The organism is Nostoc sp. MS1 (assembly GCF_019976755.1).
Classification (GTDB): Bacteria; Cyanobacteriota; Cyanobacteriia; order Cyanobacteriales; family Nostocaceae; genus Trichormus.
The window spans coordinates 57,672-173,014 of the sequence record NZ_AP023443.1 but is presented as its reverse complement, the minus strand read 5'-3'; the positions used below and the strand labels follow the sequence as shown (position 1 = coordinate 173,014).

Annotated in this window: 107 protein-coding genes and 4 pseudogenes (2 of these 111 cut by a window edge); 67 read left to right on the top strand and 44 right to left on the bottom strand. The window is 41.2% G+C overall.

The genetic code is table 11. The features are described from left to right. The 11 genes from NSMS1_RS33195 to NSMS1_RS33145 all read left to right on the top strand — a co-directional run. Positions 1–147, top strand: partial view of an AAA family ATPase gene (locus NSMS1_RS33195; protein ID WP_224095738.1) — the 3' portion only. It extends 1,479 nt beyond the left edge of the window; the window shows 147 of its 1,626 coding nt (coding positions 1,480–1,626); its start codon lies off the left edge, out of view; its stop codon occupies positions 145–147. Between the two features lie 85 nt (positions 148–232). Then, complete coding sequence (locus NSMS1_RS33190) at positions 233–514, top strand: hypothetical protein (protein WP_224095737.1); 282 nt, start codon at positions 233–235, stop codon at positions 512–514. A gap of 75 nt (positions 515–589) precedes the next feature. Next, positions 590–775, top strand: a complete 186-nt coding sequence (locus NSMS1_RS33185) for a hypothetical protein (RefSeq protein WP_224095736.1) — start codon at positions 590–592, stop codon at positions 773–775. A 10-nt stretch (positions 776–785) separates the two neighbouring features. Then, on the top strand, positions 786–1,142 hold the full coding sequence (locus tag NSMS1_RS33180; protein WP_224095735.1) for a hypothetical protein: 357 nt from the start codon (positions 786–788) through the stop codon (positions 1,140–1,142). Between the two features lie 195 nt (positions 1,143–1,337). Then, a complete protein-coding gene (locus tag NSMS1_RS33175) occupies positions 1,338–1,475 on the top strand; it encodes a hypothetical protein (RefSeq protein ID WP_224095734.1) in 138 nt (45 codons plus the stop codon). Positions 1,476–1,543: 68 nt separating this feature from the next. Further along, the gene (locus NSMS1_RS33170) at positions 1,544–2,092 is read left to right on the top strand and encodes a WGR domain-containing protein (RefSeq protein ID WP_224095733.1); all 549 of its coding nucleotides are present in this window, start codon (positions 1,544–1,546) and stop codon (positions 2,090–2,092) included. A gap of 87 nt (positions 2,093–2,179) precedes the next feature. Then, a complete protein-coding gene (locus NSMS1_RS33165; RefSeq protein WP_224095732.1) occupies positions 2,180–2,461 on the top strand; it encodes a hypothetical protein in 282 nt (93 codons plus the stop codon). A 65-nt stretch (positions 2,462–2,526) separates the two neighbouring features. After that, positions 2,527–2,835, top strand: a complete 309-nt coding sequence (locus tag NSMS1_RS33160; RefSeq protein WP_411908704.1) for a hypothetical protein — start codon at positions 2,527–2,529, stop codon at positions 2,833–2,835. After that, positions 2,835–3,725, top strand: a complete 891-nt coding sequence (locus tag NSMS1_RS33155; RefSeq protein WP_224095731.1) for a hypothetical protein — start codon at positions 2,835–2,837, stop codon at positions 3,723–3,725. The genes NSMS1_RS33160 and NSMS1_RS33155 overlap by 1 nt, the downstream gene beginning before the upstream one ends. A 61-nt stretch (positions 3,726–3,786) precedes the next feature. Further along, positions 3,787–3,948, top strand: coding sequence for a CopG family transcriptional regulator (locus tag NSMS1_RS33150; RefSeq protein ID WP_224095958.1), 162 nt, complete (start codon positions 3,787–3,789; stop codon positions 3,946–3,948). Between the two features lie 70 nt (positions 3,949–4,018). Beyond that, complete coding sequence (locus NSMS1_RS33145; protein ID WP_224095730.1) at positions 4,019–4,366, top strand: hypothetical protein; 348 nt, start codon at positions 4,019–4,021, stop codon at positions 4,364–4,366. Positions 4,367–4,515: 149 nt separating this feature from the next. Here the strand turns inward: NSMS1_RS33145 and NSMS1_RS33140 are convergent, their stop codons facing one another. Beyond that, positions 4,516–4,896, bottom strand: a complete 381-nt coding sequence (locus tag NSMS1_RS33140) for a hypothetical protein (RefSeq protein WP_224087844.1) — start codon at positions 4,894–4,896, stop codon at positions 4,516–4,518. Between the two features lie 769 nt (positions 4,897–5,665). Between NSMS1_RS33140 and NSMS1_RS33135 the strand changes: the two genes are divergently transcribed. Then, entirely contained in the window at positions 5,666–7,108 is a 1,443-nt protein-coding gene (locus NSMS1_RS33135; RefSeq protein ID WP_224095729.1) for an RtcB family protein, read from the top strand. A 57-nt stretch (positions 7,109–7,165) separates the two neighbouring features. Here NSMS1_RS33135 and NSMS1_RS33130 read toward each other — a convergent pair whose 3' ends face one another. From NSMS1_RS33130 to NSMS1_RS33120, 3 genes are read right to left on the bottom strand one after another with little or no spacing between them, the layout of a single operon-like run. Then, the gene (locus NSMS1_RS33130) at positions 7,166–7,690 is read right to left on the bottom strand and encodes a hypothetical protein (RefSeq protein ID WP_224095728.1); all 525 of its coding nucleotides are present in this window, start codon (positions 7,688–7,690) and stop codon (positions 7,166–7,168) included. Positions 7,691–7,701: 11 nt separating this feature from the next. Beyond that, entirely contained in the window at positions 7,702–8,256 is a 555-nt protein-coding gene (locus NSMS1_RS33125) for a GNAT family N-acetyltransferase (RefSeq protein ID WP_224095727.1), read from the bottom strand. A 14-nt stretch (positions 8,257–8,270) separates the two neighbouring features. Then, positions 8,271–8,549, bottom strand: coding sequence for a hypothetical protein (locus NSMS1_RS33120; RefSeq protein WP_224095466.1), 279 nt, complete (start codon positions 8,547–8,549; stop codon positions 8,271–8,273). A 132-nt stretch (positions 8,550–8,681) separates the two neighbouring features. Here NSMS1_RS33120 and NSMS1_RS33115 point away from each other — a divergent pair, with 132 nt between their 5' ends. The 16 genes from NSMS1_RS33115 to NSMS1_RS33040 all read left to right on the top strand — a co-directional run bounded on the left by NSMS1_RS33115 (position 8,682) and on the right by NSMS1_RS33040 (position 18,533). Then, entirely contained in the window at positions 8,682–8,936 is a 255-nt protein-coding gene (locus NSMS1_RS33115) for a hypothetical protein (protein WP_224095726.1), read from the top strand. 963 nt (positions 8,937–9,899) lie between these two features. Next, positions 9,900–10,715, top strand: a complete 816-nt coding sequence (locus NSMS1_RS33110; protein WP_224095725.1) for a hypothetical protein — start codon at positions 9,900–9,902, stop codon at positions 10,713–10,715. A gap of 213 nt (positions 10,716–10,928) precedes the next feature. Beyond that, on the top strand, positions 10,929–11,459 hold the full coding sequence (locus NSMS1_RS33105; RefSeq protein ID WP_224095724.1) for a hypothetical protein: 531 nt from the start codon (positions 10,929–10,931) through the stop codon (positions 11,457–11,459). After that, a complete protein-coding gene (locus NSMS1_RS33100) occupies positions 11,419–11,988 on the top strand; it encodes a hypothetical protein (protein WP_224095723.1) in 570 nt (189 codons plus the stop codon). The genes NSMS1_RS33105 and NSMS1_RS33100 overlap by 41 nt, the downstream gene beginning before the upstream one ends. After that, positions 11,937–12,338: a hypothetical protein gene (locus NSMS1_RS33095; RefSeq protein ID WP_224095722.1), complete on the top strand. Its 402-nt coding sequence runs from the start codon at positions 11,937–11,939 to the stop codon at positions 12,336–12,338. Before NSMS1_RS33100 ends, NSMS1_RS33095 begins: the two co-directional genes overlap by 52 nt. A gap of 39 nt (positions 12,339–12,377) precedes the next feature. Then, positions 12,378–13,055, top strand: coding sequence for a hypothetical protein (locus NSMS1_RS33090; RefSeq protein ID WP_224095721.1), 678 nt, complete (start codon positions 12,378–12,380; stop codon positions 13,053–13,055). A 2-nt stretch (positions 13,056–13,057) separates the two neighbouring features. Beyond that, complete coding sequence (locus tag NSMS1_RS33085) at positions 13,058–13,252, top strand: hypothetical protein (protein WP_224095720.1); 195 nt, start codon at positions 13,058–13,060, stop codon at positions 13,250–13,252. Beyond that, complete coding sequence (locus tag NSMS1_RS33080) at positions 13,236–13,451, top strand: hypothetical protein (protein ID WP_224095719.1); 216 nt, start codon at positions 13,236–13,238, stop codon at positions 13,449–13,451. Before NSMS1_RS33085 ends, NSMS1_RS33080 begins: the two co-directional genes overlap by 17 nt. Further along, positions 13,433–15,004 (top strand): FtsK/SpoIIIE domain-containing protein, encoded by a 1,572-nt coding sequence (locus tag NSMS1_RS33075; protein ID WP_224095718.1) that lies wholly within the window; start codon positions 13,433–13,435, stop codon positions 15,002–15,004. The genes NSMS1_RS33080 and NSMS1_RS33075 overlap by 19 nt, the downstream gene beginning before the upstream one ends. A gap of 17 nt (positions 15,005–15,021) precedes the next feature. Then, positions 15,022–15,861 carry a Bro-N domain-containing protein gene (locus NSMS1_RS33070; RefSeq protein ID WP_224095717.1) on the top strand — a complete coding sequence of 280 codons (840 nt, stop codon included), beginning with the start codon at positions 15,022–15,024 and terminating at the stop codon, positions 15,859–15,861. Positions 15,862–15,905: 44 nt separating this feature from the next. Next, complete coding sequence (locus NSMS1_RS33065; protein ID WP_224095716.1) at positions 15,906–16,532, top strand: hypothetical protein; 627 nt, start codon at positions 15,906–15,908, stop codon at positions 16,530–16,532. Positions 16,533–16,580: 48 nt separating this feature from the next. After that, positions 16,581–16,748, top strand: coding sequence for a hypothetical protein (locus NSMS1_RS33060; RefSeq protein ID WP_224095715.1), 168 nt, complete (start codon positions 16,581–16,583; stop codon positions 16,746–16,748). Positions 16,749–17,066: 318 nt separating this feature from the next. Continuing rightward, complete coding sequence (locus NSMS1_RS33055; RefSeq protein ID WP_224095714.1) at positions 17,067–17,237, top strand: hypothetical protein; 171 nt, start codon at positions 17,067–17,069, stop codon at positions 17,235–17,237. A 23-nt stretch (positions 17,238–17,260) separates the two neighbouring features. After that, positions 17,261–17,494 carry a hypothetical protein gene (locus tag NSMS1_RS33050; protein WP_224095713.1) on the top strand — a complete coding sequence of 78 codons (234 nt, stop codon included), beginning with the start codon at positions 17,261–17,263 and terminating at the stop codon, positions 17,492–17,494. Between the two features lie 24 nt (positions 17,495–17,518). Next, positions 17,519–17,785 carry a hypothetical protein gene (locus tag NSMS1_RS33045; protein ID WP_224095712.1) on the top strand — a complete coding sequence of 89 codons (267 nt, stop codon included), beginning with the start codon at positions 17,519–17,521 and terminating at the stop codon, positions 17,783–17,785. A 259-nt stretch (positions 17,786–18,044) separates the two neighbouring features. Continuing rightward, entirely contained in the window at positions 18,045–18,533 is a 489-nt protein-coding gene (locus NSMS1_RS33040) for a hypothetical protein (protein WP_224095711.1), read from the top strand. 542 nt (positions 18,534–19,075) lie between these two features. Here the strand turns inward: NSMS1_RS33040 and NSMS1_RS33035 are convergent. The 3 genes and pseudogenes from NSMS1_RS33035 to NSMS1_RS33030 all read right to left on the bottom strand — a co-directional run. Beyond that, a complete protein-coding gene (locus tag NSMS1_RS33035) occupies positions 19,076–19,459 on the bottom strand; it encodes a hypothetical protein (RefSeq protein ID WP_224095710.1) in 384 nt (127 codons plus the stop codon). Positions 19,460–20,624: 1,165 nt separating this feature from the next. Next, on the bottom strand, positions 20,625–21,140 hold the full coding sequence (locus tag NSMS1_RS35515; RefSeq protein WP_411908710.1) for a class I tRNA ligase family protein: 516 nt from the start codon (positions 21,138–21,140) through the stop codon (positions 20,625–20,627). A gap of 42 nt (positions 21,141–21,182) precedes the next feature. Continuing rightward, a pseudogene (locus tag NSMS1_RS33030) lies at positions 21,183–22,493 on the bottom strand (class I tRNA ligase family protein); the annotation flags it as partial. A gap of 640 nt (positions 22,494–23,133) precedes the next feature. On the opposite strand from NSMS1_RS33030, the gene NSMS1_RS33025 reads away from it, so the two are divergent. From NSMS1_RS33025 to NSMS1_RS33005, 5 genes are all read left to right on the top strand, one after another. Further along, positions 23,134–24,708: a GMC oxidoreductase gene (locus tag NSMS1_RS33025; protein WP_224095953.1), complete on the top strand. Its 1,575-nt coding sequence runs from the start codon at positions 23,134–23,136 to the stop codon at positions 24,706–24,708. A gap of 284 nt (positions 24,709–24,992) precedes the next feature. Beyond that, positions 24,993–26,033 carry a tyrosine-type recombinase/integrase gene (locus NSMS1_RS33020; RefSeq protein ID WP_224095952.1) on the top strand — a complete coding sequence of 347 codons (1,041 nt, stop codon included), beginning with the start codon at positions 24,993–24,995 and terminating at the stop codon, positions 26,031–26,033. Between the two features lie 40 nt (positions 26,034–26,073). After that, positions 26,074–26,688, top strand: coding sequence for a hypothetical protein (locus tag NSMS1_RS33015; RefSeq protein WP_224095544.1), 615 nt, complete (start codon positions 26,074–26,076; stop codon positions 26,686–26,688). A gap of 21 nt (positions 26,689–26,709) precedes the next feature. After that, positions 26,710–27,177, top strand: coding sequence for a hypothetical protein (locus NSMS1_RS33010; RefSeq protein ID WP_224095951.1), 468 nt, complete (start codon positions 26,710–26,712; stop codon positions 27,175–27,177). Beyond that, complete coding sequence (locus NSMS1_RS33005; protein WP_224095950.1) at positions 27,174–27,860, top strand: hypothetical protein; 687 nt, start codon at positions 27,174–27,176, stop codon at positions 27,858–27,860. The genes NSMS1_RS33010 and NSMS1_RS33005 overlap by 4 nt, the downstream gene beginning before the upstream one ends. Before the next feature lie 394 nt (positions 27,861–28,254). On the opposite strand, the gene NSMS1_RS33000 is transcribed toward NSMS1_RS33005, so the two are convergent. Together NSMS1_RS33000 and NSMS1_RS32995 are read right to left on the bottom strand one after the other, a co-directional pair. After that, complete coding sequence (locus NSMS1_RS33000) at positions 28,255–29,820, bottom strand: protein kinase domain-containing protein (protein WP_411908709.1); 1,566 nt, start codon at positions 29,818–29,820, stop codon at positions 28,255–28,257. A gap of 350 nt (positions 29,821–30,170) precedes the next feature. Next, positions 30,171–30,365: a hypothetical protein gene (locus NSMS1_RS32995; RefSeq protein ID WP_224095948.1), complete on the bottom strand. Its 195-nt coding sequence runs from the start codon at positions 30,363–30,365 to the stop codon at positions 30,171–30,173. Positions 30,366–30,697: 332 nt separating this feature from the next. Between NSMS1_RS32995 and NSMS1_RS32990 the strand changes: the two genes are divergently transcribed. Both NSMS1_RS32990 and NSMS1_RS32985 read left to right on the top strand, forming a co-directional pair. Further along, positions 30,698–31,579, top strand: a complete 882-nt coding sequence (locus NSMS1_RS32990) for a ParA family protein (RefSeq protein WP_224095947.1) — start codon at positions 30,698–30,700, stop codon at positions 31,577–31,579. 18 nt (positions 31,580–31,597) lie between these two features. Beyond that, on the top strand, positions 31,598–32,113 hold the full coding sequence (locus NSMS1_RS32985; protein ID WP_224095946.1) for a hypothetical protein: 516 nt from the start codon (positions 31,598–31,600) through the stop codon (positions 32,111–32,113). Between the two features lie 1,005 nt (positions 32,114–33,118). On the opposite strand, the gene NSMS1_RS32980 is transcribed toward NSMS1_RS32985, so the two are convergent. Next, on the bottom strand, positions 33,119–33,400 hold the full coding sequence (locus NSMS1_RS32980) for a hypothetical protein (RefSeq protein ID WP_224095945.1): 282 nt from the start codon (positions 33,398–33,400) through the stop codon (positions 33,119–33,121). A gap of 135 nt (positions 33,401–33,535) precedes the next feature. Here NSMS1_RS32980 and NSMS1_RS32975 point away from each other — a divergent pair, with 135 nt between their 5' ends. From NSMS1_RS32975 to NSMS1_RS32965, 3 genes are all read left to right on the top strand, one after another. Then, positions 33,536–33,982: a hypothetical protein gene (locus tag NSMS1_RS32975; RefSeq protein ID WP_224095944.1), complete on the top strand. Its 447-nt coding sequence runs from the start codon at positions 33,536–33,538 to the stop codon at positions 33,980–33,982. A 108-nt stretch (positions 33,983–34,090) separates the two neighbouring features. After that, the gene (locus tag NSMS1_RS32970; protein WP_224095943.1) at positions 34,091–35,275 is read left to right on the top strand and encodes a hypothetical protein; all 1,185 of its coding nucleotides are present in this window, start codon (positions 34,091–34,093) and stop codon (positions 35,273–35,275) included. Positions 35,276–35,338: 63 nt separating this feature from the next. Further along, complete coding sequence (locus NSMS1_RS32965) at positions 35,339–36,280, top strand: strawberry notch family protein (protein WP_263432612.1); 942 nt, start codon at positions 35,339–35,341, stop codon at positions 36,278–36,280. Positions 36,281–36,291: 11 nt separating this feature from the next. Here NSMS1_RS32965 and NSMS1_RS32960 read toward each other — a convergent pair whose 3' ends face one another. Together NSMS1_RS32960 and NSMS1_RS32955 are read right to left on the bottom strand one after the other, a co-directional pair. Further along, positions 36,292–38,058 carry a transposase gene (locus NSMS1_RS32960; protein WP_224087546.1) on the bottom strand — a complete coding sequence of 589 codons (1,767 nt, stop codon included), beginning with the start codon at positions 38,056–38,058 and terminating at the stop codon, positions 36,292–36,294. Between the two features lie 177 nt (positions 38,059–38,235). Next, the gene (locus NSMS1_RS32955) at positions 38,236–38,544 is read right to left on the bottom strand and encodes an HNH endonuclease (protein ID WP_224095955.1); all 309 of its coding nucleotides are present in this window, start codon (positions 38,542–38,544) and stop codon (positions 38,236–38,238) included. Positions 38,545–38,709: 165 nt separating this feature from the next. Between NSMS1_RS32955 and NSMS1_RS32950 the strand changes: the two genes are divergently transcribed. The 10 genes from NSMS1_RS32950 to NSMS1_RS32905 all read left to right on the top strand — a co-directional run bounded on the left by NSMS1_RS32950 (position 38,710) and on the right by NSMS1_RS32905 (position 59,521). Further along, positions 38,710–38,913, top strand: a complete 204-nt coding sequence (locus NSMS1_RS32950; RefSeq protein WP_224095970.1) for a hypothetical protein — start codon at positions 38,710–38,712, stop codon at positions 38,911–38,913. Positions 38,914–40,092: 1,179 nt separating this feature from the next. After that, positions 40,093–42,228: an AMP-binding protein gene (locus tag NSMS1_RS32945; protein WP_224095942.1), complete on the top strand. Its 2,136-nt coding sequence runs from the start codon at positions 40,093–40,095 to the stop codon at positions 42,226–42,228. Positions 42,229–42,241: 13 nt separating this feature from the next. Next, positions 42,242–43,504: a cytochrome P450 gene (locus tag NSMS1_RS32940; protein WP_224095941.1), complete on the top strand. Its 1,263-nt coding sequence runs from the start codon at positions 42,242–42,244 to the stop codon at positions 43,502–43,504. Between the two features lie 22 nt (positions 43,505–43,526). Further along, a complete protein-coding gene (locus NSMS1_RS32935; RefSeq protein ID WP_224095940.1) occupies positions 43,527–52,511 on the top strand; it encodes a non-ribosomal peptide synthetase/type I polyketide synthase in 8,985 nt (2,994 codons plus the stop codon). A 32-nt stretch (positions 52,512–52,543) separates the two neighbouring features. Then, positions 52,544–53,854: an MFS transporter gene (locus NSMS1_RS32930; protein WP_224095939.1), complete on the top strand. Its 1,311-nt coding sequence runs from the start codon at positions 52,544–52,546 to the stop codon at positions 53,852–53,854. Between the two features lie 168 nt (positions 53,855–54,022). After that, positions 54,023–56,062 carry a vanadium-dependent haloperoxidase gene (locus tag NSMS1_RS32925; RefSeq protein WP_224095938.1) on the top strand — a complete coding sequence of 680 codons (2,040 nt, stop codon included), beginning with the start codon at positions 54,023–54,025 and terminating at the stop codon, positions 56,060–56,062. Positions 56,063–56,442: 380 nt separating this feature from the next. Next, positions 56,443–57,036 carry a ferric reductase-like transmembrane domain-containing protein gene (locus NSMS1_RS32920; RefSeq protein ID WP_224095937.1) on the top strand — a complete coding sequence of 198 codons (594 nt, stop codon included), beginning with the start codon at positions 56,443–56,445 and terminating at the stop codon, positions 57,034–57,036. 69 nt (positions 57,037–57,105) lie between these two features. Further along, on the top strand, positions 57,106–57,852 hold the full coding sequence (cysE, locus tag NSMS1_RS32915; protein ID WP_224095936.1) for a serine O-acetyltransferase: 747 nt from the start codon (positions 57,106–57,108) through the stop codon (positions 57,850–57,852). Beyond that, complete coding sequence (locus NSMS1_RS32910; RefSeq protein ID WP_224095935.1) at positions 57,849–58,664, top strand: carbon-nitrogen hydrolase family protein; 816 nt, start codon at positions 57,849–57,851, stop codon at positions 58,662–58,664. Before cysE ends, NSMS1_RS32910 begins: the two co-directional genes overlap by 4 nt. Before the next feature lie 50 nt (positions 58,665–58,714). Further along, on the top strand, positions 58,715–59,521 hold the full coding sequence (locus tag NSMS1_RS32905; RefSeq protein ID WP_224095934.1) for a glutathione S-transferase family protein: 807 nt from the start codon (positions 58,715–58,717) through the stop codon (positions 59,519–59,521). A gap of 25 nt (positions 59,522–59,546) precedes the next feature. On the opposite strand, the pseudogene NSMS1_RS32900 reads toward NSMS1_RS32905, so the two are convergent. Beyond that, a pseudogene (locus tag NSMS1_RS32900) lies at positions 59,547–59,678 on the bottom strand (IS1 family transposase); the annotation flags it as partial. Positions 59,679–60,148: 470 nt separating this feature from the next. Between NSMS1_RS32900 and gshA the strand changes: the two are divergent. Continuing rightward, entirely contained in the window at positions 60,149–61,288 is a 1,140-nt protein-coding gene (gene gshA, locus NSMS1_RS32895) for a glutamate--cysteine ligase (protein ID WP_224095933.1), read from the top strand. Positions 61,289–61,351: 63 nt separating this feature from the next. On the opposite strand, the gene NSMS1_RS32890 is transcribed toward gshA, so the two are convergent. From NSMS1_RS32890 to NSMS1_RS32860, 7 genes are all read right to left on the bottom strand, one after another. Further along, positions 61,352–61,966, bottom strand: coding sequence for a hypothetical protein (locus NSMS1_RS32890; protein WP_224095932.1), 615 nt, complete (start codon positions 61,964–61,966; stop codon positions 61,352–61,354). 34 nt (positions 61,967–62,000) lie between these two features. Beyond that, positions 62,001–63,005, bottom strand: a complete 1,005-nt coding sequence (locus tag NSMS1_RS32885; protein WP_224095931.1) for a hypothetical protein — start codon at positions 63,003–63,005, stop codon at positions 62,001–62,003. 16 nt (positions 63,006–63,021) lie between these two features. After that, positions 63,022–63,831, bottom strand: a complete 810-nt coding sequence (locus NSMS1_RS32880; RefSeq protein WP_224095930.1) for a hypothetical protein — start codon at positions 63,829–63,831, stop codon at positions 63,022–63,024. 92 nt (positions 63,832–63,923) lie between these two features. Then, a complete protein-coding gene (locus NSMS1_RS32875; protein ID WP_224095929.1) occupies positions 63,924–65,498 on the bottom strand; it encodes a hypothetical protein in 1,575 nt (524 codons plus the stop codon). A gap of 261 nt (positions 65,499–65,759) precedes the next feature. Then, complete coding sequence (locus NSMS1_RS32870; protein WP_224095587.1) at positions 65,760–67,250, bottom strand: ISLre2 family transposase; 1,491 nt, start codon at positions 67,248–67,250, stop codon at positions 65,760–65,762. A gap of 147 nt (positions 67,251–67,397) precedes the next feature. Then, positions 67,398–67,637, bottom strand: a complete 240-nt coding sequence (locus NSMS1_RS32865) for a hypothetical protein (protein WP_224095928.1) — start codon at positions 67,635–67,637, stop codon at positions 67,398–67,400. 363 nt (positions 67,638–68,000) lie between these two features. Next, complete coding sequence (locus NSMS1_RS32860) at positions 68,001–68,213, bottom strand: hypothetical protein (protein WP_224095927.1); 213 nt, start codon at positions 68,211–68,213, stop codon at positions 68,001–68,003. A gap of 402 nt (positions 68,214–68,615) precedes the next feature. On the opposite strand from NSMS1_RS32860, the gene NSMS1_RS32855 reads away from it, so the two are divergent. From NSMS1_RS32855 to NSMS1_RS32820, 8 genes are all read left to right on the top strand, one after another. Then, positions 68,616–69,512, top strand: coding sequence for a hypothetical protein (locus tag NSMS1_RS32855; RefSeq protein ID WP_224095926.1), 897 nt, complete (start codon positions 68,616–68,618; stop codon positions 69,510–69,512). Positions 69,513–69,651: 139 nt separating this feature from the next. Next, the gene (locus NSMS1_RS32850) at positions 69,652–69,975 is read left to right on the top strand and encodes a hypothetical protein (protein ID WP_224095925.1); all 324 of its coding nucleotides are present in this window, start codon (positions 69,652–69,654) and stop codon (positions 69,973–69,975) included. Further along, complete coding sequence (locus NSMS1_RS32845; protein ID WP_224095924.1) at positions 69,968–70,165, top strand: hypothetical protein; 198 nt, start codon at positions 69,968–69,970, stop codon at positions 70,163–70,165. The genes NSMS1_RS32850 and NSMS1_RS32845 overlap by 8 nt, the downstream gene beginning before the upstream one ends. Before the next feature lie 33 nt (positions 70,166–70,198). Then, positions 70,199–70,462, top strand: coding sequence for a hypothetical protein (locus NSMS1_RS32840; RefSeq protein ID WP_224095923.1), 264 nt, complete (start codon positions 70,199–70,201; stop codon positions 70,460–70,462). Between the two features lie 115 nt (positions 70,463–70,577). Then, complete coding sequence (locus NSMS1_RS32835) at positions 70,578–71,393, top strand: hypothetical protein (protein WP_224095922.1); 816 nt, start codon at positions 70,578–70,580, stop codon at positions 71,391–71,393. Positions 71,394–71,466: 73 nt separating this feature from the next. Continuing rightward, positions 71,467–71,661, top strand: coding sequence for a hypothetical protein (locus tag NSMS1_RS32830; protein ID WP_224095921.1), 195 nt, complete (start codon positions 71,467–71,469; stop codon positions 71,659–71,661). Between the two features lie 6 nt (positions 71,662–71,667). Continuing rightward, entirely contained in the window at positions 71,668–71,922 is a 255-nt protein-coding gene (locus tag NSMS1_RS32825) for a hypothetical protein (RefSeq protein WP_224095920.1), read from the top strand. Beyond that, positions 71,922–72,377: a DUF1392 domain-containing protein gene (locus NSMS1_RS32820; protein ID WP_224095919.1), complete on the top strand. Its 456-nt coding sequence runs from the start codon at positions 71,922–71,924 to the stop codon at positions 72,375–72,377. The genes NSMS1_RS32825 and NSMS1_RS32820 overlap by 1 nt, the downstream gene beginning before the upstream one ends. Before the next feature lie 94 nt (positions 72,378–72,471). Here NSMS1_RS32820 and NSMS1_RS32815 read toward each other — a convergent pair whose 3' ends face one another. Together NSMS1_RS32815 and NSMS1_RS32810 are read right to left on the bottom strand one after the other, a co-directional pair. Next, entirely contained in the window at positions 72,472–73,167 is a 696-nt protein-coding gene (locus NSMS1_RS32815) for an SDR family oxidoreductase (RefSeq protein ID WP_224095918.1), read from the bottom strand. A gap of 14 nt (positions 73,168–73,181) precedes the next feature. Continuing rightward, entirely contained in the window at positions 73,182–73,856 is a 675-nt protein-coding gene (locus NSMS1_RS32810; protein WP_224095917.1) for a GNAT family N-acetyltransferase, read from the bottom strand. A gap of 121 nt (positions 73,857–73,977) precedes the next feature. Between NSMS1_RS32810 and NSMS1_RS32805 the strand changes: the two genes are divergently transcribed. Beyond that, positions 73,978–74,568 carry a TetR/AcrR family transcriptional regulator gene (locus tag NSMS1_RS32805; RefSeq protein WP_224095916.1) on the top strand — a complete coding sequence of 197 codons (591 nt, stop codon included), beginning with the start codon at positions 73,978–73,980 and terminating at the stop codon, positions 74,566–74,568. A 266-nt stretch (positions 74,569–74,834) separates the two neighbouring features. Further along, the gene (locus NSMS1_RS32800) at positions 74,835–77,093 is read left to right on the top strand and encodes a tetratricopeptide repeat protein (RefSeq protein ID WP_224095915.1); all 2,259 of its coding nucleotides are present in this window, start codon (positions 74,835–74,837) and stop codon (positions 77,091–77,093) included. A gap of 20 nt (positions 77,094–77,113) precedes the next feature. Here NSMS1_RS32800 and NSMS1_RS32795 read toward each other — a convergent pair whose 3' ends face one another. Beyond that, positions 77,114–77,656 (bottom strand): GNAT family N-acetyltransferase, encoded by a 543-nt coding sequence (locus NSMS1_RS32795; RefSeq protein ID WP_224095914.1) that lies wholly within the window; start codon positions 77,654–77,656, stop codon positions 77,114–77,116. Beyond that, on the bottom strand, positions 77,653–78,054 hold the full coding sequence (locus NSMS1_RS32790; RefSeq protein ID WP_224095913.1) for a VOC family protein: 402 nt from the start codon (positions 78,052–78,054) through the stop codon (positions 77,653–77,655). Before NSMS1_RS32790 ends, NSMS1_RS32795 begins: the two co-directional genes overlap by 4 nt. Before the next feature lie 419 nt (positions 78,055–78,473). On the opposite strand from NSMS1_RS32790, the gene NSMS1_RS32785 reads away from it, so the two are divergent. From NSMS1_RS32785 to NSMS1_RS32775, 3 genes are all read left to right on the top strand, one after another. Next, positions 78,474–78,701 (top strand): hypothetical protein, encoded by a 228-nt coding sequence (locus NSMS1_RS32785; protein WP_224095912.1) that lies wholly within the window; start codon positions 78,474–78,476, stop codon positions 78,699–78,701. 436 nt (positions 78,702–79,137) lie between these two features. Continuing rightward, positions 79,138–82,323, top strand: coding sequence for a plasmid replication protein, CyRepA1 family (locus NSMS1_RS32780; protein WP_224095911.1), 3,186 nt, complete (start codon positions 79,138–79,140; stop codon positions 82,321–82,323). Positions 82,324–82,614: 291 nt separating this feature from the next. Next, positions 82,615–84,504 (top strand): DEAD/DEAH box helicase, encoded by a 1,890-nt coding sequence (locus NSMS1_RS32775; protein WP_224095910.1) that lies wholly within the window; start codon positions 82,615–82,617, stop codon positions 84,502–84,504. A 289-nt stretch (positions 84,505–84,793) separates the two neighbouring features. Here the strand turns inward: NSMS1_RS32775 and NSMS1_RS32770 are convergent, their stop codons facing one another. Beyond that, positions 84,794–85,522, bottom strand: coding sequence for a Bax inhibitor-1 family protein (locus tag NSMS1_RS32770; RefSeq protein ID WP_224095909.1), 729 nt, complete (start codon positions 85,520–85,522; stop codon positions 84,794–84,796). Between the two features lie 42 nt (positions 85,523–85,564). Between NSMS1_RS32770 and NSMS1_RS32765 the strand changes: the two genes are divergently transcribed. Beyond that, positions 85,565–85,804, top strand: a complete 240-nt coding sequence (locus NSMS1_RS32765) for a hypothetical protein (RefSeq protein ID WP_224095908.1) — start codon at positions 85,565–85,567, stop codon at positions 85,802–85,804. A gap of 219 nt (positions 85,805–86,023) precedes the next feature. On the opposite strand, the gene NSMS1_RS32760 is transcribed toward NSMS1_RS32765, so the two are convergent. The 10 genes and pseudogenes from NSMS1_RS32760 to NSMS1_RS32720 form a co-directional block, all read right to left on the bottom strand. Then, complete coding sequence (locus tag NSMS1_RS32760) at positions 86,024–88,771, bottom strand: EAL domain-containing protein (protein WP_224095907.1); 2,748 nt, start codon at positions 88,769–88,771, stop codon at positions 86,024–86,026. Positions 88,772–89,208: 437 nt separating this feature from the next. After that, entirely contained in the window at positions 89,209–89,595 is a 387-nt protein-coding gene (locus NSMS1_RS32755) for a nuclear transport factor 2 family protein (RefSeq protein ID WP_224095906.1), read from the bottom strand. A 66-nt stretch (positions 89,596–89,661) separates the two neighbouring features. Further along, complete coding sequence (locus tag NSMS1_RS35235) at positions 89,662–89,787, bottom strand: hypothetical protein (protein WP_263432611.1); 126 nt, start codon at positions 89,785–89,787, stop codon at positions 89,662–89,664. A gap of 39 nt (positions 89,788–89,826) precedes the next feature. Continuing rightward, the gene (locus NSMS1_RS32750; RefSeq protein WP_224095905.1) at positions 89,827–94,044 is read right to left on the bottom strand and encodes a DEAD/DEAH box helicase; all 4,218 of its coding nucleotides are present in this window, start codon (positions 94,042–94,044) and stop codon (positions 89,827–89,829) included. A gap of 24 nt (positions 94,045–94,068) precedes the next feature. Next, positions 94,069–94,372, bottom strand: a pseudogene (locus tag NSMS1_RS32745) (glutathione S-transferase); the annotation flags it as partial. Between the two features lie 239 nt (positions 94,373–94,611). After that, complete coding sequence (locus NSMS1_RS32740) at positions 94,612–95,562, bottom strand: RpoD/SigA family RNA polymerase sigma factor (protein ID WP_224095904.1); 951 nt, start codon at positions 95,560–95,562, stop codon at positions 94,612–94,614. Between the two features lie 144 nt (positions 95,563–95,706). Next, positions 95,707–97,122 (bottom strand): hypothetical protein, encoded by a 1,416-nt coding sequence (locus tag NSMS1_RS32735; protein WP_224095903.1) that lies wholly within the window; start codon positions 97,120–97,122, stop codon positions 95,707–95,709. Between the two features lie 109 nt (positions 97,123–97,231). Further along, positions 97,232–98,236 carry a zinc-binding alcohol dehydrogenase family protein gene (locus NSMS1_RS32730; RefSeq protein WP_224095902.1) on the bottom strand — a complete coding sequence of 335 codons (1,005 nt, stop codon included), beginning with the start codon at positions 98,234–98,236 and terminating at the stop codon, positions 97,232–97,234. A 348-nt stretch (positions 98,237–98,584) separates the two neighbouring features. Further along, positions 98,585–99,190: an AAA-like domain-containing protein gene (locus NSMS1_RS32725; RefSeq protein WP_317986630.1), complete on the bottom strand. Its 606-nt coding sequence runs from the start codon at positions 99,188–99,190 to the stop codon at positions 98,585–98,587. A 225-nt stretch (positions 99,191–99,415) separates the two neighbouring features. After that, on the bottom strand, positions 99,416–100,462 hold the full coding sequence (locus NSMS1_RS32720; RefSeq protein ID WP_317986629.1) for an ISAs1 family transposase: 1,047 nt from the start codon (positions 100,460–100,462) through the stop codon (positions 99,416–99,418). Between the two features lie 95 nt (positions 100,463–100,557). Between NSMS1_RS32720 and NSMS1_RS32715 the strand changes: the two genes are divergently transcribed. Continuing rightward, positions 100,558–101,612, top strand: a protein-coding gene (locus NSMS1_RS32715; RefSeq protein ID WP_224095901.1) for an IS630 family transposase whose coding sequence is annotated in 2 segments (ribosomal slippage) — positions 100,558–100,950 and positions 100,953–101,612 — 1,053 coding nt in all. Because the reading frame shifts where the segments join, the coding sequence is not laid out codon by codon here. 58 nt (positions 101,613–101,670) lie between these two features. Beyond that, the gene (locus NSMS1_RS32710; protein ID WP_263432610.1) at positions 101,671–101,898 is read left to right on the top strand and encodes a DMT family transporter; all 228 of its coding nucleotides are present in this window, start codon (positions 101,671–101,673) and stop codon (positions 101,896–101,898) included. Here the strand turns inward: NSMS1_RS32710 and NSMS1_RS32705 are convergent. The 8 genes from NSMS1_RS32705 to NSMS1_RS32670 all read right to left on the bottom strand — a co-directional run bounded on the left by NSMS1_RS32705 (position 101,891) and on the right by NSMS1_RS32670 (position 112,470). After that, positions 101,891–103,681, bottom strand: coding sequence for a pyridoxal-dependent decarboxylase (locus NSMS1_RS32705; RefSeq protein ID WP_224095899.1), 1,791 nt, complete (start codon positions 103,679–103,681; stop codon positions 101,891–101,893). The genes NSMS1_RS32710 and NSMS1_RS32705 overlap by 8 nt on opposite strands. A gap of 509 nt (positions 103,682–104,190) precedes the next feature. Next, positions 104,191–107,106, bottom strand: a complete 2,916-nt coding sequence (locus tag NSMS1_RS32700; RefSeq protein ID WP_224095898.1) for a cation-translocating P-type ATPase — start codon at positions 107,104–107,106, stop codon at positions 104,191–104,193. A 182-nt stretch (positions 107,107–107,288) separates the two neighbouring features. Then, the gene (locus tag NSMS1_RS32695) at positions 107,289–107,858 is read right to left on the bottom strand and encodes a pentapeptide repeat-containing protein (protein ID WP_224095897.1); all 570 of its coding nucleotides are present in this window, start codon (positions 107,856–107,858) and stop codon (positions 107,289–107,291) included. Positions 107,859–107,890: 32 nt separating this feature from the next. Continuing rightward, complete coding sequence (locus tag NSMS1_RS32690; protein ID WP_224095896.1) at positions 107,891–109,237, bottom strand: glutamate-cysteine ligase family protein; 1,347 nt, start codon at positions 109,235–109,237, stop codon at positions 107,891–107,893. A gap of 187 nt (positions 109,238–109,424) precedes the next feature. Continuing rightward, on the bottom strand, positions 109,425–110,093 hold the full coding sequence (locus tag NSMS1_RS32685) for a dienelactone hydrolase family protein (protein ID WP_224095895.1): 669 nt from the start codon (positions 110,091–110,093) through the stop codon (positions 109,425–109,427). Positions 110,094–110,101: 8 nt separating this feature from the next. Then, positions 110,102–110,761, bottom strand: a complete 660-nt coding sequence (locus NSMS1_RS32680) for a phosphoribosyltransferase (RefSeq protein ID WP_224095894.1) — start codon at positions 110,759–110,761, stop codon at positions 110,102–110,104. 12 nt (positions 110,762–110,773) lie between these two features. After that, positions 110,774–111,706: a ribose-phosphate diphosphokinase gene (locus NSMS1_RS32675; RefSeq protein WP_224095893.1), complete on the bottom strand. Its 933-nt coding sequence runs from the start codon at positions 111,704–111,706 to the stop codon at positions 110,774–110,776. Positions 111,707–111,804: 98 nt separating this feature from the next. Further along, on the bottom strand, positions 111,805–112,470 hold the full coding sequence (locus NSMS1_RS32670) for a PRC-barrel domain-containing protein (protein ID WP_317986628.1): 666 nt from the start codon (positions 112,468–112,470) through the stop codon (positions 111,805–111,807). A 645-nt stretch (positions 112,471–113,115) separates the two neighbouring features. Between NSMS1_RS32670 and NSMS1_RS32665 the strand changes: the two are divergent. Next, positions 113,116–113,310: pseudogene (locus tag NSMS1_RS32665) on the top strand (IS66 family transposase); the annotation flags it as partial. Between the two features lie 299 nt (positions 113,311–113,609). Then, entirely contained in the window at positions 113,610–114,680 is a 1,071-nt protein-coding gene (locus tag NSMS1_RS32660) for a Photosystem Q(B) protein 1 (RefSeq protein ID WP_224095892.1), read from the top strand. Between the two features lie 106 nt (positions 114,681–114,786). Here NSMS1_RS32660 and NSMS1_RS32655 read toward each other — a convergent pair whose 3' ends face one another. Continuing rightward, positions 114,787–115,343, bottom strand: partial view of a hypothetical protein gene (locus tag NSMS1_RS32655; RefSeq protein WP_224095891.1) — the 3' portion only. Its footprint extends 523 nt past the window's final position; the window shows 557 of its 1,080 coding nt (coding positions 524–1,080); its start codon lies beyond the right edge, outside the window; it ends in the stop codon at positions 114,787–114,789.

Genomic DNA, 115,343 nt, shown 5'->3' with positions numbered 1-115,343 from the left:
ACAATTACACCGCTTGCTGTCCAAGATGCGGCGGCAGTTGAGCGTATGCGGGAGTGGGCGAAAACTGCCAGGGCGGCATCTACGGCGATCGCTGATACAAAATCTACTCAATCGATTAAAACTGCCCGTTATCGCAACATGAATTAATCAAAAAAGTGATTGCTTCTACTCATTTAGTAGAAGCAATTGCTATGCACTCACATTGGTGAAATATTATTAACAAGTTAACAGTATGTTTGTTGTTCAATCAGAAAATTCTAAAGCTAAACAGATGCAGGAAATGCCTGAATTTACTAAAGTTAATTCTTTGGAAACAACAAATGCTGTTTACTCAGTGGGAAAAATCATCAAGTTCTGGGATTTAGGCGATCGCACTTGGCTCAAAGGGAAAATTACAGCAATCACGCAGTGCGAAGGATATTTTGTTAGCGCCACAATCTCGCATCAGAACTTCAAAAAGAAGCGAGAAATTAAGATAAATCGAGAAGATTGGTTAGATACGAAAAGTGAATAGTTTATCAATTGCTGCTGAATTTAGGAAAAGCAGTTACTACACAAAACAGAGCGTGAAATTGAGAGAAATTTTAATATGTCAACATCATCAGACCGCAACGATAAAGACCACCCTAACTACACATTTATCCCACCAGTTCAATACACACCACAACAAGTAAGAACTGGTAACGAAATTGTAGAAATCATAAATGACTCAAACCTGAGTGACACCCAAAAAAGTAATGCTGTTTGGTTAGTGCTGAATAATCAAAATAGTTAAGGAGTTGAAAATGTCTACTGATTTAGTAACATATTACGGTCAAACTCCGCGTCTTGACCAATTAGTTTCAAAATACGGTGACTATCTTGAAACACTCAATCGAGAAACTAAACTCTTGCTGAGGATTGTACTATCAACTTATGTATTAATGCAGCAAGAGTATAGTTGCCAGGAGTATTCAGTTTCAGCAGCATTAGAAGATAGTTTATGCGAGTTAATCATTCCTGATACAATTCCCCAAGATTTATATGATATCTGTACTCTGTTAGAGGGGGTAAGAGTTGATGAAGCTGAATCAATTTTAGACGCTCTACAACATCAGCTCTCAAGCAATTCGCAATTCGCAGTTCGCAATTCGCAATTATGAAAAAATTAATTACTTCGATTAGAGTATAACACCTCAGCTAATTCGCAGGGGTTTTCAATTTTTGAAAAACTAAAAATCACGAGTTAGTTACTAGTTTATTTCTACTGATTTAATTGCGAATTGTGACTTGCGAATTGCGAATTGGAGAAGTTGGGGCAATGCCCAAGCCAATTGAAGAGACTTGAGGGCAAATATATGTCGAAAGATTTTGACAAGTTTATAAATACACTGTTGGCGAAAGACCTTCCTCAACTCCCAAAGCCACAGCGAGAATCATTTGATGATTTCGAGAAAAGAATTTTAGGCGTATCCAAACCTAAAACTAAGAACTAACAATATCAATTACCGATGAATATCTTTAGGTATTCATCGGTACATCAATTATTTACTGAATTAAAACTATGGAAACATACCTTGTTTACGTGGATACTGCCAGTAACAGCAACAAGTTCTGGTCAGCAAAAGTCGAAGGAACACAACTAACTGTTGAGTGGGGGCGAGTAGGCTATAAGGCACAAACGAAAGTTCATCAACTGAGTAGTCAGGGACAAGCTATTAATAAGTACAACAATCTAGTTTTTGAGAAAAAAGCTAAAGGTTATCAAGAAAGTCAGCCTCAGATTGATTCTAATCGCTCCATTTCTGAAATTAATAGAGCAATTAGCCTACTCAATAATTTACGTTCTTATGTGGAGAATCGAAATTTCAATGCTGTTTATATCCAAACACTCAACGAATATCTGAAAATCATCCCTACACCACTGGGGATGCAAATTGACCCAGATAGGATATTCCGCAGTGTGGGAGATGTAGACCATCAACGACAATTGCTCAATTCTCTAGTTCCTGCCACTCCACAAGCTGTAACTCAGGCTAACCAAGTACCAGAATATCAAGAGAAAGTTGTCAGCTTGAGGGGGATTAACAAGAATCTCTGGCGGTATTTTTAGAATTGATTACATCAGTCAACTTAATTAGCTGATGTAAAATTATAAACAACTACAGCAATTTTAATCATAAAGAATAAGGAGCAAAAAGTGGCAAAGATAATTGTCAGTTCTTGGGAATCAGAGGGCTATGGACATAATTCTCATTATGATGAACAAATAAATCCTCAATACCTAAAAATCAGAGAGATATGTGAACAATTAGGAATTGATATTCCAGAAGTGGACACACAAATTACATCTCTTTACACAAGAACACAAATTGTTGCAGATGAGGTGGTATTAAATTATGTAGAGTCAATTTACCGTAGTGAGGCAGATGGAATTTCACCATATCAATTAGATCCAACTGACTACATCAATGCAGAATAAATAATCATATTAACCCAGTCATATATTTGGCTGGGGAATATTTTTAGAAGTTTCCAATAATAGCTATGCTAAAAATTATTGAGAAATCTAAAATATTTCACATGGACATAAAAACCATCTCCGTAATATATCAGCGCAAATTTAACTTAGGCGATTACGAATCAGTAGAAGTAGGTTGTTCTTTGTGGGGACAAATAGACCCAGAAGATGACGCAGAAGGTGCTACACAGTTTTTATTTGAGCAGGCGAAAGCGGCTGTTAAAGAAGCTGCAATGCCTTTGATTAAGTCTTCTAGTCATCAAATGCACAAAGCACAAATGTATAAACAACAAACTGCAAAGCAGAATAATAATGATGATTTGGAGAAGTTCTAATGGTAACTGAAATTAAGTTAGGCTTAGGTGAACCACCATATCCTGTTTATCTCTATGTAGATAAAGAAGAAGCGAATAACTTTACATATAGTTGGCATCATTGGGAGCCTAAACAGAAAATAAAAACACTTGTACCTCAACGGTCATTAACAGGATATATCAGTGAGTTGAGGCTAACATCTGTAGATTTTAAAGGCAAAGACAACATGAAGCTAGACATTGTTGTTTTTGCGGATCAGTTATACATCGTTAGAAGCGGTGTAGAAACTATGTTCACGAAGTCGTTTCTTCTAGCGGCATCACTAATAGAAGATTTTACTCGTCCTATCACAATTGTTGCTAATCCTGGTGATGAGAAAGTAGTCTTTTGCAGTGTTTTTGATGCTCAAACTAGGTCAAGAATCCGCTATAAGTGGGATACAAATGCTGATTTTGCCAGCATGATTCTTGATATTCAATCAAGGTTGTCTTTCACTACTAAATATGACCTTGATGATGAGGATATTTCTGGTATGGAACAACCAAGTACAGTCAAATCTCAATCAAAAGCTCCAGCATCTAAGTCAAAGACTCCACCACCAGTTCACCCTCAAGATGCGCGAGTCCGACAAATTCGCATACTGTTGGATTATCCGGTTGACCTGATTAAAGAGTGGCTCCAGTTTCAGGATGTAAAAGCTCCCAGTCAGCTTCCACAAGCATCTATTGACGAACTGGTGAAAACCATGTGTCTAGCTTGGGCGGCGGACAAAGCTGATCCTTATCGTGGTGAAACTACTTATCAGCAGCAGGTGTTGACGGCGATCGCTTCCGGCACTGATGAAGTCACCGCTATCAAGGCTTGGATGAACTATGTTGTAGGGCAGAGGGCGGCTGTGGCTGCACGGTAAGAATTTACATTGTTATAGACAGCCTATTAGGTTGTCTTTTTTTCTTAAACATCAAAAGGAGATTGTTATGGTCAATAAAAAATGGGCAACCAAGCGCATCACCATCAATTTAGCTTCAACTGAAGTAGAGACATTGGAAAATTATTGCACTGCGACTGGTAGACCAGCGACAGATGTAATTCGGGAACTCATTCGCACATTGGAATTACGAGCAAGCGCTTGAAGTTGTGCAAATGGTAATCGCTTCACATAATTGACAGTTTTAGCTGTCTTTTTTTTCTTCAGGAGTATATATGCAAAATAAACGAACCACCCACGAATACCAAGTGCAATACGACAATCACAAAATCATCCTGCGGCCCATACAACGCCGTAGAAAGAGCGACTTGCTCCAAAGTCTTTTGTACTCCATAACTCTCGCCTTCGCACTCAGCATTTGCTTTTCGGGAGTAGGGGCTTTGGGGTCTTGGGGAATGGAGATTATCGCTGCTAACGCTAACCCGACGACAAGCAGCAGTTACCATTGGCAAGCGCGAAAGAATATCTGTATGGGGTTGATGCTGGTAGGATTGTCGGGATTTTTAGCAGGCTTTTTAGGGGCTGCTTTAGTTAGTGAAATTGCGGGAGAAATTGACGAGTGAGGAAATTTACAGTAAAAACGATAGCCCCTGGTTTTCAGGGGCTATATTCAACAAAAGAACTTATCAAGCGAGTGCAGTAGCGATGGCATCCCAAATTGTTTGATGCTCTTTGTTTTGCTTTCGTCGGCAGTGGAAGGTGCGGATTGTGTTCACTGAACTATATTAAAACTTCTGAACTTCTGCCGCAGTTGTGCCGCTAGCTTTTTACGGGCAGTATCCCCAGCTATTTCGATAGATTTCTCACTAGCGTCACGAATACAAGATAAGGCAACATCAGGGCTACGGTAGGCTGATGCAATACGGCTGACTACATCAGAAATGGGTGAACCAACCAGCACCAAAGCTTTCTGCTTTAGCCTAGTCCACACATTGCGATCATAGTTACCGACCAGAGAGATCGCCTCATTCACCAATTGCGCTTCTTCCTCGTTGGCAACAACTGACTTCAAACCAAATTCCTCATCCTGCAACAAGTACAGTGAGATTTGGTCAAGAGTCGCCATTTCCATCGCTGTTATTGATTGAACCATTTTGTTTAACCTCCTTGTTTATTCCCCAACCACTAGTGGTGGACTTTTGAGCAATGTTGTGTGAGCAACATAGAGAGTTAAACTACTCCAAAATAGTTCCTATTTTTTGCCCAAGATTGATTAATCTGACTTCTCTGCTATGATCAACTGCGGCGCGAAGAGACTCGGCTAAGATAGTATCTGTGTTAGGCGTTAACTTCAATGCCCCGCCCAGGTAGCCCAAAGACTTGCAGAAATAGTCTGTTGGGTTGAGCAGCGCCAATCTTTTGACTTTTGCATGATCGTCAGATTTGTAAGCGTTTAATGCTTGTTGCTGGGCTTGCGTTAAAGGTTCACCTAACTCGTCTAGGATTAAAGCGATTGCAGATTGTACCTTTTTCTAGAGTTAATTCGCTTGAGGTTGCTACCATTTGAGTGACTCCTGAAATTAAAACCGAACTTTAGATTGTGCTGCCTCAACTTGACACTGGTATAAAATATGCCGATTTTCTGCCAGATGTTTACGGGCTATACGGGAAATATAACCTACTATGCTGTCATGTTTGAGCTAAAAATAAACTTAAGATTTTCTAGAAGTAGACTTGCGATTTCCTCAAAGTTTGTGCTATCAAATTTTTATAACCTTATTTCTAAAACTCACCTGTTGTTTTCTCCATAACTCTAAGAAAGCAACTTTTAGAAATAACACCAGACGCGGCTGCTGAACCCACGTCTTTTAACTCTTCAACATTAACTAAAGGATCTAACAAACAGATCCCGTAAGATATTCATGCAGCCAAAAAATCTCAAGCGTCTGATGCGTGCTTTAGCACGGCTTGGTCTAGATGTAACATACAATGACCAAGTTTACTCTGTTCGTTTATCCAATGCACCCAATGCAGCAGTAGCAGAAGTCCTTTTACCAGAAGGCTTTCCTGTAGAAGCTAAGGCATTCAAACAGTTAGCAACTTTGGCAAATATTCGTCATCCAGCAGGTGGGTGTGTCTGTCGTGCCTGTGCCACACCAGACTTTCACCCTGGTGATGCAGGTATTGCCATTGGTTCAGTAGTAAAAACCCAAGATATGGTTATTCCCACTGCTGTCGGGTCTGATATTAACTGTGGAATGCGCCTTCATGTGGTCGATTTAACTATCGATGAATTTTTAGCAAAGCGTGACTTGTTTGTAGAACGCATGAAAGGAGATTACTTCTTTGGTACTCGTGATGTCACAATGACGGCTCAATCCATGCGAGCTTTGTTCCAATATGGAGTGACTGGTTGGTTGAATGCAATGTTAGACCAACCAACTGGTAGTGTGGTCAAATCTGATTTACAGCAACTTGCCATTGAGAGCGATCGCATATTTTTGAATGGTTCAATGGATGGTGATTGGAAATTTGCGCCGATTGAGTTGGTTCCTGATGATGGATTAGTCCGAGATGGTTCCTTGGCTACTATCGGTTCGGGAAACCATTTTGTAGAAGTACAGCGAGTTGAGCGAGTAGAAAATCGCGCTTTAGCCCATGCTTGGGGAGTGCGAGAAGGACAATTGGCGTTCATGATTCACTCAGGTTCGCGCAATGTAGGGAAGTACATTGGTGGTATGTGGCGAGATCGCGCTAAAGCTGTTTGGCCAAAATGTCTGAAGTACCCCGATGAGCAGATTTTTCCTCTTTCAACTCATTCCCACCCAGAGTTAGTCGAAAGTTATTTACAAGCTCAAGCCACTGCTGCCAACTATGGCTTTGTCAATCGCTTATTGTTAGCGGAGTTGCTCCGTCTACGGTTACGCTCAGTTTATGGAGATGTAGAAGCCCCTTTAGTCTATGATTTACCCCACAATATCACCCTAAGAGAAAAAGACCGAACCTGGATAACACGCAAGGGTGCAAGTCCTGCTTATGCCGGACAGCCAGTGATTATTCCTGGTTCAATGGGTACTGAGTCTTACCTGATGGTGGGTCAAAGCAATCCAGCTTTCTGCAACTCTGCTTCACACGGAGCAGGAAGACTTCGTTCTCGTTTTGATCTCAATCGCCGGGGTGCATCTCAAAGTGAAGCCGAATTAGGTTTAACTGGGGTAGACTGTATTACCTTGCGTTCAGAACGTAGAATAGAAGAAGCACCCGCCGCCTATAAGCCGATTGGCTCTGTGATTGATGCACAAGTTGAAGCCCAGATGGTGGCAGTAGTCGCCCGTTTGAGTCCGGTGCTGACCTTTAAAGCTTAGATATACCCTGGTTGGACGTATTCCTTAACTGTAGATAGGGTACGTTCAACATCTAAATCAAGCTGATAATTTCTCAGCGATCGCTTGATTGATGATTTGTTGCTTGAGTGAATCTGCTGCTACTGCGGCAATGGTCTCCCAATCTTGAGGGGTTAATAGTAACTCTAGTAACTCGCGTAATATTTCTCGGTTAGAAATAAACTCCTCACCATAAAGCTCATTATTTCCAAGAGTCAAAAGTATATGTTGTCTTACTTCTGATGTAGGTAATCTCAATTTTTCAAGTATTCTTTCTCTTGCGGCTTTAACAGCAATTTTTGTAGCTGAACCTAAATTCCAGTCGTTAAGTAATAAACGTACTTCTTTATTAAGAGAAACACGCAACGTTGTTAAACGCCCCAATAGTTCACCCGTTAGTATGAGGTCGCCAAATGCACTTCCCCAATCTAATCCAGCACCGATATTACCTCCAACAAGCTCCTCAGCTTGGACAGCTTGCCGTAAATATTCTTCATCAAGTAACAAATTCATTGGGTTGGCTGGTAGGTTATTTTGATTTTCGTTAAGTTCGTGCTGACTCATTACCCGACACCTCATCTAGAAGAACGCCATACCCCGTACTCAAAATAAATCAAATCATCGTAATCTTCGTCTTCTCCCAAGTCCATCATTCCTTGGTTATCGTAGAATTTTTCGGCTTCAGGTAATGAATGTAAACCTACTCTACCGTTATAACCTAGTTCTAGGCTACGAGTTCTAGCAAAAGCTAACAGTGCAGTACCAACACCTTTATATTGAGGTGGGCGTTGTATCATCTCTCGGTTCCAAGGTGCAGATGCAATACCATCAACATAGACCAGTCGCTTTCCTGATGCTAATCGTGAGCCGTGCAGTTGAGTTTCAATAATCATTAAACCTTGGGTTTCACCTTCATACTCGATAGCGTAACCTTCTCGGTTTGGTTGCTTATTAATTACGAACTCCAGTTTAAATTCCCAGTCCCAAAATTTGTCTCCTTGAGTGAATAATCTTAATTGCTCTTTCCATGAAGAGGTGTAGTCATTAGCATGTTTAGTTTGTAGCTCAGTTAAATCTGCTTCTACAGTTATATTATCTTGACCCCTGATTAGCTTAACAGTTGTTCGCATTGCCTAAAATTTTATCAATTCCTTTCTACAGGAGTAGCTTCACTTTCTTGTAGCCACTGTAAAATAGTTAAAGCCAATTTCCAGGATTCTTTCCTATTCCAATGAGGCAAATGATTTAGTATTCTTCCTGTCAATAATTCTGGTTGTTCTAATCTTCTACTACGAGCAGCGATTCCATCCTTAACTAATTGCCCAAGTGTAGCTGCTTGATTACCACGATAGTCAGGCTGGTTTTTAATTTCATCAATAATCCACTCAGGGACAGTAATGGTTTTAAATCCTGGTTTTGGCATACATACTTGTAAATCAATTCTTTGATAGTACGGCAGTTTACGTCATATATGCAAATCTGGTGCGGTATAGTATGGTAAAGGAAAGCGAAAACTTAACTTATTCATGTAAAAATTTTGATTAATAGGCGAGTTATGGATCAAAAAATACACATTTTTGAAGAGTTAGACCCGTTAGTTTTTTGTGAAACTTGGGGATTAACTTATGAAGAAGCATCGAAATATCTAAAAATTAAAGCCCGGACAATGGCAGCTTACGCCTGTCACGGTAAAGTAACAAGACGTAATCCATCTTCTAGAGTGAAAGCCCTAGCAGCAATGCAGCATAATATTTGGATTCAACAGGGGAAGCAACCTGTAGATAGTCGTCAGCTACTTATAATTGCTTAAGCTTGAATCAACTGAAACTTTTATTAGAAAAATTTTCTATAAATAGAATTTATCAACAAAGTTGTCAACAAAGTCCATTGCCCACCAAGCGTGGGTATTTTAGTATTTAAACAGTTCAACAGTTCGACCAGCCAATGGAGCAGTTAAGCATAAAAGAATGTCGAAATCTATTAAGGATTCAGTCGAAAGACACAATAAACCAATATTTAAAAACCCTGAAATTATTTGGGAATAAATACCTAAATTGGCAGCAAATCCAGCAAGTTTTAGAACTTCAAATTTACCTGGGATTAAAGCATGGGAGGAACAGTAAAGAGAACTTCCGCCAAATGAGCCGCCAGCAGATTGAAGAAACATTCATAAGCTACGGAGTTGATGTAAATGCTAGATTACAAGTGTTACAACAAACACATAGAGACTCAGTACAACGAAAGGAGGTTAGAGTAGTCAGTCTCTTAAAAAAGTGAATTGCTGATTAAATGCCAAATACAATCGACTACACAGTCAGGGCAAGGAAAAAAGCATATTTTGCCTTTGATGACAAACTACATTAATACTGCGAAATTTTCCCAAAAATAGGCTTGTAGAAGGCAGCTAAAAATCATAGATAGGAATAATACAGCAATGCTACAATGCTCAAATGCCTGCCTAGAGTAGATTCAGCAGAATGTTAGCAAGCAGAGTGTACATATTTTGATTTCCAGACCCGGCAAAATGGGTACATATTTTTTCTGATTGGGGGTTTATGTAGTACAGTTGCTCAAAAGTACGAGTGTCCATATATACGGAGATATTCTCATGTGTACAAGAGAACGAAATACACAAAAACATCATTTGATGGTAGGACTGAAGAGATAGAAGTAGAAGAAAAAAATTCGTCAGGATTGTTAGAATTTTGTACAGCAATCATGACAATAACTCTCTCAATATTGACAGCCACTTTAATTTTGCAGAATTTCAACCATGCCAGTAGTATTCGACGATTGGATAAGCCAATCAATCAACCTGAAAAGGCAATGCCAGAAAATACGAGGTTGCACAATTAGCGATCGCACTTGGTATGACTGGGAGAGAATAGCAGGTGCAGTGTACGCACAAGGCTCTAAAGTGTCGGAGCGTAAATACACACAAGAGCAGACAAAGATGCTGCTGTGTTTGGCATGGTATAGAAAGCAGTATCCAAAGAAAAAAGTGACTTATCGAAGTTTGAGAGATTATTTTCAGGCGAACGAGTTCTTGTTGGAGGAGGTATTTTCCAAGTATTGTGAGCAAGTAAATTCAGGTGAGGCTTTCGTAGCGGATGAGGTTAAGACTAGCAAGGAGAAAATTGCTTTAAGTGAGGTGAAAAAGTGCTGCGATCGCATTTTAAACCGGGAGATATCGAGGAATTGTTGGGCTAGTTGGAAGCAATATTTGGGGATACCAAAGTATGAACGCTATGTGGATGAAGGCAAAGCAGCATTGCTGACATATATGGCCTGCTGGCGGCAAGATCATCCGACAAAAAAGTTTCCATCAGTGACTCAAATGTTAGTGATGATGAGGCATTGGTCACGTCGAGCGATGAGTATAGAAACGTCTTCCAGTGCCAAGATGTGGCATCGCTGGCACATGAGCGGGTGTCAGGGTAGAGAATTACATCTTTACTTGGCTGCTTGTGGATATAGAGTCTCACCAAGAACTTTGTATAAGTGGGGAGATTTTAGTAAGCGAAGACATTACTCAGTTTCTGAACTAAGTCAGTGGAAACAAAAAGCATCACAAAGGAGAACAGCATGATCCGATTATTAGACATATTTAATAATACTTTGGCATCCACAATTAACTTTGTTTGTGGTGGGAAATATTGCAATTATTGCTGAAAGAATCCAGAATACAGAACTCAGAATCCAGAATAAATAGGTTATTTAAAGATGTATTTATTTCTGCTGGCTCCTGAATCCTGAGTCCTGAGTTCTATGCTCACAGTTTTAATCATTAAGGAAAAACAAAATGGCACGTAGAGGCGAGTTAACAGTACAAGCAACAGATACAGGAACATCTATTGAGACACAACCTACAAGTATAGTCAGAGGAAAGCCCCAAAATATTACACCAGCGCCGTCTGCTCAAGCGGTGGTAATTGAGGAGTTACAGATAGCCTTTGATGATGATTTACGATTAGCTATTTTTAAACGGCTAGTCAAGGATCAACAAATCATTCAAAAACAAGCATCGGATGAAAAGAAAATTGCTAAGGCGATGGAAATTGCCAGATTAGAAGCCATTGAGCAAGCTAAAGATGAAGGTAAGCAATTAGCAAGAGCGGAAATGGCGCAAAGAAAAAGGGAGCAATTAGCAGCTACACAAAAGTATTTTATTGATGTGGAGTTATCCCAACTAATAGACGCTTGTAGTTATTTAGGCTACGAAATGATGAAGCAGACAGTTGAAGGTTTTGCATCTAATGTTGGCATCACTTTGGAGTGGAAGGATTTGGAAGATGGACAATTCGAGTGCATACCCAAAATCGCTGGAAGTTGAAAATTCATCTCCAGATTCTGTTGCCTCATCTTCCCCCTGTCTCTCACCTGAAATTCAGGAGTTTATCGACACGGTAAACGCTGGCAAAGGATTCGCCAATATTACGGAAATTATCTCGGCTGAAGTACAGCGCCAAATTGAAGGTCAATTAATAGATTTTCAGGCAGCGATCGCACAGACGAATTTGGCAGCAATTGAAGTGTTATCCCAAGAATTGTTAAGGATAAAAGAGGAGTCAGCAACACTAACTGGGGTGATGGAGAGATTAGCAACAGCCGTCGCCCCTGATTTACCACCAACAGAGGATGAAGTTGTCAGTTTTCAGGTAGCGATTAACAACCTAGAGAAGTACGGGAACATCATTCCTTCTCAAACAGATATTATCCTTGCACAATCACGACTTAAGCAAGAGAGGGCATGGTCACTAGTATGGCAGTCATTAACAAAAATGTTGGTTAAGAAATTGGAGAAAATAATTTGCAAACAGCTTACTTCCACCGAGCGTACTGGAACTACGAAAACAACTTAGGGATAGCCAAAATACATTACCCTGCCTTGGGGATATTCGCTTTGTTGTTTGAGAATGGCACTCCTATAACCAATGTCAACTTCCTAGATAAACAAGAATTTTCTTATTACTGGCAGAAATACCAAAAACAGGGAATTACATTACATCTGGGAATGAGAGTCGGCATAGATACAGAATTAACCAAGGTAATTGAGAAGGAGAATGTTTTTAAGTTTCCTGATATTAATTTGGAGATCAAACTAGATAATAATACCCGTCATTTTCGCTCATTAGATGGAGAATGGACAGAATTTGAAGATGATGTATTTGTTGAATATCAACCTTGTGATTCTTTAATAGATGTTAAATGATATTTAGAACTCAGAAATCAGAACTCAGGAGTTAGAAGAATGGTAAAACCAAAATCAGAGGCTTCCAAAGATGCCAAAGATGGGGCATTAACTCTATCGGATCTAAGCGGTGATGTCAGTAAGGCGATAGTATTTCCTGATTCACACTTTGGTTTGGAGTCAGCAGTTTGGGGAAATGCTCAACGTATTGCTGATATGCTGCCTGTGGATATCAAAGTCTTTGGAGACTTGACCGAGGAAGATGTAGCTTCGGCAGTAGATAAAGCCAAAGGTGCAGAATTTCAGGTAAAAAACTGGACTGAATACTCGACTGCTATTAGTCGTTATCTCAAAGCTTTATATAAAGTGCGAGAAAAGCAAGCTGAGGTCAGCGAAAATGTAGCCGAAGCACGAGTACAACAAGCTGAATTAGAAAAGAATTTGGCGACAAGTCTCGCTAGTTTGGAATCAAAATTCAGACAAGTTGTAGGTGGTTCACGTTCAGCGATCGCTGGGATACAGGATGATTTAGAAATCAGTCTAGGGCGAATCGCCTCACAGTATTCAGAAGGGAAGGCGAAAAAGCAAGAGAAACTCCAAACTGAGAATACTAAAAAAGAACCAACCCCTTATGAAGAACAAACCAGTTCTTTAGTTAATAGATTCCGCGAAATAAGGGAGCAACGGTATGAAGGTAGCACTTTTGGAATTACACAACGAGTTAAGAAAGCAGGTTAATTGTGAAAACAAAGTACATAATTCTATCAATCTCTGGACTATTAGGAGCATTAGCATTTGGTTATTTCAGTAGCCAAATATTAAGTCCAAAAGTCACACTATTCGTCGGCAGTGGTGCATTTGCTAGTGGTGCTGTCTTACAGATTAGACAACATCTATCAACACTAAAGGTAAAGAATAATGTCTCAAATCTGTAAAATACTAATTTGGATTTGCTCCTTTGTCATAGCAATGGCGGTAGCACAACTTATTAGTTTATTACCCTGGTCATCAGTAGTAGTAGGAGTGGGGGCATTTATTACTTATTCCATAGGTAAAGCTGATAACTCAATGTTGTTACAGGTGATTGCTGCCGGGTTAGCTTTTGGGTGGTTGAAATGCTTTTTAGTTGGTTAAAAATAGGTTCAACTGGGTTAGCTGCTCTGTGCCTAACTTTGTCGGCTAACCCCAAAAATGTAACTTTGTTTATCCCCACGAATATCGCCGCGATCGCTCTATCAAGTGTAGCTGGGGTCGAATTGCGTAAACTGATGCGTCACTATCAAGATAAAGAGCGAGTAGAGGATATGCTCTGTGCGCTTAAGGATACTCAAGCCGAAGAACAGTTGCAATTCCTCTCATCGGCTGCCGAAAGGAAACGTGAAAATGAGGATGCCGACAAGCGTACCGAAAGACAGTTAGGTCTGTTGCAAAAGACAGCCCCACTCTTTAGTGAAGTTCTCAGTTTAACTGGACAGAACGGTGCGATTGAACGCATGGCCTTGGGGATGATTCAGAACGGTGAGCCGTTGGGTAATGTTTTACTGGCGGCATCTGAAGCCGAAATGCAATTTGAACAGGCTAAACTGCAAGCTCAAATTCATCAGCGACAGTTAGAGTTACAAGCTCAACAGATGAAAAGTGCCTCGGTCGTGACGGTGAGCGCAGCAAGCGATAATCAAACGGCGGCGGCTGCACCAGTTGCTAACTCATCAAAAATTGAGGGGTTACAAAAAGCAGCAAAAGTAGTGGGGCTGCCTACTCAATGTTTACGGGTTGATAAAGCTCCCAGCTACGAGCGATTGATTTTCTCTGTCAGAACTGAAGATTTTAACTCCTTAAATAAGTTTAAGGCAGCAGCTAAACTTGCATTGGGAATCACGGCGGCTGATCTACCCATATACATTTATGCTCCTGAACAAGTAGCCATAGAAGTACCACTCCTTCCACAAGACCGCACATATTACAACTTTCCCGCAAGGCATTGGAACATGGGCGATCGCCTGATTGTGCTAGGTCAGTCACTTGATGGCGAAGTCTTGATTGATTTATCTAGTGAGGATACGCCACAAATTCTCTGTGTGGGGACTACGGGTTCTGGTAAGTCTAATTTGTTTCGGGCGATCGCTTACTCTCTGTTGATGCAAGGGGCGCGGGTGGATATTTGCGGTGGTAAGGTCAGCGACTACGAAGACTTTGCCGACCGCTTCCCCACCATCTCGATGAACGACATGGGTAACACCTTTGAGTTCGTGGGTGAGTATTACCAAGAGTGCGATCGCCGCAACAAAATGACCAAAGCCGAGCTAGCACAACAGCCTGCATGGATTTTGTTAATTGACGAGTACAAGGGTACTGTTCCCCTGGATGAGCAGATGCGTAAAGCCTATGATCAGCAGTTATGTGAAGTGGCTAGGCGTGGGCGTGGGTTAAAGATTCATATTGTTGTTGGTTTACAGCGTGGGGCTAAACGAGGTAAGGATGACCCGCAAGGATTACCCCCAGATTTACGTGATAATCTGCCATGCCGGATTGCTTTCCGTTGCGTTGATGCTGTCAGTGGTCGCATGGTACTGATGCGGCGAGGCGAAGCTGTGACTTCACTTCAAGGCAGGGGTGACGGCATTGTGCAATCTGGATTACTTGATAGACGTTTTCAGGCTTATCGATTTGAGAATATCCCAGCTTAGTTTTGAGGGAGAAATTTATGTCGTATCTATCAGTTTTTGTTTTTGAATCTCAAGAAGTTCGTTTTGTTGGTACAGCAGAAAAACCTGAATGGGTAGCGGCGGATGTGTGTGCTTGTTTAGAACTCAGCGATACTAGCAAATCTTTAGAAACATTAGAACTAGATGAAAAGGGTACGAAGAATGTTCGTACCCCTGGTGGCGAACAAGAAATGTTGACTGTGACGGAGCCTGGGCTGTACCGCCTCATCTTCAAATCTCGTAAACCTGTTGCCAAGCGATTTCAGCGTTGGGTCTTTCATGAAGTCCTTCCATCTTTGCGGCATACTGGTAAATACGAAATGCCTCAATCTACTCAATCCACCCAAGCACAGAATACCAGACTTAGCCTGGACGAACTCCTCAATTTTGGGCAGAAAGTTCTAGCTAGTACAAGATTAAGTCCCGAACTACAAACAATCACGGTTGTTCGGGGTATACAAGCTCTGTATCCAGAAATTGCACCGATGGCCCAAGAGTTAGTCGGGGCAATTGGCGAAACTGTTGCAAGCAGCGATCGCCATGTCTCACCAACAGTTATTGGGGAAATATACGCCCAACGTAACAATTTACCTAAGCCAATCAAGGCTCACATCGTCAATAAAGTTTTGGAATCGGCGGGTTTGCAATATAAGGAAGTTGAAGTTAAGACTAATTCCCAAGGTAAACAAAGTCACAAGAATATTTGGTATTTGACTGAGGCTGGCAAGCAATGGGGAATGCTCATGCCTGATAAAGCGCGTACCCATGACAAAATCATTGAACACGTCCGATGGTTGCCAGAAGTTTTAGACGTAATTGATTTAAGCGTTCTGGGGTAATCAAGAATTGCTTTCCTATACCTTTACATCCCTACACTCTAATCATGTTACCGTCTAAATTTGTCGAAGAAGCAGGGTTCCCCATACCCTGGCAAGAACGAGACTTACAAAAATATATCAGCGATCGCCTCACAGCAAGAGGATTTACTACCCGTTTAGAAGCACCTGCTAACGGTGGTAGAGCCGATATTGTGACCAATTGGCAGGGTGGGGCGATTATTGAGTGTAAAAAATATCTCGACCGCAACAGTATTTTTCAAGCTGTCGGGCAACTTAACCTTTACGGCTTGAACAACACTTACAAGTTGATTGTCATGGGCTTCCTTACACCTGATGCCCGTGAGCAGCCATCCGCGCTCAAGACTGCCTCAATGGTTGAGCAGGATGGACGTATACAGGTAGTTTTTGTGAATCTTGAGGAAGAATGGTTGCCTGGAGCTAAAGTCAGAATTAGTTTTGGCAAGTTAAATTTTCTTAATCTTCGCCTACCCCAACTACCTAATTTTCACTCTTGGCATTGGTGGTTCAATGTTGCTAAAGCTCATCCTTTGATTTTGATTCTAGTTGGTTCTTTGTTCTTGGGAATATTACCAGATATCAAGAAATTTGCTTCTAATACCAGTGGTACTAATTTAGAGCAAAAAGCTATTGAATCAGCGCACCAGGAATAATTTTACTGCTTAAAACTTTATTTATTAAATATAGGAGAATAATTAAGAATGCAATTAATTCAAACTGCCAAACCTAAACCCACCACTCAAAATTATCGACATCTGCAACGGTTGCCAATAGTCCGGCGCAAGCAAACCAATTGGGCGGAACTTGAAGATTTTGGGTATCGTAACATGAGGCAGATTGGCCAGAGTTTTCCTAGATGTCTATCCTAGAATTTATGAACTTTAACATTACCGGGCGATTGTCCGGTATTGTTTTTATATGAAAGATACATTAATATTAAGCTCTAAGCAAACATGAACCTAGATTATTCATCCTCAAATAATATTCATACTGGTGAAATATTCGCCCAGATTGAAACCGAGATACGGCGCTTGGACTGGACACAAGAGAATATTAAAAATTATCTAATGCAGACTTTCAATAAACGCGCACGAGTTTTTCTAACTGTGGAGGAGGGCGAGAAGTTTTTAAGTTATTTGCAGTCTCTCTAATTAGTAAAATGAATATATTTAACGAGTACAAACATTATGAAACTAACAGATTTATCTACCAATAATTCTAGTGAACAGCCGTTGATAATTGACGAAATAGCTTCTATCAAACAGCATCTACAAGGGCATCCCCAGCGTGAAGAGATTTTGCGGAATATCCGAGAGTACGAAGCTCAGATTTTGAAGCAGGAACAGGATAAGAAATAATTATTGTTAATGGTTTCAAAATAATGAAAGGAAAAATTTTAAGAGAGATTGAATGTGAGGATACAGGTAAGATACTATTTCGTCAGGGTCAAATTATCGAGTGTGGCTATCACACCCAGATGGGGAAGATATCAGACGAGAAGACCGATTTTATTTGCGTGAGGCAATGGTTACTGGTAGTGCCAGAACCACGTTGCATTACAGAAGTTGATTTTCTGACATCTGCGGATGTAATCGTTCTTGGTGAAGTTATTTGATTGAATGAGGTGATGGCATAACTTATGGATACACCACAAGATTTTAGTTTCTTAGATTCAAAAAAATATTTAGAGTTTAATCCCTACAATCAAATGAAAGCAAATCTTGTAAAAAAGGCTATGTCACTCAATTGTAATGTTGAGTCTATTCCCATTGAGGATATAGCCGCTATCCTGGCTGATGATGAGGATTTGATTATGCTGCTTAATGAACAAAACCAGTGGAGTTCTACCCTATGTTCTAAACTATCGTATATTCTTCAGCATAGAACCACTCAACTCCTCGATTAGTATGTGCGATAGCTTAAATACAAGGAAAAAAATACAGTTAGGATGTGCGGATTCATGATTTAACTTCCTCTCGTTCACGCACCATCTTGCGAATTTGATAAATTCTTGAAGGAGACAGGTCTAACTCCAGGGCGATCGCCCGTCACAGACCACCTTTAGCCCTCACGGGGACGGAAACCCTTCATTTCAGGGTATCTTTCTAATGTAATATTTTATCCAGATGGCAGTCAAAAGATGTTTCGTTTGGTTGGTGGAGACTATGACACGCTGGAATATTACAGGTACTTGGACTGGTGAATACTCTTATGATCCAAACGATTTATATCCAAATCATCAACTAAGTGTTCCCTTTACATTAGTAGTACAACAGTCTTGGTTTGGTAGATTTCGAGGGCAAGTTCAAGATGATCCACAAAGAGGAATACCAGAGCAAGGTTTTGTTAAAGGACAAATAACAGGTTATAAAATTTCCTTCTTTAAACGCTTGCCAGTGTTTTACGTTGCATCATCCACAGGCTTGAAAACATTATTTGATTACTGGTTAGAAGAGTACAATATTTCATTAGATCATGAAGTGGAACATCCACCAATTCATTACATCGGAGAATTTTCCGATTTACACAATCAAGCAAGTGGAGTATGGCGACTTGGAGGCAATACTATTCGTGTTCTAAGCCAAGGCAAACTAATACAAACAGTTCTACCTGTAAGCACCGGGATATGGCGCATGGAACGAAATATAAACTGAAGCTTTTTGCTTCTCTTATATTCTTTGAAGGCCTTTAAATAATTAAATGCCTTTTCTCTAAAAACTGACTCCTCAAAATTTAAACAATTAAATGCCTTTTCTTGAAAAAATCTCGATAGACTACTGAGTTTTCCCATTATTTCATAAAGTGGGCAAACTGCGATCGCCGTAGGCGGGCGGTAACGCCATCGCGCTCTTATAACCCTGCCCAAAGTATAATTTAAAACGCTTGCTATTTTAGGATTTCACGCTTTAATGGCAATAGTCTTTCGTTCCACAAATATTCTTTTATCATACTCAATTGCATAATTAGAGCCATATTTTATAATTTTCTTTATTTTACCCCAATATATCAAGCCTTCCCTATCTAGAAAATATTGGATGTGTTTAAAAAACTTATAGTAAGGTAAAACTAAGTTATTTATTTTTAAAACTTTTTTTCTAATAAAGCACGGTTTATTAGGAGTGATGAAAAATTTTAAAAAAGACATTAATTAGCAATTATATGTTTATTTATACGCGGTTTTAACTTAAAAGTATCCTTATTCTAGTTTTTCATTTTGTACTTGTGCAGTGGAACTAGCCACTTTAATTTTAGAAAAATTTAAATCAGAAACTTCATCAGCATTTATGTTTTTTGCAATCAAATCTGTTTGACACTCAGAATCAATGTCGGCTTTGATCCCAGACATAATTTTTTCACAAGCATCACTAAGAACTGTCAGCATTTCTTCAGTAGCGACTATTGCATCCTCAATCAAAAGTAAGTTTTCTGTTTTTAGAACGTTAGATTCTTGTAAGGTTTGAACTTCTGTTGAATTTAATACCAAACGTAAAGTAGTTTTGTAGCCCATCAGAATATTGTGGATGCGGTTATGAGCTATAAAAAGCTTTTGAGCTTCAGCGTTAGTTAATGTTGTCTGCATATTTTTCGTTATTGTTATTATTAATCATTATATTCAATAGTTAGTGTCCACACAATTTCTGCGAATAAAACTCCAAAAGAATCTCCTCTCCCCCTGCTCATTAGACAACGATCTCACTTTTTCGCATTGCTCGCAGTGGAGGAGAGTAATTGTTTAAAACTGGAATTTGAGGAGCTAGACCATAACTCTAATTGCACAAGACCCAAAAAACCGAGTGACTTGACAGTAATTTTTTAAAACTGACAAATAATTCTGTATATTTTGGCACGGGGATAGCCTTAAATGCCTGTAGTTTTGTTTTACCTCGACATTACCTAGATATTACCTTGACACAGAATTTGATTAACTAATTTAGTCTAAAAATATACAATATTTTGAATTAAAAGCGTGTCTAGGTTAAATTAGCTTAAAAACTTATCTAAAGACAAAATTATTTACCTAGACGATACCTATACACTACAGAGAAAAAACATTCTACTAACTTAATTTATACATCAAGCCGAGAAAGACAAACCTTCAAGCGATAAAATGCTAATTCAGTCGCGCTCACCAGGACGTAGCCAAAAAGTGCCACCACATTTGCAGTTGTAACTGACCTAGACGATCAGTGAACGTTACCTAGATGCAATCTGAAGCAAGGTAAACCGTGCAGATTAATACGTTTTGTAAAGTATTAACCGAAGTGCAGATATTGATGCTAATGAACAGTTAATATAAGGTATGGGCTAGAAGTATAGATAAACGCCCATCCATATCCCCTACATTCCCCGTAAAGACTTTGAGTTATTTCAATAAGTCAGCAACGGACACTAGATGTCTGAAAGTCGCTATTTTCAAAAATCCTGTGTTTTAATCGTAGTTTATATCGGATAAAAGATAAGGGTTATTTATTTTGTGTAAAGAGAACTTGTAATATAAGCGTAGTATAAATAATACAAAGATCGGGAAGATTTGCACGACGATGCTCCGCCCCGCCTTCTTGCGATCGCACTGTAACTGAAGCAAAAATTTGAGCAAAACAACTTGCTGTTTATTTACAAAGAAAAAGCAATGTTGTTTGAGATTCTGGTTGATAACGAGAAGTCCCAGAGAAGCCTACACTCCTGGATCTCTGGAGTGTAGGAGTATGTCACGTTGTTTTAGCCAGTCTTAGGATTTATTGCGTTCAGGTGACAAAATTAAGAATGCGACCGGGAACGTAAATAGCACGTTGAACTGCCTGATTGTTTAAATGCCTTTGAATTGCTTGTGTGTGTTTTGCGGCTTCAATTGCCTCCTGTTGGGAAGCATTCGGTGAAAGAAGAATAGTAGTACGAGTACGTCCATTAATCTGCACTGCAACTGTTAAGAGTTGAGTAATCAACAATTGTGGGTCGAACTGGGGAAATTTTTGCTGATGAATTGAGCCAGATTCCCCCAATTGCTGCCAGAGTTCTTCGGTCACATGGGGTGCAAAAGGAGCCAACATCAATAGATATGACTTTAATTCCACCTCAGCAATACTCAACTTTGCTTGCAACATCTTGAAATAACTCATCAAGGCGGCGATCGCTGTATTGTATTTGAGTGATTGAATATCCTGGCAAACCTTGTGGATTGTTTGATGTAAACGTTGCTGTGAAAGCAAATCTGGCGGATGGGGCTGAAGACGATTTTGGTGTTTGAGTACCCATTGATACACTCGCTCCAAGAATCGTTGGATGCCAGCAATGCCGCGATCAGAAAAATCTCCACCCTGGTCGTATGGGCCTAAAAACATCAAGTAGGTTCGCAATGTATCTGCACCATATTCCTCGATGTAGTGATCGGGATTGACTACATTACCCTTCGATTTGCTCATTTTGGCACCCTGTTTAGTCAGCAATCCGTGTGCGCGGAACTGTCGAAAGGGTTCTTCAAAAGGGATATACCCCAAATCGTGTAACACCATTGTGATGAATCGAGTGTACAACAAATGGAGTACAGAATGTTCTGCACCACCAATATACATATCCACAGGCAACCATTTAGCTGTAATTGCTGGCTCAAATGGAACATTAGACAGATGGCTTGAGGGATAGCGCAAAAAATACCAAGCAGAATCCAAAAAGTTATCAGACACATCCGTTTCTCGCCGTGCTGCACCACAACAACAAGGACAGGTTGTATTGACAAATTCTGGAATGTCCGCCAAAGGAGAATTTCCTGTTCCTTGAGGCAACCAATTGTCAGTTTCTGGTAACTGTACTGGCAACTGTTCCTCTGGAACTGGAAGTGTACCGCAGATTTCACAATAAATAATCGGAATCGGCGGCCCCCAATAGCGTTGCCGAGAGATTAACCAATCTCGCAGGTGATACTGCACATTGCCATCTGTTTGGGAGCGACCGATCCAGTTTCTTTGAGCCGTTTTGACTTTTTCTGACCAATCCAATTGCTCCAAATTGTCTAACAACCGTTGAGCATACTGGGTGATTTTGAAGAACCACTGCTCTAATTCACGCCCAATAGTGAGTGTATTACACCGTTCACACTTACCGTCAATCACCTGCTCATCAGCAAGAACTGTTTTGCAATCAGGACACCAGTTTACTGTCGCTTTTTTGCGAACAGCTAACCCAGCTTTGAACAACTGCAAGAAAATCCACTGTGTCCACTTATAGTACGAGGGATCTGTAGTCTGAATTTCATGATTCCAACAGAAACGGTTGCCCATTCTTTTCAACTGCGTTTCTCGGAATCGATGAATATTACGTGCTGTGAGTTTGGCTGGATGAACGCCTTGCTTAATTGCAAAATTTTCGCTATGGATGCCAAAAGCATCAAAGCCCATTGGCTGTAATACTGCTCTGCCTTGCATCGCCATAAAACGACCGTAGATATCGGCTCCAGTAAAGGCATAGACATTCCCAACGTGCAAACCCTCAGCAGAGGGGTAGGGGAACATCATCAAATTGTAAAAGGGGTGAGCAGTCGTAGCTAAATCAACCTCATACAGTTGGGTCTGTTGCCATACAGATTGCCATCGGGCTTCTACCGTGCGGTGGTCGTAAATAGAATTTGGTGGAATAGAATTGGCCGGATCGAACTGATCCGGCGTTACAGGTCCCAGTCGTGCATGATTAAATCCTCAATCCCTGCTTGTAATATAACTGTAGCATCATGAGTATGCTTTTTCCACTCACTGTGAAATTAAAAGGTTAAGAAATCAAGCATCTGTACACTGTAGCGTCATGATAGATGCTAGTAATGAGTTTCCCGCTTCTCTAATAGATGATTTGCAATCAGACTGCTGAACTATCAAATTTGGTAAGTAGGGAGCGATTGTATTACACGAATTAGCCCTTTCGTGTCATCAATGGCTCAAATTATTGCTTTTACCTTGTTCTAATCTCTTTCAAATAAATCTTCTTAATTTATCTAAAGTAAGAAAAGTTTCCATCGTTACTGAATAAGCTTAACTCATTATTAATTAATTTTTAACCATAATTTAATTTAACCAAGTATTCTTGCTTAGAAATAATTAATCTGATACTACTTGTATTCATAAATGCCAATAATTGTTGTAAATCAAGCAAATTTTTCTAATTTAGGGAAATTTTTGGTTGCGAATATTAAAAATCGCCAATTAGCTAACTGAAATAACTACGATTTACAACCGCATAAACATGGCTTGTGAAAAATAGGAGTAAAGTATGTCCCAAATGCTAAATCGTCGTCGATTTCTTCAGGCATCGGCGGCGGCAGCTGCCAGCATAGGTGTATCCAATATTCGCACTTGGGCTGGCGGTGTTGACGAGTATGTTGAGGCGATAGTAATTGGTAGTGGTTTTGGCGGTGCTGTCGCATCATTGCGTCTTGGTCAGGCTGGAATTGAAACAGTTGTATTAGAACGGGGACGGCGATGGCAAATTAGTAGCGCAGGTAATACCTTCTCTACAACAGATAATCCAGATGGTCGTTCTACATGGCTTAGTCCTACTACAGTTTTACCCGCACCAGTTCCAGCAACCCCTATTAATGTATATACAGGTGTTTTAGACGTTAAAAGAGGTAATGGTATCAATGCTTATCGAGGGTCAGGTGTGGGGGGTACTTCGCTTGTCTATGGTGGTATCACCTATCAGCCAACTGAGGAACTATTTTACAAAGTTTTTCCCCGTACTATTAAATACTCTGAACTAGATAGAGTTTATTACCCACGAGTGCGTTCTATCCTCAAGTCCTCTCCAATCCCAGACGATATTCTACAAACTAAATACTACTTAGCCAGCCGTATTCTTTTGGAGCAAGCAGCCAGAGCGGGTTTAAATGCACGTAAGATTGACATCGCTTTTGATTGGGACATTGTTCGTCAGGAAATTACTGGTCAGAAAGTAGCTTCCATTATTGCAGGTCAAATTTACTATGGCACAAATAGTGGCGCTAAAAACAGCGTAGACCGCAACTATCTAAGTATGGCAGAAGCTACTGGTAATGTTGAAATCCGACCTTTGCACGTAGTCACTACAATTGGGGAATCAGACCGTGGACGTTATCGAGTTGTCTGCAATCAAATCAACGAACAAGGAGAAGTGCTTTTTCAAAAATCCTTTGTTTGTCGCTATCTGTTTTTAGCCGCAGGTTCAATTGGTACTACTGAACTATTGCTACGTGCTAAAAGCAAAGGTACTTTGCGCCGCCTCAATCGTCAGGTAGGAAAGTTTTGGGGGACAAATTCTGATTCAACTACTTTAATGATTAATGCTAGTGAGACTAATCCAACGCAGGGAACTCCTGGTGTGATATCAGTTGAGCATCTTGACAATCCTATTGCGCCACTAATACTTGAGCCATTCCAAGCGATTCCTTTTATCCCACAAGGTCTAATTCCTGTGCTTGGTCAGGGAATTTCCAAACCGGAGGGCTATCTTACCTACAATGTGTCTACTGGATCAGCAGATTTGTTCTGGTCTAGCAACTCAGCCGACAGTCAGAAAAATGCTCAAGCTCTCCAGTATACTTACCAACGGCTCAACCAAGCCAATGGTACAAGTCTAGCTGCACCGCCTGACTACAGTAGTACAGCACACCCGCTTGGTGGTGCAACCATTGGGCAAGTATGCAACACTCATGGGCAGGTCTTTGATTATCCCAACTTGTTTGTTGTTGATGGTGCGCTTATTCCTGGTTCAACAGCCTGCTCAAATCCTTCGCTGACTATTGCAGCTCTGGCAGAACGGAGTATGGATCACTTTGTCAACCGGATTCCTGATTATCGGAAAAGATAACCACTACAAAAGTTAATTGAATTAATTTAACCTTAGAAATTTTTGAGAAGTTAAATATTGTGAGCAAACAGCATCTTAGAAGGTAGTTGGGGTATTATAACTGTCCGATTAAGGCGGCTTAATATGGACAGTTCACTTAACCAAACTTTGTAAATATTTCTAACAGTTCGGGTGAACATCAAGATTTATCAGCATTTTGGCGATGAGGTAAACAGATTTTACCTTTACTCACTTACAATGCTTGGGTATTAGTTCCACAGTGCAACAAAGGGCGATCGCTGTTTATGATCAACAATACTCAGCTTGACAACCTACCGCCAATCAAGTTGATCCACATTCAGGATCAAGCACCATCAACCCTACACGGACAATCTAGAAGCAGGGCAATAAAAATAGCTTCCCCCACAGATATACGCTGGATCAAGGTATTAGAATTTCTTCGCAGCACAAATCTTGCACCAAACAGTCGCAAATTGTACGAACGCGAACTAAAAAGATTCTTGGGATGGACGCAACTGCATTATCACGAACTACGCCCACGCCATCTGGGACTGTACAAGGAATATCTGCGCGATGAAGTAAAAACTGATGCAGGAAAACCTTTGTCAAAAGCAAGTATCAATGCTGGGGTTGCCTCACTTAAAAGCTTTTTTAACTGGATGTGCTACACGTATCCAGATATAATCGCTACTAATCCCGTACTGGGGATAAAGCTAGAAAAAGTACCACTGCCACCAGCCCAAAGTTTAACTGATGAACAGATGGAGCGAGTGTGGTCAGCTTTAGAATTGTTGGGAGAGACAAAAGGGCGCGATACAGCACTTGTCCACATACTTAGTCACGGACTCCGCGCCGGAGAAATTGTACAGCTAAATGTTGGTTCTTTTGATGGCAAGCTGCTGTTCTTGCCTGATACTAAAACGAATGAACCACGATTAGTACCATTGCGAAAAGAAAGCCGTGAAGTCCTGGAAGAATATTTGCGATCGCGCAGCGAACAGGGTAAAGAACTCAATAGCCTCACTCCGTTGATGATTTCACACCATGCTTCATACAAAGGCGATCGCTTGAGCTATCATGGCATTTATTTTGCGGTAGAAAAAATTGGTGAACTAGCTGGCATTGAAGATTTACACCCCCACCAGTTCCGTCATACATACGCCACAGACTTATTGCTGTTGGGCGTTGACCCCAGCCATGCGCGGAAATTGACCGGGCATCAAAGCGAGAAGGCGTTCCGGCGTTATACTTTGCGTAGTGAGCAAGAGGCGGCGATCGCTGCTTATTATCGTGCAATAGGGGAGGAGCCAGAAAAGGAGTCGTAAGCAAAAATGAAAGAGCAACTAACTTGTTATCCTTGAAATTATGAGTCGTCCAAGAATCATTCAACCAGGACAGAGTTATACATTCAGTAAGTATTTTGACTTGCCATTTTCTCCAGAAGATATACTGGCTGAATTGGGTTGTAGTTATGGACGTGAGCGTTTGCAATTACCAAAAACAGAATCTTTAGATAAGCAGACCCAGCAATTGCAGCAGCTAATTGAACGCAATCTTAGACGAGTCAAGCTACTCAGTGAAGATGCGCGTAAACAAGCAATTATTGCACCAATATTATTGGAAGTATGTGAAATAGCACAAACCCAGTTGAGTATTGAGTATGCAATTAATGTGAGTGATCAATTAAAGGGCAACCTAGATTATTACATTGATAAAGGTAAAGGCTTGTTAGTGATTGAAGCAAAACAGGCGGATTTAAGCAGAGGATTTACACAATTAGCAGTAGAATTGATAGCTTTATCTGAGTGGATAGATTTGGATAAACCGATTCTTTATGGAGCAGTAACCACTGGTGAAGATTGGCGTTTTGCTAGATATAATCGTCAAGAAAAACAGATAACAGAAGATTTGAAGTTATATCGAGTACCAGAAGAATTACCAGAATTAATAGAAATTTTGGTTGGTATATTGAGTAACTAAAGGCAAGGGAGAAAACCACAGATGCCCAAGCCGTTAGACCCCAAATGCCAACTATGTGCGAAGCTACCAACCTCAAAAGCAAAAGTGCTGCATGGGCCAGAAGGCGATCGCTGCTGGAATCCAAAGGTCTGTCACAATCGCCGTTCGTTCTACCGGAATCGAACTAAAGATGATTCGGCACAAATTGAAGCGATCGCAGTTGCACTACCAGAAACATATTTTGCTGTGCTGTACTTATATAAAGACCCTGGCGATAAACCCTTGCACGCCTTGGGCGCAGAGCTATGGCTAGGTCAAAAGCCTGTCTGCCGCCTGGAGCCGATTCACTGCTTTGGACTGACGGCTGGTAAGATTCGAGCTTACACCGACAAGGTGTTACAGGCGTTTGCTAAGGAATATAATGTGACACTATATCAGTATAAGGAGATGTTCGAGATTGCACCGACACACTGCCCAGTACGACCCTGCCTATTGCACCCTGAGCCATGACCATTTATCGTCAGCTGACAATCTGGGACATTCTTGATGAGATATCCGAAGCGCCACCCACCTCTTCACTAGCTGCGGTGTGGAAATGTTTAGATACGGAGCTAGAGGATTTATCAGTAGAGGCACAATTAGTAACAGCCGCCACAGCCTTCTCCCAAATCGCGGATATTCTCAAAATCCGCGCCCAGTTGTTGTTAGAAGATGTCCGCGCTCAGACTGATACAGATGGGCCAGTCATCAGCACAGATATCTTTGCTGGTTTGGTGAGAACAACCATGCAGCTTGACTTGGATGACTTAATCGAAGAACCGCCACCGCAGAGCTTTAGACCGCATGGGCCGCATCAGTTCACTCATCCTATTACTAGAGATGATTCAGTAGCCGCACCTGTGGAGAAAGAGAATGTGCTGGCGATGCTGGAGATTCAGACTGTAGAGGACGTGCATCGTCTTGCAGGGGATGAGGATGTTGATAAGTGGCGGAGTGCGATCGCTCAGTATCTTGTGCAAGTCAAAGATGAGATTGCCCTGCCGAAGCTGCAACGCAAGTTGAAGATGCCGATGGTAGAGGTGTGGCTGGGGCTGCTGCTTGGTGGCTTTGCATTAGAGCAGCGTGGGGAGTTTTACGAGAACAACAATGTTTGGGTCAAGGGAAATTGTTCTGGCCGACTGATGCACGAGTAATGGTATCGGCAAGGTGAGCGTCAAGGTAAATGCCATAAGATTTTACATAGAATTAAATCTATGTCTTGTCATGAAAAGCCAGTTGACTACTTATTGAAGTCGGTGCAAGTAAGAAAGCCAATTAAGAAAAATTTGATTACTGAGCTAAAAAGCTTTATTTATGAGGCTTCTAGCAGCCAATGATGAGAAACTTCCTTGCTCGGTCGAGGTTGTTGCCTCTAATAATAGACCTCTTGCACGAATATTGAAAATTAATATAATCTCATTTGTGCCAGAGACTCCATGAATACAATTGACAACGGGAGAACGAAAATATTTTTTCCTAATCCCTAATACCTCTTTGCAAGGCAGGTTTAATATTTTAAAAGTACAAACCAGTCAAAAATCAGTTTAGTTAACTAGGAATTTGTCTATTGAAGCGTAATAGCCAAATTAATAAACCTCCTGTTAATAACCCAAAGATAGAGAAGCGAACTATATTTGTGAAAGTTCCCAATAAAGGGTAATAATTTACAAGCACAGGGTGATGACTGCTCGTCAATGCTAGTAAATTTGAAAAAAAGCCACTGGTTGAACCACTTATAATTGAGCATAAAGGAATTACTAGAATCCACCAAGCAGCTTGGGGTACAAATCGTCGCAGAACCAACGACTGTGCTATTCCCATAAACGGTACTCCAATAACAGGAAAACAGCCTTCAGAATTGGATATTAATTTTAGATAAATGAAAAATAATATGTAGTAACTAATAACTGTATCGAACGCAGTAGCGACAACCCACCAATTAGTTCGATAAAACCACTTCCGTAGAACCAACCATTGCATTGCACCAAAGAGCATAGTAAAGAAAGGACTTATTATAATTCGTCCAATCATCTCACGGGGTGCTATAGTTGGACATATAACATAAAGTGCTTGGGCGAAGTATAAACTAATTAGTGCGCCTGCAATATTTGCTAACACCCACCATACTAAAAACTTTCTTTGTGTTTTTGGAAATTGCATTCCAGGTTTAAATCGCCTCAGTTTAGGCGTATACCGTCCTCCTGAATTTAGAATTTGCTCAATTTCAGCTAACTGTTCCAAAATTTTTTGTGTATTTTCTGGTCGTTGGCTAGAGTGATGTGCCATCATTACTGAAACCAAGTCAACCAGTAACGGTGATATATGCGTGGCATACTTGTTCCAGTTTAATTCTTGGTTTTGAGCGTTATAAATTGCTGGGTCGAGCGGATGTTTACCAGTAAGTAAATATACAAATGTACGTCCTAATGCAAAAAAATCTGAGCTTGGTTCTGCATGACCATTTATTTGTTCGTTAGGTGTATATCCTGCGGAAACAATGCCTGTAACTTCTCGTCCTGCAGCTATCTTAACTTCATAAGTTTCAGTTAATTGTCTGACAGTGCCAAAATCAATCAAAGCCAAATTACCATCAGCTTTAAGCATTATGTTAGCAGGCTTAATATCTCGATGAAAGAAATTTTGCTGATGTACCTGATGTAGAATTTCTGTAAGTTCATGCAACCATTTGATTGCTAATTTCTGGTCAATGGGTGACATACCTCGATTACTCATCCATTTTTCCAAGTCAATGCCAATTATCTTTTCCATGACTAAACAATAAATAGGCTCTTGGCTATTTCGAGGTAAATATATAAAATAGCCATCTTCTTCAACTTTAGGAATACCAGGATGATTTAAGTATGCAAGAACTCGTGCTTCTTGTTGAAACAATTCAATATGTTTTTGTTGATTTAATTTCAGAACTTTCATGACTTTGGTAGAATTGTTGTGATTATCACTAACTTCAAAAGTATTACCAAAGCCTCCTCCACCCAATAGTCTCAATACCCGATAACGTCCTTTCAATAATAATTCTGACCCGCATGAGATACAAAAATCTTTGTCAAGCTCGTTTGTTGGGCTTGGGCAATGAGGATTGATACAAAAGTTCATCACAAATACTTACGTAATTTATTATTGAAGAATATATCATTAGACCTCTTGCACGACTAATGTAAGCATGAAAAAATACAAAATCAAGAAAGAAAGAGCAGTGAACTACGAACGAGCAATAGAGATGCACAACACTGCCTGTCAAAAACATTGCTATAGCAAACGTTGTAACAACTATTGTTAGAGATTAGAGCTAGATTTTCTTACTTTTGGGTTTCTAAAGCGTTATTACTATCTATTTTTCATTAGTAAGCGATCACACTTTGATTTACCAAGTGCCCTCCACTGAATCTTGTATATATATTTGTTACGCTCAATATCTTTTAATTATCGGGATCTCTCTAGAATGGTCAAGCAGTTTTAGAAAATAACTGCTCCCATACTTGCTTAGTTATAATGATATACTCACCTTGAGCGATCGCATCTAAGAACTCTCCTGTTGCACCATCGTTACCATATATAAAGTCATTTTTAGCCGCTTCTTGTCGCCACCAAAGGCGTGTACCTTGTTGAACCCGGACATTAATAGTTTCTTTATTGCTCATATTTTTATAGCTATTCTGCTTGACAGTTTTAGAATAACACTATGTTTTAATAGATGCAAAGATAGAAGGCATCCCAGGCTTAGGTGATTATTGTCCTTTGAAGGTTTTGAGGATATTAAAAAAGTAATCGCTATAACGCGACTTTACTAGAACGCTAGTTGTTGATAACGCGACTTTACTATAATGCAAGCACTGCTTAACCTTCGGCAAAGAAGGTTACTCAAAGTAAGAGTAATCGCTATAACGCGACTTTACTAGAACGCTAGATGGTAATCTAGCTAATTGTTGAGTATAAAGGCAGTGTAAATAGTATTGAAAAATGAAGGCATAAGATGAGCAATGAAGTGAAAACACGCAAAACAAGGATAATTGCAGTAGGCAATCAAAAAGGTGGTGTTGCCAAAACCAGTAACGCAGTACATATTGCAGCTGCTTTGGGTAAAAGGGGTAAACGATGCCTAATTTTTGATTTGGACATGAATCAAGGAGCAACCCGCCATTTAGGAGTCCCAAGCGAAAGCTTTTTAGGGACTTTTGAAGTGCTAATTGGTGAGGAAGATCCTAAAGATGTGATTATCACTCCTGAAGATGGGGTAGATTTACCAGAGAATATTCATTTGATTGCTGCCCGTCGAAATCTAGAAAAAATAGATCAAGCACTAGCAGCTAAAGACAAATTTTTTATTACACAAGATGTACTGATTAATCCTTTGCGTTCTCTTACGGGAATGTATGATTATATTTTTCTTGATACAGCACCTAATGCAACTACACCAACAATTGCCGCTTACAAATCAGCCGAGTGGTTTATTCTCTCGGCTACCCCTGACCCGTTTGCGATCGCTGGGTTGAATGATGCGTTAACAGATATTCAAGGGGCGCAACGTCATGGAAACCCGAACTTACGCTTATTAGGTGTAATTCTTTGTTGTGTAGATAGCCGGACTATATTAGCCAATTCTTTAAGCGAGTACGTTGAACAACTTTTCTTTGATGGGGATAGGTCTTTGAAGTTTAAAACAACTATTAGTCGTTCCATAGTTGTTCCCCAGGCGCAAAAGTTGGGGAAGACTCTTTTTGAAACTGCGCCAAATCATAAAGTAACAAAGGAATATCTCAAGCTATCTAAAGAAATAGAAGCTCGAATTAGTGAGATTGAAAAGTCAATTACAACTCAACAGTCAGTCACAACGTCTACAGTTTCAGTAAAGTGAGGAGCAGAGTAATTAATAATGGCTAAACGTGTCCCACAGGATGACAAACCCTATCGTCCAGTAGACGAAGCATTGGTACGCTCTGTTCTTAAAGGTTCGACTTTAGAGCAAACAGACTCAGCTTTAGGTAAAAACTCTACTGAATTTGTGGAGGATGTACCCATAGTTGAAACAGTTCGTGCTATACCTGAGCAACCGATATCTTTATCGCCCGTAATAACATCTGAAAAACTTAGTCGGGAAAAACGAGTTCTCTTGACTAAATCAGAGGAGAGAGAAATAGAGCGATTTGTTGATCGCCTTGCTGAACAACTAGAAACACCTTTAAAGCTAAGTCATGTTTTAAGAGCGTGTATGACCATACTTAGACACGCTGAAAAAGAAATTTTAGCAGAAGCATCACAATCTCTTAAGTTAGAGCGTCCACCTAATGGTGATCCGGTAGCCCTTGCTCAATTTGAATACCAAATTGCACAGATCCTTTCTACTGCTCTTTCTAAAACTTCAGCATTAGAGGGCAAAATCTCGCGTTAAAGCATTATCGCGTTAACGCGAGATAGCAAGATAGCTATCTAAATTCTAATTAGTTGTTCTGGAAATGCCTCCTTTACACACAACACTCTCTACCGCTTAAGAGCGTATCTCGCGTTAAAGTATTATCGCGTTAACGCGAGATAGTAATAATCTATGAAGGAAAATAGCTTTAAAACAATACAGGCTGATCTACCCCACCTATAGGTCAAACCTCATCTCCCTAGCATCAAAAACCATATCTCGCATTCAAGTATTATCGCGTTAACGCGAGGTAGTAGTGTAGCTACACAGAGATTAGATAGTAATGTTGAAAATGCTTTTTCCAGGCTAGGCTTTCTGTCATTCAAAAAATATATGTCCTGGTAAAGTAGCATTATCGCGTTAACGCGAGATAGCGATAGAAGATGAAGGAGAAATAGCTTTAAAACAATACAATTTAATCTATACCCACCTGTATAAAACTTCCTTTTCCTAGCATCAAAAACAATATCTCGCATTCAGGCATTATCGCGTTAACGCGAGGTACTAACAACCCCTGACGGGAAAATAACTTTAAAACAATACAGCTTGACCTACCCCTCCTGCTGTAAATAAAACTTCCTCTTCCTAGCATCAAAAATTATATATCGCGTTAAAGCATTATCGCGTTAACGCGAGGTAGTAGTGTAGCTACACAAAGATTAGCTAGTAATGCTGAGAATGTTTTCCTCCAGGCTAGGCTCTCTGTCATCTAACAAATATATATCCTGTTAAAATAGTATTATCGCGTTAACGCGAGATAGCGATAAAGTATGAAAGGAAAATAGCTTTAAAACAGTGCATGTTGGTTGTTCAGCTAGGCTCAAAATACTTATAGGGTACAAATGGGTACTATAAATACCATTTAATTATCATTAATCTTTTTATATCCCATATGGTATACATTCAATTCCTATTTAGGATGTAAAAACCGTAATTGGTACTTGTGTTATTTTTTACTCTAACTTTATAAATATTCTTAAGCAGTTAGCGATCGCAGTAGTTGACCTGTAGAGAAACACCCAAAGCGATCGCCTCACAACTATTTCTGAAAATCCAAGCCACTTTTATAGGTCTTAGCCCTGGGCTTGCCCTTCCGTGGAGGTGCGGCGGCAGACTTCTTGGGAGCCTGGGGCGGACGACAGGTTTCACAATACAGAGGGCGTGGGCCAAATGTCTCTCGGCTTGTCGGTTGAGGCTACGCCAAAGCAAGTAGGAAAATCTTACGAATAATCGCAATCCTGTTGCTATTAAATCGGACGGAAGCATTTTCTCATCATCACTTTGCCAACTAGATGAAAATGGCTACGCCGAAGCATCTGTGAGAGTTGCAGCGACCACACGCTTCAAACCCAACTGCAACAACTCACCACATTGAAAAATTACAAACATTCGGAGTCAATCATGGATATTCAAGCTACCCTCAACCTCATGATTCAAGCAGTCGTTATGGGAGTTGTCTCACTGATGGTTTTCGATTTCGTTGGTGGTTTGTGGGTCGTACCGTTACCCCCAGCCGGATGGCAACTGCCCATTATTGAATCGCCCATTTCTGCGTTGGCGAAGCCCGCCGTAGGCATCGCACCACAACCTACTCCCACACCTGTACCTGCACCACAGTTTGAGGAAATACCCGACCCCTGGACTATAGAACCGCAATCCTCTCACCATTCTGCGCCAGCACCAACAGTTATAGTTCCATTTCCTAGCCTACGACTGCTACCACCAGTAATTGGTCAAGAAGTACAATCGACCAAGCGCAAGTCCAAGGGAGCAAAATCGTCCACGCCTCGAAAAGGAGCCTCTACTCCTAAACGTCAGTCCACCAAATCGCGCACTCTTACTGCTTAGTCTTCAGCGATCGCACCGTGAAGCGTAGTCGGTGCGATCGCTTTTGTGGATGTCACAGAGAAAAACGGCTACGCCAAAGCAAAGTGATGTATTCATATCTATATATATATGGTCAGCCTTATCGCTACACAAGGCAGTCTGTTTGACCTGCAAACAGTTCTCGACTACGGACAGTCTATAATCAACGTTGCCCAAGAACTCGCTAAATCACTCATGGAGCAACGGGCTATCTCCACAAAAACGATTCAATCCCAGATGAATCGCCAGTTCCACGGCACGGCAGCAGAAGGCGCGTGGCTGTGGAAGGACGCTTACGAGGCTGTTGAGGTGGCAGCAATATTGTACTTGCGCCACTTGGGATTGCCCACTAATCCGCTAGAAAAGTTGCAACTGCTCGAATCACTCTGCCCCACGCATACCCGCCGCAGCGAAGAACAGTTGCAGCTTCAACAGTTCTCTACACCTCTGGCTTTGGCTTATTTAGTTTCCCTTGCCGGACAAATCACAACTGATGATTTAGCATTAGAGCCAAGTGCCGGGACTGGCATTCTAGCTCAATTCGCCAAACTTCAGGGTGCGAGTCTGATGCTCAACGAAATCTCAAGCGACAGAAGCAAGATTCTCCGGCGACTGTTCCCTGGCGTTCCGCTATTCTCCGTGAACGGTGAACAAATCAACGATTACTTAGCTGGCAAAACTCAGCCATCTGTAGTGCTGATGAATCCACCTTTCTCTGCATCACCCAAAATCAACAGTCGCAATCCAGATGCAGCCCCTCGGCATATCAACTCGGCGTTACAGAGATTATGCGATCGCGGACGCTTGGTAACAATATCTGCCAACTGGTTCTCACCAAACAATCTAGCTTGGCGAGATACCTTTATCAAGATGCAGGAGAAAGCAACTGTAGTTCTTTCGGTTGGCATTAACGGTAAGGTCTACAGCAAACACGGGACACACATCGATACCCGGTTGACGGTAATCGACAAAGTTCCGGCGGCTGATCCACAAGAAATTCCTTGTATTAGCGATACCGTTGAACTAGCCGAACTCGCCACGCTGATTGAGCAACTAGCACCGCGACCAGTTTGGGAACGAATTACTCCAACTGCTCAAACAGCCGTATCGAAAGCGATTCGTTTAAGTTCTGTTAAGCCAAAATCTCAATCAGCACCAGTTACTCAAACATTATCCCAGTTTATTGATATAGTCCCGCTAGATTATGAGGTTATTGATTGGGCTGCTACTGAGGGCTTAAAAGATACACTCTATGAAACCTATCGCCCACAGTGAATCCGAATTAAAGACGCAAAACCCCATCCATCGCTCCTTTGCGAAAGTGCAGCATTAGCCCTTGTGTCTCCCCCATCTCCCACATACAAACCCCATTTACCTCAGCACATCATCACTCAAGGCTTGTTATCTGAGGCACAGTTTGAAAGCGTAATTTACGCAGGTCAGGCTCACTCTGAATATCTGTCAGGGTCTTATATTGTGGACGATTCGTGGGATAATGTGACTGTAGCCGCAAATAGTGAAGAAAACGCTGTTAGATTTCGCCGTGGCTGGTTCTTAGGTGATGGCACTGGTGCGGGTAAAGGTAGACAATGCGCGGGAATCATCCTCGACAACTGGTGTCAGGGACGACGCAAAGCTATCTGGGTATCGAAAAGTGCCGCACTGATTGAGGATGCGCGTAGAGATTGGTGTGCTATGGGTGGTGATGAGAAAGACATCATCGACCTCAGTAACATTAAATTAGGCGATCGCATTCCATTCACTGAAGGCATCTTGTTCTGCACCTACTCGACTTTACGTTCCCAAAAGAATGGTAAAAGTCGGCTTAAGCAAATCGTTGAATGGGCTGGCAAGGACTTTGAGGGGGCGATCTGTTTTGACGAGTGCCACGCAATGGGCAACGCAATGGCAGTTGAGGGAACACTTGGCTTAGTGAGCGCATCACAGCAGGGTATAGTCGGGCTGCGCTTGCAAAACGCATTACCTTTAGCACGGGTAGTTTATGTCTCTGCTACCGGAGCCACCAAAGTATCAAACTTATCCTATGCCAATCGCCTCGGACTCTGGCAGACTGGGGATTTCCCGTTTAACTCGCGTGAGGACTTCGTGGAATCCATTGAAGTCGGCGGTATTGCGGCAATGGAAGTGGTGGCGCGAGATTTAAAGGCGTTGGGGTTGTATCTGGCGCGGAGTCTCAGTTTTTCATCATTAAATCAACAAAATTTAAGAAATAACAAGAATTATTCAAGGATTAAGGTAAATTTCTCACCGTTCGCGTAATAGAATTTGACTTACGAGGAATTATCCACAAGATTGCTATAAATATCAGGTGAAAGCCCAAGTAAACTAATGATTTCCTGCTGTAGAGGGTTTAAAGGAGGAACATAACCAAAACGCTGACCACGGGCTTCAATAATCGTCAAAGTGATATTAGAAAAAGCACGTAACAACCGTTCAGCAGTAGGTTGGGCAGTTCGTTTGTTTGGATGTTCGGGATAAAGTCCAGCAAGAGAGTTGACTGACTGTACAGTCAGTTGTCGTCTGACAACAAACTCAATGATTGTCAGCAAACGGAGGGCGAGACTCAGTAAATTAATCAGACCTGTAACTTGGTCATCACGTTGCACAAACATTGGGGCAATCGAAAGTGACGCACCCTTAAGGCGATGAAAACCACGTTCAGCAATCCATTCGTCTCTATAAGTCAGAACACCTTGTTCGAGAGATAAGTGACTCTTTGGAGCATTGCTGACAAAAGCCCTCCAGCCAAAAGTTTTTTGAGCTTGGGCAATAGCACTTTCATTGCGGATAACGGTCTGGATTTGATACCTAATTTTGTGTGTAATTTGCTTGGGGCGGGATGTGGGACGACCTCGACCAATGTAGGTTTGTTCAACAGTTTCCTGGCACTCATAATCGAAACTCAGTAAGCCTTCGACTCGATGAAGGCGCAGAATTTGTGTTGCTTTTTGTAATAAAACCTGTAGGTCGTTGATTTGTCGTTTACCGCGACCTTTTTGTGGAGTTAACGCCATCAACTTCTGCTGTGCGTTGTGAAGTCGTGTCTCTAATCCTTGAATTTGTTGTTTTGCAAGTGTCTGTGAATGAATCACAAACACCCTTTCTTGCCAGCATAGTAATGGCAATTGTTCATCAACCACCTCGACATGACGACACACCTCATAGCCAGTGGCGATAGTAGTTTCAAGGACATCTAAGTCTTGGCTGGTTTCACTGTTGTGATGAACACTGGTTCGCTTGATATCCACAAGTGGAAATTTACCAGCAACAGCATCATCTATCCAGCCAGCAAGAAGTTCTGGAGTTTTACCAACTAAGGATAATGGGCATAGGTAGTAATCTCCCTGAATATGTATGTTGCAGCGTGTTGATAGTGAACTCATTTTACAGTCACCAACAAACAACAACCCTTTTTTGTTCAACGTGGCAGCAATTTGTTGGTAGGCGGGAATGTACAACCCATCATCTGCTTGTTCTCCAGATACCACCTGGGTGACAAGGGGCATCCCCAATGGGTCAATCATCCCCATCATTAGTTTTACCTGTGGCAGGTTCGGGTCATCCTTGCTGTGTCCAAATTGGAATAAACCTGACTCGCTGATTAAATGGTGTCCACTGATTGTTGTTGCATCTAAACGTACTTGCTCCACCCCTAATTCATAGGCTCGGATGGTGTTTTGCGTGAGAAACCGTTCTATTTGTGACCAAGTTTCGGGCTTGCTTAATCGCTTCAACAGTATTCCTAAACGGTCATCGGTAAAGTCTGTTTCTCTAATTTTGATTGAGCATACTTGCTCTATGGTGTAGCGTCTTTGTTCTACCCATTCTCGAACACGTACTTTTCGGTGGTCGCCCTGTGAGATGATATATGATAACCAAATGCAAGCTACCCATCCCCAATCCAGTCCTTCTTGTTTCCAGTGACGTGGCAGATGTTGGTTGAGGATTTCTGGTAGTCCCATTTTTTTCATCACCTCTAGCAGCAGAACAATATCGTCGATTCGTTCTGAGATTATTTGTTGGGGTAAATGTGCCATTTCTCACACTTACCATTAAACCGTTACACCCTACACAACTTTCTGGCACAAGGGATGCCGACAATGATCTCCTGCTTAGATACTCTCCCTTATTTCATCTATTTCACCAAACTCATCCTCGATTGCGCGAACGGTGAGTCACTACATTGAAAAACTGAAATCAATCAAGTTACTCACTTAACTAACTTTCTGCTCTCCAAACAGTGACAACTGCCCCGGAGAAATATTGCCTCTCCCAAAACGGTGGTACGACAAGTGACAGCCACTACACAGACAAACCAAGTTCTCTACGCGATTATCAGACGGATCTCTGTTCCAATGATGTACTTGTAAGATAAGGGCTTTACGTTCTGAAAAGGTTAAGTTATCGGGTTTTTCCCCTGGACGTAAGCAGACCCTACCGCACTTAGCACAACGCCAGTTAGAAGCAGCTTTCAATGCTGTGGCTATTTCTTTCCAGTTGTCTGGATACACACCCTGACTCATAATACTGATAAAACTGGTAAATGGCTTGTTAATCACAAAAGCTTACCGCATTCATCAGGCTAATTCAAATACTGTGGCAGTGACGATAGCGATGAGCTACGCTCCATGCCCCGGCGATCGCTGTTAGTAATGTACCAAACCCCGTACTTGCTACAATCTAATCTATTGAAACTGCCAACTATTCTTTTAGCAGGTATGACAAGATTTTGGTTTTGGGAACCAGATTCAGTTGAATATGAAATCTACAAGAAATACGAACGGGCATTAGTTACCATTGGCGTAAACTTTTCTCTTGAGCAAGTTAGTGAAGCGCTAGAAGGTTGCACTTGTGGGCTAGAAGATGCTTTCAGAAGATGGAAATCATCATAACTGGAAAGCCAAAAACCTTTTAGCTATTCACCAAAGCTGCCACGATTACATCCACATGGGCAAAGACTCTAGTTAAGAACATCGAAAGCTGGGTGCGGGGAAAACCTGCACGCCCAGATTGAACAGAGGGATGCGGCGGATAATACCGCCCATCTACTCTAGCAGGGTTATACTAGGTCTCCGTCTTCACCATTCAGTTGAGGATGGGCAGAAAACATAAGCGATAGGTAAAATATTCCATTTTCCTTACTCATATAACAATGCCATTAACTACTATAAACTAGTCGGTTTATAGTAGTTAATTCTTAAATATTATGCTTATACCAATTCACTAAAATTTTGATACAGATACAAACCCAAAAACCCTTGCTAAGGCAGGATTTATTAATTGCGAATTGTGAATTGGTATTAACTTTTAAAATAGTATTCTATAAATACAGTAAACTAGTCAGTTTACTGTATTTAATTGGTTTAAACAAATTGTAAGAATACATAATATTTGGAATTTTATTATTTTTTTATCTTCTTCATTACGTTTTATTATGATCAAGTACTATCGTAAATCATCTGACGCTGCTACTATGATGCTAAGTGATTCCAAGTGTAAGGTTAGTAGCTGTGCAAATCAATGTGTAGTTTTAATCTTTATTACTTATGGTTTTCTAGAGAAGAAGTACAAATATAAATCCTAATTTTGTACATCTTAGACAGGTTTTTGGTGCTGTATCTCAATCAAATAAGCATAGGTTATTTAGTTGCATAGTAGTCTGTACTAGTTTTATTCTTGTAACTATGCTATTAATGACAAAGTAAATTTTGTTGCTTATTCTGTGTCCTCAATTTCAGAATAAATATCTTTAGTTTTAAAGTTAACTAAATGCAGGAGGACACTTGTTTTTGAAAAAACTAAAAGTACATGAAAATAACTGTTAATTTAATCAATTCATAAATTAGCGGTTTGAATAACTAATACTGATAAAAATGTTGCTAGGCAAAACTCTTAATTAATTCTAATTTTTGCCTGTGTTTATTTGTATACAGATTAATAATAAAAATTTATTCTTAAAACTTTCTAACTTTATATTTTCTATAAAATTAGAAAGTTTTAATGGATAGTTTTAATCTATGCAAATAATTTTTTGCAAATTTAGCTCAATTAGTTTAGTAGGATTGGCACAAATGGTAGATCTATTTAAGAATGCTCAATACACTACATTGGTAGATGTTTTGAATGTTAGAAGCCAAAATCAGCGCCAAAAAATAGCTTTTACTTTTCTAGAAGATGGCGAAGCTGAACAATCGGTTTTAACATATCAAGACCTAGACTTACAAGCACGTGCTATTGCTGCTTATTTACAATCTCTTGTCCCTACTGGCTCTCGGATTTTACTACTATATCCATCTGGCTTAGAATTTGTTTCTGCCTTTTTTGGATGCCTATATGCAGGAGTTATAGCGGTTCCAGCTTATCCTCCTAAACGCAACCAGAAGATGTCTAGATTAGTAGCGATCGCCACAAATGCACAAGCATCGCTTATTCTCACTACTAAAAAATTGCTAGTAAATATCCAAAATCAATTCAGCGAGAATTCAGAACTAGCAAAGCTACCGCTAATTGCTACAGATAGCATAGCACTAGATCAAGCACATTCATGGCAAGAACCATCCTTAAACGAAAATACCTTGGCTTTCTTGCAATATACTTCAGGCTCTACAGGTACACCAAAAGGAGTGATGGTAAGCCACGGAAACTTACTCCATAACGAGCAAATGATCCAACAAGCCTTTGGACACTTTGCAGAGGAAGTGATTGTTGGGTGGCTACCTTTATTCCACGATATGGGACTCGTAGGTAATTTATTGCAGCCTCTATACCTGGGAATGCCAAGTATTCTGATGTCTCCAGAGGCTTTCTTAATGAAACCTGTAAGATGGCTAGAGACTATTACTCGCTACAAAGCAACTACCAGTGGCGGCCCCAACTTTGCTTATGACTTATGTGTTCGTAAAGTTACCCCAGAACAACGAGCCAACCTTGATTTGAGCAGCTGGCAATTAGCTTTTAATGGTTCAGAACCAGTGCGAGCCGAGACATTAGAACAGTTTGCTCATACCTTTGCTGATTGTGGTTTTCGTAAACAAGCATTCTATCCCTGCTATGGAATGGCTGAGACAACTTTATTAGTATCAGGTGGTTTGAAAACAGCTTTCCCTGTTGTGCGTAAAGTTCAAGAAACAGCCTTAAGGCGAAATCAGGTTATAGACAGTGTAAGTGATGAAAAAGAATCTACAAAAATTGTTGGTTGTGGCAAAGTCTCGTTAGACCAAAAAGTAATTATCGTTGACCCAGAAAGCTTAACTCAATGTACTCCTGAGCAAATAGGCGAAATTTGGTTTTCCAGCCCTAGTGTAGCTCAGGGTTATTGGAACCAACCTGAACAGACACAACAAACATTCCAAGCCTTCACAGCAGATACAAAAGAAGGCCCGTTTTTACGTACAGGAGATTTAGGCTTCTTACAAGGTAGCGAACTATTTGTCACAGGAAGGTTAAAAGACCTGATCATCATCCGAGGTACAAACCATTATCCTCAAGATATTGAATTGACAGTAGAACAAAGTCATCCAGTACTTCGGAGTAGTTGTGGTGCGGCTTTTGCTGTTGAAGTAGATGGAGTTGAAAGACTAGTAATAGCACAAGAAGTAGAAAGGACTTCTTTACGTCAGTTGAATGTAGATGAGGTAGTTGGCGCAATTCGTAAAGCCGTATCAGAACAGCACGATTTGCAAGTATATGCAGTGTTACTGCTTAAACCTGCCAGCATTCCAAAAACATCTAGTGGAAAAATTCAACGTCATGCTTGCCGGGCTGGTTTTTTGAATAACAACTTGAATGTCATTGAGCAATGGATGGCTAAACCGCAAGAAATTGATTTAATTCAGCTACAAACAGATATAGAATATATTTGGAAAAAAGTTCAAAACTCCGTACAAGAAACTGAAACTAAAGTTGAAAACAACACTTCTACCAATCAGTCAAGCATCATCACAGAAGAAAAAATTCAAGCTTGGTTAATTTCTCATTTATCTTTAGAATTGAAAATACCAGCTAATGAAATAGACATTCAAGAATCCTTTGCCTACTACGGTATGGATTCAGCAATAGCAGTCAATACCGTTGGTCAATTGATGGATTGGCTAGAGTTTGAGCTAGAACCAACTCTTTTTTGGGAATACTCTAATATTGAATCTCTGACCAAGCACTTAGTAGAAAGATGCAATTTATTGCCAGCATCCACTCAAGTATGTTCTTAAGGAGAGAGTCAGAATGACGCAAATTATTCATCAAAATGGCAAAACTGCTACTCCTAGTAAAGCTAATAATTCAGGGGCAGCAAAAATAAAATTTAACCCTTTCTTGCCTGATTTTTATATCAATCCTTATCCAACTTATCGCCAACTACAAACTGAAGATCCTGTTCATTTAAGTGCGATCGGAGCTTGGATAATTACTAGCTATGGAGATGTAGCTAAAGCTTTACGCGATCCTCGTCTTAGCTCTAAACCATCAGAAATTTCCAGCTATTCCCAGCGTCAACAAGGTAGTTCTCTTGTAGCTGATTTCATCAGTGATATTTTGTTCTTTCGCGATCCTCCCGATCACACCAGATTAAGAAGGCTCATCGGTAAAGTCTTCAATACGCGTGTAGTTGAAGAAATGCGTCCACGCATTCAAGAAATTGTCAACGACTTAATCAAGCAGATAGAAGAAAAAGGCGATCTAGATATCATTGCTGATTTCGCCAAACCTTTACCAGTCACTGTCATCTCTCAGATTTTAGGCATACCTGTTGAAAATCGTTACCAACTGAAACAGTGGTCTCATTGGTTGGGCTATATTTTTGACCCTATGAAAGCGTCAGATGTATCTCAACAACTTACCCAATCAATCGTAGAGTTTAGAGAGTATTTGACAAGGCTAATTGCTAAACGACGGCAAAAACCTGAGAATGATTTGATAAGTGCGCTAATTCAAGCTAGAGATGAACAAGATAAGCTGAGTGAAGAAGAATTGTTAGTGACGTGTATGTTGTTATTTGCTAGTGGTGAAGAAACCACAGTAAATTTAATTGGCAACGGAGTAGTATCTTTACTACGTCACCCAGATCAACTAGAAAAATTGCGGCAAAATCCTTCACTCATCCAAAGTGCAGTTGAAGAATTACTAAGATACGAAAGTCCTTTACAAATCAGTGGCAGAACAGCTATTGAAAATATAGAAATTGGTGGAAAATTAATTAAAAAAGGCCCACCAGTTTTTCTAATTCTTGGAGCCGCAAATCGAGATCCTGCTCAGTATGACAATCCTGACCAACTTGATATTACCCGTACTAATAACAACCATTTCGCTTTTGGAGATGGCATTCATTATTGTATGGGGGCTGCTTTAGCAAGAACTCAAGGTCAAATTGCTATTAATACGCTTGTGCAAAAACTACCCAATCTAAGGCTTGAAACCAACAAACTAGAGTGGCGAGAAAACGTCTTTTTGCGAGGGTTAAAGAAGCTCCCAGTTAGCTTCGGGAATTAAAGTCATTTTAAGGATGAGCAACATGGATAAGGAACCAATTGCAATTATTGGTATAGCTTGTCGTTTTCCCAAAGCTAAAAATAAACAAGCTTTTTGGCAGTTGTTGCAAGAAGGTATAGATGCGATTACTGAAATACCACCAGAACGCTGGGATGCAAATGCTGTTTACGCAGAGGATGGGGAAACACCAGTAAATAGTCGTTGGGGTGGGTTCTTGGAAGATTTAGATCAATTTGATCCACAATTTTTCAAGATTTTTCCGAGAGAAGCTGTCAGTATTGACCCACAGCAACGCCTGTTACTGGAATTAGCTTGGGAAGCTTTAGAAGATGCTGGACAAAAACCAGAGCATCTAGCCGGGACAAAAACTGGTGTGTTTATGGGTATCAATGGCTTTGATTACTACACGCTATTGATGAATAATCCAGCACAAAACATGGATGCCTATGTTGGGACAGGTAACACCAACTGTATTGCAGCTAACCGGATTTCCTATTTGTTTGATTTCACTGGCCCTAGTCTAGGAATTGATACAGCTTGTTCCTCTTCTCTGGTTGCAGTTCACCTAGCCTGCCAAAGTATTTGGAATGGAGAATCGAGCCTAGCTTTGGCAGGAGGAGTGCGAATTATTTTATCGCCTTGGGTTGCAATTAGCTTTGGTAAAGCAGGCTTTATGGCTCCTGACGGGCGTTGTAAAGCGTTTGACAGTCGGGCCAATGGATATGTTCGCAGCGAGGGTGCTGGTGTTGTCTTACTCAAACCTCTTTCCCAAGCTATAGCTGATGGTGATTCAATCTATGCCGTTATTAAAGGTAGTGCAGTTAATCAAGATGGACGCAGCAATGGCTTAACTGCACCAAATCCTTGGGCGCAAGAAGCACTATTAAAAGAGGCTTATCGGCAAGCTGGGATTTCTCCCTATCAAGTGCAATATATAGAGGCTCATGGTACAGGTACACAACTAGGAGACCCAATAGAAATGAAGGCTCTTGGTAAAGTACTTGCACAAGGCCGTACTGCTGGGAATGATTGTCTGGTTGGTTCGGTTAAAACTAATATTGGACACTTGGAAGCAGCAGCTGGTATTGCAGGTTTAATCAAAGTTGCGCTCTCACTTTATCATCGTCAAATTCCCCCTAGCCTACATTTCCAACAACCTAATCCGTATATTCCTTTTAAGAATTTGCCGTTACGTGTGCCAACAACTTTAGAACCTTGGACAGAAACAACCAATATGGCAGTTGCAGGCGTTAGTTCTTTTAGTTTTGGCGGCACTAATGCTCATGTAGTGTTAGCAGGCGCACCTAAAGTTGAGCCAAAAGAAGCTGTTGTTGATAGTACGTTGCATCTGCTGACTCTATCAGCGAAAAGTGAGAAAGCACTGCAAGATTTAGCCAAGTGCTATTTAGATTTTTGGGCATCTCATCCGTCAGTTTCCTTAGCAGATGTCTGCTTTACAGCTAGTACAGGACGCTCTCATTTCGAGCATCGTCTGGCATTAACAGCTGCCTCAACTGAGCAATTAACGCAACGGTTGGACACTTTTTGTCAAGGTCAAACACCTATCGGTTTAGCCAGTGGTTCTGTTCGCAGTAAACAACATCGGAAAATTGCTTTTCTATTTACCGGACAAGGATCGCAATATGCCAATATGGGGCGGCAACTATACGATACTCAACCTGTATTCCGCAAAACTTTAGAAGAATGCGATCGCCTGCTGCAACCTTATCTCGAAAAATCCCTGTTATCAGTTTTATTCGCATTCACAGACACGGACTTAATCAACCAGACAGCTTATACTCAACCTGCGCTATTTGCTCTAGAATATGCACTCGCCCAAATGTGGCGATCATGGGGTATCTCTCCCAATATAGTCATGGGACACAGCATAGGCGAGTATGTAGCAGCCTGTGTAGCAGGAGTCTTCAGCCTAGAAGACGGATTAAAACTCATAGCTGAACGTGGACGGCTCATGCAAGCTCTACCACCAATAGGTATGATGGCAGCTATATTTGCAACACAAGAGCAAGTCCAACAAGCGATTCTTCCCTATCAATCTCAAGTTAGCATTGCAGCTGTTAACGGCCCTCAACATACAGTAATTTCCGGCGAACAAAACTCTGTAGAATCAGTAATTCAACAGTTACAAGCTGAAGGAATAGAATCTCGCTCTTTGCAAGTATCTCATGCCTTCCACTCGCCATTGATCAACCCCATGCTCGATCAATTCGAGCAATTAGCTAGTCAAGTTCAATATCATCACCCGCGTATTCCTCTTGTCTCCAACCTCACAGGCAAAATTCTCACACCAGAAGAAACTATCGAGGCTATTTATTGGCGACACCACACCAGAAAAGCTGTCCAATTTGCAGGCGGTATCCAAACCCTGATTGAGCAAGATTACGATCTATTTTTAGAAATAGGGCCTCATCCTGTTCTGTCATCAATGGGTAAACGCTGTTTGACCACAGAAAATGCCACTTGGTTGTCTTCAATGCAAAAAGAGCAAGACGACTGGTGGTTAATCTTAAATAGCCTTGGTAGATTATACACAAATGGCTTAGAAATAGATTGGACGAGCTTTCATCAAAGCTACCAGCGTTCCAAAATTCATTTACCAACTTATCCCTTTCAGCGCAAACGTTACTGGATAGAATCTGTTAAAACCATGAATCCACCATTAACAATGAATAAATCTCATATTAACGTAATTGATGTATCAAGTGATATATCAAATGGCACAAACAGTTTTGTTAAAAGAGAAAAAATTATCTCTGTTTTACTACCTCTAATAGGGCGTTGGTTACATATAGATAATCTTAATGAACTAAATGTTCATGTCAATTTTTTAGACCTGGGTGCTGATTCAATTAGCCTTTTAGAAGCTGTTCGGAGTTTAGAAAAAACCTTTGGGATTAAAGTAGAAATCCGTCAATTTTTTGAAGATTTACAAACTGTAGATAGTTTAATCACATATCTTGAGCAACATTTACCAGCTTCATGGGGCGGAGAAATTACCAATCAACCAGAGTTAAAAATTATTGAAAAAACTGAAACATCTCAGTTTGAAACTATTAATCAATTTTCGCAAACTGTGCAACAGCCAGTTCAACAACATCAACCAATACAACCCGTAACGGTGAGCTTTAATGCAGCAGCACAAAATCAAGTAAGCCGCTCATTATCCGAATCACCGCTCACAGGAATTATTGGGCAGCAATTACAAGTGATGTCCCAACAAATTGAACTGTTACGTAGTGAAATTGCGTTACCAAAACAGTTATATCAAACAACTACCACACCAATTGAATTCACATCATCTCAGCCCCAGCTGCCATCTGCAAAAACTACTGATGTTTCTGCCAATCAAACTCCACAAACCTCTGTTATTAAAACAACTTCATCCCAACCAACAGTTATTCCTGTTCAATCTAACGGTAAACTCTCTGCGTCTTCTGCATCTACTAATTCTTTAGGACGTGGAAATGAATTAACTTCTCAGCAGCAATTTTATTTAAATTCCTTTATTGCTCGCTACACCAAACGCACTCCTAGTTCTAAAAAAGAAAAACAAACTTATCATCCTGTATTAGCAGATAGAAGAGCAGCTGCTAGATTCCGTCCATTGACAAAAGAGATTATTTATCCCATCGTCGGTAAAGGTTCTCAAGGCTCGAAAATCTGGGATTTGGACGGCAACGAGTATATCGACCTGTCAATGGGATTTGGAGTACACTTATTTGGGCATTCTCCATCTTTCATAATGGAAGCTGTAGCAGAGCAAATTAAAGAAGGCATCCAAATCGGGCCACAGTCGAGATGGGCAGGTGAGGTAGCTGAACTCATCTCTGAACTGACAGGGATGGATAGAGTTGCATTCTGTAATACAGGTACAGAAGCAGTAATGATTGCGTTGCGCTTGGCGCGTGGTGTTACAGGTCGCTCAAAAATTGCTTTCTTTTCTGGCTCTTATCATGGCCAATATGATGGGTCTTTACTAGTTTTATCGCAAACAGAAGATGGCAAACCTGCGGCGTTACCCTTGACTGGCATTCCGCAATCTTTAGCTGAGGATACATTAATTCTGAAATATGGCGATCTCCAATCCCTAGAATTAATTCGAGAAAATGCCCAAGAATTAGCGGCTGTTATTGTTGAGCCAGTACAAAGCGATCATCCAGATGTACAGCCGCAAGAATTCTTACAAAATTTAAGAGAACTGACCAAAGCTCAAAATATCATACTGATTTTTGATGAAGTAATTACAGGCTTCCGCCTTCATCTTGGTGGTGCTCAAGCATGGTACGGTATCAATGCAGATATAGCTACTTACGGTAAAGTTGTAGGTGGAGGGATGCCGATTGGTATCGTTGCTGGCAGAGCTAAGTATATGGATAGTATGGATGGTGGCGCATGGAATTATGGCGATCAATCACGTCCTCGTCCTGGAACTATTTTCTACGGTGGAACCTTTAATAAAAATCCCTTGACTACGGCTACTGCTAGAGCGGTTCTCAAGTATCTTAAACAGCAAGGCCCTACTTTACAACAAAACTTGAATCAGCGTACTGCAAAATTAGCTACTCAAATTAATGCTTACTTCCAACAACAGCAAGTGCCAATTCAAGTTCTTTATTGTGGTTCTCTCTTCCGCTTTGCGCTTGTACAGAATTCTCTGGGTTCCCTTTCCGCAGATCAGTTGTCCGACCTGAATTTGGAACTAGATTTGTTCCACTATCACATGATTGAGAAAGGAATTTATATTTGGGAAGGTCGCAACTTGTTCTTGTCAACTGCTCACACTGATGAAGATATTGATTATGTGATTCAAGCTGTGAAGCAGAGTGTCGAAGATATGCGAACAGGCGGTTTTTTTTTAACTTCTCGTGAGTTACTCAATCATAAACAACACTCTGGAAGTATAAATAAAACCACTACTACTGCTACTGATATGATTGCAGATGTCGCTCACACTATAAATCAAGAAATCACAACGGCAAACGATGACTTTTCTGCATGGAAAGTTATACCAGTGCCAGAGCAGCGACATCTGCCTTTTCCTCTGACAGATATTCAGCAAGCTTATTGGTTGGGGCAGAGTAGTGTTTTTGAACTAGGAAATTTGCGAGCGCATACTTATGATGAATATGAAGTTTACGATTTAGATATTAACCGATGTCAGCGAGTTTTACAGAGGTTGATTGAGCGACATGATATGCTGCGGGCAGTGATTTCGCCAGATGGACAACAGCAAATTCTAGAGCAAGTCCCAGATTATCAAATAGAGGTCGTTGATTTGCGAGGTCAGGAGCCAGAAGTAGTTACAGCCTGTTTAGAATCGGTACGACAGCGTATGATTCAGCACGGCCCTAGCACTGACAAATGGCCTTTATTTGAAATTACAGTTCATCGACTTGATGAACGATGTTTTCGCGTTCATTTCAGCGTTAGTTTGATGATTTTAGATGGCATATCTGACGGTATTGCTACCCAAGAATTTTGCCAGCTATATCAGAATCTTGATATTTATCTTCCTACTTTGGAGATTTCTTATCGAGACTATGTATTAGCCCTGAATAAATTTCAAAATTCCAAGACTTATCAAAACTCTTTAGCATATTGGAAAAATCGTCTGTCTACTTTACCGCCTGCGCCAGAATTACCTTTGGCGAAAAATCTTGCTTTAGTATCACAGTCAAAATTTATCCGCCGGACTGGAAAATTAGCACCAGAAAGTTGGCAACGGTTTAAAGCTAAAGCTACTCGCTTAGGTTTGACACCGACAAATGCCCTGTGTGCAGTTTATTGTGAGGTGTTGGCTACTTGGAGCAAAACGCGCCATTTTACTCTTAACATCCTGTTTTTTAATCGTCTACCTTTACATCCTCAAGTTGATGATTTGATCGGTAATTTTAGCTCTACCATTTTGTTAGAAGTAAATTATTCCCAATCTGCTGCTTTTGCCACTAGAGCTAAACGTCTGCAAAGTCAGTTATTTACTGATTTAGAACATAGTGATGTTAGTGGGATACAAGTATTACGCGAACAAAGTCGCATAGAAACCAAGACTTCCAAAGCGGCGATGCCAATAGTATTTACTAGCAGTTTGAATTTGCAGCCTCAAGGTAACGAAGCGATCGCAGTACCACTGTCAGGTAAATTAATTTGCAATGCTTTGCAAACACCCCAAGTGCAGATTGACCATGAGGTCTACGAACAAAATGGAGCGCTGCTATGTAACTGGGATGTAGTAGAAGAAATATTTCCAGAAGGAATGATAGATGATATGTTTAGTGCTTATACTCATCTTCTCCAGCGTTTAGCTGATGAAGACGAGGCATGGCAAGAACAGTCATTTCAACTCCTACCAGCCAGACAGTTAGAACAAAGAATTGCTGTTAACAGTACTGATGCACCGATAGCAAAGGCAATGCTGCATACTTTATTTGCAGAACAAGTAGCCGAGCGATCGCAGCAAGCAGCAGTTGTGGCAGCCAACAAGACCTTAACTTATCAGGAATTATATCGTTACTCTCATCAAATAGGACGTTGGCTGAGACAGTTAGGCACTCGTCCTAATGTACTGGTGGCAGTTGTGATGCAGAAAGGTTGGGAGCAAGTTGTTGCCGTTTTAGGAGTCCTGCAATCTGGAGCCGCTTACTTACCAATCGATCCAGCCCTACCCCAAGAGCGCCTTCAATATCTAATTGCCCAAAGTGAAGTCGGCTTAGTATTGACACAATCCTGGCTCAAGGACAAAATACAATGGACTGAAAATATCCAACTACTGTGCGTCGATAGAGAGGATATAGAAAATATAGATGATCAGCCCTTAGAACTGATTCAGCAACCAGAAGATTTAGCCTATGTTATCTTTACATCAGGCTCCACAGGTTTACCCAAAGGTGTGATGGTCGATCATCGTGGTGCTGTCAACACAATTTGTGATGTCAACAAACACTTCGGCGTAGGGTCTGAGGATCGAGTGCTGGCTTTATCTTCCTTAAGTTTTGACTTGTCAGTATATGACATCTTTGGTACTCTGGCTGCTGGCGGTACAATAATTCTTCCTGATGCCGATGCGCTCAAAAATCCTGCCCATTGGACTCAATTGCTAATAGAAGAAAAAATCACAATCTGGAATTCTGTACCCGCCTTGATGCAGATGTTGGTTGATTATGCCTCTAGCTATGATTTATCAGCCTGTTCCCTACGCCTAGTGCTTTTAAGTGGTGATTGGATTGGAGTTACATTACCAGATCAAATTAAGTCTTTATTTGCCGGAGTGCAGGTGATTAGTTTAGGAGGAGCTACAGAAGCTTCTATCTGGTCTGTTTGTTATCCCATTACGACGGTTGATCCTACACAACCCAGCATTCTATATGGCAAACCTATGACCAATCAGCGCACTCACATTCTCAATGACAATTTAGCACCATGCCCAGATTGGGTAGTCGGTAATCTCTATCTAGAAGGTATTGGCTTGGCAAAAGGTTATTGGCGAGATGAGAAAAAAACCAATGCTCAATTTATTGTTCATCCTCAGACAGGAAAACGTTTGTACAGAACAGGCGATATTGGGCGTTATCTTCCTGATGGCAACATTGAATTTCTGGGTAGAGAAGACTTTCAAGTTAAGGTTCAAGGCTACCGCATTGAGTTAGGAGAAATTGAAAGCGCACTTAGACAACACCCAGCTATACGTGATGTATTTGTAACAGCAGTTGGTGAAGTTCATAGTAGCAAGCGTTTAGTCGCTTATGTCCGTACCGAGCAAAGTTTGATTGCAGATGTGAATGAGCTACGAAACTTTCTCGGACATAAGTTGCCAGAGTACATGATTCCAACTGCTTTTATTGTCTTGGAAACTTTTCCATTGACTCCTAATGGTAAAGTAGACCGCAAAGCACTACCAAATCCTGAAAGGGTAACTGAAAGACAAAGTAATTTTGTCGCACCTGCTGATGCACTGCAATTGCAATTAGCACAAATTTGGGAAGAATTACTAAATGTCCATCCTGTAGGTATTCGAGACAATTTCTTTGAGTTAGGAGGTAATTCTCTTTTAGCTGTGCGTCTGATGGCTAAAGTTCATAAGCTATATCAACAAGAACTTTCATTATCAACACTTTTGCAAGGGCCTAGTGTCGAACATTTAGCTAATGTTTTACGCCAACAAACAACCCAGCGCTGGTCATCTTTGGTAGAAATTCAGCCTGGTACTTCTCAAAGACCTTTGTTTTTCGTCCACCCAGTCGGCGGAAATGTGCTGTGCTACGTAGACTTAGCCCGTAATTTAGGAAGTGAGAAACCATTTTATGGTTTGCAATCTGTAGGTCTCAATGGCGAACAGCCGCCTTACACTAGGGTTGAAGATATGGCTGCTCATTATATCCAAGAGTTGCAGACTATCCAGCCTCAAGGGCCTTATTTATTAGGAGGTTGGTCAATGGGCGGGCTGGTAGCTTATGAAATGGCGCAGCAATTGCATCAACAGCAGCAGGAAGTTAGCGCATTAGTTTTGCTAGATAGTCGTGTACCTACTTCTGTACCTAACCTAGATGATGCTACACTCTTGACATGGTTTGCTAGAGATTTAAGCGGATTAGTTGGTAAAAATTTCACACTATTACCCGATGAAATCCAAAATCTCAAATCAGAAGCAGGATTGCATTACCTTTTAGAACAAGCAATTAAAGCCGATATTTTGCCATCAGATATTGAGGTAACACAAATGCAACGTCTGCTAGAGATTTTTAAAGCTAACACACGCGCTATGTGGAACTATCAACCAAAGGTTTATGCACAGCCAATAGTGCTAATCCGTCCGCAAGAAGTATTTTCAGCAGATTTTGATGATTTTGGCGATGCTAGCTGGGGTTGGCATAAGTTTGCCCAACAGCTAACAATCCAGACTATATCTGGTAATCATTACAGTATTTTGGCTCAACCCCATGTGCGAGTTTTAGCACAACAGTTGCGAGAATACTTAGCTCAGGTAATTTAAATAAATCATTCCTAAGCAAACAGGATACTGAGATGGAACAACGTGCTGTTGCAAAAAGGATGCGGGTTTTTATTATTATTTGGTTGGGACAACTTGTGTCTCTGCTGGGTTCTGGTCTGACAAGCTTTGCATTGGGCGTTTGGGTCTATCAACGCACGGGGTCGGTAACTGACTTTTCACTGATTTCTTTATTCACTACCTTACCGTTGGTTTTGGCTTCACCCGTAGCAGGTGCTTTTGTAGACCGTTGGGATCGACGGAAAACAATGTTTTATAGCGATCTAGGGGCTGGTATAAGTACTATAGCGATCGCTTTACTCTTGTTTTTCGGTCGGTTGGAATTGTGGCATATTTATTTAGCAACAGCCGTTAGTTCTATCTGTAAAGCTTTTCAATTACCAGCCTACACCGCAGCTAGTACTACTTTAGTGCCTAAAGAGCATCTCCATCGGGTAGGTGGTCTAACTCAAATGGGCCAATCTGTCGCTGAACTGGCTTCACCTGTACTCGCGGGGATACTAGTTGTCACGATTAAAATTCAGGGTGTACTTTTAATCGACTTCTGTACTTTCTGTTTTGCTTTAATTACGCTACTGATTGTTAAATTTCCCAAATATGAAACCACAACTATTGATGCTATCAAGAAATCTTCGCTGCTAGGTGATATCTCCTCTGGTTGGCATTACATTACAACACGGCCTGGACTACTAGGATTGCAGATGTTTTTCGCAGCCACTAACTTTCTGCAAGGAATTGTAGAAGTGTTGGCGACACCGCTCATTCTTTCTTTTGTTTCGCCTGCTGTTGCTGGTAGTATACTTTCTATTGGCGGTAGTGGGATGCTCTTTGGCAGCATTGTGATGAGTATCTGGAAGGGCCCTAAACGCCGTGTCAATGTTGTATTTTGTTTCTTGTTCCTCAACGGATTAAGCATGATTGTCGCTGGGTTGCGCGCTTCGCCTGCTCTTTTTACTCTTGCTGTTTTCCTTTTCTGTTATGGTCTACCAATGATCAACGGTTCTAACCAAATAATCATTCAACGCAAGGTTCCCCTTGATTTACAGGGAAGGGTTTTTGCTTTGAGTAAAATGATTTCTGGAATTTCCTTCCCGGTCGCTTATCTTGTGGCCGGGCCTCTGTCAGACTATGTTTTTGAGCCGCTAATGGCTGTTAACGGGCCTTTAGCTGACAGCATTGGACAGATTATTGGTATTGGCAAAGGGCGCGGCATTGCTTTACTGTTCATTGTTATAGGAACCTTGACGATGATAGCGACAGTTCTTGCTTACCAGTATCCTCGTCTACGACGGGTAGAGGATGAAATCCCAGATATAAGCTTTTAATTGTTCACACTGAGATCAAGTCTGCATTGTTGAGATTAGAAGTCGTTTTCTCTTCTAACTAAAGCATAGTTTCCTGTTGTTTCTCTGAAACAACCAGATTTTTATAGGTTGATTAGTTTTTTATCTGCAAGTTTAGTTAATTTCATTCACATAAAGAGTAGAAAGCTCATGAAAAAACAATCGTCTAAGTTTGTGATAGATTTGAATGAGATTGAAGATTCTTCTCTAGTACGTTATCCGCAGCGTCAAGTTAGCGATCGCTACAATTACACAGACTGGTCAAACTCTACAAAAACTGCACTAATCCTCAATCTAATAGATATACCCTATACTCAATTTGACGTTAAGGATGTTGATTTTAAAACAAAATTATGGACTGGTGATACTGGCGATCGCACTGGCATAGCATTAATAAATAATTCAATAAAGATAGATGGAACTCAAGCACAGCAACTAATTACTGCTTCAGGTAGCCAAACTTTATCTTCTTTATCTAGCAAAACTAAAAATCAAAATTGTAGGACAGATTTATCAATTACTTTTGGCAAAATTGAAGAACCTACAATTTTTCCAGACGAACGCGGAAAGGTTAACGTTATTGTTAGGAATCAAGGTCAAGCAAAGTACAAAGGGCCTTTAACTATCAACCTTTATGCTTCAACAGACTCAGTTTTAGATGATTCACCACTAAATACCCTCAACCCGGCATTAGAAGGAACAGACGAATTACTTGGCAGTTTGAATCTGTCATATTTGAATTTAGCACCAGGTGAATCTAAAACTTTTACAATCAACTTTGCTGAGGCTAAATTTCGTACTCCTAGTGTGGTGTCACCGGGCGCTTATTATCTATTAGCTGAAGTTGATCCAAACAACACCATTGTTGAAAGCAATGAAAACAACAACCTCAACAACATTTTTGTTTCTACGCCAGGGACTGATGTTGTACTCGATTGGAATTCCACCCTATTTAATGCCATACAGGCAAATAACATCAAAATCGAAAAGGAACTCGCACAGGGGGATATTGAAGGAGCATTAGAACTAGCGGCTCTTGATCCGCGTAACGCCGCAATAATACACTTGGCAATATATGATGCTGTCAATGCTATTGACCGTAGCCACGATCCTTATTTTGCCAACATAGACCCATCGGAAACAGTTGGTGCATCTCTGGAGGCCGCAGTAGTTGGCGCAGCCTACCAAACATTAATCAATCTATATCCAGGAGAAAAAGACGCATTCGAGGCGCAAAAAACTCGGTCTTTGGCAGAGATTCCCAACGGTAAAGCTAAAGAACTTGGCTATAGTTTAGGGGTACGCGTTGCTAATCAAATACTAGAATTAAGGAGTAATGATGGCGCAATAGAAGCATTTTTTAAACCTTATACAGCCCAGCCTATTCCTGGTGTTTGGCGACCAACTATTAATAGTAGTACAGGTGAGATCGGTGGCGAAGCATTATTGCCTGGTTGGGGTGATGTTACTCCATTTGCAATATCTAGTGTGGAAGATGTTTTACAAGGTACTGGGATAAAAGACCCTCCAGCGTTAGATAGCATTCAGTATGCAGAAGAACTGGAACAAGTTCGATTATTTGGTGGTTTAGAAGACACCGATATTACTGATGTTGTCCGCACTTCACAACAGACTGAAATCGCAAAATTCTGGGCTTACGATCGCTCCGGCACATTTGGAGAACCTTATAACCTGATTGCTCAAAGGACAGCTTTACAACAAGGTAATACTCTAACAGAAAATGCTCGGCTGTTTGCACTCATGAATATGGCGATCGCTGATGCAGGTGTCGTTGCATTCGATGCAAAATATACATACAATCAATGGCGACCAATTACTGGAATTCGAGAAGCTGATACAGACGGTAATCCATACACAGTTCAAGATCCTAATTGGAAATCGCTGCTAGATACTCCATCACATCCTGACTACATGGCAGCACACTCTGCATTAGGTGCTGCGGCTGGTACAGTTTTGGCTTCTTTCTATGGTACTGATAACATCAGTTTTAGCCTCACTTCCCAAGAATTACCTGGTGTTGCCCGCTATTTTCTAGGCTTTAGAGAGTTTGTAGAAGAAAACTCTATCAGCCGTTTTTATGGTGGGGTTCATCTACCTTCATCAAGTGAAGCTGGGTTAATTGCAGGTACATCTGTTGGTAATTATGTAGTTGATAATTTCTTAGTGTAGTAAGCTGCAAGGCTTATACCAATTCACAACTCATAATTCGCAATTTAACAAATCAGGTTTAGCGAGGCTCTTTTCGTTTCATCTGTTACTCTCTTTTGGAGACTTGGTATTACTCTCCTTTTAATCTTCTAGATACTAGAGGATAAATTGAGAAATCTAGTTCCCTCCCCTTGCAAAGGGGAGGGTTAAGGTGAGGTAACCCAAACACTGCAACGATTATCAATATTTATATGAACTTGATTAAGTTTTGATATACAATTCACAAAACAAAATACTAAATTTTTATGAATTTATAAAACTATAAAACAACAATTTGCTATTCAACATTTAAGTTATTTAAATAACATTAATCATTACCACGCTGGAATTTAAAAAAGATTATGCGACAAGTAATTATTAACTGCAAATTTTATCTTACTTCAAGTATATTAGCTTTAACTACCTACTTAATTATTTTATCTTTAGCTTTTTTTTGTAATCCTGTGCCTTTGGCGAATCTCTTAGGCTTCTTTGCATTATTGGCTTATATAGCTACGCTAATACCAAGTATATTTAAAATGATATTTCCAAAATTTAGAAGTAACAAAAGTATAATTTGGTTATTAAAAAAGCGACGTTATGTTGGAATGACAGCTTTCTTTTTTGGTTCAAATCATGGGTTGTTGTTGATACTTCAAAGACAAATTAATTTGCTATCCCCTTTAACTTATATTGAATATTTTCAAGGTATGACTATAATGTTTATCTTCAGTATTTTAGCAATAACATCAAATGATTGGAGCGTGAAAAACCTAAAAACATATTGGAAAAAGATACATCAATTAACTTACTTTGTTATATTCTTACTGCCTTGGCATATTTTAGATAAAATGTCATTAAAATGGACTTATTTAACACCCTTTGCAGTAGCATTTTCATTAATCAATCTCTGCGTTTTTATATTTTTAAAATACAAGAAACAAATTAATAGCTAATGCTAAAGCTTTACTTTTTCTAATATTCTTACACTAACTATGAAACTTTGAAAACAATATTTTTTGACAATGCTAGTAAAAACTCTCAAAGCTGATTTTGAAATTATTTTTGAACGAGACCCCGCCGCAAGTAATTGGTTAGAAGTATTGTTTTGCTATCCAGGTTTACAAGCACTATTTTGTCATCGTATAGCACATTGGTTGTATTGTCTAAAGTTACCTTTAATTCCTCGCCTGATTTCTTATTTTAGCCGTTGGTTAACTGGAATAGAAATTCATCCAGGGGCAAAAATTGGTTCGCACGTATTTATTGATCACGGTATGGGTGTTGTTATCGGAGAAACAGCAGTTGTTGATGACTACGCTTTAATTTATCAAGGTGTAACGCTTGGTGGTACTGGTAAAGAAGTAGGAAAACGTCACCCTAGTCTTGGAAAGTATGTCATTGTAGGTGCTGGCGCAAAGGTATTGGGAAATATCCAAATTGGCGATAACGTTCGTATTGGTGCGGGTGCTGTTGTTTTACAAAATATTCCATCTAATTGCACTGTAGTAGGTATTCCTGGTCGAATTGTTCGCTATCAAAGGCAATCAAATGATTGTCTTGAACATCATAAATTACCAGATCCAGAAGCAGAAACTATTTCTTATTTATCTAAAAAGATAAAATTCTTAGAGGAAGAAATTGAGTTTTTGAAAGTATTATTGTTGCAAAACCAAAAGAATTCCGCAGCGATTGAATTGTCAAAAGCTTCTATTAATGAAGTGCATTTATCTATTGCCAATAATCAAGATTCAAAATTATTAAACTTATGAAACCTTATTTAGCAGCTGCTATTCAAATGACAAGTGTGCCTAATTTGGAACAAAATTTAGCTCAGGCAGAGAAATTAGTTGAGACGGCTGTAGAGCAAGGTGCTAAATTAGTGGGTTTACCAGAAAACTTTTCTTTTATGGGAGAAGTAAAGGATAAACTTGCACAAGCGGAAGAGATTTCTGTTGCTAGCAAAAAGTTTTTGAAACAAATGGCTCAACGTTTCCAAATTACTATATTAGGTGGTGGTTTTCCTATTCCCATTGCTGATAAAAGTAAAGTATATAACACGGCTTTACTTCTTGATCCTCAAGGTAAAGAAATCAATTACTATCAGAAGGTACATTTATTCGATGTGAATGTTCCTGATGGCAATAGTTACACAGAATCTAGTAGTGTTGTACCCGGACAGCATTTACCTTCAGTCTATGTTTCCAAAGAGTTGGGTAACATAGGAGTCTCTATTTGTTACGATGTACGTTTTCCTGAGTTATATAGGTATATTGCAGATAAAGGTGGAAATATTATATTTGTTCCTGCTGCCTTTACTGCTTTTACTGGCAAAGACCACTGGCAAGTTTTATTGCAAGCTAGAGCAATCGAAAATACTTCTTATATCATTGCTCCTGCTCAAACCGGAATTAACTATGGTCAACGCCAAACTTACGGTCATGCTATGATTATTGATCCCTGGGGAGTAATTTTAGCTGATGCTGGCGATAAACCAGGAGTAGCGATAGCTAAAATAAGTCCAGAACGTCTTGAGCAAGTTCGCGCTCAAATGCCATCTCTAAAACATCGAGTTTTTATCTAGCTATTGACGACAATTCATAGTTCAGTCTGTATGAGGTTTAAGTAAGTATTATGAGCTTAGAACTTTATCACTTCCCCGACTCTCTTTGTTCTCAAAAGGTACGTATAGCTTTAGCTGAAAAAGGGCTTGAGTGGAAAAGCCACATTGTGAATTTATTGACTTTTGAAAATTTACAACCGAATTATATTCGGATTAATCCTAAAGGAGTTGTACCAACTTTAGTCAATAATGGTAATATAATCTGCAACTCAGCTATTGTCATTAAATATCTTGATCAAAACTTTCCTGAAACTAGTCTTACACCAGTAGATCCAGCGTTACAAGAGAAGATGAACCAATGGATTAGTCTTCAAGACTCTTTTCCAATGCGTGAATTAATTTATGGCAATTTGAAAGGACTTGACGGGTTTGTAGCCCGTCGCTCAGTAATGATGAAACAAGATATTATCAGTAAATTGATGCGTGAGCATCCAGACTTACACAATCAATATGCTACTAAATTGAAAGATGTAAAAGATTGGAATATCACAGTTTTAGAAAAGGCAAAAGTAAAAAGTATCAATAATACAATGAATCCAATTCTTGATAAGCTTGAAAACGAAGTTAGCAATAGTATGTGGCTTTGCGGAGATGAATATTCGCTTGCTGATGTAGTTTGGACAGCAGTACTTAATTATTTAGTACAGCTTCAAATTGATGATTTTGCTATCAAGAAAGATCGCAAAGCTATATATTTATATATAGACCGCTTGAAAGCTAGACCTAGTTTTAAAACAGCAATTCAAGATTACCTCGAAACAAAAGTTATGCAACCAATTATCCTGGCTGGTTTAAGAAGAATTTTTCTTGGTTTCTGATATTTTATTCTTTTTGTTTCAATTATTCAGAATATACTCTAGGCGGATTGTACACGTCGATAAACTGACAATTGTAGTTTGTACAAATGTGATGAAAGCTTATCTCTATTTTTTTGTTCTTCCTTATTTCTGTAGGCTCATAGTATGGACACTGCACAGTAGACAACATCAATTTATCACTTTATTATGCAGCGCACAATTTTTATATCTTGGTAGAAGTAGTTTAGTGGTGAGCCTTGCTTGGAAACTTTTTTCCTTGGGAGGCGGAGACGGTATATAGTAATTTCTGAATATGTTAATTGCGAACTTGTACCGAGTGCAGACGAAATATTGCGAATTACAAATTGCGAGTTGGTATGAATATATCAACTTTAAAGTGAAACGCTATCATTTCCAAAATTCTAATTCTTGATTCTGGATTCTGTTTTAGTAAGTACGGTTTTTGCAACCTAATATAGTAAAGAAATATCTATATCGTCACAAAAAGTAAGACTTTTGAATTAAATAACTAATATGAATTAAAGTAAAAAAATAGCTTTGATAAAAATTCAAGTAAAAGATTTTTACCCTTCAGAAAGCCATATAATTAGATACACTTAGCAATTTGAGAGAGCCAAGGAGAAATAAGTGGTACTTTTAAAAGGCTTTGAGATTGAGATGTATACCGGTACGTCTCAAGGTGAAATTATTGGTCTCTCCGATAAGATTGTCTCCGACTTAAAGGGATTTATGAGAGAACCAGACAGTCGTAATGTAGAATATACAACTCATCCATCCACAGGTTACGAAAATCTCTTATGTGCCTTACTACAACCGCGAAAAGTTTTACGAGAATATCTCCAGCGTTTGGGTAACTACACTCTCATACCAGGAAGTACGCTGCATTTGAGTGGAGGCGATCGCTTCTTTCGTTCCGACCCCACAAATCCATATCATGGCTATATTGAGCAAACCTACGGCACAAAGGTAGTTACAGCTAGCGTACATATAAATATAGGTATTAATGATCCAGAAATATTAATGCTGGCTTGTCGCGTCATCCGTTTAGAAGCACCGCTATTTCTTGCCCTGAGTGCGTCATCGCCCTTTCTTGATGGCAAAGCCACTGGCTACCACTCAACTCGTTGGGGAGTCTTTCCCCAAACTCCCGCCTACGTGCCATTATTTACTAGCCACGCCCATCATATTCGATGGGTAGAAGAACAATTAATGGCTGGGACAATGCAAAATGTTCGGCATTTATGGGTATCAGTGCGTCCAAATGGAAATCACCGTCCTTATAAGCTAAATCGTCTAGAACTAAGAATTTGCGATTTAGTCATAGATCCTATTGCTTTACTGGCAATTACCGCATTGTTAGAAGCCCGTTTGTTGCAGATAATAGATAATCCCGATTTAGATCCCTTAACTAACAGCACCTTCTCTCCAGACGAACTGATAGCCCTCACCACTAATAATGAATTAGCCGCAGCTAGTGCCAGTCTTGATGCCCAGATGCAACATTGGCAAGATGGCAGAATAATTTTAGCAAGAGATTGGATTGCAGAATTATATCAAGAACTTTGGGCAATCGCTAAACAACAAGGGTTTAGCTGTTTTCTTTCTCCTTTGCATAAAATTTTGCGCGAAGGCAATGAGGCCCAACAGTGGCTACAACTACATCGCGTCGGTTTTAACTGTCAGCGTGTAATTACCCAAGCTATTGTGGCTACACAAGAATGCGAAGTAGAACTAGAAAACAAATTGTGTTCTTCCTTACTAGCTTAATCAGGCAAACAATTAGTCGGAGTCATCGTGCCAGCACTCCATGTGAAAATCAAAGCCAGGATTTTACACAAACTCCTTGCTGTCTTCAATCATCGGACACCGCCGCATCATTTCCGCCAACGCCACTGCCTCTCCATCCGGCGTATACACAACCTCCCCCGACATCGCAATCACAATCCTATTTTTCCGCGCCCACTCAAACCACTCCTTCACGCCAGACTTGACCTGTGCGGATTCTGGTTTTCTACCTTCCCTGCAAGCAGATACAAACACAGCTTCCGGTGACTTGATCCCTTTCCAAGTCCGCACTGCCTCCATCAAGTAAGCGATCACCCCCGGTACATTCGCCCAGTACCGCTTAACTGTACGCTGAATCTCCCCGTTAAGCCGAAACTGTGGCGTACAAGAAATCTCCCTCAACTGCTGCAATACCTCCTGCACTTCCTCTTGACTGGGCTGTACTGATTTATCTTGTGGCTCAGTGTAATCATCACCAGAGTCTTCATCATAATAATTTGACGCAACCGGGGCGGCGGAAGAATGACCCTCATGAGTATTTGTCTCGTTAGTCGAGTTAACCTGTCCTGGTTCATCAACGAAGAGAGTAATCTGGGGTAGCTCTAACTCTGGGGTTTGGCAAGTCGTTTCCTGGTTACATTCCAAAATCTCCGGTTTCACTTCCTCACTTTTAGGAGACTTAACAGCATTTCTTTTATTGAGGACAAGGATACAACTTCATCATCTGTTGCAACTCAACAGGTTCCCCATTTGGTGTATAGACTACGCCACCTGACATTGCCCCAACTATCCTTTGTTTGTAGGCCCAACTGAACCATGCGTCTACTTGCGTTGTCACCGTATTCTTCCCTTTAGTGCCAGTCTTACACGAATTGATAAACAAGCCAGTGGGATTTTTACACCATCCCTCTTGTACAGCTTCCTTCACCACCGCGATCGCTCCGTGAACATTCACCCAGTATTTCTTAATAACCCCCAAGCAGGGTTGCGGGTTTATTCGTAGCCTTCTCAATTCGTGACAAACCTCGACAATTTCTTGCTTAGACACATTTAACTGGGCTTCATCTACCGCGCCAGAAAGCTCGTCTTGATGATGGTCTTTCACTCCTGTTGAGTCATCTTGTTCTGATTCATCAACAAAGTGAATAATCTGGGGTAACTCTAACTCTGGGGTTTGACAAGTCTTTTCCTGGTCACATTCCAAATTCTCGCTTTCCACTTCCTCACTTTTTTCAAGCTCAACAGCACTGTGTTGTTGTGAAGCGAACTCTTTGGAAGGGAAGTCTTTGTTATGATCTGCCGCCTGTGAGCAGATCGATATGTCCAAATTGCTCACATCGATCTGCTGATTTTGACAAATGCGATTCCACAAGGCTTGTACGTTCTCGACGTTAACCGTGAACCAGTTTGCTTGATACCAAGTTTTCTCACTATGACGGCAGACATCAATCAACTTGAAATTATCCCTCAAGTTGGCGATCGCACGTCTAATCGCTGATGTGGTCAGAAATGGCAGAGTTTCGCCCCAATCCTTGAGTGTTTTCCAAAACCAACGCCTGCCATCACGCTTGATGTGCTTGGATATTTGGCAAAAATAATGAATCTGCTGGAGTATTACTGCTTCGTGTAAACCAATCTCTGCGGCCAACAGAGGAGGAACCAACAGAGGGGATTCTGGGGTGATTAATTTACTGGTCATATATTTTACTCAATATTTAAAACGGCATATTTTCTTGGTCTTCTTCTGGCGCTTGTGACCAAAATTCTCTGAGTGCTTGAAGTTTTGCGGCTTGTAACTGCTGTTTTTCTTCGGGGGATACTTCACCAACCAATTGCGCTACCTCAGCCCGTTGTTGTTCTTTCAACTGCTCAACAGTGACAGAGGGTAGGGCTAACGGCTCAGTTTGACCCTGCTGGGAGGGGCGGAAATTGCGGCGACGGTACAGAAAGCGGAAATGGCGTTTGTCTTGTGGAGGCAGCTTGTTCCATACTTCAGCATCCCAACCGGGGGGTATGAAGTCAGATGATGGGGGCAGCAGGGTTTGTACTTGAGCTTGTAGCTGGGCAATGGCTTCTTGCATAGCAGGGATAGCTGCAAGTAACGCCATCTGCTCTGCACTGAGGGTTTGCGGCGAGTAACCCGTCTGCGACCAGATGAACACCCTCAGCCCAGCCCTAGCAACCATGCGGTAATTTTCCACAGCGATCGCTTTGCCTTTATACTTGCGAGAGTCAACGGCGTAATATTCCAGAATCGCGTGGCAAAGTTCGTCAATTACGTACAAGCTCCCATGAGCGTCATTCGTGATGAGTCTCCATTCTTTACCAGCATAGGGTTGTAGCGATTTTGGTAAGTTATTCGTGATGGGGTCGCAATCACGAATCCTGTTGAGCAATTGAGTAATGGTGTGTTGTTCGGTTCCGCAAAAATCAGCTAAGGCAGTAACGGTCATTCCACTTACACCGTCGTTAGTGCGGGTACAGAATCCTAACTCGTCCTGAATCTGAAATGTGATCGCATCCATAAATATTTCTCCAAATTTTGACGCATGAAAATATCAGCAGCAGTTGATTCATGCCGCATTCGGTTGTTTGGGCTATTTAGTAGTCGAGAGTCTTACAACAGGCGTAACTCGTCCTTAGAATGTCGGAATGATTTTTCAGTTCGATCTTTCCAGTGATCCCATGCCACCCAGACATCATCACCTAAGTCTTGAATAACCTCTCCCCTAGCTACATATAAAGCGCAGTATTCGTCAGCATGGGCAACGATGGAACCTACGGTTATAGTTTTGGGTTGTGCGGCCTTCTCTAAAGCGGTAATTAGTTCTACCTCTTGTGGGGTTAACTGGGCTAAGTAATCTTCTTCAATAACCTCGTATTCTCGCGCCACTGTTAAATAGTCAATCCATGTACACCCCGGCTTTGACAACACAGCCCGAATATCACTTACCGCCTGGGGTAATAGTTGCAACTGTTCGGCACGATATGCGATCGCCTGTGGTGTTGGCTCACTCCCCAGGATTAACGCCGCAGCTTGCAGGGCTTGGGTATTGTTCATTGCCGTCGCCAAATTACCGAGGGCGATACCCATCAAGCGTAAGCACTCGGTGGCGTTTTCCTTGGGTGGTTCCTCCGCCAGCGATCGCAGGTCAATCGTTTTGTCTAAAGCTTGTTTGACTCCTTTGTTAAGTGCTTTAGTCGCTTGCTTAGTGAGAGTATTGTTCCACTGTTGGGCGGGATGTTCTTGTACTGATTTCTCTAACTCCTGAATACGCTGTTTAAGTTGTTGGTTCTCATACTCCAACTGCCTCAATGCTTCCATTTTGTCCAGCCGTTGCTGTAACTGGGTGTTCTGCTCTTTCTGCTGCTGAAATAGTTGTTGCAGAGATGTCAGTTGTTCTTGTACCTGTTCTTCAGCCTTAGCGGTAGCTTCTGACAGTAAACCAATTCTTAACTCTTGTTCTAGCCGTTCCAATTCCTGCCGATGCTGCTGTTTCAGTGCGGCGATCGCTTCGGCGTATTCTGGGGAATATTGACGCTCGGTAGTCAATGACTCAATTTCGTCATTACTCAAGTTAGTCAAATCAGTATTGTTAATCAACAACTTCTCACCATCGGCAAAGGTGACAATTTGCTGGGTCGGGTTCGGTGCGTCTGCCTCAATGGTTCCTTCATCTCCACATCTGGGGTGAGATGGTGAGGTAACTTTTACTTGGTTCGTTTTGGGAACCAATGGTTCCTGAGACGGTGCTTTTGTGCGTGGTTGTCGAGGAACCACTTTCTGAGCCGCAGCCGCAAAATCCGATTCACTGGGTGAGGGGTTTTCTTGAACTGCGATCGCCACAGCTTGTTTTAACTTTTCTGGCTCCTCCACCAGACGCAGTAACGGACGGGCTTGACGCTCATTCTTGATGTGCTGCCCCAACTCGCCTACTGTATCAATGACCTTCTTTGCCCCCAGCAGTTGGTTAATGCGTCTCAAGCCACCCCAGTCAGATAGTTCACGCTGGCAGTATTCTTTAAAACTGGTGTACCCGGCTTCAAGGTACATCTGTTTATCGCGCATCTGCAATATTTCCTCAACAGCTTGCCATTCAAAACGGTTAATGGAGGTAAACGTTTCTTTGATGCTGGAGTTGAGAATGCTATAGCTGTGTGCTGATGTTGTTTCGCAGTCTAGTGTCAGCATATTTTTCTCCGGGAGCAACGCGATTTTGTGAAGTCGGATCAAAATCAAGCGATCGCTAAAAATCATACTTAATTTAATAGTGATTTTATTTACAAATAAAATATTGATTTACACGAAAAATCATCTTGATGAGATATCTCAAAAAGATTGCTAGCAAGTCATTTGAGGATTATTTCCAAAAATCTCTGCAACAAGTCTTTGATACTTAGTATCAATTACGGCAGAAAATAAATTGAAGGCAGAATTAAAGTATAAAATTTATCAACCAGTTTGGGGTTTGATAAAAGAATTAAAGATAGAATCACAAAAATTATCCCAACTTTTAGCTATCCATTGACAACGCAGATGTAACATAATTTCTGCATTATTTTGTAACCAAAACTTACTGTTTCCTTTCATGCGTAAATTAACAACTTGACGAATTAAACTTTCAACTGCACCACTACCGAGAGGTAATTTTCGAGCTGCAACTTCGTTATATTTTAAAAGCCTCCTTCTATACGCTTTTAAAATATAATTTCGCTCTCTTACCATAATTTTACAGCGCTCTCCTGTTGCCTCGGAAATAAATTCACCCATATTTCTCATTAAATCTAGTGCCTGACCTTTCTTTAAAATTTTCCGAGATTTTTTAAACCAGGATTGACGCTCATTATCTGTACTAAAAGCGGCATCAGCAAAATCTTGTAAATGTGATGCTGCGTGATAAAAGTCTAATAATTGATAAGTTTCAAGTGGGCATTTTAATTTTTTTAGTAAAAGAGGAATGTGTATCCATATCCACTCTGCACCATCAGCAATCAATAACACCTGCTTGGCTTCACTTATACCCAAATTTACTAAATACATCTCTAAAATTTTGAGGAATTCTTTATAACCTGAATATGTGCCATCATTCGTAATAGGTATTGTCGATGTCCTAATTTTTTTACCTTCTTCATTTACTACATAAATTGTTAGTAACTTTGGCTCCATCCATTCACCAACAAAGCCATGACGGTTTGTTTTCTTACTGCGTCTACCTTTTTTATTAAACCTAATTTTAGTTCTTCCACCATCTACAGCGATTACAACTCGTTGGCCTTTGAGAACATTACTATTAGATAAGTGGTTCATCTCCAGATTTAATATTTTTGATTGGCGTAGATTAATACCAATTTCACCAAAAAGGTAAGTCAGGCGTTCGATTCGTTTTAAACTAACATTTATTCCCCAATCCGTTAGCGTCGAACGTGCTGCATCGAAAGAACTAGCGATCGCACCATATTTTGCGATTATTGACCAGACTAGAGGGGTAATACCTTCAGACATCCCTAGCCACTTTAAAAACGGACAAAATCCTTGATTTGAAGTTTTTATTTTTGGCTCATTGAGCAGAGGATTATCAGATTCTTTACTTGTGGGATTCCGTTCAAGTACATAAGGTAAAGTTAAAGTTACTTCGACGTTTCCAATTGTTACTATTTTTCGCTTTTTAGAACCATGTTTTTGTGTATTTAAATTTCTCCATCCCTGTGTTTGACTAACAGAATAGTTTAGGATTTTTGGGGATACGGAAAGATTATATAATAAAACAGCTATACATTGACCTGCTAAAATCATTGCCTGTTCTCTAATTTCTTTTTCTCGTTCTCTCAGCTTTTTTCCATCCCACTCTGTGATATTTGTAAATTCTAAAAGTTTTGTGACCTGTAAGTGAAAACTTTTAACTGACTTGTTTAAATCAAGAGTTGCACTTATATTTTTTGCCATAAAAGGTAGACGTTAAAACTCTGGAAAGATTACTTAACCGGAATCCTACCTTGTTTTTGACCTTTATAAATTTTTGCACACATCACCAGACTTGAAATTGGTTGATAGCTTACGTATTAATACGGCTTCTAATATAAGAAATATTTTTTAGTACTGAAGAAAGTTGTTAGCGATCGCTGGTTTTTGATCCCACCTCACCAAATCGCGTTGCTCCCTTTTTCTCCTCTTGTAATACGTAAAAGAGGTGGTGAAAAATGCTTGTCGCCTTAACTTTGCTTCAACACAACAAGTAATAATGCTTTTACCTAACAGAGCTATATGAGTTTCAATAGCTAAACTTAGCTCTGTGCAGAGTGCAAAAAAATTTGGTATTGTTTGGTTGATCATAAACTGTGTGGTTTGTGAAACTTACCCAAGAGCGGTGTTTTCGAGGCAGGCGCTCTTGGGTTTGAATTTTCTGGATGATTTCAAACAACAAAGGGCATATTGTCGAATGCGAAGAAAAAATATTAAGCCACTGACAATATGCCTTGCTTTAATTGCTGTCACCCTTGGCACACATAGAATACTCCCAAGTAAGAGTAAATTACTTTCACAAGGAGAACCTTGTTATCCCAAATAGTAACACAGTATTATCACAACAGACACAATACATAAAAAGCAGTAAACCCGCCTAATGGTTGGCGGGTTTTTCCTTGAGCATCTCTTTTAGTTTTTCTAACAACTGCCTGAGAGAATCATTGTCTTCTCTCAGGCGGCGGTTTCCCCCAGCACTAGCTCTTCCAATTTTGCTACCCTTTGTCTTAGCTCAACAATATCATTGGATTCAACTTTATTTCCCAAATACTGGTCAATTAGCTCAATCAGGACATCAGTAGCGTTTTTGCCCTCTTGCTTGACCTTCTCATAAAAAGCATCTTTCTTTTCAGGCGAAATCCTGATATTTAGTCTTGTCTCACTCATAGTTTGTTCCTCGTCTATTGTTTAACGCTATCAGCCAAAGTCTTGTAATAACAAGTGTAATCCCAAGTAACTTTATTTGTTATCCCATTGTATTGACAAGTGGGATAACATTGTGTACATTATATATATGAGGTAATTCTAAACCTCACAGAACCTACAAAACTGTATCTGCTCAAGACATTTAATAGTAAACACAAGTCATCAACATTCCACTACTGCAACTATCTGTGCTTGTCTTGAGCATCCTCAAATGCCATTAAGTTTACTTTTTTGTTGATGGCTACGCCAAAGCTTTGTGAGCGCGTTGTGGCTCCCCCACAACGTTGTTCTAAAAAATCAAAAGCGACCGCGCTGCCTGAGAAACTTTGCGATCGCTTTCATCCATAACGGAGTTAAATAATTATGACTTACATTGCACATAGACAGCAACCCGTCAGCGAAAAAACCCTAGCCCAAGCTGAACTACAGCAGCACATCAACCAGCAAGCGCAAGCTGTAGCATCCGAAGAACTCACAACAGTAGAAATCCACTCCCAGCACTTTGAAATCTTTGCAGGTAAGCAGTTAATCGCATATATCACCTACGACTATAGCGACTTCATCACACAACGCTGGGTAGTTATGGTGCAAGGCAACGAGATTTTCCGCCACAATACCATTGCCCGATGCCTGCGTTACGTAGAATGGCATCACAAAGATGGCTCACTCCCAACCCCATTACCAGCACCAGAAGAATATCCTGAAGTTCCTACCGTTGCAGAAATCTCCTTCTACGACCAAGAACTAATCGCTAATAGCGAATTAGTAGCCAGCGTTGAGTTCGACAATGATAACCATGCCGATTTGTACTGGCGAGTTGTGGTCAATAACGTTGAGATATTCCGCGATACGACCCCTGCCAAATGTCACAGCTACGTCAAGCAAGCTTATCAGCAAGGTATGTTACCAGTGCAGAGACAAGAAGAACCATGCACGACTGGTAACGAAATCATGACGCAGATTTTCGATGCGTGTGAGCAACATGGATTGGAACTGCTCGATGATGGGATTTATACCCGTGATGGCGAAAAATTAGGCGAAGTCGGCTTTACTGATGGCAATTGGTGGGTCATCCGGGCTTCTTCAGTTGGGCAGCAGAAGGCGGCGTGTGAGTCGGCGATCGCTGGGGTAAACTCACTGTTGCAGGGTGAAGTTGTCGATTGGGACGAACTTTTAGATAAACCATTCGACCAACTCAGTGAAGAAGAATGGCTGCTGATGATGGAATCTGAGCCAGTACGAGAATTGGTTGCGGCTTAAGGGAATTAGTGGGCAGTATTGCAATATTGCCCACTAAGTTAAATGAAGCTGAACGGGTTCAATATAACCCTTCGTCTTGAAATCGTCTTTAGCAGATTTTTCTTAAAAGTCTACCAACCGCTTCACTCATCAATTCATCATGCAACCCACGATATCAATCCCAAAACACTGGGATTATCCTCGCTTTATCTTTGGTCAACGCACACAGCAAGGAGTCATTCTCGGACTCGAATATTATCCTGCTGACACTCAGTTGGCTTATCAATACGGTCACGGATGGCGTTACGCCCTTATGCGAGATAAGCAGTCTGAAGACATATTCTACTACCAAGAATCGCAACTTAAGCCACTTTCAACACAAGAATTACTTGCACAAATCACAGCAGAACTTGAACAACACCAACTACAAATCATAATTCTGCAACAGCAATTAGCAGCAATTACAGGAGGCAGTAATGGCTAGACCAAAGAAGAACAGTAATGATTTGACTGCTGCAAATTTGTTATATTCTCTGCGCTGTCGTGGCGGATCTGCACCTTTGCATACTCTGGGCTTCTCTTCAGGTGTTATTCAGTCTTTGTTGGATAAGAATTTGGTGAAAGTTCAGAATACGGGCTGTGGTTTTCTGCTGCAAATTATCGATGAATCATAAGGAATATTCAGGAGCCAAAGCAATTAAAAATCATTGACCTTTTGGTTCCTGACTTTTGATTATCAACAAAAACAAGTTTTAGGAGATAGTGTCATGAGCAAAGGTGAAGTCAAGCTAATTGATTTAATCGGTGTCACTCAATACTTACTATCCCAAATTGAGAAACATCCTGATTTTATCAAGCTGGAATATTACCCAGATTTAACCATTGGTGATGCTCAAACTGCACTGTCATATATCAAAGATGAGCTAGAGAGCAGTCAACAGTTATCTGCTGTATCAAAGGAAGCGAATTAGGAAAAAGCGATCGCCTGAATGAGTGCTATTCTCCAGGCGATGGCCAATCTATATAAGTAGCATCTTCCGAAAAGATTTCTATTATTGCACGCTGCAAAAAACTTCGAGGTTAAGAATGAATAACGAAATTAAGTTAGGGCTTTGTAACCCTCCTGAACCCATTTATCTATACGTCAAAAATGGGGAATCAAGTGGGGAATCGTACTTGTGGTATCACTACGATATCGAGAAAGATAAAACCATTCCTGTACAGCAAAAAGGATTAACTGGTTACTTGTCAGAACTGCGAGTAACAGCAAAAGAGTTCAAAGGTAAGGACAATATGAAGTTAGATATTGTCGTCGCTGCTGATGAAGTTTACATTATTCGCACTGGCATAGAAACGAACTTTGCCAAAACATTTTTACTCTCAGCATCTCAAGTTTATGACTTCTCTAAACCTCTGATTATTGCTGCTACAGCCGGAGACGAGAACGTCGTTTTCTGCCGATTATATGATGCGGCTACCAAAGTCAGAATACGCCGTGAATGGAACCCTAGTGCTGACTGGGCATCACTCATTGCTGATATACAGTCTCGTTTGGGTGGCATATCTTCATCTGTTGGGTTATCACCAGAACAGCCCCCGCATCCCCAAGATTTACGGGTGAAATATATTCGCACTTTGTTAGATTATCCACTTGATTTAGTCAAGGAGTATTTGCAGTTTCAAGACGCAACTAGCCCAAGCCAATTACCTGTAAGTAAAGTGGATGCTCTCGTCAAAAATATGTGTCTCGCCTGGGCTGCTAACTATATTGAGAATCCTAATCAAGCTGAAACTTCATATCAGCAGCAGGTGGTTAATTTAGTTACTGATGGGGATGATGAATTAACAGCAATTAATCAATGGATGCAGCAGCTACAAGCGGCTCAGACTGGATCTGCTTAGAGACATTTACAGGAGTCATAAATCAACAAGATTATGGCTCCTATTCCCATTTATTAAGTACACATATTCAACCATGAAAGTCATAGTTACGGTTGTTGAGCAAATTATAAGTGAAGCTCACGTCGATATTCCCGATGGATTAACTCAAGAAGCAATTAGACAGGAAATAGTCGTTAGATACAACACTGGTCAAATGCAGACTGATTTTAATATTGCTCAAGTCGATTTTGTATCCATCAGCGCACAGATTATTACGCAAAACGGGTAGATGCTTATGAGTAAACAAATAGCCGACTCACATAACTACAACTGTCATCAAATCGCCAGTGTTCTTTCGTTGAATTTATCAACAGTTCGGTTATGGATTAACCGGGGCTGGCTTAAGGCAAACAAGCGTTTTCCAAAGCATTACGAAATAAGGGTAGTCCATCTAAAAGAGTTTTTAGAGAACCCGCCGCAGCAAATCAGAAAACGCATTGCCAGCTTGGATACAGCAGCTATTGATTATCTTTTGAAAGGGAAAGCGTAATGGAAGCAATCACCGAGTTGGAAAAGTGTTGGTATTTATCCCCGCCTTGGGGTCAAGAAATCCCTCCGGTTGAAATCAATTTATCTGAAAAAGTCTACTTCAAAACTGATAGAACATTTGGCTACTGCTTTGGAGTGCATTGGTATGGCGATTGCTGGAATTACATTATCGAGATCAAAAACGACTTCATCTACGCCACAAAACATCAAATTATCGCCACTGGTAATATACAACCCAGGATTTTGAAAAAACCTTCTTTCGTTTTGGGAGAGCGTGTACTGTTGCAATTTGGCGATCGCGGCACAAAACAACGGTTAATTCTGGGGATTGAGTTAATCGAAAAGTCCTGGTTTTATCTGGTGGAGTTGGCATCACCTACTTTTGAACAACCACTCATTACGACCAATCGCTTTTCTTTGGTGCGAGAAGAAGACTTGGTGCGGGTGAGGGTCTGAATTTCTCCACCAGCCTCAACAGATTTTCCATTGTTCTTCCATTACATAACGAAAACTATGTTACAGATTGAAATTGCACAAATCATTGAACAAATTAAGCTCCCTTACCTAACATTGCAGGTACGTCAATTTCTTTAATACAAGTAGCTCGTGATAAGGAGAGAATACAGTCAATAATGCGAACAAGATCGCTTAGAGGCATCGCTTCACTACCCGTTAGATTCTCTGCTGCGATATCTGCCAAAACTTCGGGTGTACCAACATTGCCAGGGTTAATCACAGTCACACCAATTTGCTGCGATCGCAACTCCTCTCGTAAAGAATGTACTACTCCCCGCAGTCCAAACTTAGATGCACTATTGGCAACTTCCCTCCCTGGGAAATTATCTCGACCTGAGAGCGCCCCCATGAAAATGATTTTCGGATTGTCTGATCTTCGCAAGGCAGGCAATAACGCCTTCACCAACCGAATTGGCGCTACCAAATTGACTGCAATCACTCGGACAATATCCTCATCAGAACAAGATTCAAAGCAATACTGAGAGGTAAAAGCATAGGTTTCCCAGGTTCCACCCATATATAGTAAAGCATCTAAAGAATCATCCCTAATCGCTGTGACAACCGTTTCTATCCCTGCCAAATCAGACAAATCTGCCTGCACCCATTCACCAACCGGAGCCTCTGTACGAGACACCGCTAATAGGCGAGCGCATTGGTCTATGAAATGTTCTGCAACCGCAAGTCCAATGCCGCGACTTGCACCTGCTACCAGAATTGTCTTAAAAGACATTGCTGTTCTCCTATCTAATTGAGGCGCAGACCAAATTTTGTAACTCCCGGAAACTCAATATTAAATTGTTCCGAGAAGTAATCCGCGTGAAAGGTTTGATAAGGTTTAAACCCAATGGATTCGTAGGTATGGCGAGCTACTTCATTGCCATTGATCACCATAATTCCTGCAAATTTATGCTGATGCGATCGCCCCTCCTCTAGCAAGGCTCTGAGTAACACTTTGCCAAAGCCTTGCCCCCGCGCGAATGGTAACACGGCAACATTTTCAATAATCCAGGTTGCTTGGGGTGTTAAAAAAATTGGTCGCAAATCACCTCCCCAAAGCGCCATATAACGATCATGAAAAGTGGTTAAGTTTTCCCTAGACCACTTCAACTCGTGGGCGATCGCCTCTAGACGAGACAGACGTAATGGGCAGTAGTCTTCCGTAGCAGGCACATAGCCTGCTGCGGCTGCAACGGGTTTGCCCTCAACCTCCAAAATCAGAAAATCTGCTACGTTACCCCAATTAGAAGCATCTGTCCTCAGTTCTGCCTCAATAAACTGCAAGGCAGTGGTTCCAGTACCATCCAACAGATTTTCCCAAAAGCAGTGATTCAACGGCGGCAAAGAAGCCTCATACTCAATTCTGGCAAGGAATGGAATATCGGCATTTGTTGCTTTGCGGGTGTTTAGCGTGGTTGACATTAAAGCTCCTTTGAGGAGATCCTCTATAAAAGATACAATCTGTATGTATCTCAAAATAGAGGAAAATTCTCTTTTTTGTCAAGATACATACTGTCTGAATGTTACATTTGAGTGATTCATCATGCCTACTAAGTTGACCAAAGCTGAACAAACTCGACGAACTCGACGTGCCATTCTTGAGCAAGCGCGTCACTTATTTGCAACAAAAGGGTATGCCGCTACAGGAACCGAGGAAATCATCAGTGAATTAGGGATTACACGGGGGGCTTTGTATCACCAATTCAACGATAAGCTTGGGGTTTTTAAAGCAGTCATTGTTGAAGCCTATAGCGAAATAACAGACTACATCCAAACTAAAATCCGACCGCTTGATGATAATTGGCAGCAGTTAATCATTGGCTGTCAGGCATTTCTAGAAATCGCTCAACAAGAGGAGCTGCGGCGTTTGGTGTTTATTGAGGCTCCAGCCGTTTTAGCAGCAGACGATCTAGTTGAAATTGATCAATATGGTTTTGGTTTGCTCCGAAAGTCAATCCAGATAGCTGTGGATGAGGGCAAGTTAAATACAATCGATGCAGAGGGTTTTGCTCATATAGTTAATGGTTCGCTAAATGAGTTAGCTGCTTGGGTTGCACAGTCCAATGATCCTGAGCGGTTGAAAACAGCACAATGCTTGGTTGAGACTTTACTCACACGGCACCAGAGTAAATGATAGCTTTTAATCTTTAGCACAATCACAAGGCGTTGTTGCATGAAAATGGGAAATTTTCCAGTAGCGCAGGTTTTCATCTCTGGGATGGGGGTGTGCTGTCTGTCAAAATATTATCCCTAAAATATAGGGCGCAAGAAATTTTGAAATTTCAGCCATCTCATTAATAAAAGATTTTGCTCAACAAATATTCTTATTTTTTGCGTAATAACCGCAAGGTATTTTGTATAACAACAAGGAGACTTAACTAAAGCGGTAAAATTTTTTGTATGCAAAAATCTTATTCCCAGGTTTTCATTTTAACCGTATCACTTTTAACTTTGTTAGATACTGTTAGTCTCACTTTTTTATCCCCAACATTAGCCCAAACAAACACTTGCCAACAACAGCAGCAGCAAAATACTCAAATTCAAATTAATATACTCGTGTCGGATTTTGAACAAGATATTCCTGCTGGTAGAAATGAGCAAGCCATTGGGCGTATTAACCAAGCCATACAAATTGCTCTAAAAGCCAAAAATTCTACAGTCACAAGAACTTTTCTCAGTCAGCTTGTTGATAGTTACCTACCCCAAGAGTCACTCTTAGGAAGATTAGCGCAACAAATTGAACTTAGCCAAAAACCACAGTTTCGTCAATTATTGACATCAGTAACAAGTTTAGCCCAGAGTTTGAATAGTAGTTACAGTGTTGCAAAAACTCAAAGTTTAACTAGAATAGCCAATTATCATCGGATAATTGGTGAACAACAGCAAGCTTTATCTTTGCTGACACAAGCATTAGCCGCTAGTCAGTCTGTTAAAGGTGCAGAATTTCAAACTAAAGCCTTAACTCCCATTGCTCAAGAATATTTAGCGCTCAAACAAACAGCACAAGCAGAACAAATTTTGGCGCAATCGCTTCAATTTGCTCAACAAATTCAGCCTAAAGAGCCAATTCGTCGAGTTTTGGTATTAGAACCTATTGCTGTTACTTACGCTCAATTAGGTAAAACTGAACGTGCTTTACAACTAATTCCGGCAATATCAGATACTTATTATCGTTCTAAAATTAGATTTGAAGTTGTCAAGCAGTTAACTCAAACAAACCAACTAGAAGCAGCCCAAAAATTAGCACAAAATATCGAAACACCAGAATTTAAAGCTAGAGGCTTTGTAGAAATTGCCCTTGCGGCTGCGAATAAGGGTCAACAGCAGCTAGCAGACCAAACGTTTGCCGCAGCACTGCAAGCAACTAGTAGTGATAGTAATGCAGTTTATCTTCAAGCACCATTAATTCAAACATATGCTAAAGGCGGACAGCGAGATGCCGCTTATAAAGCAGCACAAAAACTACAAAATGTAGAACAAAAAGCCCTAACTTTAGGTATAATTGTCAACGAATACAGTAAAGCAGGACAAATACAAAAAGTTGAGCAAATTATCGCTGAACTTACTCCTTTAATTCAAACTCCAGAGGCTATAGATAATGTCGGGTTTTTGCAAAATATTTTGGTAAATTCTTTAGCTGAAAAGCAATATAAACTCGCTTTTGACTTAGTAAATAAAACAAAGCGTAATGACTTTATTGGTAGAGAAGAATGGTTTTCGCGAATTGGGGACGCGGCAATTCAGGCGGGAAATCTTGAATTACCATTGCAGATTGCTCAAAGTTTAGATAAAGCCGATATTGACCAGCGCAATCGATTATTACAGAAAGTCGCTTATGGTTATGCCCAAAACAAGCAACTAGAACGTGCTTTATCTATAATTAGGCAAATTAATAATTCTAGTAATTCACCTTATAAAGTGGAGACACTTGCTTTAGTTGCCACTGCATCTGGTAAAACTGCACAAACAGATAAACTATTAAATCAAGCAACTGCTGAGGCAAGAAAATTACAACCACAACAGCGTGCTTTTGCTTTAGCAAGTGTTGCACAGGCATTTATTAAAATTGGCAATCAACCCCAAGCTAATAAATTGTTAACTGAAGCAATACAAGCAGTTCAAACTGAAAAAGACTCTTCAGTGCGTGAGAATATTTTATTAAGAATTTCCGAGCCTTTTATAGCAGCTAAACAATATAATGCTGCCTTACAGGTTATAAAGGCTATACCCACAACAACACGAGATTATAGGCTGCCAGAGTTGGCTAAATTAGTTATCGAAAATAGTGAGGATGCTAGTGAGATTGTCAATATACTATCTAAAAATACCAAAAATCCTGAAAATAAAACTAGAGGGTTGATCAATATCGCAGAAACCTATCTTCGCTCTCAAAAAATCCCGACAGCAAAACAAGTTTCAGACTTAGCTTTTGCCGCAGCTAAAACTATTCCTGATCCAGAATCAAGGGTGTTAACTTTTGGCAATCCACCAGATATTACAGTTGTAGATGATGATGGAGATAGAGCTAGTTCTTTAGAAAAAATCGCTTTATTAAAAGCGAAAACAGGAGACTATAATCAAGCTTTAGTTGTGGCTCAAGTTATTCAAGATAAAAAGCTTCGGGAGCAACTTATACAGCTACTTCTTTGTTATCAATAGCGATTGCTCACCAGCTGCCGCTACCGCGATGCGATCGTGTTTTTTGGATGCCAATCTGCTCGGTTCAGGCAATAAACAAAACAGTCATCGTCGCCAAACCTTCGTGGCTCAACAAATTGAAAGCCAAGACGTTCATAAAAGCGATGAACGCGAGTATTAGTGGCAAGTGGGTCAACCAGTACAGCCGTGACTTGCTCCAAGGCAAAACATCGAGCAAGTGCAAGGCGCATCATTTGGGTTCCATAGCCTTTACCTAAATCAGTATCTTCCCCAATCCAAATATCAATAGCACGGAGATTTGGCTTAACATCACCCCAGTAGTGACTATCCTCAAGTAGCGGATCGATGATCTGGATAAATCCGATGGGGCGACCATCAATTTCAGCAATTAATTGCTCCCTCCAATCAGGAGTGAGGTTAAGTTCTACCTCCCAACCCCAGTCATCGTTAGGATCTGAGCCAATTACATGAGGTTGCTCATCCCAATTTCGCAGCATCTCCAAATCAGTGGAGGTAGCAGGGCGAAGGTTAATGTTCATCTCAGGCACAGGGGTATAATTCATACTGTTGTTTCCACATTTTCGGTGATCCATTGAACAAGTTGAATCACGACACCGTTTGGGTCTGCGACTTGGAAGAAACGTTCACCCCAATCTTCAGTCTCGATAGGAGTTGTAATTGTCACACCAACTGATTGAAGACGCAGGTATTCCCGCTCAATGTCATTCACCACAAAAACAATCAGTAGACCATCAGCTCGATGTCCGCGCATGTGGATAGGTTTGAAACTTTTCAGCCCAGTCTGGAGAAAAATTAGGTTAAAGCCAGCATCTGCTCTGGAGAGAGAAACAAAACCCTCGGCGGCCATTTCTTTACTGAAGCCAAAATGTTGCTCAAAGAAGTTGGCCGATGCTGTGACATCATCCACATTGAGTGAAATCGCTGAAGCAGTAATTTGCATAAATACTTCTTTTTTTTAGTTCAGCCAAGGATGAAAGATTTGTCTGATGGCGGCTCAATTAATTAGGAGAATTGTTAAAAATTGATCACTCTTCCAAACATATTACATAATACTACAAGTTAGTCTAAACAAAGAGAAATATTAGCCCAATAAATCTAACTTTTGAATGATTTTACCAATGGCACTACCATTTCTTGTTTCTATATTACATCTGCGATTACTAACGAAGTTAAGTAACGAAAAACCAAGCATTGCAGCTTGTGGAACGGTATTGATTTTATTCGGTTGAAAGACTGAAGGCGGCAGTTGAGGAGTTCTTTGCTCACCCGAACCCTACTGTTGCGCTACGGCAGGCTGGCGCTTTCGCTCGTCAAAAGCGAATGAAACTGATCAAACAGTAAAAAGCAACCGCACAAGAATTGGTGATCGCCAGAGAAGGAAAACTAGGTTTTTATATTTTTCACCCAGTGCTAGCAAAATCCCGCATCGTTTACATAATTTTCAACAATCTCACCAAATACGCCCGTTGCAATGACCCAAACTCAGGAGAAACATACTATGCAACAACTCAACTTATTTCCTGGATCAGCCCCCACATTACCGTCAACGCATCTGCACCAAGTACCGAAGACAAACAAGGTTGTTAGCACACGTATCAATCTTACCTTTCGACTACACATAGGGGGTGAAAGATAAGACCAAAAAATCCTAAAACAAGATTTTCTGCATCAGCCTAATGATAGACACTTATCAAGTCGTATGAGGGTTAATTGCTTGGTTAAGTAGAAACTGTAATTTCTCAAACCATTACCTCACAATGCTTTCTGGCTTTAATACCCTAATTGATGAGAATACTTGCCCTTAGTTAGATTGTTTAAATCTGCGCTACAGGTTAGAGTAACTCGAAATATTAGTACATGAGTACTGTTAAAGATTTTGCTCTCATTCATACAACCTCGATATTCATCACACACGTTGGAACTGCTGATTTAACACTTTTCTCAATCTACTGACTGTTTTTTAAACCTTCTTAAGCGGTATAAAGTCATACCGCTTAGTTTCCTATGCACTTACGGAGAAATTATGCACGCAAACACAACTAATCTCGAACCTCATCATTTACAAGAATGGCTTAACAGTGGTGTAGACGAAGAATTAATTTTGCTGAATGTGCGTTCGTTATGCGGTACAACACCATACGAATATTTGCTCTACAGCGACAATATCTCTCGCCGTAACGACGGACGACTTCGGGATAGAGACTTGAATAAGTACCAACACATCGAACTCGGTGGCTGGTGGTGCAATGGCATTGACCCTCTTAACGACTATATGCAGATGATGTGGGGCTGTTTTAAACCAGATAAGCCCCGCCGAGATACCCAGAAGTTCCACAAGTTCATCAAGTACGAAAATCCTTACCGAGAACAAATCCGAGCCTTCTTCTTGAACGTCACAAAGAAGATTTGGGCGAGAGTCTCCAATCGTTCTGGTATCCCCATCACTGATGAAGACTTAATGCACCCTTGGGGATTTTGGTACTGGGTTTGGAAAAATAATGTGTCAGTGACAATTGTTGAAGGGGTAAAGAAAGCGGGTTGTTTGTTGAGTGCGGGTTATGCGGCGATCGCTATTCCTGGGGTCAACGCAGGGTATCGCACATTGCAAGATGACTACGGCAACATCATCGGTAAACCATCGCTCATCCCAGAACTGAAGCATTTTGCTACACAGGGGAGACAGGTTAACATCTGCTTTGACCACGACACCAAGCCCGAAACAGTCCAACGAGTGCGAACCGCAATCAGCCGCATGGGTCGGTTGTTTGTGAATGAAGGCTGTGAACTGCGAGTTATTGACCTTCCAGGGCCAGACAAAGGCGTTGATGATTTTGTCGCCGCGCAAGGTCAAGCGGCATTTCATGCACTTTATAATACAGCCGAAGCTTTAAGTCTATGGGAAATCAAATTATTCACATTGTTAACCTATCCTCCAGCGATCGCAATGAACCAACGGTTCTTAGGTGGGCTGATTGCTCCCGTAGGCGAAAAGCTCATCGTCCTCAAAGCACCAAAGGGAACTGGTAAAACCGAATGGTTAACTCATGAGGTGGCTAAAGCTCATGAGCAGGGACGGCGGGTACTCATCATCACTCACCGCATTCAATTGGGTGAGGCTTTGTGCGATCGCTTCGGCGTAGATTACGTCAGCGAAATCTACACATCTGACACTGGGGGTTTACTCGGCTATGGTGTATGTGTAGACTCGTTGCACAAAGATAGTCAAGCCCGATTTGACCCAGAGGACTGGTCTAACGATGTCGTCATTATTGATGAGTGCGACCAAGTGTTCTGGCATTTGCTCAACTCTACTACCGATGTGCAGAAGCGTCGTGTGTCAATTCTCAAGAACCTCAAGCAGCTAGTTCAGAATGTTCTGAGCAGTGAGCTGGGAAAAATCTACTTGTCTTCGGCTGATGTGTCGGATACCGATGTTAAGTATGTTCTTTCTTTGGCAGGAGAATATAATGTAAATCCTTTTGTCATTATCAACAATTACCAGTCGGTGTCTGGCAAATGTTACAACTACTCTGGCAGTAATCCCAAGAATTTGATTGCAGCGTTAGATAAAGCGATTGCCAAAGGGGGACATCATTTATTATGCTGTTCTGCTCAAAAGGCTAAATCAAAGTGGGGGACTCAGGCATTAGAAGAACGGTTCCGCCGCAAATTTCCCCACCTACGCATTTTGCGGATTGATAGCGATTCTGTGCTAGACAAGACGCACCCAGCTTATGGATGTATTTCTCATCTCAACCAGATTCTCACCCAGTACGATTTAGTCATTGCCTCACCTAGTCTAGAAACTGGGGTTTCTATCGATATCAAGGGTCATTTCGATGGAGTTTGGGGGATATTCCAGGGTGTGCAGCCTGTGAACTCTGTCAGACAAATGTTGGCACGGCTACGAGAAACTGTTGACCGTCACATCTGGGTCAGTCGCTACGGTATGGGTACTGTGGGCAATGGTTCAACATCCATCGGGGGGTTACTCAGGAGTCAACACGTTGCGACCCAGGCTAACATTGCGCTGTTGTCGGCGGCAGATAATCAGGATTACAGTTTCATTGACCAAAACTTTCAGCCCGAATCTTTGCAAACCTGGGGTAAAAAAGCCTGCGTCATCAACGTCGAGATGCGGGACTATCGTGAGTCTGTTGTGCGGGGGTTAGTCGCGGATGGGTATACGATAATTAATACGGAGGATGGTGAGGATAACGGGGAGATATTCAAAGAGGTTCAGTCCGCATCTAACCAATTGTATGCGTTGGAACGTCAGGCGATCGCTGCCAGTGATGACATAACTGATGCTCAACTCAAGAAGTTGCAAAACCAACGCTCGAAAACTCCAGCCGAACGTCATCAGCAGCGTAAGGCTGAGTTGTCCCGGCGTTATGAAGTCGAGGTAACACCGGATTTGGTGGAAAAAGATGATGATGGTTGGTATCCACAGCTAAGGCTGCACTATTATCTGACGTTAGGGCGCGAGTTCTTGAAGGGACGAGACAGCAGACGGGCTAAGGCACAAGCTGAAACTGGGGAGAAGGCGATATGGAAGCCTGACTTTAACAAGGGTCAGATGTTGTCGTCGGTGCTGTTGCTTGAAAAACTGAATTTGTTGGAATTGCTCAAGCCTGGGGAGAAGTTGCGTTCTTCGGATGTGGAAATGCAGCAGTTGAAGCGGGTGGCACTGGAGAATCGTTATCTTATCAAGACTTGCTTGAATGTGACTATTTCGGAGAAGCTAACTCCTATTGCGATCGCTCAGAAGTTACTCGGCAAAATCGACTTGCGGCTGTCGTATGTGGGACGGTTGGGGCCACGAGGTCATCGGGAGAGTGTCTATAAGTTTGTTGGGGCTGATGATGGACGTGATGTAATTTTCCAGCAGTGGTTAAATCGGGAGTTGGTGTCAGTCACTAGTAATATAGATATACAAACTCAAGTTGCTGGCACAACACCACTCCCCAGTAATCAGGATATGGGCGGACAGGAAAACTCCACTGACTCTTGGTGGCAGCAGATTAAGTCTTATGCTGCGTTGGTCATGGAACGAGTGAAGGATGGTGTGGGAGTAGTCAAAGAATTTCTTTCCACCCTCACAAGTGATGAGCGTTGGGGGGTGATGGTGGCAATTGATGAGCAAGAGCCGCAGATGCTTGAGCAGTTGGTGGCACAGGCTCCCGATTGGGTGAATTGGATGGGGTGAGTTTTGGATTTGGGGCGATGTATGCGGCAACAAGAGAGGCGAACGCGCCGAGGCTCAGTTAAATTGAATACAAAAGTAAAACCTGTACTTGGGACTCTGGCATCTGTGGGTTAACTTTGCTCCTGGGTGTCAGGTTGTGGGCTGTGATTGGTTTGTGAAGGTGAAGGTCAGACCACAGGATCGCTTTTAGCTATTAATTAAACAGTTAAAATATATTGAAAGCAGCTCTCAACATAAAATCACTAAAAATACTCTAATTTTTTCTAAAACAAGGAATAACAATTACTCTTCATGTTCAATCTGCGCGATTACCAACAAGATTTAGTTTCAAAAACTTTTGCTGCGTGGTCTAGTGGAATTAGGAAGGTATTATTACAACTTAGTACAGGTGGTGGCAAGACAGTCATTTTTGCGGAGATCGCATCGAAGATGACAGCCCAAGGAGAAGGTGTATTAGTAGTTGCCCACAGAGAGGAGTTAATTCTCCAGGCAGCCGAGAAACTGACAGCCGTGACTAAATTGCAGCCAGGAATCATCAAAGCGGGTTACAAACCTACTGATTCGCCCCTTCAAATAGCAAGTATTCAAACTCTGGCTCGTCGTCAAATTTATCCACCTGCACAACTGGTCATTATTGATGAAGCTCATCATTCTTCAGCTAATAGTTACCGTAGATTACTGGACGCTTACCCCGATGCACTAGTTTTAGGAGTGACAGCCACACCCAGAAGAGAAGATGGCTACGGACTGCGAGATATTTTTGACCACCTGATTTGCTCTGTATCCACTAAAGAATTAATTGCTTCGGGATACTTAACAGACTATAAGTTAATCGCTGGTTTTAAATATTCTCGACACAAAGTTCCTCAAAAACGCGACTTTACTAGAAAAGAATTAGAGGAAGTTGCTTCTGACTACAAACCATCTGAAGTATTAAAGCAGTGGCAGAATTTTTGTGCTGGTAAAAAGACAGTAATTTTTGCTGTCAACGTTATGCACTCCAAACAAATTGCCGCAGCATTTTGTGCTGATGGCATCACCTGCGAACATCTTGATGGCGAAACGCCAAATGATGAGCGTCAAGCCATTTTAGACCGATTCCGTCGTGGACAAACACAAGTTATCAGCAATTGTGCAATTTTAACTGAGGGATTTGATTGTCCAGACTCTAGTGCTGCTGTCATTGCTAGGCCAACCAGTAGCGTTACTCTCTGGTTGCAAATGATTGGTAGAGTATTACGTCCCGCACTAGGAAAAGATTATGCCACTATCTTGGACATGACCGATAACTGGTTTCGGCTAGGTCGTCCATGTGACAATAGAAAATGGAGCCTTGAGCCAGTTTCTTGCGACCCAGATACTCAAGGAAGCAGGTGTTGTCCCCACTGCCACCATGTTTTCAAACCAATGCCTAGTCTGATTCGCACCAAAGATTGCTTTAGTGAGCAAAAAGCCGAGTTTGTCATTCAATATGAAGTAGATTGCCCCAATTGTGGCAAATCTTTTAAATGGGTATTAGAGGAGTCTTCCCCTACGGAAAATTTTGGCGTGCCGATGATTATTTCTGAAGCTGATATCCAGTTTAAAGAAGTACCACCCGAAGTCCGTCCATTTTTACTTACGCCAATTATTGAAGCTAAAAAGCGCAAATTTAGAAACCAAGACAAGAAATTAGTATTTTATGGTATTACAGTGAGAGATTGGTTTTTAAATTGCCCAGAACTAACTCTTAGTGAGCTAAATTATGCTGTTGAGCTACTTGATTGCCCAGAGCAAACATTTGAATTAAGTATAGAATCTTTAGTCTACCGTCTACGAAATGCTCAAGAGTGGACAGATATCACCAAAATTATGTCCCAGCGTTCTGAAAGTATAAAAAAACTTATTTGGAGTAGGTTATCTAGCTACGAAAAAAATAAGTTTAAAAAGATGAAGGTAGATTATGAAAATTTGATTAATGAACTTCAGGACTGGTTAACCGAAGAAAATCTAACATTAGTCGCGGATTATTTGTCAGATTGCCAAGACATCAGCATGATATCTTCTTTGTGTGAAATTTATCATAAATTAGTTATTAAAGCAGCCATTGACCGTGTATCTCAAGATAAACGCGACCAAATCAGTCAGTGGGTTGCACAATTAGAGAGGCAAACAGAATTTAAAAACTTGTATTTCAGTTGATATACATAATTGTGATTTGAAATAAAAAATGAGATTTTAACTCATGATATGGATTCAAAGCATAATCACTGATATTGTTTCTTTGTAGCTTTGAGGAAATCAATTTCTTGAAGTATCTGATAAAAACTGGCAGAATTATCCCAGAAAGTAGCTTGAGAAATCATGCTCACTTGAGGCTTAACTTATCCACATATCCTACTGTTAAACAAATAAAAAAACCGTGGTTACTAAAAATTTAACCACGGTTTTTACTTGATAAAACTTTACTTGTGTTAGCGTCTACAGACAATTAATCGCGGCCATTGATGGCAATTAGCAACCGCAAGATAAAGACAAACAAGTTGATGTAAGTAAGGTACATCGACAAAGCAGCAGGCAGATATTGGTCATCGCTGTAAGTGCGGGGCAAGATGTAGAAATCAACAACGGAAACCCCAACAAACAGGAATACTCCTAAACCGGAGATGGCGATTTCTAACCAATTTGGCGTGTAAACACCAAACATGGCAAACCCAAATTGGACAAGGCATACAACCAGCAAGGCGATAACGCCGAGATTGATGGTTTTTGTCAAAGCCATGCCATCTTGTTCAGAAAGATTTGAACCAATTTGACGGGCAGCAATAAAGGTAACGCCACAACCAAGGGCAGCTAAACCAATACCTTGAATGCCAACACCTTGGGATCTCAAAGCGACATAAACCAAGCCACTAAGAGTATATCCAGACAAGAGACTGTAGGTTGCCAGCAGGGGTAGTGCAACACCCTTGTTACCTTTTTGGGCAACATTTTGGGCCACAAAGAACAATATTAACTCTACAATCACCGCACCAATGAAGGTAGGAAAGAATATTCCGGGGTTAGTACGGATAACTCCCAAACCGCCGTAAGTTCCTAATGCGGTTAGCACCAATCCACCACCGACGTAGGGGAGGGCGTTGGCAATTACGTTTGGGCCAACGAGGGCGTGAGATTTAGCCTCACGGATAGCTTCACGAAAATTACTGGTATTGCTCATATTGAAAAACTGTTTTTTAGGAAAACGTTGTGCTTATTCCTATTGTTACCAATCTTTGCGGTTAACAGCCAAGGATTTAATCATTTAGGCGATCGCCAGGAATATCGTTTGGTCAACGGAGTACAACAATCAGTTTACATCTACGCTTGCCACGAGCCAGTTGTGGCTGATGGTTTGACAAAAGCAGTTGAGGAGTTCTTTGCTCACCCGAACCCCACTGCTGCACTACGGCAGGCTGGCGCTTTCTCTAACAAAAAACGGATGAAGCTGGTCAAACAATAAAAAGCAACCGCACAAGAATCGGCGATCGCCGGAGGAAAAAATAGGTTACTTACATATTCACCAGTGCTAGCAAAATCCCGCATCCTTTACAGAACTTTAGACAATCTCACCACATGCGTAATGGTGGCAATTGATGAGTAGCATCAGCCGCAAATGTTTGACCAGTTGATCGCACAGACTCCCGATTGGGTGGAATGGATGGGGTAAAAGGCTTGATGGCTATGATGGAAAACTAAAAGGAACTGGTTGTGCAATACCATAACCTTGAGCATAATCTACTCCAAGGTTTTGTATGACTTCTAGAACAGTGTTATTTTCTACAAACTCAGCAATAGTTTTTAGCCCCATTACCTGACCAATTTTATTAATAGCGTCTACCATTGCTAAGTTAACTGGCTCTTCCACAATATTCTTGACAAAACTGCCATCAATTTTTAAGTAATCTACTGGCAGATTTTTTAGATAAGCAAACGAAGACATACCACTACCAAAATCGTCTAAGGCAAAGCAACAACCAAATTCCTTGAGTGAACGAATAAATTGAGCAGCTTTACCCAGGTTTTTAATCGCAACAGTTTCCGTAATTTCAAAACAAATAGTAGTTGGTGGTATTTGATGTGAGATAAATTGTTCGCACACAAAATTGATAAATTGCTCGTCATTAATACTTGCGCCAGAAAGATTAATCGTATATAAACAGCTACGACTGTGTTTAAGTGATAGAAAATCAGGATATTGAGAATTTCTGTATTGCGCAAGATTAGCAAAGAAGGTATGAATTACCCAACGGTCAATATTTTGCATGAGATTATAACGTTCAGCTGCTGGAATAAATGTCATTGGGGAGACTACTTTACCAGTTTCGTCAATCAAGCGCAGAAGAACTTCATAATGCTCTGTTAAATGATAAGTAGGAGCTAAAGGAATAATAGACTGATAATAAAGGCGAAAACGATTGTCTTCTAACGCTTGAGTAATTCTTCCTACCCATAACATTTCACTTCGTTGTTTTGTTAACTCCAAATCATTAGTCTGATAAACGTGTATACGATTGCGCCCTTGATTCTTAGCAACATAGCAAGCTGCATCGGCCACACTTAAAGCACCATTCGCATTATCAGTATCAATACTGATGGCAACTAAACCGATGCTGATGCTTAAATTAAAGATTTTGTCCTGCTTCCACACAAAACGAAAATTTTGGACTGCTTCACGTAATTGATGAGTAATTAATAAGGCAGCATTAACAGAGCAATTATTGAGTATGATGCCAAACTCATCTCCACCTAAACGTGCTAGAGTATCGTGCGGTCGTATATAAGTTTGAAACAAACTCGCAACTTGGCATAATAGTTCATCACCAGCAACATGACCACAAGTATCATTAATAATTTTGAACTGATCTAAATCTAAATAACATAGTACGTGTTGTGCCTCAGATGTCTGAGCACTAGTTACAGCTTGTACTAAGCGATTTTCAAATTCGCGTCTGTTAGCTAATCGAGTTAAGCTATCGTGAGTAGCTTGCCAAGATAGTAAGCGTGCTAAATTGCGGCTTTGAGTTACATCATGAAACACTAGCACTGCACCAAGAATCTGACCATTGCTAGTCCGAATTGGCGCAGCATTATCTTCAATCGACAACTCTGCACCGTTGCGGTTAATTAAGACAGTATGATTAGTTAGACCTACAATTACATTAGAATGTAAAACTTTTTCTACTGAATTTTGTGCAGGTTGACGACTAATTTCATCAATAATTGTGAAAACTTGTGTCAATGGTAATCCTAATGCTTCACTTAAGTTCCAGCCAGTTAAGGCTTGTGCTACTGGATTTAGGTATTTAATCAAACCTGTTGCATCAGTTGTAATTACCCCATCTCCAATAGATTGTAATGTTACTAAAGCCAATTCTTTTTCTTCAAATAACGCCTGTTCTACCGATTTACGTTCAGCAATCTCTTGTTGTAATAAACCCAAGGTTATTAATAGTTGTCTAGTGCGTAAGAAGACTTTATGTTCTAGTTGTTCATTTGCTTTTCTTAGTGCTGTTTGCGCTCGCTGACGCTGACGATCAATAATGTTTAGCCAACTGGCATTCCACGCAATCAAACACACAAAAACTATAATATTCAGAATACTTAAAATACACAGTCCGAACTCGGCAGTATAAATCTGCAATCGATAGCCAGATAAAACCAGCCAACACATGAGGGGTGGAAATAAAATCGATGCAGGTAATAAAAATCTTGCCACGCTTCCACCCGCATTCTTACTTGTGACTAAAACCATCAATCCACGGTTTGGACAGGCAAATAAAATTCCGCTTGTTAGCAACAAAAATCCAACTGCTGTATGCGCGGCAATTGATGTTATAGAACCAAATCTATAAAAAAGTGCATTACCATATAAATATCCTAACAACCCCATTGCGCTAATCAAAAATGCCACTATTGTGCATATTTGGATCACTAAATATTGAGGAACAGCCAGATTTAACAGCAGTAAACTGATTCCTAGTAATACGAAATTGAACGCTGTATGAACCGCCATTCGACCAGGAGCCGCATCACCTAGCGGATCGATCCTAGTTTGGAAAAAAAATTGGTCTATGCCAAAGTCTAAGTTAAAAGCATACTGAAGCAATGTCATCAAACCAATTAATGAAACCACAACAGCACAGACTTGAGCAGTACAACGTTTGATGACTGTTTTTGGTTGCCAATGCCACAGCCATAAAGATATTCCCCCTAATATTAAACAGATAGCTGTGTTCGCTTTCATCGCTACCCATCCCGGCAAAATACTCTTGAGAAAGGAAATATCTTTTATCCAACCAATGATTACAACACTACCGATTAAAACTACTGCTACACTAAATTTTTTAGAAACAGACTCAAATAAAGCATTTAATGCAGAAGACTGATACCGCAATTGCCCATCATCACTAGCCATAGCTTTATTCATAAATACTGGCAAATATTATGCTACTTGCTGTCTAACATGGAATTTAACTATATGCAAGTCATTTATAAAAAGCTTTAACCAATCATAAGTTTTTCTATTTTAAGAGTAACTTTTATCATCTTGCTCGGTAGACAAGGACTTCCTCAATACTTTAACAAGTGATGAGCGTTGGGGCGTAATGGTGGCAATTGATGAGCATCAGCCTGTGATATTTAAGCAGTTGGGGGCATCTGCTCCTAATTAGGTGAATTGGATGGGGTGAGTTGTGGAAATGAAAAGAACACTTGCACTCCCGTTGTGCAGTTTGAAAAATTTGGTCAGGTGTCAGTATTACTAGTGGTTAGCCGTTTTGGAATAGATAATGAGAGCAGTGTATGCTGGCAAAATCGCTTTGTAGACGGTTATTGGTCAGTAGTATGCGATTGGTTAGAAATAGCCTAAATCATCGCATCCCAAATAATTTTGGTATCTGTAAACTGCCGAAATCGACACACTTTCCCATTACAAATATCATACACATGAGCAGCCCCAGATAGAAACGACCTCCCTGATATGCGGTGGCAGCCTGCATATTTACCAATGACAATAATAGTTTCTCCAGCATCAAGATATTGCTCGGTTTCAAATGACCATGACTGCCAATCGTTATTGAAAGCTTTGAATACTCCTTCAATTACAGCTTGTGCGCCGATGTAAGTTTTCCCTCCAGGAAATCCTGGGTTTTGAATCCATTCCAGATCACAAGTGCAAATTTTCAAAAAGGCATCGTAATCTTTTTCTCTAAAAGCTCGGTAAAGTTCTTTAATAAGTTCAATATTTGTCATTGAAAAATCCTCATCAGTATAGTTCAATTTCAATCACCAATAATATTGGCTTTTTGTGCTTTTCAATCAATTTTTATAAACGTTCGCTGGTGAAACTTGATGTAAATTATGGTCTAATTGGGTGAGAGCGATCGCAAATATTAGCAAATCAATTACAATAATCCTAGAAGCAGTGAGCGAACGAAGCGTCATATTACACCAGCCCAATCGGGCAAGTACAATCTGAGGCGCTTACACTTCAGTGATCAGTTCTAATAAGGCTTCTGTTGATATCTTGCCACTCATATCAGCACCTTCCAATAGGCTGTCTGCTAAATCTCGCTTGTGGTGATGCAATTCTACAATCTTTTCTTCAATGGTATCCTTTGCTACTAAGCGATAAATTGTCACCGGGCGTTGTTGCCCAATGCGATGTGCGCGGTCTGAGGCTTGGTCTTCCACGGCAGGATTCCACCAGGGGTCTGTATGGATGACATAATCGGCAGCAGTTAAATTGAGTCCTGTACCTCCCGCTTTGAGGCTAATGAGAAAGACATCGCCGTTCCCTGCTTGGAACGCATCTACCCGTTTTTTACGCTCTGCTACAGAAGTGCTGCCATCTAAGTATTGATAATTAATACTTTGTTTATCCAAGTAATCTCGAATGATGTGCAGATGGTCAACAAATTGACTAAATACCAATGCCTTATGGCGATTTTCTAGAAGTTCACCCAGCACCTCACCAAAAAGTTGCAACTTGGAACTGGATAATTCAGTGTCAGGCATAACGAGGCTGGGATTACAGCAAGCACGACGCAGTTTCATAATCTCAGCTAAAACTTGCAAATGTTTATTTCCTGCTTCGGCATTACTTTCGCTGAGTTTAGATATCGCCTGACGACGCAACGCTTCATAAAATGCTTTCTCTTCCCGGCTCAACTCCACATGAAGTAAAATTTCGGTGCGGGAAGGTAACTCTTCTAGTACCTGATTTTTAGTCCGTCGCAGAAGAAATGGTTGAATCAGTTTTTTGAGTTTATTACGTGCAAGTTTATCCTGATATTTTTCAATGGGGATAGCAAAGCGTTGATTAAAACTTTCAAAAGAACCCAATAACCCAGGATTAATAAAGCGGAACAGATTCCACAACTCACCTAGATGATTCTCAATGGGAGTTCCAGTAGTCAGCAACTTAAAATTAGCTTTTAGGTTCATGGCAGCCTGGGAACGTTTAGTGGTCATATTTTTGATTGCCTGGGCTTCATCTAAGACAATCGTTTGCCACTGTACCCCAGAAAGCATTTGCGCTACTTCTTCCTGCTGCAATAAACCATAACTGCATACCAACATATCCAAGGGTTGTAAATTATCCAGTAATTTTTGGCGGTTAGCTCCAGTAAATTGAATAATATTTAGGGTGGGAGCAAACTTCTGGGCTTCACTCACCCAATTCATGCACACGGAAGTGGGAGCAATAATCAGGGTCGGCCCTTCATGGGCGTTTCTGAGGATGACAGCCAAGGCTTGCACGGTCTTGCCCAGTCCCATTTGGTCTGCCAAACAAGCACCCACACCCCAATGCGCCAGCCGCGACAGCCAACAGAAGCCATCCATCTGATAGTCACGTAATTCTGCCCCAAATGTAGATGGTAATTCTGGTTGGAGGTTTTTCATCTCCTGGAGGCGCTGGATATGCGCTTTCCAGTGTTTATCTGTTTTTAGCTTACCTACTTCATCGACAAAATCCTCTAACCCTAATGTTGCTAATGGGTGAAACCGGATACCTTTACTGTGTTTTTCTGAAAACATCCGCAATTCGTCCAGGCGTTTGCGAAAAGCTTGGGTTAAAGCCAGAAATTGACCATCACCAAGGGGGATAAAACGACTAGGGGTTTTCTCCAACAGTTCTAGGAGTTGCTGCATATCCAGCACTAAGTCTTGATTCAATTTCAACTCACCAGTAGCAGCAAACCAGTCTTGTTGACGTTGAATTGATAAATTAAAGTCTTTCAGGTCTGCTTGGTGGCTGACACGCAGCTTTTCTCCTTCTGGCCATGCCATGACTACGCTGCTTCCCAATGCTTGCAGTTCTAGGAGTAATTCTAAACATTCCTCTGGGTCTTCTATTAGCCATTCCCCATCTCGTTCTTGGGTGCGACTCAAGGTAGGGCAGGCGGCTACAGCGTTTTTGGCTAGTTGCTTCTCTTCGGGCAGATTGCGTCTAGTTTGCAAACGTTTACCGTCAATCTCGGCAATGACAGTTTCACCACCAGCACCAGGACGGTAGTAGGGGCCACCTTGGGCAAAGGGGCGGGACAAAATGGTGATTTTCAAACCCGTATTGGCGGGTAACAGGTGAATATGGGGGAGAGTTTGGGCGGGTACTTCTTCTGCTCCTTCTGAGCCGCCACCGATGTCAGAATGTACTGTGACGATACCAGAGACGGCATTAATGGCTGCCAAAACTTGCTTCTCGGCGATCGCCGGCACATTTAATTTATTATCTTTACCAAGGATCTCTGTAATCCGTCGATGTTCGCTAGTAATTTCAATGACTTTAATACGGGTTGGGGTTTCTTTAATATTCAGAATATTTTGTGATGCTGGTAACTTGGGAGAAAATTCTAAGGTGAGACGACCATGTTTTCCTTTTTTGACTAGTAGTTCCGGTTCTCCTTTGACGATTTCTACACGGATATTGGGCGCATCTTCCCAAAAAACCAACGGGTGTCCAATTAAGGCACAGATGGCTTTTTCATTGAATATATACTCAACTTTGCCATAATAAGAGCCATCGCCGTATGTCTCAATACAACTACATACTCGTATATCTTGGGGTGTGATGTAATTAAACTCACTCAGTCCACTGCTTAAACGCTTGATGGCGATGGGACGACCTTTACTCCACTCTCCTTTGGCATTAACTTTCTGTTCCCGTGGTTGCACGATACATCTGTTACCAGAGAAGGTAATGAACCATGCTAAACGTAGTTCTGACTCTGCTTTTGGCTGTGTTTGTGGTTCCTTTTGAAGATTTGCCAGGGCATTGAGGCACATTTCCCAAGCTTCTTGCGGTTGAATTAGGTCTACGATAGTTTGGATACCGCTATCTTCTCGCAGTGTTGCTGCTTGTTGATCATAATTACTACTGGGTTTGAGTCGAGATAGGAGTTCTGCTGTTTCCATTGCCAACCAGTGATGACCGGAGGCGAGCGATCTCCTATATAATGGCTCTAATAAATTAGGTAAGCGTTTTTTAGCACTATCAGCATCCATCCAGTAAAGACATAGTGAGCAAAACAATGTTTGTAAGCTAATTTCTTCTTCTACAGGAGAAATATGCGAATTGACTACAAATTGTTTTTTGGTAATATCACCAAGGTGAACTTGCAATACCATTTCCAGTCTGGCATAAATAAAACTCAGCCAATGATCTGATTGACGCGCAATCAGATTAGCGTAATCTTCTGCTTGGCGTAGGCTTTGCGCTGAACCATCTTTTAACAGTGCTAGGATGAAAAATAACCCGCCTATAGTATTAAAATATACTTGGCGTTTGCCTGTAGCTTTTTTCAGGGCTTTGAGAGCATCTGTATAATATTTAATAGCTTGGTCGTTCTCACCCCGCAGAAAACTTAACCAACCCCAAAAAACCGCAGCGTTATGTTGATATTCATCAGATATCTGCTCTAAACTCTCTTGTGCTTCTTGGCTACAACCGCGTAACAGCAATTGCTCTGTTAAAATCAAGTGCAGATAATCTGAGCGATGTTTTCCATCTGTAGAGCATTCTGCTTCCAGCAGCATAAACGCATCTTCACAAGCAGACAATTTTAGTGTGGCATTGAGCAGGATACTAGATATACAGCTTTCAAATAATCCTTGAGGTAGGGTATGCAGCCAATCTGCGTCAAATGGATTATTGCATATCTGCTCTAATATCTTTTCTATCGCTAGTTTTTCTTGGCTATAACTGTATTTCTGGTAATCTTCAATTTGCTTATTAATAAAACCAGGGTCTTTACGGTAAAAACCTATGCGGATTTCTCTGATACACTGGCGTAAGCTTTGGAACATCCGAGCTTCGTTTTGCCAGTGCTTCCGTATGGGTAGCTTTTCCTCAACTGCCATAACTTGGCTCTCAAACTGTCCGGTTTGTACAGCATGACGAGTTGCAATTTCTGTAAGTAAAGGATGACATTCAGTACCCGATCTACTTTCCTGTATTAATAAGCCTGATTTTACCAATTTATCAATTTGCGAACTGAGAGTTTTCGTCCCCCAAGGTTTATTGTTTTCATCTAAAGCGCGAGTTTTACTAATACAGCTTAAAAATGAATTTTTGTCTATGGGTGCATAAATTACTGCAAATAATTGGATAATTTTTTGTGCAGAAGGGTGTAACTCAAAGTATTTCTTAGCAAGTAGTTTTGTTTGTATTTGGGAAGAATTAGAGGCAAAATCAGTCATATTATTGATTCAGGTCTTTAAGTGTCAATTTCTGACAAAATTAGACGGGTTTTGATCTAGTCGATGTTTAGTGGGAATAGGTTCTGGCTGCCCATCACCCACAAGGGCTGCGGTTGTTTCCAGAGATTCCCTCAATCGCTTGGCTGCGTAGATGGACATATCTCGCGGTACATTAATGCGATCGCCTACGGCGGGGCGTAGCCCATCTCGCAGATATCGTAGGGCGACATCAGATCCCGATGGAGGTTACACAGTCAATCCCTGTCATCATGTGTGTTAAAGCACAACGTAGGGCTAGATCAAACAATTTATCATCTAAGGGGTTGACCAAACAAGCGCAACCGGGCTTTAGCGTTGGTAAGACCATTAACAGTATCTATTCAATAGTTCGTGAGGGTTTCTAGTTCTTGCCAGCTTAAGGGTGCGGTAGTCATAGGGTGATTTGCATAAGGCAATACTTAGGACTTTTCTTGACTCTACAATATTTTCAATTACACAAGCACAGCCTTCACAAAGTAATTAATCTACCTTAGTTAATCCCTTGCTCCCGTTTTACCGTTACATTTATCAAGAAGTTAAATACTGCCCAATAGATGGCTGTTGACGACGCAGAGCAGTCATTGCCTGCTGCTGGATTTGGCGCACTCGCTCTCGGCTAATATTTAGCTTTTCGCCAATCTGGGCTAGACTTTGCTCTTGGTTATCCAAAAGTCCAAAGCGTAAGATTAACACTTCGCGTTGCATTGGCTTGAGTGAAGCTAACAAATCACTTAGGTCTTGACGCAACATTTCATGAGTGGTGTTTTCATTTGGCGAAATGCCCTCCGAGGCTAAAAGTTCGCTCAGTTCTGTTTCTTGGTTATCCCCTACCTTTAAATCTAGAGAAATCGTCCCACTGGCAACCTTGAGATATTCTCGAATTTGGTTGGGTTCTAATTCTAATTTTTGGGCAATTTCTGCTACACTAGGACGGCGACCTAGCGTTTGAAAAAACTCTCGCTGTACCTTCTTAATTTGGTTGAGTTTTTCGTTAACGTGAATCGGTAGCCTGACTGTGCGAGATTTTTCGGCGATCGCTCTGGTAATAGCCTGACTAATCCACCAATATGCGTAAGTGGATAACTTATAACCACGATTAGGGTCAAACTTTTCTATTCCTCTTTGTAGACCGATCGCGCCTTCTTGAACTAAATCCAAAAACTCTAAGTTACGGCGCTGATATTTTTTGGCGATAGAAACTACCAGCCGTAGATTTGCAGTGATCATCTTTTGCTTGGCTCTTTGACCAAGCTCAAGTATTTGATTGACTTGTGTTTCAGTTTTGTTGAGGAAATTCGCTAATTCTGCTGTTGTCGGTTCTCGATCCAGTTTTTGACTAAGTTCATGCTGTTGCTCTTGAACGGCAATCATCTGCTGTACTTGCCTGCCATAAGTTATTTCTTGGTCAGAGGTTAACAAAGGAAACTGACCAATCTCTTGTAAATAGATGCGTACCAAATCAGAACTTAGGCTAGGCATACAACTTTAGCTCTTCTCCACAATTGCACAAGACTCAAAGTATATGACGAACAGCCTTGAAACAATATCAACCACAAGATGTAATTTTATGTATTATACCTACTCCTGCCTGCAAATAAATTTCAAAGCAATATATCTTATCAGCTAACTCTGTGAGGTAAGTAACTTCACATCCCAAGTGTAAACACCTTTTTCCCCTGGCACTCTGAAGAATATGCCTGTACGATGACCACGCGACAATTCATTCAGCACACTGGGCTTGACCTCCTTAATTTCTTGGGGGTCTAATTCACCATATAGGGCTTCAATGACTTGAGCGACATTAAACACTTTTCCTGGGTTTTGTTGCAATAAAATAGTCAGCGCATCAATCACAAACTTGCCTTCAAATTCTCCTATCATCGGCACAGCATTCGCTTTGGATTGGGGAGACGGTTTTTTATTGTTTTCCTGTTTAGAAGAACTAGTTTTCCGGTTCGATGTGAGCAATTTTAAATCTATAGTGTAATAACCCGACTTTCCAGGAACCAAAAACCATCTGCCGTCATTTTTCCCCTGAGTTAGTGTTGATTGAACTCTACCTCTCACTGTTTTTCTAATATCTGGCTCTAACTCACCATAGAGCGCACGCAACACGAAATCTACATGGCAGATATTACCCGGATGTTTTTGTAGTAGCTTTTGGACTGCTTCTATGCGCCTGAGTCCAAAGTATTCCTCCAGCATGGGAACCTCGCCCAAAGAACGCATCTCGTCCTGTGTTTGCTGTGCAGTCTCTTGATTGCTAGATGTTGATTGTGCTTGTTGATGTTCGTTTTGGGTGGCTGTTGATGAACTGTTGCTTTTTACGTGATCGGAGGCTGCCTCCACCGCATCCTCAGTTTCTACAATGTTATTGTTATTGTCTGAGGATAAGTCCTCTTGGGCAACAGTAGCTGATTCATCAATAGGTTGTGTTTGTTTATCTTCTTGGCTTACAGATGATACATCGGTTTCTATCTTGTCTGTAGCTGGCTGTTGTACATCATTAGTTTCTTCTGGCTCTCCCTGTGTTTGCCCTGCGTCATCCCCAGAATCTAAATATGAGTCTTCTTGAACGGGGTTAGATTCTAATGCGGCGGTTTCAGCTTCGCTAATCGCATTGCTATTGTATGAGGATGAGGTTTCTAAAGCAGTATCATCTAGCTGTGGAATCTCTGGCTGGGCATTAGTACCAACCATCGCTAGGAATAAATGTTCTGTTTTTAGGTTATGAATTGCTTCTAATGTGGTATCGGTTTGGGCTAAGTTAGTCTCAATTTCTGAAATGTTTTGGCTACCGTTTAAAGGCACATTTGTTTTTTCAGCCGCACTAGGCACTTGTGCCACTTGCTCTGGTATTAAGCGATTGGTCAGTTCGCTTGGCTTTGCTGGCCAGTTTGCTAGTAATGCTTCTACATGATGGAGGTTATCGTTCGCTTGTGTGTATAACCTTTCATACTCTTCTACAATCGGCGCGTAATAATCACGTAATGCTAACAGTGTGTACAAAAAGTTTTGCGGCGGAGTCTTTAATTGCATCTATTTATTATTTAACTGCTTTTTCTATTAAAATTTTAGAAAATTTTTGCTCATGTAGGCTTGTCAGTTGATTCACTCCATTTTCAAAAATACAAATTCAAATTTAACTTTAGATGTTTGAACTTTTGTTAGAGTTATCCTGCTCATCAACTAAAACTACTAATTTTCCTGTTGCTTGATTAGATTCCATATATTGATGTGCTTGAACAATCTCATCAAACTTAAACACACGATCTATATTTACTCGATTTTGCCCTGCTTCTACACCATCAATAAATCTTTGTAAGTATTCGCCAGATAAATCTTCACAACCTCCACTATAAACCGTCAATTTTACTGTATGCGGAATATCATCCATTGGTGCAAAGTTACTTAATGTCCAAGCATTACCCAAAATTCCACTCATGCAGACGATACCACCAGGAACCACACATTGCAGTGAATCCATCAAAGTAGACGTGCCTACCAGTTCTAAAACGCAATCAAACCCCTTAGAATAGCTTTGCCGGATTGAGGTAACGATCTCTCCTGTATCTATGACAACGTGATCAGCTCCATTTGCTTGCAAAGCTTTTATTTTAGAAGAATTACGAGTAGTTGCCACAACCGTTAGCCCCATTTGTTTGGCAAGATGTGTAGCGGCCATACCTACTGATGAACTACCCCCCCGAACCAATAACGTTTGTCCCGCCTGCACATTTAAACCAGACACCAGAGAACCATAAGCCGTCTGGAACATTTCTGGTATTGCTCCTAAGACTGACCAGTCGAGGTTACTATTAATCGGAAAAACACAGGTTTGGGGTACACAGGTGTATTCAGCATAGCTGCCATCAAACGCTCGTCCCATGCCTCCCATAATCGCTGCTACCTTCTGACCTGGCTCAAATGCTGTTTCAGGAGCCGCTTCCACAACTCCAACGCACTCAATCCCTAAAACTCTGGGAAGTTGAACACCTTGAGAATACCCTTGACGAGTGAACATCTCAGAACGGTTTAGTCCAAAAGCTTTTACCTTGATTAGCACCCATCCAGGCTGAGGAGATGGTTTTGTCATCTGTTTTAACTTCAGCGCTGTCGGATCACCCGGAGATTCTAATACAATTGCTTTCATAGATTTAATCAACTGCTTGCTGTTACACTCTTCATTTATAAATTGTCTTTCACCATCACTGTTGAATTTCAGTTCCCTGAACTTTAGTTTTAGCCAAAATTGCCTGTGCCTGATTGTTGGCTTGCTCAAAAGCTTGTAATACGGACTGCGTAACTTGATTAGTTTTCACCTTCCCAGATTCCAAGCTGAAAATTAATTGTCCATCTTTGTGAGCGATTGCTAAATCCTTGCGATCTCCGTTGTAAGCCTAATCGTAGACTCGCGCTGCTGCTGTTCTGGCTACGGTGATTGGGATTTTGGGTTGATATTTCAACTACTCTATCAGCTAGAGTGGCTAGTTTTTTCTGCTCACATCGCCTGTAAAGAAGCTGAATCAATTACCCGACCAATATCAAAAGGTGTGCGTTTTTTATCTTGAATTAAATCGTAAGGTGTAGAAACTCCAAGCAATGCAAAAGTGATACGTTTATACTCTGGTTTATCTGCTCGGCGATTATAACAATCCCGAATTACAACAAAAAAGTCATCTGAATTAAAAGCCAAGCTCGAAACACTATCAATTTCATCAACGAAAATCACAATATTGTTGTTAACTTTTGGCAATAAAATTGTCTCAATGAACTTACTAAAACACCGCACAGGAGAAAATAAACTGTTTTTCTGCCACCAAGTTTTTAAATTAAATTCAGTCTGAAGGTTAAATTCTTCTACCAATTTATTTATTAGCTTGACGTACCATTGTTCAATCGTAATAACATCTGTATTAATCTCCGCGACATCAACAACCGCACAAGCAAATCCATCGTCTTGCAATCGCCGCATTACTCGCTGTCGCAAACCAGATTTACTCGTCTGAGGCAGATTATAAACATAACAAAACTCCCCAACTCGCAACAGAGAATATAGATAATCATCCTGGGAGAGATTAAGTTTACTTTGATGGTTGCATTTCATATATTTACATTTTATCGTTTTTATTGATTTTAAGTTCTGGGGCTGTTTATTCTTTTCTCCTCATCCTATTCTCAACTCCAAATAAATCTTTATACACTTCGTAATCTTTAAACAAATCCATGATTAAACTCCTTGTAAAAACGCAATAAACTATATTCCCCCGCGCTTCATATAAATCAAAAGCCACAGGGTCAGCGCGTCTCAAACCCAATTGACAGTAGGATTTTAGGAGAGTATTGAATTTGGGAGAGATGCAGCCAAAACAGAAAGCATATACTGATCATTCATCGCGGCTCGCCGTGACTTTTGGCGAATACTGCGCCGGAAAGAGGATTCTCGCTCTAAGGCATTAAGAGCAATGCGACGTAGCAAAGAAAAATTCTGTGGACTGTGCAGAGAACGAATTCGACATTCATCTTCATTGAAAGTGACATCTAATGTCCAATGAACAGAATTTTCAATACCCCAATGCTGTCGAATTGCACTACCAATTTTGTGGGCATCACTCTTGAGACTAGTAATGTAAAATTGCACCTCTTGTGTTGTTTTATTCCAATGCTGACTCGAACGTACTACCATCACCATTGTTTTGAGTCCTACCCATAAGTCTAGTTGATAAAGTTCAGGAATCTGCGACACAGGTACAGTGTAAACTGTACGCTTTTCGATGCGGTGATGTCCTTTTTCAATACGTTGACTAATGCTGACATCAATACTTTTAAATCCAATTGATTGTGCTGTCGCAAACCAATTTTTGATTTGTTGATGTAGTTTTGGATGATTCTCTTTCAGGCTCAGAATATAATCCGCATCAGCCGCGATAATTTTCTCGGCAATCGATTTTTGAGTACCCATTGCATCAATAGTAATGATGCAGCCAGAGATGTCTAACATTTCTAACAGTGCTGGAATCGCAGTAATTTCATTGGATTTTTCAGTCACCTTTGTTTGTCCCAAGACCAGACGGTGTTCACTCGACCAGGCACTGACCGTGTGTAATGCTTTTAGCTGAGATTCCCGATCATATGAGCCTCTATGGGTTTTGCCATCTATGGCTACTACTTCTACTCCCAATTTCTCAATTAGTGATTGTACCCACTCCCGAAAACATTGCTCAAATTCTTTTGGGTTAATTCTTTCAAACACCCTCCTAAAAGTATCGGGACTGGGTATTCCAAATGGTATTTGCAAAAACGTTTTCAACCACTCCTGTTTACTGATTCCATACTCCTCAATATCTTCCCAACCTTCTGCTCCTGCTATTACTGCCAAAATTGCTATGGTGATGATAAGTAGAACAAGGTGAAAAAACCAAAGTGTGTAAAGATAAGTAAATACATAAATGTGTTTACCAAGGTAACAGGGATATGGGCTGCCGTTTAAGGGTATTTCTGACTCCTAAGCAAGATAAAATTCTGTTCAACCTGAGAACGGCAGATGTACCCCAGAAAGTGAAAGACCGAGCCGAAGTGATCAGATTAAGCGCACATGGTTGGTACGTAGAGAAGATAGCAGATCACTTTGACTGGACTGCCCAAACAGTAAGAGAAGTTTTGCATAGATGGGAAAAACAAGGTCTAGAAGGACTGTGGGAGAAAGCAGGGCGGGGAGGAAAATCAAGGTGGGCAGAAGCTGACATGGCGTTCTTAGAAAAATGCTTGGAGCAAGAACCACGTACATATAATAGTGTTCAATTAGCCCAAAAATTAGAGCAAGAACGCTCCGTGAAATTGAGTCCTGACTGGTTAAGGCAGGTACTCAAAAAAAGGGGGTCATTTGGAAGCGAACACGAAAAAGTCATAAGGGGAAACAAGACCCGGTAGTACAGCAAATCAAACAGGCAGACTTAGAAATGCTGGAATTATCTGCTGCTGTTGGCGAAATCGATTTAAAGTATGTGGATGAATCAGGGTTTTGTGCTTGGAGTGAACCGAGTTACAGTTATTACTTTCGAGGACAGCAAAAACGCTTGGAGCAAAGTAAACGTAGGGGGCGAAGGTTAAGTATTATTGGGTTCCTTCAACCCCTAATTAGCTTTGTGTACGGTTTGGTGATTGGCGGCGTTTCACGCAAATCCTATATCCAAATGATGGAGCTTGAAGCAGCAGAAGCCAAACAATCAGGACGCATCAGAGTCATCGTGCAGGACAACGGCCCGATACATCGGTGTAAAGAGGTTCAGCAATTATGGTCAAAGTGGGAAGACATGGGTTTGTACATCTTCTTTTTACCCAAATATTGTTCAGAAATGAATCCCATTGAATTAGAGTGGCAACACCTTAAAAAAGATGAACTTGCCTCGAAAACTTTTGATGACGAATTAGACCTTGCTTATGCTGTCATTGATGGAGTTCAAAGAAAAGGTGAAAAGAGAAACTACAGTACAAAACGTGTAAAATTTAACTCTTATTCTTCTGCTTAATTGTTTGTTACATACTTATAAATTTTCACCACGACTTACTTACTTATCTTTACACACTTTGGTTTTTTCACCTTGTTCTACTTACAGTGCAAATACAGTTTCGACTTTCCTGTTTATTGCACCAGTCATCGGTGTAGTGTTTGGGCATTGGTTTCTCGGTGAAGCATTAACCTGGACTGTAGGGTTAGGAGGTGCAATTGTATCTTTGGGAGTTTTTCTTGTGTATCGTTATACTCTTTCTTATAACGAAAGTCGCAAGAGCAATCGCTCTGGCAGTATTATTTAAAGCCACGACCGATATGTGGAACGTGGATAAGTTTCTTCGGCTTGTGAGTCAGGTAAATATCAGTTTCAAATTCTGGCTGTTCTTCTTCCTGTTTCGGGAAAGCACCAGGCTGACTGAGGTCTTGGAGCAGTTCATCAATCAGAGCAGTGGTAACGTGTGTCATGAGGAAAATATGCGAATACTCGCGCTTTTGACCTTTCACATACAAAGTTTCGCTTGAGAGAGAATATTTAAAGACAATATCATCATTAGCACGTTTGAAGCGGATAGTCAGGGATAGTGGCGTATGTGCTACCCATAAATCTTCTCCCAACTTCTCTTCTAACGCCTTTAATTGCAAATATGTATAGTTAGCAATATTTTCTGTATAAAGCACCTTATCAACCTGGGCTGCGTAAGAATTTTTTGCCAAGTAGTCCCAGAGAAGCATGGCTGAAAAGCCATTGCGAGAACCAGCAAATGTAGTATCTTGAGAACCGATATATTCTGGATCGTCGGGTGGACGCAGCTGATACTTTGTCTTGGTCATATAAATGCCGCATGGTAAGGGTGCGCCAATCCACTTGTGTCCGCTCATGGCGATCGAGTGTACAAAAGGCAAACGAAAATCAAAGTTCGGCCCGCGCTGCGAGATTTTACCCATGTTATGTGCCATTTCAATAAATGGCATATAGGCAGCACCAAGCGCCCCATCTACATGGAACCAATAGCCATTGCGAATATCGTACTTGGTTGGGTCTTCGGGGTCGTAATACACCTTGCGATCGTCAAGACCATATTTTTTTAAAATAGGAAGCAGAGCTTTGCCAGCTGCTTCTACATCGTCGTAAGCACCTTTGAATGTAGTGCCGTAGTTGAAGCACACGAGAATCGGATATCCCTTAGCAGCAAAAAACTCGACGAGCTTGCACAGCGCTTTAATATCAATCGAGCCAGGCCCATCGTTACCACCTTGGGATGGCACCTCTTTTGGCCAGGGCTGACCGGGTGCTAGTGGATTTTCCTGTGGATATTTTTCAGTACCAATCTCGTAGAAATTCTGCATAGCCATCACACGCATAGCTTTGATAATTGAGTAGTGCGTGTCTTCTGAATAAAATGCAACTGGAGTATGGGCGTTGGGATTTTCCTCTAAAACAGGTGCCTGCTGATAGATGAGACGGGGCGGTACTGAGCGTGGCTGACCTGATAAACTAGCTTTCCTGGCTTCTTCTTCAACGCTAGGGTCATTAAGTAAGAACTTGCCAGCTAGATAATCCCGTCCGTTCCACAAACCGTATAAGTTACCTTCTGTGCAACCCATAGTGAGGACGTAACCCCAGTAAGACTCTAGGTCATTGGGATCATGTGGCCAGCGTGCGTTCCATAGTGAGGCGTAATAATCCAGTACCGCACGCTCCATAAACTTGCTGTTAATGGTGAAATTGCCGCTTTGGAAAGGGTCGCCGACGTTATTGATGTGATAATTGAGGTACGGCTTCAAGTCTTCTTCGTAGTTAAAGCTTTGGTTGACTTGATAGCCGAGGAAGTGACTTTTCTGCACAAACTGATAGTTGTGCAATTGGCTTAGAGCGGTGCTTTGTTGTTCGGGAGTCAAACCTGTTGAAGATAGAGCGAAGTTTCTGTAACTAATACCAGGTACTGTGGGGTACGTAGAGCATGAATCTTTTGTGGGAGGTGACACAATCGCAGCGTCACTATCAAACACAGTTTCTTGCCAAACTCCAACTTCTGACATAGCAAACAGGATATTTTCTGGATTGTTTGGTTTTTTTTTGTCCATAATTTCATACTCCCTAGTAGCGTTGTCTCCAGCCATTCTAAACAGGAAAACCATTGTTATCTCGCAATTTCATTAGTGCGTTACTTTTTTTTGACTTCAGCCGCAATGATAATTGGTTGTCTTGCAAAGTTAATTCTTGAGCCTTTGACCTGAATTTTGTCCCTTGACTGAATCTTAATATCTTGATTTTCGATGTACCAGCTTGGGACTAAATGCACTTTCTGAGTTCCATGAATATAGTTATAGAAAAACAACATGAGGAACTCGTGAAGAAAACCTTATTTTCACCTCGATACAAACTTTTGAATCACTTTCACTCGCACCTGCTCATCACAAACTTGTCCAATAGCGTTGGCAAAGTTCTTGCTAGAATTTTATTCGGATTATTGTTTTCAGCAACAGACCCTCTTTAATTGCTATTGATGATGTACTAAAAAATGTTTCACATCAAACGCAGCGTCACGCCAAGGTACGCAAAGTATTTGCTGAGAAATTTCAGTAGATGTACCTTATCGTCTATGTCTAGGATTTCTGAGCCAAGCGGCTTTTCTTAGTTCTTCTGCGCCTAAAATAATTGGCGGACATACTAGCAACAGCAACCATTGCCAAGGTACTAAGGGTGCAGTGGAAAAAATTCTACTTAAGGATGTGCTGTTGGTAATCAGTATGACTAACATCCATTCGATCGCAATTCCTAACCAAATTAGAGGATTAGAAAATAATCCTAGCTGCCAAATAGAAGTGCGCTCCGAACGGCAAGCGAAAACATTACCATCTTGACAGGCAACAATGGTAGCTAAGGTCATGGTTGTAGCTTGAGCATATATAGCAACGGTGGCGGCGTTAGCTGAGTGCGATAAAATACTGGGAGTGACGGCTTGTAATTGTTGTAAGTTATATCCATAACTCCACCAGATGAGGAAGAATGCTGTCATTCCCAGAATCGCTTCGAGTAGTCCTAGAAAACAATAGGCGCGTAAAAGTAGGGAACGGTCAAGAAGCGATCGCGATTTTTTCCGAGGTGGTTGTTGCATTGTGCCAACTTCTGGTTTTTCTGCACCCAAGGCTAGAGCCGGTACTAAGTCAGTACCTAAATCAATGGCGAGAATCTGCATGATTACCAAAGCGGGGGGAATTTTTAGGGCTACCATTAGCAAAAAAGGCACTAATTCCGCCACATTCGATGCCAAGATATAAGTCATAAATTTGCGGATATTTTGATAAACCGCACGTCCCTGCTTAATCGCGCTGACAATAGTGGCAAAGTTATCATCTGTCAGCACAATATCGGCGGCTTCCCGTGCTACATCTGTGCCATTCATCCCCATCGCTACCCCAATATGAGCCGCTCTTAAGGCTGGGGCATCATTAACTCCATCCCCTGTGACTGCAACGACATCACCAATATCTTTGTAGGCTTGCACTAACCGTAACTTGTGTTCTGGAGACATCCGCGCAAAGACCAATCCAGAACGATATTTGACAATTTGCTTTAATTGTGCATCAGACAAATGTCCTATGCTTTCACCTGTGACTACTCGTACCGAGTTGTTGACCAGTCCAATTTGACGAGCGATCGCTTCCGCAGTTAAACCATAATCACCTGTCACCATAGTTACCTTAATTCCGGCGGTATGGCATTGAGCGATCGCATCACTTACTTCTGGACGGGGCGGATCAAACATCGCCACTAAACCAATGAAGGTTAAATTCTGCTCTAGGTCTTGCGATCGCAAATCTAACATCTCACTCCCAACACGCCGCGCCGCTACTCCTAGCACCCGAAAACCTTGGGCGGCTAAACTATCGTTGGCTGCTACCACTTGATTCCAGTCGTCTTGGTTGATGTCTGCCAGCGTACCATTGCGTAAAATGGATGTGCAGTGGCGTAAGACTTCTAACGGCGCACCTTTAGTAAAAGCTAAGTTTGGCAAGTCACCAGTCCATACCGTTGAGGCACGCCAATCTAATATTACCGTCATCATTCGCCGCCGCGAATCAAATGGCACTTCGCGCAAGCGTGGAAGTTGTGTTTGCAAGATTTCCAAATTTAGCCCAGCTTTAGCCGCAGCGACTAACAAAGCTGCTTCTGTGGGATCACCAATCTCTTGCCAACGGCTAGGGGCTGTCAGGTGAATCAGGCGGGCATTAGAGCAAAGTGCTGCGCCTGTGAGTAACAAATTGACCTTCCAGGCGGCAGCAAAATTCTCAGACATCTGTACTTTCCCAACTGTAGGGTCATATCCTGCCCCAGTGACTTCAATCAGGGTGGGTGAGATAGCCAATGGTGTTTCTGGCAGTTCATTGCCAATAGGCTGCCAGGGAATCCAGAGATAATGCACCGTCATTTCGTTTTTGGTCAATGTGCCAGTTTTATCTGTGCAGATGACCGTAGTAGCACTTAAGGTTTCCACCGCCGACAGCCGACGCACTAGAGCATTGCGCCGTACCATCCGCCGGACTCCAATTGCTAATGATAATGTGACGGTAGGCAATAACCCCTCCGGCACTAAGGCTACAATGATACCGATCGCAAACATAAAACTCTCTTTCACTTCCATCCCCACTAACAGAGATGTCAGCAAAAATACCAATACTCCCATCGTCAGAGCGATCGCTGTGATTACCCGCACCATTTGTGCCACTTGCACTTCTAAAGTGCTAGGTTCGTGTTGCACAATGGTTGTGAGATGCGCTACGTGACCAAATTCTGTTTGTGCGCCTGTGGCATAGACTACAGCTACTCCTCGTCCTGATGACACTGTTGAGCCTGCTAACACCAAATTGGGAATTTCCGCCAAATTAGTTGGTTCTTGTAAAGGTTGTTCACCGGCTGGTAGAGTCTTTCCACCCCGAATAGCAGCAACTTCCCGCACCCTGACTGGATAGGCATTGCGAGCCACAGGCAGAGATTCACCAGTCAGCACAGAGACATCGAGGTATAGACTTTGGGATGTTACCAGACGCGCATCAGCCGAAACGCGATCGCCTTCTTCCAATTGCATAACATCCCCACGCACCAGTTCCCGTGCTGGTATTTGCTTGAGTTCACCATCTCGATACACTTTTACCTGCATCGGTAACACATTCTTGAGTGCTGATAATGCTTGTTCTGCCTGAAACTCTTGCCAAAAACTAAAGACGGCATTAATCCAGATCACAGCCCAGATTGCCCATCCCAGTTCTGGAGTGCCGGAAATAAATGCCAAAATTCCTGCTATCCATAGCAATAGAGCCATAAAGTGGGTGAGTTGATCCGTAAAGCGAAGCCACATTGGACGCTGGGCCGTTTCTGGCAGTTCATTCGCACCATAACGCTCAAGGCTTTGTGTTGCCTCATATTCAGTCAAGCCGTTGTCAGTAGTTCCCAATAACTCATAAACGGCTGCAATGGGTAATGTCCAGACTGGTTGATGAAACGACATTAATAGTGCTAATAGTTGAGAATCTAGACAACTAATTAGGTGGACATAATTATTTAGAACTGGCTAACCTTATCCCAAGAGGGTTGAGTTTCGACTACGCGGTAATCGAGCGTAGTCGAGATTCAACTTCCGCGCAGTCGAAACCCAGTGATCTCAAGTTAGGTTTAATTTAGTCCTTCTACTTATTTATGAATAGTACCGTCAGGCATAATTGTCCCAGTTAAAAAGGCTTCACTCATATCTGTAGCATTTAGATTTGCCCCAGTCAGGTTTGCGTCACTCAAATTGGCCTCACTTAAATCAGCACCAGTGAGGTCAGCTTCTCTCAAATCCGCCTTCCACATCCTGACCCCACTCATTTTGGCATCACAGAGGTTCACACGCTGCAAATTAGCTGTACTGAGTAATGCCATATGCAAACTTGCATTACATAAGTCTGCATCACAAAGATATGCACCGCTAAGGTCTGATTCATTCAGGTTAGCTGTCGATAGAGTAGCTTCACGCAAGTCTGCACCACTTAAAATCACTTCTGATAAATTTGCGTGTTCTAGGTTCGCGCCTTGAAGATTTGCTTGACTCAAATTAGCGCCACTCATAGATGCTTTTGTGAGATTAGCGCCACTTAGGTCTGCTCTACCAAAGTCTACACCACCCAAGTTAACACCTCTGAGGTCAGCTTTTGGTAAGGCAATACCGTAGAAGTTCCTTTCACCTGTTGCATATCGATTTAGAAGTTCTTTAACGTCCATAGTCTTAAGTTTTGTGAAATTTTAGTTTTCTATTAATGCTGCTTTAGTAACAATCCTTCTTCAATGTCCAATGCTGCTAAGGGATTTTCTGTATCTAGCCATGCAACTTGGGCTTCGAGTTTGTCACAACAATCACGCACTAGACGCAAACCCGCATCTAATGAAAGTTGAGCAGTTGTTGGAGTAAATTCTTGCAATATTACAGCTTCTATTGTTTGATAGCAATCCAGATATTTGCTCAGTTTTGCTAAAAAATTTGTTCCTTCGCCAGCGTCTCTCATCGCAAACTGCAAAATTGAATCGACGTAAGCCTTAACTTTGGAGTTTTTAACTCCTTCTGTAGCTGAGGTATAGAGTAATTCACCATTTAGATAGGCGAAATCTGGGACATAAAGACATTTACCTACTAATTCAAATATCTGCATCCCTTTAGCTGATTTAACTGTTAACTGCTCGTGCCTGACTCGATTCGCAGCATTTTCAAGCAGCACAATTACAGCTAAAATCACCGAAGGATAGTTGCTATCTATACATCTAATTTCTACAGTGCCGAGTTTGTTGAGTCGGACTGGATTCCAAGCAGACTTGAGTAAGCTTCCTCCTGCTTCTAGGAATAGGTGAGGTGGAATCCCAGCTTTTTCCATCGCTTGCAACCAAGCATAGTAACGAGCAAATTGCTGTTCAACTAAATCCTCCACACTCTCGGCATAAGGCATAAGCCCGCCCACGGATTGTAAATTCGTGTAAACTCCTTCCCAGCCAAAGGTTTGGCTACCTCGATAGCGAATTGTATGGGCGGCTAGTCCGATCGCTTGTCCTTCATAAAATGGACAAGCCCGTGTTAAAGCAATGAGGGCTGAGTCGCAAGCGGTAGCTAAATTATAGATATTTAGTAGTTCTTCTCGCTCGGCTGATGTTGAGTTGTAAGAGACTGCAACACGAGGGTCAATTACCCCAGGCGGGACTTCCAAATGCAGATGTGTGCCAGTACATTTTCCAGCGTGCAGAAATTTATCATAGCCAACCGTCCGTGCTTGAATATGGTAATTGGGGCGATCGCGCATCACTGGCATAATATGCAAGGGATAGCTAGACAGAGGATAAAGGCGTAAATTCATCTGTCGCCCCACAGTCAGCGCCAATTTGAGATTTTTGAGGTAAACTCTTGCTAGTTCTGTGCCAGTGTAAGCTGGTGGTGTGTTAATTTCCACCATACTCTTGACAAACTCCGGCACAAAGTAACTTGGGTTTAAACCTTGTGCTTGCGCCAAGATGTGACAACCCTGCAAAAATTCATCAGCGCGATCGCTCAGATGACCAACTTCATCTACCAGAAAAAACTCTTGCTCAAGACCGATACGACGCTTGACTACATCCATATCACCTCTACATACTAAGGTGAAGAACTCTCGCTTTGCTTTTAAGGATAAGCTTAGACGGGTAACATACACCCGCTAAGATTTACAAAAATTTTTGTGATACTTTAGGTGCTAAGTATTGGGGATGGGGAACTCTCGGAAAAGTAAGTGATGAATGACTGTAAAACTAGCCTCAACCTCTACACCCTTATCTGAGATAATGCCTAAACCATTCACTTGCCAGTTGGGCGACGGCGGCTAACTTACCTGGTTCTTCAAATAAGTGGCTGGCATTGGGGATAATCACTAAGCGTTTTGATGTTTGTAATTGTTCTAGAGCATCTTCATTCATTGCTATTACTGGCAGATCGTACCCACCAACAATCAACAACGTCGGCGCTTTCACTTGGGGCAAGACTAAAGGAGCTAAATCTGGTCTTCCACCACGAGAAACAATAGCCTGCACTGTTTCTGGACGTTGTGTGGCTGCTACCAAAGCTGCACCGCCGCCTGTACTAGCACCAAAGTAGCCTAGTTTCAGGTGTTGAGTATCTGGGTTTTGTATCAGCCAATCTGTAGCCCCAACTAATCGCGAGGCTAAAAAAGCAATATCAAAGCGTAAATGTCTTGTCCGTAAGTCAATTTCTTCTTCTTCGAGTGTGAGCAAATCGATTAACAAAGTTGCCAGTCCCGCCTGTTGTAAAACTTCAGCAACATAGCGGTTGCGGGGACTATGACGGCTGCTACCACTACCATGAGCAAATAACACTATGCCTGTAGCACCGTTGGGAATCACCAAATTACCTTTGAGCTTTACTTCACCTACTGGCACTGACACCGCATATTCTTGGGGTTGGTGTGTTAATGTCCTATCCATAACGAGTATTACGAATTACTTGTGGTTAATTTTTGTCTTGTCAAAAGTTCACATACTTCTGCGTCGGTTGTTTGCTCAAAATTCTCGTACCAAATACCGATCGCATACAAATTTTCTGGCATCATTACGCAGACAATTTTGTCGACTTCCGCTTGTAATTCTTCACAAGTGGCTACACCTGCAACGGGAACTGCAACCACCAGTTCGCGGGGTTGTTGCTGTTTTAATGTGGTGATCGCTGCACGAATAGTAGCACCCGTAGCAATACCATCATCTACAAGAATAATCGTATGATTTTTGACTTTTGGTGGAGGACGATTACCCCGATAGGCTATGTTGCGACGCTCTAATTCCCGCATTTCAATTGCTGCTACTTGATCAATAGTTGCTTGAGGAATCCGCAACCAATCTACAACATTTTCATTTAATACACGGACTCCTCCGGTAGCAATTGCACCCATCGCTAGTTCCTTATGCCCTGGTACACCTAGTTTCCGCACTAAGCAGACATCTAATGGTGCATCAAGTGCCTTGGCTACTTCAAATGCTACAGGGACACCGCCACGAGGAAGCCCCAATACTAAAACATCTGAACGATTGGCATACTCTGTTAACCGAGAAGTTAATAGTTTCCCTGCTTCCGTTCGATTACGGAATTTCTGCCACATATTTTTATACCTCTAAAATAAATCACTAATTGAACCATCAGTTTTAAATCGTTGAATAGTAGTAGCAATTAAAGGTGCGATGGAGACAATTTTTAATTGCTGCCAGTCAGTTTCCTTGGGAGCTACACTATCGGTGACAAAAATCGCCTTAACGCTGGGATGACTTAACTTAGCCCGTGCTTCCTTGACAAACAACCCGTGAGTAGCAGCAATAATTATTTCTGGGCGTGCTTCGGCTTTGAGTAAGGCTTCAATACTCTTCGCAAGAGTGCCACCAGTGGAAATCATGTCATCGATAATTAAGCAGGCATAACCCTTTACATCACCCACAACACGAGTCACCTCTGTTTGAGTGCCACTGGTGCGGTGTTTGTGTAGCACTACTACTGAACTATCAAGTTTTTGAGCATACTGTGTTGCCATCTGTACCCGCCCTGTGTCTGGCGATACAACTACGAAATTAGGCGGTAAGTAATGGCGTATAGCCTCGCAAAAAATGGGTACAGCCGTCAGACTATCTACAGGAATGCGAAAGAAACCTTCAATTTGAAGTGTATGTAAATCTAGTGTGACAACATGATTTACACCTACAGCCTGTAAAACTTCAGCTACCATACTGGCAGTAATTGGTTCGCGCCTACCGTGACGTTTATCTGCACGGGCGTAGCCAAAGTAAGGAATAATCGCCGTAATTCGACTAGCCGCAGATCGACGACAAGCATCTGCAAAGGCTAAAAGTTCTACTAGATGGTCATTGACAGGTGGTGCAGTGGACTGGAGAATAAACACAGCCTTTTGGCGTACCGATTCCAGTAACCGCACATTTACCTCACCATCTGGAAAGCGTTCAACCAGAGATTTACCCAAAGCAATGTTGAGTTTCTGGGCAACTGCGGCAGCTAAATCAGAGTTAGCTGTGCCAGCAAAGAGGATGAAATTGTCCATAATCAAGACTTTGTTTGGTGGATTTGCTTCCAGGCGGCATCTAAAGACGCTTTTGCACGCTCTCCTGCACGGGCAATACTTTGTTGTAAACTATGCCATTACTCTTGTAAAAACACCGTAGCTTCTTGCAAGGCGTGGTGTGGATGATTAGTAGAAGCTGCTACTTCATCGCTAACTTCCTTGATTTTGACGCGGACAACTTCTGGTTTATCGCTGGGGGAAATCAGATGATGCAGGCGATCGCCTATGATATTTACTAGATGTTGCACTTGTTGTGATTTCTCACTAAAGAAACCCTTCAATCCCTCTGACTCAGCCTCAAGTTGATGTTTAACATCTTCGCGGATAATGACTTTATCGATGGCAATTTCCTCAACATCTTCGGGATACAGCACTGCGCGTCTACCAAAAGGAGCAGCAATTTCTCCCGCCACAATGTAAGCTGCGATTTCTCCTGTTTGCCAATCAAATAAAAAATCTTCCACCCAACCAAGGTTTTCACCCAGCGTAGATTCAACTGTAATTTCATGCAAGCGGCGGAGATTGTCTGGCGTGTCTTCTAGTGGAGGATAATACACAGAAACCGCACCCATACCTACCCCAGCAATTCCTAACACTGGTAAGTATGTTTCTCCACCTGAAAAATAGGCAATACGCCCAGAATTATCTAACCAAACTTCTTCTAACTCACCAAGACTATTAGCTGTTGAACTATCTATTGCTATCCATCCGATAATTTGACTACGACGCACAACATTGAGCATACTTTTCCTCCAATACTCTCTATTTCTCTTGGAGTTTGATCAATAAACATAGTTGCTCACCTCTTGCCACATTGTTGTTTTAAACATGAACTCTACTTTAAGGTTAGAAATAAAATGTGAAGAAAATGTGAGGAATTATTTAATCAAATAATCGCACATAGATAAAAGTAAATAATATGTTACATAATCAAGTATGAATTAGTGGAGAATGAAATAGAAATTGCTTACTTTATCTAATTTATACAACAATCATCAATACCTTTTCTAAAAGTAGGCGATCGCCGCGATGCTGCATAGAAAGGCAGTCTCTAGCAAATAGCTGAGACAGACACGGCGATTCAGCAAACCATCCCATAGATAACCTTTATGTTGAGGAGTAGGACTGCGCTTGAAAGTATAAGTTCAACTACTGTAAATTTTAGGACTACATAAACCATAAGTATTAGCAAAGATGGCTTCTATTTGAGCAACACGGGGATAAAAACCACGCTGAAAATGTTTTCATTGACTTTCGAGAATCCAGAAAAATAAGGGTATAGCACAACCCATAAAGGCAATGCTACTGACGCTGAGATTTTGTTTTTCTCTTAACATGAATCCTAAAACAGCACTAGTTCCAGTAATACCCAGCGCCTTGATCACCCAAATTTGGCTGTGACAAAACGTAAGGTTAGTGGCGGCTCCCGTTCGATAGAGCGGTTTCAACACACTGCTAATTTGTTGACGGTAGTACAGACTTGTCGCCGTCAAAGTAAGTCTGTCATCGATTTTTTTGCACAAGCTCTAGTTGCTCATTCTAATAATTCTGAGTCTCGCCCTTCTTTACTTCCTCAATATTAGACCTGAATCCTTACGGGAAATCTTTGGTTTAATTACTTTTAAGAGGCGTTAGCTATGTTGTTAATCTAAATTATGACAAAATTTAAGTTTTCATAAGTACTGTGTTTCCTCACAAGTTCCTCAAATTCTTTTTCTAACTTCAAACTAGAGATATTCAACTAATTGATAACTGGCAACTCTACTCTCTGAAAACTATCGGAATTGCTGAACATACAACGGTAAGTCAAACCTAAGAGATAGGCATCTGCTAAAAGTAGTAGAAAAATTTTGAACTTGGAATTACTTAGGAGCTAGAAACCATGAGTACTATTGTTCAACGTCAAAGGGAATTGAATTTTTTGGATTTATGGGATAGTTTTTGTGCGTGGATTACCAGCACAGAAAATCGGATTTATATCGGCTGGTTTGGTGTATTGTCGATTCCTACCTTGTTAGCTGCTACCACCTGTTTTGTTTTGGCTTTTATTGCTGCGCCTAGCGTAGATATGGATGGCATACGTGAGCCAATTATGGGTTCACTAATGGACGGTAATAATTTAATTACAGCCGCAGTGGTGCCGACTTCTGCTGCCATTGGTTTGCACTTTTATCCTATCTGGGAAGCAGCATCAATGGATGAATGGCTCTACAATGGCGGGCCATATCAGTTGATTGTTCTGCATTTTCTGATTGGTATTTGGTGCTTAGTAGGGCGATTTTGGGAACTTAGCTATCGTTTAGGAATGCGTCCTTGGATAGCGATCACCTATTCTGCACCCGTGATTGCTGCTACTTCCGTTTTGCTAGTTTATCCCATTGGTCAAGGTAGTTTTTCTGATGGTTTACCTTTGGGAATTGCTGGAACTTTCCACTTTATGTTAGCTTTCCAAGGCGATCATAATATCTTGATGCACCCGTTCCACATGTTGGGTGTAGCAGGTGTGTTTGGTGGCGCACTGTTGAGTTCTTTGCATGGTTCTTTAGTGGCTTCAACACTAATTCGCAATACCGATGAAAATGAATCCATTAATGCTGGATATAAGTTGGGTCAGCAGCAAGTAACATACAAATACTTGGCAGGACACCATAGCTTCTTGGGACGCTTGTTGATTCCTACCTTTGCTAGCAGAAATCATCGTGCTTTCCATTTCTTATTAGCAGCGTTACCAACAGTAGGTCTTTGGTTTGCCTCAATGGCTATATGTTCAATGGCATTTAATATCAATGGTTTGAACTTTAATCATTCCATCTTAGATAGCCGTGGTGAAGTGATTAAAACTAACGCTGATATCCTCAACCGTGCCAATCTTGGTATAAGTGCAATGCACGCTCCTAATGTCCACAACTTCCCTTTAATTCTCTCTAGCGGTCAACCTATTCCTATCTCCTAGCTCTTGCCATCCGTAACTTTGCAATCCGCCAAGGCCGCACCTTCTGCCTTCGGCGGTAAACAAGTTATCAATCGACCATTTCAGGATTTTGTTTAGACACAAACCTCTACTCCCCCATCGGAAACCGCCGCATCATTTCCGCTAACGCCACTGCCTCACCATCCGGCGTATACACAACTTCACCCGACATCGCAATCACAATCCTCTCCTTCCTCGCCCACTCGAACCAATCCTTCACAGCAGACTTGACCTGTTGTGCTTCCGGCTTTCTACCCTCCCTACAAGCTGCTACAAACACAGCCTCCGGTGATTTGACCCCTTTCCAAGTCCGCACTGCCTCCTTCAAATACGCGATCGCCCCTGGTACATTTTCCCAATACCGCTTGACCGTGCGCTGAATCTCCCCGTTCAACCGAAACTGTGGGGTACAGGGGATTTCTCGCAACTGCTGCAATACCTCCTGCACTTCCTGCTGACTAGGCTGTACTGATTTTTCTTGTGGCTCAGTGTAATCATCATCACCAGAGTCTTCATCACAAAAATTCAACGCAACCGGGGCGGCGGAAGAATGGCCTCCATGATGGTCTATCTCGCTAGTCGAGTCAACCTGTTCTATCTCTTCAACAAAGTGGGTAGTCTGGGGTAACTCTAACTCTGGGGTTT

Bases quoted from the DNA above. Each gene is read 5' to 3' on its own strand.
- NSMS1_RS33190 (WP_224095737.1), top strand. From the start codon at position 233: ATGTTTGTTGTTCAATCAGAAAATTCTAAAGCTAAACAGATGCAGGAA.
- NSMS1_RS33185 (WP_224095736.1), top strand. From the start codon at position 590: ATGTCAACATCATCAGACCGCAACGATAAAGACCACCCTAACTACACA.
- NSMS1_RS33180 (WP_224095735.1), top strand. From the start codon at position 786: ATGTCTACTGATTTAGTAACATATTACGGTCAAACTCCGCGTCTTGAC.
- NSMS1_RS33175 (WP_224095734.1), top strand. From the start codon at position 1,338: ATGTCGAAAGATTTTGACAAGTTTATAAATACACTGTTGGCGAAAGAC.
- NSMS1_RS33170 (WP_224095733.1), top strand. From the start codon at position 1,544: ATGGAAACATACCTTGTTTACGTGGATACTGCCAGTAACAGCAACAAG.
- NSMS1_RS33160 (WP_411908704.1), top strand. From the start codon at position 2,527: ATGCTAAAAATTATTGAGAAATCTAAAATATTTCACATGGACATAAAA.
- NSMS1_RS33155 (WP_224095731.1), top strand. From the start codon at position 2,835: ATGGTAACTGAAATTAAGTTAGGCTTAGGTGAACCACCATATCCTGTT.
- NSMS1_RS33145 (WP_224095730.1), top strand. From the start codon at position 4,019: ATGCAAAATAAACGAACCACCCACGAATACCAAGTGCAATACGACAAT.
- NSMS1_RS33140 (WP_224087844.1), bottom strand. From the start codon at position 4,896: ATGGTTCAATCAATAACAGCGATGGAAATGGCGACTCTTGACCAAATC.
- NSMS1_RS33135 (WP_224095729.1), top strand. From the start codon at position 5,666: ATGCAGCCAAAAAATCTCAAGCGTCTGATGCGTGCTTTAGCACGGCTT.
- NSMS1_RS33130 (WP_224095728.1), bottom strand. From the start codon at position 7,690: ATGAGTCAGCACGAACTTAACGAAAATCAAAATAACCTACCAGCCAAC.
- NSMS1_RS33125 (WP_224095727.1), bottom strand. From the start codon at position 8,256: ATGCGAACAACTGTTAAGCTAATCAGGGGTCAAGATAATATAACTGTA.
- NSMS1_RS33120 (WP_224095466.1), bottom strand. From the start codon at position 8,549: ATGCCAAAACCAGGATTTAAAACCATTACTGTCCCTGAGTGGATTATT.
- NSMS1_RS33115 (WP_224095726.1), top strand. From the start codon at position 8,682: ATGGATCAAAAAATACACATTTTTGAAGAGTTAGACCCGTTAGTTTTT.
- NSMS1_RS33110 (WP_224095725.1), top strand. From the start codon at position 9,900: ATGCCAGTAGTATTCGACGATTGGATAAGCCAATCAATCAACCTGAAA.
- NSMS1_RS33105 (WP_224095724.1), top strand. From the start codon at position 10,929: ATGGCACGTAGAGGCGAGTTAACAGTACAAGCAACAGATACAGGAACA.
- NSMS1_RS33100 (WP_224095723.1), top strand. From the start codon at position 11,419: ATGGACAATTCGAGTGCATACCCAAAATCGCTGGAAGTTGAAAATTCA.
- NSMS1_RS33090 (WP_224095721.1), top strand. From the start codon at position 12,378: ATGGTAAAACCAAAATCAGAGGCTTCCAAAGATGCCAAAGATGGGGCA.
- NSMS1_RS33080 (WP_224095719.1), top strand. From the start codon at position 13,236: ATGTCTCAAATCTGTAAAATACTAATTTGGATTTGCTCCTTTGTCATA.
- NSMS1_RS33075 (WP_224095718.1), top strand. From the start codon at position 13,433: ATGCTTTTTAGTTGGTTAAAAATAGGTTCAACTGGGTTAGCTGCTCTG.
- NSMS1_RS33070 (WP_224095717.1), top strand. From the start codon at position 15,022: ATGTCGTATCTATCAGTTTTTGTTTTTGAATCTCAAGAAGTTCGTTTT.
- NSMS1_RS33065 (WP_224095716.1), top strand. From the start codon at position 15,906: ATGTTACCGTCTAAATTTGTCGAAGAAGCAGGGTTCCCCATACCCTGG.
- NSMS1_RS33060 (WP_224095715.1), top strand. From the start codon at position 16,581: ATGCAATTAATTCAAACTGCCAAACCTAAACCCACCACTCAAAATTAT.
- NSMS1_RS33055 (WP_224095714.1), top strand. From the start codon at position 17,067: ATGAAACTAACAGATTTATCTACCAATAATTCTAGTGAACAGCCGTTG.
- NSMS1_RS33050 (WP_224095713.1), top strand. From the start codon at position 17,261: ATGAAAGGAAAAATTTTAAGAGAGATTGAATGTGAGGATACAGGTAAG.
- NSMS1_RS33045 (WP_224095712.1), top strand. From the start codon at position 17,519: ATGGATACACCACAAGATTTTAGTTTCTTAGATTCAAAAAAATATTTA.
- NSMS1_RS33040 (WP_224095711.1), top strand. From the start codon at position 18,045: ATGACACGCTGGAATATTACAGGTACTTGGACTGGTGAATACTCTTAT.
- NSMS1_RS33035 (WP_224095710.1), bottom strand. From the start codon at position 19,459: ATGCAGACAACATTAACTAACGCTGAAGCTCAAAAGCTTTTTATAGCT.
- NSMS1_RS33025 (WP_224095953.1), top strand. From the start codon at position 23,134: ATGTCCCAAATGCTAAATCGTCGTCGATTTCTTCAGGCATCGGCGGCG.
- NSMS1_RS33020 (WP_224095952.1), top strand. From the start codon at position 24,993: ATGATCAACAATACTCAGCTTGACAACCTACCGCCAATCAAGTTGATC.
- NSMS1_RS33015 (WP_224095544.1), top strand. From the start codon at position 26,074: ATGAGTCGTCCAAGAATCATTCAACCAGGACAGAGTTATACATTCAGT.
- NSMS1_RS33010 (WP_224095951.1), top strand. From the start codon at position 26,710: ATGCCCAAGCCGTTAGACCCCAAATGCCAACTATGTGCGAAGCTACCA.
- NSMS1_RS33005 (WP_224095950.1), top strand. From the start codon at position 27,174: ATGACCATTTATCGTCAGCTGACAATCTGGGACATTCTTGATGAGATA.
- NSMS1_RS33000 (WP_411908709.1), bottom strand. From the start codon at position 29,820: ATGAACTTTTGTATCAATCCTCATTGCCCAAGCCCAACAAACGAGCTT.
- NSMS1_RS32995 (WP_224095948.1), bottom strand. From the start codon at position 30,365: ATGAGCAATAAAGAAACTATTAATGTCCGGGTTCAACAAGGTACACGC.
- NSMS1_RS32990 (WP_224095947.1), top strand. From the start codon at position 30,698: ATGAGCAATGAAGTGAAAACACGCAAAACAAGGATAATTGCAGTAGGC.
- NSMS1_RS32985 (WP_224095946.1), top strand. From the start codon at position 31,598: ATGGCTAAACGTGTCCCACAGGATGACAAACCCTATCGTCCAGTAGAC.
- NSMS1_RS32980 (WP_224095945.1), bottom strand. From the start codon at position 33,400: ATGCTTCCGTCCGATTTAATAGCAACAGGATTGCGATTATTCGTAAGA.
- NSMS1_RS32975 (WP_224095944.1), top strand. From the start codon at position 33,536: ATGGATATTCAAGCTACCCTCAACCTCATGATTCAAGCAGTCGTTATG.
- NSMS1_RS32970 (WP_224095943.1), top strand. From the start codon at position 34,091: ATGGTCAGCCTTATCGCTACACAAGGCAGTCTGTTTGACCTGCAAACA.
- NSMS1_RS32960 (WP_224087546.1), bottom strand. From the start codon at position 38,058: ATGGCACATTTACCCCAACAAATAATCTCAGAACGAATCGACGATATT.
- NSMS1_RS32955 (WP_224095955.1), bottom strand. From the start codon at position 38,544: ATGAGTCAGGGTGTGTATCCAGACAACTGGAAAGAAATAGCCACAGCA.
- NSMS1_RS32945 (WP_224095942.1), top strand. From the start codon at position 40,093: ATGGTAGATCTATTTAAGAATGCTCAATACACTACATTGGTAGATGTT.
- NSMS1_RS32940 (WP_224095941.1), top strand. From the start codon at position 42,242: ATGACGCAAATTATTCATCAAAATGGCAAAACTGCTACTCCTAGTAAA.
- NSMS1_RS32935 (WP_224095940.1), top strand. From the start codon at position 43,527: ATGGATAAGGAACCAATTGCAATTATTGGTATAGCTTGTCGTTTTCCC.
- NSMS1_RS32930 (WP_224095939.1), top strand. From the start codon at position 52,544: ATGGAACAACGTGCTGTTGCAAAAAGGATGCGGGTTTTTATTATTATT.
- NSMS1_RS32925 (WP_224095938.1), top strand. From the start codon at position 54,023: ATGAAAAAACAATCGTCTAAGTTTGTGATAGATTTGAATGAGATTGAA.
- NSMS1_RS32920 (WP_224095937.1), top strand. From the start codon at position 56,443: ATGCGACAAGTAATTATTAACTGCAAATTTTATCTTACTTCAAGTATA.
- cysE (WP_224095936.1), top strand. From the start codon at position 57,106: ATGCTAGTAAAAACTCTCAAAGCTGATTTTGAAATTATTTTTGAACGA.
- NSMS1_RS32910 (WP_224095935.1), top strand. From the start codon at position 57,849: ATGAAACCTTATTTAGCAGCTGCTATTCAAATGACAAGTGTGCCTAAT.
- NSMS1_RS32905 (WP_224095934.1), top strand. From the start codon at position 58,715: ATGAGCTTAGAACTTTATCACTTCCCCGACTCTCTTTGTTCTCAAAAG.
- NSMS1_RS32885 (WP_224095931.1), bottom strand. From the start codon at position 63,005: ATGACCAGTAAATTAATCACCCCAGAATCCCCTCTGTTGGTTCCTCCT.
- NSMS1_RS32880 (WP_224095930.1), bottom strand. From the start codon at position 63,831: ATGGATGCGATCACATTTCAGATTCAGGACGAGTTAGGATTCTGTACC.
- NSMS1_RS32875 (WP_224095929.1), bottom strand. From the start codon at position 65,498: ATGCTGACACTAGACTGCGAAACAACATCAGCACACAGCTATAGCATT.
- NSMS1_RS32870 (WP_224095587.1), bottom strand. From the start codon at position 67,250: ATGGCAAAAAATATAAGTGCAACTCTTGATTTAAACAAGTCAGTTAAA.
- NSMS1_RS32865 (WP_224095928.1), bottom strand. From the start codon at position 67,637: ATGATCAACCAAACAATACCAAATTTTTTTGCACTCTGCACAGAGCTA.
- NSMS1_RS32860 (WP_224095927.1), bottom strand. From the start codon at position 68,213: ATGAGTGAGACAAGACTAAATATCAGGATTTCGCCTGAAAAGAAAGAT.
- NSMS1_RS32855 (WP_224095926.1), top strand. From the start codon at position 68,616: ATGACTTACATTGCACATAGACAGCAACCCGTCAGCGAAAAAACCCTA.
- NSMS1_RS32850 (WP_224095925.1), top strand. From the start codon at position 69,652: ATGCAACCCACGATATCAATCCCAAAACACTGGGATTATCCTCGCTTT.
- NSMS1_RS32845 (WP_224095924.1), top strand. From the start codon at position 69,968: ATGGCTAGACCAAAGAAGAACAGTAATGATTTGACTGCTGCAAATTTG.
- NSMS1_RS32835 (WP_224095922.1), top strand. From the start codon at position 70,578: ATGAATAACGAAATTAAGTTAGGGCTTTGTAACCCTCCTGAACCCATT.
- NSMS1_RS32830 (WP_224095921.1), top strand. From the start codon at position 71,467: ATGAAAGTCATAGTTACGGTTGTTGAGCAAATTATAAGTGAAGCTCAC.
- NSMS1_RS32825 (WP_224095920.1), top strand. From the start codon at position 71,668: ATGAGTAAACAAATAGCCGACTCACATAACTACAACTGTCATCAAATC.
- NSMS1_RS32820 (WP_224095919.1), top strand. From the start codon at position 71,922: ATGGAAGCAATCACCGAGTTGGAAAAGTGTTGGTATTTATCCCCGCCT.
- NSMS1_RS32815 (WP_224095918.1), bottom strand. From the start codon at position 73,167: ATGTCTTTTAAGACAATTCTGGTAGCAGGTGCAAGTCGCGGCATTGGA.
- NSMS1_RS32810 (WP_224095917.1), bottom strand. From the start codon at position 73,856: ATGTCAACCACGCTAAACACCCGCAAAGCAACAAATGCCGATATTCCA.
- NSMS1_RS32805 (WP_224095916.1), top strand. From the start codon at position 73,978: ATGCCTACTAAGTTGACCAAAGCTGAACAAACTCGACGAACTCGACGT.
- NSMS1_RS32800 (WP_224095915.1), top strand. From the start codon at position 74,835: ATGCAAAAATCTTATTCCCAGGTTTTCATTTTAACCGTATCACTTTTA.
- NSMS1_RS32795 (WP_224095914.1), bottom strand. From the start codon at position 77,656: ATGAATTATACCCCTGTGCCTGAGATGAACATTAACCTTCGCCCTGCT.
- NSMS1_RS32790 (WP_224095913.1), bottom strand. From the start codon at position 78,054: ATGCAAATTACTGCTTCAGCGATTTCACTCAATGTGGATGATGTCACA.
- NSMS1_RS32780 (WP_224095911.1), top strand. From the start codon at position 79,138: ATGCACGCAAACACAACTAATCTCGAACCTCATCATTTACAAGAATGG.
- NSMS1_RS32775 (WP_224095910.1), top strand. From the start codon at position 82,615: ATGTTCAATCTGCGCGATTACCAACAAGATTTAGTTTCAAAAACTTTT.
- NSMS1_RS32770 (WP_224095909.1), bottom strand. From the start codon at position 85,522: ATGAGCAATACCAGTAATTTTCGTGAAGCTATCCGTGAGGCTAAATCT.
- NSMS1_RS32760 (WP_224095907.1), bottom strand. From the start codon at position 88,771: ATGAATAAAGCTATGGCTAGTGATGATGGGCAATTGCGGTATCAGTCT.
- NSMS1_RS32755 (WP_224095906.1), bottom strand. From the start codon at position 89,595: ATGACAAATATTGAACTTATTAAAGAACTTTACCGAGCTTTTAGAGAA.
- NSMS1_RS35235 (WP_263432611.1), bottom strand. From the start codon at position 89,787: ATGACGCTTCGTTCGCTCACTGCTTCTAGGATTATTGTAATTGATTTG.
- NSMS1_RS32750 (WP_224095905.1), bottom strand. From the start codon at position 94,044: ATGACTGATTTTGCCTCTAATTCTTCCCAAATACAAACAAAACTACTT.
- NSMS1_RS32740 (WP_224095904.1), bottom strand. From the start codon at position 95,562: ATGCCTAGCCTAAGTTCTGATTTGGTACGCATCTATTTACAAGAGATT.
- NSMS1_RS32735 (WP_224095903.1), bottom strand. From the start codon at position 97,122: ATGCAATTAAAGACTCCGCCGCAAAACTTTTTGTACACACTGTTAGCA.
- NSMS1_RS32730 (WP_224095902.1), bottom strand. From the start codon at position 98,236: ATGAAAGCAATTGTATTAGAATCTCCGGGTGATCCGACAGCGCTGAAG.
- NSMS1_RS32725 (WP_317986630.1), bottom strand. From the start codon at position 99,190: ATGAAATGCAACCATCAAAGTAAACTTAATCTCTCCCAGGATGATTAT.
- NSMS1_RS32705 (WP_224095899.1), bottom strand. From the start codon at position 103,681: ATGGACAAAAAAAAACCAAACAATCCAGAAAATATCCTGTTTGCTATG.
- NSMS1_RS32700 (WP_224095898.1), bottom strand. From the start codon at position 107,106: ATGTCGTTTCATCAACCAGTCTGGACATTACCCATTGCAGCCGTTTAT.
- NSMS1_RS32695 (WP_224095897.1), bottom strand. From the start codon at position 107,858: ATGGACGTTAAAGAACTTCTAAATCGATATGCAACAGGTGAAAGGAAC.
- NSMS1_RS32690 (WP_224095896.1), bottom strand. From the start codon at position 109,237: ATGGATGTAGTCAAGCGTCGTATCGGTCTTGAGCAAGAGTTTTTTCTG.
- NSMS1_RS32685 (WP_224095895.1), bottom strand. From the start codon at position 110,093: ATGGATAGGACATTAACACACCAACCCCAAGAATATGCGGTGTCAGTG.
- NSMS1_RS32680 (WP_224095894.1), bottom strand. From the start codon at position 110,761: ATGTGGCAGAAATTCCGTAATCGAACGGAAGCAGGGAAACTATTAACT.
- NSMS1_RS32675 (WP_224095893.1), bottom strand. From the start codon at position 111,706: ATGGACAATTTCATCCTCTTTGCTGGCACAGCTAACTCTGATTTAGCT.
- NSMS1_RS32670 (WP_317986628.1), bottom strand. From the start codon at position 112,470: ATGCTCAATGTTGTGCGTCGTAGTCAAATTATCGGATGGATAGCAATA.
- NSMS1_RS32660 (WP_224095892.1), top strand. From the start codon at position 113,610: ATGAGTACTATTGTTCAACGTCAAAGGGAATTGAATTTTTTGGATTTA.